Origin of the sequence: Flagellimonas ulvae (assembly GCF_049333175.1) — a bacterium.
Classification (GTDB): domain Bacteria; phylum Bacteroidota; class Bacteroidia; order Flavobacteriales; family Flavobacteriaceae; genus Flagellimonas.
Genome location: NZ_CP186325.1, coordinates 1,945,001 through 2,060,343 on the forward strand (window position 1 = coordinate 1,945,001; position 115,343 = coordinate 2,060,343).

The 115,343-nt window shown below is 39.9% G+C and carries 98 protein-coding genes, 3 tRNA genes, 1 rRNA gene and 1 pseudogene (1 of these 103 cut by a window edge); 52 read left to right on the forward strand and 51 right to left on the reverse strand.

Going from position 1 to position 115,343, the window contains the following annotated elements; all coding sequences use genetic code 11:
• Window positions 1-107: 107 nt before the first annotated feature.
• The 6 genes from ACOKFD_RS08960 to ACOKFD_RS08985 all read right to left on the reverse strand — a co-directional run bounded on the left by ACOKFD_RS08960 (window position 108) and on the right by ACOKFD_RS08985 (window position 9,181).
• Window positions 108-181 (reverse strand) — tRNA-Ala (locus ACOKFD_RS08960).
• A gap of 99 nt (window positions 182-280) precedes the next feature.
• Window positions 281-354: transfer RNA gene (locus tag ACOKFD_RS08965), tRNA-Ile, on the reverse strand.
• Window positions 355-457: 103 nt separating this feature from the next.
• Window positions 458-1,981, reverse strand: a 16S ribosomal RNA gene (locus tag ACOKFD_RS08970).
• Between the two features lie 317 nt (window positions 1,982-2,298).
• Entirely contained in the window at window positions 2,299-4,314 is a 2,016-nt protein-coding gene (locus ACOKFD_RS08975) for a putative porin (protein ID WP_422860904.1), read from the reverse strand.
• Window positions 4,315-4,723: 409 nt separating this feature from the next.
• A complete protein-coding gene (locus ACOKFD_RS08980; RefSeq protein ID WP_422860905.1) occupies window positions 4,724-6,115 on the reverse strand; it encodes a RagB/SusD family nutrient uptake outer membrane protein in 1,392 nt (463 codons plus the stop codon).
• A 27-nt stretch (window positions 6,116-6,142) separates the two neighbouring features.
• Window positions 6,143-9,181, reverse strand: coding sequence for a SusC/RagA family TonB-linked outer membrane protein (locus ACOKFD_RS08985; RefSeq protein ID WP_422860906.1), 3,039 nt, complete (start codon window positions 9,179-9,181; stop codon window positions 6,143-6,145).
• Window positions 9,182-9,390: 209 nt separating this feature from the next.
• Between ACOKFD_RS08985 and ACOKFD_RS08990 the strand changes: the two genes are divergently transcribed.
• The 4 genes from ACOKFD_RS08990 to ACOKFD_RS09005 all read left to right on the forward strand — a co-directional run bounded on the left by ACOKFD_RS08990 (window position 9,391) and on the right by ACOKFD_RS09005 (window position 14,623).
• On the forward strand, window positions 9,391-9,990 hold the full coding sequence (locus tag ACOKFD_RS08990; protein WP_422860907.1) for a ribonuclease HII: 600 nt from the start codon (window positions 9,391-9,393) through the stop codon (window positions 9,988-9,990).
• Window positions 9,991-10,180: 190 nt separating this feature from the next.
• Window positions 10,181-12,460 carry a ribonuclease HII gene (locus ACOKFD_RS08995; protein WP_422860908.1) on the forward strand — a complete coding sequence of 760 codons (2,280 nt, stop codon included), beginning with the start codon at window positions 10,181-10,183 and terminating at the stop codon, window positions 12,458-12,460.
• 130 nt (window positions 12,461-12,590) lie between these two features.
• On the forward strand, window positions 12,591-13,916 hold the full coding sequence (locus ACOKFD_RS09000) for an OmpA family protein (protein ID WP_422860909.1): 1,326 nt from the start codon (window positions 12,591-12,593) through the stop codon (window positions 13,914-13,916).
• A gap of 8 nt (window positions 13,917-13,924) precedes the next feature.
• Window positions 13,925-14,623 (forward strand): hypothetical protein, encoded by a 699-nt coding sequence (locus tag ACOKFD_RS09005; protein WP_422860910.1) that lies wholly within the window; start codon window positions 13,925-13,927, stop codon window positions 14,621-14,623.
• A 14-nt stretch (window positions 14,624-14,637) separates the two neighbouring features.
• Here ACOKFD_RS09005 and lipB read toward each other — a convergent pair whose 3' ends face one another.
• Genes lipB through ACOKFD_RS09020 form a run of 3 tightly spaced genes read right to left on the reverse strand, consistent with a single transcriptional unit; the run spans window position 14,638 to window position 16,296 of the window.
• A complete protein-coding gene (gene lipB, locus ACOKFD_RS09010) occupies window positions 14,638-15,357 on the reverse strand; it encodes a lipoyl(octanoyl) transferase LipB (protein WP_422860911.1) in 720 nt (239 codons plus the stop codon).
• 32 nt (window positions 15,358-15,389) lie between these two features.
• Window positions 15,390-16,130 carry a hypothetical protein gene (locus ACOKFD_RS09015; protein ID WP_422860912.1) on the reverse strand — a complete coding sequence of 247 codons (741 nt, stop codon included), beginning with the start codon at window positions 16,128-16,130 and terminating at the stop codon, window positions 15,390-15,392.
• Window positions 16,131-16,140: 10 nt separating this feature from the next.
• Window positions 16,141-16,296, reverse strand: a complete 156-nt coding sequence (locus tag ACOKFD_RS09020) for a YqaE/Pmp3 family membrane protein (RefSeq protein WP_106143045.1) — start codon at window positions 16,294-16,296, stop codon at window positions 16,141-16,143.
• Window positions 16,297-16,384: 88 nt separating this feature from the next.
• Between ACOKFD_RS09020 and ACOKFD_RS09025 the strand changes: the two genes are divergently transcribed.
• From ACOKFD_RS09025 to ACOKFD_RS09060, 8 genes are all read left to right on the forward strand, one after another.
• Window positions 16,385-17,428 (forward strand): response regulator transcription factor, encoded by a 1,044-nt coding sequence (locus ACOKFD_RS09025; protein ID WP_422860913.1) that lies wholly within the window; start codon window positions 16,385-16,387, stop codon window positions 17,426-17,428.
• Window positions 17,429-17,524: 96 nt separating this feature from the next.
• Complete coding sequence (locus tag ACOKFD_RS09030) at window positions 17,525-18,082, forward strand: thioredoxin family protein (protein ID WP_422860914.1); 558 nt, start codon at window positions 17,525-17,527, stop codon at window positions 18,080-18,082.
• A gap of 48 nt (window positions 18,083-18,130) precedes the next feature.
• Window positions 18,131-19,822, forward strand: coding sequence for a lysine--tRNA ligase (gene lysS, locus ACOKFD_RS09035; RefSeq protein ID WP_422861014.1), 1,692 nt, complete (start codon window positions 18,131-18,133; stop codon window positions 19,820-19,822).
• 199 nt (window positions 19,823-20,021) lie between these two features.
• The gene (locus ACOKFD_RS09040; protein WP_422860915.1) at window positions 20,022-22,892 is read left to right on the forward strand and encodes a TonB-dependent receptor; all 2,871 of its coding nucleotides are present in this window, start codon (window positions 20,022-20,024) and stop codon (window positions 22,890-22,892) included.
• Window positions 22,893-23,050: 158 nt separating this feature from the next.
• A complete protein-coding gene (locus ACOKFD_RS09045; RefSeq protein ID WP_298997554.1) occupies window positions 23,051-23,800 on the forward strand; it encodes an SDR family oxidoreductase in 750 nt (249 codons plus the stop codon).
• A gap of 55 nt (window positions 23,801-23,855) precedes the next feature.
• On the forward strand, window positions 23,856-24,905 hold the full coding sequence (locus ACOKFD_RS09050; protein ID WP_422860916.1) for a flavin monoamine oxidase family protein: 1,050 nt from the start codon (window positions 23,856-23,858) through the stop codon (window positions 24,903-24,905).
• 44 nt (window positions 24,906-24,949) lie between these two features.
• Window positions 24,950-25,825, forward strand: coding sequence for an AraC family transcriptional regulator (locus ACOKFD_RS09055; RefSeq protein WP_422860917.1), 876 nt, complete (start codon window positions 24,950-24,952; stop codon window positions 25,823-25,825).
• Window positions 25,826-25,885: 60 nt separating this feature from the next.
• Window positions 25,886-27,316, forward strand: a complete 1,431-nt coding sequence (locus tag ACOKFD_RS09060) for an SLC13 family permease (protein WP_422860918.1) — start codon at window positions 25,886-25,888, stop codon at window positions 27,314-27,316.
• Window positions 27,317-27,392: 76 nt separating this feature from the next.
• Here ACOKFD_RS09060 and ACOKFD_RS09065 read toward each other — a convergent pair whose 3' ends face one another.
• Together ACOKFD_RS09065 and ACOKFD_RS09070 are read right to left on the reverse strand one after the other, a co-directional pair.
• Complete coding sequence (locus ACOKFD_RS09065; RefSeq protein ID WP_422860919.1) at window positions 27,393-27,692, reverse strand: hypothetical protein; 300 nt, start codon at window positions 27,690-27,692, stop codon at window positions 27,393-27,395.
• A gap of 333 nt (window positions 27,693-28,025) precedes the next feature.
• Window positions 28,026-28,763 carry a hypothetical protein gene (locus tag ACOKFD_RS09070; RefSeq protein ID WP_422860920.1) on the reverse strand — a complete coding sequence of 246 codons (738 nt, stop codon included), beginning with the start codon at window positions 28,761-28,763 and terminating at the stop codon, window positions 28,026-28,028.
• A 265-nt stretch (window positions 28,764-29,028) separates the two neighbouring features.
• Between ACOKFD_RS09070 and ACOKFD_RS09075 the strand changes: the two genes are divergently transcribed.
• From ACOKFD_RS09075 to ACOKFD_RS09100, 6 genes are all read left to right on the forward strand, one after another.
• Window positions 29,029-31,527, forward strand: a complete 2,499-nt coding sequence (locus tag ACOKFD_RS09075; protein WP_422860921.1) for a zinc-dependent metalloprotease — start codon at window positions 29,029-29,031, stop codon at window positions 31,525-31,527.
• A gap of 175 nt (window positions 31,528-31,702) precedes the next feature.
• A complete protein-coding gene (locus tag ACOKFD_RS09080; RefSeq protein ID WP_422860922.1) occupies window positions 31,703-31,891 on the forward strand; it encodes a hypothetical protein in 189 nt (62 codons plus the stop codon).
• A gap of 101 nt (window positions 31,892-31,992) precedes the next feature.
• Window positions 31,993-32,439 carry a hypothetical protein gene (locus tag ACOKFD_RS09085; RefSeq protein WP_298997534.1) on the forward strand — a complete coding sequence of 149 codons (447 nt, stop codon included), beginning with the start codon at window positions 31,993-31,995 and terminating at the stop codon, window positions 32,437-32,439.
• Between the two features lie 171 nt (window positions 32,440-32,610).
• Entirely contained in the window at window positions 32,611-33,426 is an 816-nt protein-coding gene (locus ACOKFD_RS09090) for an SH3 domain-containing protein (protein ID WP_422860923.1), read from the forward strand.
• Window positions 33,427-33,538: 112 nt separating this feature from the next.
• A complete protein-coding gene (locus ACOKFD_RS09095) occupies window positions 33,539-34,147 on the forward strand; it encodes a transcriptional regulator (RefSeq protein WP_298997528.1) in 609 nt (202 codons plus the stop codon).
• Window positions 34,144-34,866 carry a DUF3307 domain-containing protein gene (locus ACOKFD_RS09100; RefSeq protein WP_422860924.1) on the forward strand — a complete coding sequence of 241 codons (723 nt, stop codon included), beginning with the start codon at window positions 34,144-34,146 and terminating at the stop codon, window positions 34,864-34,866. Before ACOKFD_RS09095 ends, ACOKFD_RS09100 begins: the two co-directional genes overlap by 4 nt.
• Window positions 34,867-34,911: 45 nt before the next feature.
• Here the strand turns inward: ACOKFD_RS09100 and ACOKFD_RS09105 are convergent, their stop codons facing one another.
• From ACOKFD_RS09105 to ACOKFD_RS09115, 3 genes are read right to left on the reverse strand one after another with little or no spacing between them, the layout of a single operon-like run.
• Window positions 34,912-35,745, reverse strand: a complete 834-nt coding sequence (locus ACOKFD_RS09105; RefSeq protein WP_422860925.1) for an NAD(P)H-binding protein — start codon at window positions 35,743-35,745, stop codon at window positions 34,912-34,914.
• A gap of 33 nt (window positions 35,746-35,778) precedes the next feature.
• A complete protein-coding gene (locus tag ACOKFD_RS09110) occupies window positions 35,779-36,270 on the reverse strand; it encodes a DUF1772 domain-containing protein (RefSeq protein ID WP_422860926.1) in 492 nt (163 codons plus the stop codon).
• Window positions 36,271-36,288: 18 nt separating this feature from the next.
• Window positions 36,289-36,684: a DUF5367 family protein gene (locus ACOKFD_RS09115; RefSeq protein WP_422860927.1), complete on the reverse strand. Its 396-nt coding sequence runs from the start codon at window positions 36,682-36,684 to the stop codon at window positions 36,289-36,291.
• Between the two features lie 50 nt (window positions 36,685-36,734).
• Here ACOKFD_RS09115 and ACOKFD_RS09120 point away from each other — a divergent pair, with 50 nt between their 5' ends.
• Window positions 36,735-37,859 (forward strand): adenylate/guanylate cyclase domain-containing protein, encoded by a 1,125-nt coding sequence (locus ACOKFD_RS09120; RefSeq protein WP_422860928.1) that lies wholly within the window; start codon window positions 36,735-36,737, stop codon window positions 37,857-37,859.
• Here the strand turns inward: ACOKFD_RS09120 and ACOKFD_RS09125 are convergent.
• The 5 genes from ACOKFD_RS09125 to ACOKFD_RS09145 are packed head-to-tail and all read right to left on the reverse strand — an operon-like array spanning window position 37,849 to window position 41,121.
• A complete protein-coding gene (locus tag ACOKFD_RS09125; RefSeq protein WP_422860929.1) occupies window positions 37,849-38,706 on the reverse strand; it encodes a helix-turn-helix domain-containing protein in 858 nt (285 codons plus the stop codon). The genes ACOKFD_RS09120 and ACOKFD_RS09125 overlap by 11 nt on opposite strands.
• Window positions 38,707-38,743: 37 nt before the next feature.
• On the reverse strand, window positions 38,744-39,247 hold the full coding sequence (locus tag ACOKFD_RS09130; protein ID WP_422861015.1) for a hypothetical protein: 504 nt from the start codon (window positions 39,245-39,247) through the stop codon (window positions 38,744-38,746).
• A 43-nt stretch (window positions 39,248-39,290) separates the two neighbouring features.
• Window positions 39,291-39,641 (reverse strand): hypothetical protein, encoded by a 351-nt coding sequence (locus ACOKFD_RS09135; RefSeq protein ID WP_422860930.1) that lies wholly within the window; start codon window positions 39,639-39,641, stop codon window positions 39,291-39,293.
• 9 nt (window positions 39,642-39,650) lie between these two features.
• Window positions 39,651-40,211, reverse strand: coding sequence for an FMN-binding protein (locus tag ACOKFD_RS09140; RefSeq protein ID WP_422860931.1), 561 nt, complete (start codon window positions 40,209-40,211; stop codon window positions 39,651-39,653).
• Window positions 40,195-41,121 carry a DUF6607 family protein gene (locus ACOKFD_RS09145; RefSeq protein ID WP_422860932.1) on the reverse strand — a complete coding sequence of 309 codons (927 nt, stop codon included), beginning with the start codon at window positions 41,119-41,121 and terminating at the stop codon, window positions 40,195-40,197. Before ACOKFD_RS09145 ends, ACOKFD_RS09140 begins: the two co-directional genes overlap by 17 nt.
• A gap of 95 nt (window positions 41,122-41,216) precedes the next feature.
• Between ACOKFD_RS09145 and ACOKFD_RS09150 the strand changes: the two genes are divergently transcribed.
• Genes ACOKFD_RS09150 through ACOKFD_RS09160 form a run of 3 tightly spaced genes read left to right on the forward strand, consistent with a single transcriptional unit; the run spans window position 41,217 to window position 44,437 of the window.
• Window positions 41,217-43,337 (forward strand): TonB-dependent receptor plug domain-containing protein, encoded by a 2,121-nt coding sequence (locus tag ACOKFD_RS09150; RefSeq protein ID WP_422860933.1) that lies wholly within the window; start codon window positions 41,217-41,219, stop codon window positions 43,335-43,337.
• A 13-nt stretch (window positions 43,338-43,350) separates the two neighbouring features.
• Window positions 43,351-43,998: an HmuY family protein gene (locus tag ACOKFD_RS09155; protein WP_298997499.1), complete on the forward strand. Its 648-nt coding sequence runs from the start codon at window positions 43,351-43,353 to the stop codon at window positions 43,996-43,998.
• A 1-nt stretch (window position 43,999) separates the two neighbouring features.
• Window positions 44,000-44,437 carry a DoxX family membrane protein gene (locus ACOKFD_RS09160; protein WP_422860934.1) on the forward strand — a complete coding sequence of 146 codons (438 nt, stop codon included), beginning with the start codon at window positions 44,000-44,002 and terminating at the stop codon, window positions 44,435-44,437.
• Between the two features lie 59 nt (window positions 44,438-44,496).
• On the opposite strand, the gene ACOKFD_RS09165 is transcribed toward ACOKFD_RS09160, so the two are convergent.
• On the reverse strand, window positions 44,497-44,916 hold the full coding sequence (locus ACOKFD_RS09165; protein ID WP_422860935.1) for a DUF1348 family protein: 420 nt from the start codon (window positions 44,914-44,916) through the stop codon (window positions 44,497-44,499).
• A gap of 166 nt (window positions 44,917-45,082) precedes the next feature.
• On the opposite strand from ACOKFD_RS09165, the gene ACOKFD_RS09170 reads away from it, so the two are divergent.
• The 7 genes from ACOKFD_RS09170 to ACOKFD_RS09200 all read left to right on the forward strand — a co-directional run bounded on the left by ACOKFD_RS09170 (window position 45,083) and on the right by ACOKFD_RS09200 (window position 50,935).
• Complete coding sequence (locus tag ACOKFD_RS09170; RefSeq protein WP_422860936.1) at window positions 45,083-45,931, forward strand: hypothetical protein; 849 nt, start codon at window positions 45,083-45,085, stop codon at window positions 45,929-45,931.
• Complete coding sequence (locus tag ACOKFD_RS09175) at window positions 45,931-46,323, forward strand: hypothetical protein (RefSeq protein ID WP_422860937.1); 393 nt, start codon at window positions 45,931-45,933, stop codon at window positions 46,321-46,323. Before ACOKFD_RS09170 ends, ACOKFD_RS09175 begins: the two co-directional genes overlap by 1 nt.
• A 133-nt stretch (window positions 46,324-46,456) precedes the next feature.
• On the forward strand, window positions 46,457-47,188 hold the full coding sequence (locus ACOKFD_RS09180; protein WP_422860938.1) for a hypothetical protein: 732 nt from the start codon (window positions 46,457-46,459) through the stop codon (window positions 47,186-47,188).
• A gap of 100 nt (window positions 47,189-47,288) precedes the next feature.
• Window positions 47,289-47,786, forward strand: coding sequence for a hypothetical protein (locus ACOKFD_RS09185; RefSeq protein WP_422860939.1), 498 nt, complete (start codon window positions 47,289-47,291; stop codon window positions 47,784-47,786).
• A 90-nt stretch (window positions 47,787-47,876) separates the two neighbouring features.
• Entirely contained in the window at window positions 47,877-49,034 is a 1,158-nt protein-coding gene (locus tag ACOKFD_RS09190; RefSeq protein WP_422860940.1) for an MFS transporter, read from the forward strand.
• Between the two features lie 305 nt (window positions 49,035-49,339).
• Complete coding sequence (locus ACOKFD_RS09195; protein WP_422860941.1) at window positions 49,340-50,701, forward strand: S8 family peptidase; 1,362 nt, start codon at window positions 49,340-49,342, stop codon at window positions 50,699-50,701.
• 12 nt (window positions 50,702-50,713) lie between these two features.
• Window positions 50,714-50,935, forward strand: coding sequence for a hypothetical protein (locus ACOKFD_RS09200; protein ID WP_422860942.1), 222 nt, complete (start codon window positions 50,714-50,716; stop codon window positions 50,933-50,935).
• An 11-nt stretch (window positions 50,936-50,946) separates the two neighbouring features.
• Here the strand turns inward: ACOKFD_RS09200 and hemL are convergent, their stop codons facing one another.
• Genes hemL through ACOKFD_RS09220 form a run of 4 tightly spaced genes read right to left on the reverse strand, consistent with a single transcriptional unit; the run spans window position 50,947 to window position 54,316 of the window.
• Window positions 50,947-52,227: a glutamate-1-semialdehyde 2,1-aminomutase gene (gene hemL, locus ACOKFD_RS09205; protein WP_422860943.1), complete on the reverse strand. Its 1,281-nt coding sequence runs from the start codon at window positions 52,225-52,227 to the stop codon at window positions 50,947-50,949.
• Window positions 52,224-53,075, reverse strand: a complete 852-nt coding sequence (locus ACOKFD_RS09210; protein WP_422860944.1) for a glucosaminidase domain-containing protein — start codon at window positions 53,073-53,075, stop codon at window positions 52,224-52,226. The genes hemL and ACOKFD_RS09210 overlap by 4 nt, the downstream gene beginning before the upstream one ends.
• A complete protein-coding gene (locus ACOKFD_RS09215; protein WP_422860945.1) occupies window positions 53,072-53,986 on the reverse strand; it encodes a 1-aminocyclopropane-1-carboxylate deaminase/D-cysteine desulfhydrase in 915 nt (304 codons plus the stop codon). The genes ACOKFD_RS09210 and ACOKFD_RS09215 overlap by 4 nt, the downstream gene beginning before the upstream one ends.
• The gene (locus ACOKFD_RS09220; protein WP_422860946.1) at window positions 53,987-54,316 is read right to left on the reverse strand and encodes a hypothetical protein; all 330 of its coding nucleotides are present in this window, start codon (window positions 54,314-54,316) and stop codon (window positions 53,987-53,989) included.
• A 168-nt stretch (window positions 54,317-54,484) separates the two neighbouring features.
• Between ACOKFD_RS09220 and ACOKFD_RS09225 the strand changes: the two genes are divergently transcribed.
• From ACOKFD_RS09225 to ACOKFD_RS09235, 3 genes are all read left to right on the forward strand, one after another.
• Entirely contained in the window at window positions 54,485-54,649 is a 165-nt protein-coding gene (locus tag ACOKFD_RS09225; protein ID WP_422860947.1) for a DUF5522 domain-containing protein, read from the forward strand.
• A 67-nt stretch (window positions 54,650-54,716) separates the two neighbouring features.
• Window positions 54,717-55,310 (forward strand): DUF4136 domain-containing protein, encoded by a 594-nt coding sequence (locus ACOKFD_RS09230; protein WP_422860948.1) that lies wholly within the window; start codon window positions 54,717-54,719, stop codon window positions 55,308-55,310.
• A 95-nt stretch (window positions 55,311-55,405) separates the two neighbouring features.
• Complete coding sequence (locus ACOKFD_RS09235) at window positions 55,406-57,163, forward strand: aromatic amino acid hydroxylase (RefSeq protein ID WP_422861016.1); 1,758 nt, start codon at window positions 55,406-55,408, stop codon at window positions 57,161-57,163.
• Here the strand turns inward: ACOKFD_RS09235 and ACOKFD_RS09240 are convergent.
• Genes ACOKFD_RS09240 through alaS form a run of 4 tightly spaced genes read right to left on the reverse strand, consistent with a single transcriptional unit; the run spans window position 57,131 to window position 61,996 of the window.
• A complete protein-coding gene (locus ACOKFD_RS09240) occupies window positions 57,131-57,757 on the reverse strand; it encodes a DUF4230 domain-containing protein (protein WP_422860949.1) in 627 nt (208 codons plus the stop codon). The two genes, ACOKFD_RS09235 and ACOKFD_RS09240, sit on opposite strands and share 33 nt — an antisense overlap.
• Window positions 57,754-58,701 carry a GSCFA domain-containing protein gene (locus ACOKFD_RS09245; RefSeq protein WP_422860950.1) on the reverse strand — a complete coding sequence of 316 codons (948 nt, stop codon included), beginning with the start codon at window positions 58,699-58,701 and terminating at the stop codon, window positions 57,754-57,756. Before ACOKFD_RS09245 ends, ACOKFD_RS09240 begins: the two co-directional genes overlap by 4 nt.
• 10 nt (window positions 58,702-58,711) lie before the next feature.
• Window positions 58,712-59,344, reverse strand: a complete 633-nt coding sequence (locus ACOKFD_RS09250; protein WP_422860951.1) for a hypothetical protein — start codon at window positions 59,342-59,344, stop codon at window positions 58,712-58,714.
• Between the two features lie 33 nt (window positions 59,345-59,377).
• Window positions 59,378-61,996: an alanine--tRNA ligase gene (gene alaS / locus ACOKFD_RS09255; protein ID WP_422860952.1), complete on the reverse strand. Its 2,619-nt coding sequence runs from the start codon at window positions 61,994-61,996 to the stop codon at window positions 59,378-59,380.
• 105 nt (window positions 61,997-62,101) lie between these two features.
• Between alaS and ACOKFD_RS09260 the strand changes: the two genes are divergently transcribed.
• The 6 genes from ACOKFD_RS09260 (at window position 62,102) to ACOKFD_RS09285 (ending at window position 65,827) form a co-directional block, all read left to right on the forward strand.
• The gene (locus ACOKFD_RS09260) at window positions 62,102-63,079 is read left to right on the forward strand and encodes a M23 family metallopeptidase (RefSeq protein WP_422860953.1); all 978 of its coding nucleotides are present in this window, start codon (window positions 62,102-62,104) and stop codon (window positions 63,077-63,079) included.
• Window positions 63,079-63,408, forward strand: coding sequence for a MerR family transcriptional regulator (locus ACOKFD_RS09265; RefSeq protein ID WP_298997442.1), 330 nt, complete (start codon window positions 63,079-63,081; stop codon window positions 63,406-63,408). Before ACOKFD_RS09260 ends, ACOKFD_RS09265 begins: the two co-directional genes overlap by 1 nt.
• 65 nt (window positions 63,409-63,473) lie before the next feature.
• A complete protein-coding gene (locus ACOKFD_RS09270) occupies window positions 63,474-64,073 on the forward strand; it encodes a LemA family protein (RefSeq protein ID WP_422860954.1) in 600 nt (199 codons plus the stop codon).
• Window positions 64,074-64,075: 2 nt separating this feature from the next.
• A complete protein-coding gene (locus tag ACOKFD_RS09275) occupies window positions 64,076-64,513 on the forward strand; it encodes a TPM domain-containing protein (protein WP_422860955.1) in 438 nt (145 codons plus the stop codon).
• A complete protein-coding gene (locus ACOKFD_RS09280) occupies window positions 64,494-65,288 on the forward strand; it encodes a TPM domain-containing protein (protein ID WP_422860956.1) in 795 nt (264 codons plus the stop codon). The genes ACOKFD_RS09275 and ACOKFD_RS09280 overlap by 20 nt, the downstream gene beginning before the upstream one ends.
• An 80-nt stretch (window positions 65,289-65,368) precedes the next feature.
• A complete protein-coding gene (locus ACOKFD_RS09285; protein WP_422860957.1) occupies window positions 65,369-65,827 on the forward strand; it encodes a hypothetical protein in 459 nt (152 codons plus the stop codon).
• A gap of 12 nt (window positions 65,828-65,839) precedes the next feature.
• On the opposite strand, the gene ACOKFD_RS09290 is transcribed toward ACOKFD_RS09285, so the two are convergent.
• Window positions 65,840-66,256 (reverse strand): nuclear transport factor 2 family protein, encoded by a 417-nt coding sequence (locus ACOKFD_RS09290; protein WP_422860958.1) that lies wholly within the window; start codon window positions 66,254-66,256, stop codon window positions 65,840-65,842.
• 202 nt (window positions 66,257-66,458) lie between these two features.
• On the opposite strand from ACOKFD_RS09290, the gene ACOKFD_RS09295 reads away from it, so the two are divergent.
• The 3 genes from ACOKFD_RS09295 to pbpC all read left to right on the forward strand — a co-directional run bounded on the left by ACOKFD_RS09295 (window position 66,459) and on the right by pbpC (window position 74,743).
• On the forward strand, window positions 66,459-72,020 hold the full coding sequence (locus ACOKFD_RS09295; RefSeq protein WP_422860959.1) for an alpha-2-macroglobulin family protein: 5,562 nt from the start codon (window positions 66,459-66,461) through the stop codon (window positions 72,018-72,020).
• Between the two features lie 89 nt (window positions 72,021-72,109).
• Complete coding sequence (locus tag ACOKFD_RS09300) at window positions 72,110-72,331, forward strand: hypothetical protein (protein WP_298997426.1); 222 nt, start codon at window positions 72,110-72,112, stop codon at window positions 72,329-72,331.
• A 42-nt stretch (window positions 72,332-72,373) separates the two neighbouring features.
• On the forward strand, window positions 72,374-74,743 hold the full coding sequence (gene pbpC, locus ACOKFD_RS09305; protein ID WP_422860960.1) for a penicillin-binding protein 1C: 2,370 nt from the start codon (window positions 72,374-72,376) through the stop codon (window positions 74,741-74,743).
• Window positions 74,744-74,745: 2 nt separating this feature from the next.
• Here the strand turns inward: pbpC and der are convergent, their stop codons facing one another.
• Entirely contained in the window at window positions 74,746-76,047 is a 1,302-nt protein-coding gene (gene der / locus ACOKFD_RS09310; RefSeq protein WP_422860961.1) for a ribosome biogenesis GTPase Der, read from the reverse strand.
• 74 nt (window positions 76,048-76,121) lie between these two features.
• On the opposite strand from der, the gene ACOKFD_RS09315 reads away from it, so the two are divergent.
• Window positions 76,122-76,625, forward strand: a complete 504-nt coding sequence (locus ACOKFD_RS09315; RefSeq protein ID WP_422860962.1) for a GTP-binding protein — start codon at window positions 76,122-76,124, stop codon at window positions 76,623-76,625.
• A 74-nt stretch (window positions 76,626-76,699) separates the two neighbouring features.
• Here ACOKFD_RS09315 and ACOKFD_RS09320 read toward each other — a convergent pair whose 3' ends face one another.
• The 3 genes from ACOKFD_RS09320 to ACOKFD_RS09330 form a co-directional block, all read right to left on the reverse strand.
• The gene (locus ACOKFD_RS09320) at window positions 76,700-78,247 is read right to left on the reverse strand and encodes a choice-of-anchor I family protein (protein WP_422860963.1); all 1,548 of its coding nucleotides are present in this window, start codon (window positions 78,245-78,247) and stop codon (window positions 76,700-76,702) included.
• 75 nt (window positions 78,248-78,322) lie between these two features.
• Window positions 78,323-79,201: a GTPase Era gene (gene era / locus ACOKFD_RS09325; RefSeq protein WP_298997395.1), complete on the reverse strand. Its 879-nt coding sequence runs from the start codon at window positions 79,199-79,201 to the stop codon at window positions 78,323-78,325.
• Window positions 79,194-80,576 carry an alanine/glycine:cation symporter family protein gene (locus ACOKFD_RS09330; RefSeq protein ID WP_422860964.1) on the reverse strand — a complete coding sequence of 461 codons (1,383 nt, stop codon included), beginning with the start codon at window positions 80,574-80,576 and terminating at the stop codon, window positions 79,194-79,196. Before ACOKFD_RS09330 ends, era begins: the two co-directional genes overlap by 8 nt.
• 177 nt (window positions 80,577-80,753) lie before the next feature.
• Here ACOKFD_RS09330 and ACOKFD_RS09335 point away from each other — a divergent pair.
• Window positions 80,754-80,826: transfer RNA gene (locus tag ACOKFD_RS09335), tRNA-Met, on the forward strand.
• Between the two features lie 49 nt (window positions 80,827-80,875).
• Here ACOKFD_RS09335 and ACOKFD_RS09340 read toward each other — a convergent pair.
• From ACOKFD_RS09340 to ACOKFD_RS09375, 8 genes and pseudogenes are all read right to left on the reverse strand, one after another.
• Window positions 80,876-81,586: a gluconate 2-dehydrogenase subunit 3 family protein gene (locus ACOKFD_RS09340; protein ID WP_422860965.1), complete on the reverse strand. Its 711-nt coding sequence runs from the start codon at window positions 81,584-81,586 to the stop codon at window positions 80,876-80,878.
• Window positions 81,587-81,588: 2 nt separating this feature from the next.
• A pseudogene (locus tag ACOKFD_RS09345) lies at window positions 81,589-83,313 on the reverse strand (GMC family oxidoreductase).
• Window positions 83,314-83,405: 92 nt separating this feature from the next.
• Window positions 83,406-83,588, reverse strand: coding sequence for a CPXCG motif-containing cysteine-rich protein (locus ACOKFD_RS09350; RefSeq protein ID WP_422860966.1), 183 nt, complete (start codon window positions 83,586-83,588; stop codon window positions 83,406-83,408).
• A 12-nt stretch (window positions 83,589-83,600) separates the two neighbouring features.
• Window positions 83,601-84,992 (reverse strand): TolC family protein, encoded by a 1,392-nt coding sequence (locus ACOKFD_RS09355; RefSeq protein WP_422860967.1) that lies wholly within the window; start codon window positions 84,990-84,992, stop codon window positions 83,601-83,603.
• A complete protein-coding gene (locus tag ACOKFD_RS09360; protein WP_422860968.1) occupies window positions 84,989-88,276 on the reverse strand; it encodes an efflux RND transporter permease subunit in 3,288 nt (1,095 codons plus the stop codon). Before ACOKFD_RS09360 ends, ACOKFD_RS09355 begins: the two co-directional genes overlap by 4 nt.
• Window positions 88,273-89,409: an HlyD family efflux transporter periplasmic adaptor subunit gene (locus ACOKFD_RS09365; RefSeq protein ID WP_298997385.1), complete on the reverse strand. Its 1,137-nt coding sequence runs from the start codon at window positions 89,407-89,409 to the stop codon at window positions 88,273-88,275. Before ACOKFD_RS09365 ends, ACOKFD_RS09360 begins: the two co-directional genes overlap by 4 nt.
• Before the next feature lie 153 nt (window positions 89,410-89,562).
• Window positions 89,563-90,447 (reverse strand): leucine-rich repeat domain-containing protein, encoded by an 885-nt coding sequence (locus ACOKFD_RS09370; RefSeq protein ID WP_422860969.1) that lies wholly within the window; start codon window positions 90,445-90,447, stop codon window positions 89,563-89,565.
• 137 nt (window positions 90,448-90,584) lie between these two features.
• Window positions 90,585-92,498, reverse strand: coding sequence for an ABC-F family ATP-binding cassette domain-containing protein (locus tag ACOKFD_RS09375; protein WP_298997382.1), 1,914 nt, complete (start codon window positions 92,496-92,498; stop codon window positions 90,585-90,587).
• Between the two features lie 97 nt (window positions 92,499-92,595).
• Between ACOKFD_RS09375 and ACOKFD_RS09380 the strand changes: the two genes are divergently transcribed.
• The gene (locus ACOKFD_RS09380) at window positions 92,596-92,985 is read left to right on the forward strand and encodes a DUF983 domain-containing protein (protein WP_422860970.1); all 390 of its coding nucleotides are present in this window, start codon (window positions 92,596-92,598) and stop codon (window positions 92,983-92,985) included.
• On the opposite strand, the gene ACOKFD_RS09385 is transcribed toward ACOKFD_RS09380, so the two are convergent.
• The 10 genes from ACOKFD_RS09385 to ACOKFD_RS09430 all read right to left on the reverse strand — a co-directional run bounded on the left by ACOKFD_RS09385 (window position 92,961) and on the right by ACOKFD_RS09430 (window position 105,990).
• A complete protein-coding gene (locus ACOKFD_RS09385; protein WP_422860971.1) occupies window positions 92,961-94,031 on the reverse strand; it encodes an NAD(P)/FAD-dependent oxidoreductase in 1,071 nt (356 codons plus the stop codon). The two genes, ACOKFD_RS09380 and ACOKFD_RS09385, sit on opposite strands and share 25 nt — an antisense overlap.
• Before the next feature lie 226 nt (window positions 94,032-94,257).
• Entirely contained in the window at window positions 94,258-94,881 is a 624-nt protein-coding gene (locus tag ACOKFD_RS09390) for a hypothetical protein (protein WP_422860972.1), read from the reverse strand.
• 486 nt (window positions 94,882-95,367) lie between these two features.
• Window positions 95,368-96,270, reverse strand: coding sequence for a gliding motility protein GldN (gene gldN / locus ACOKFD_RS09395; protein ID WP_422860973.1), 903 nt, complete (start codon window positions 96,268-96,270; stop codon window positions 95,368-95,370).
• Between the two features lie 20 nt (window positions 96,271-96,290).
• The gene (gene gldM, locus ACOKFD_RS09400) at window positions 96,291-97,871 is read right to left on the reverse strand and encodes a gliding motility protein GldM (protein ID WP_422860974.1); all 1,581 of its coding nucleotides are present in this window, start codon (window positions 97,869-97,871) and stop codon (window positions 96,291-96,293) included.
• A gap of 67 nt (window positions 97,872-97,938) precedes the next feature.
• Complete coding sequence (gene gldL / locus ACOKFD_RS09405; RefSeq protein WP_422860975.1) at window positions 97,939-98,592, reverse strand: gliding motility protein GldL; 654 nt, start codon at window positions 98,590-98,592, stop codon at window positions 97,939-97,941.
• 73 nt (window positions 98,593-98,665) lie between these two features.
• On the reverse strand, window positions 98,666-100,048 hold the full coding sequence (gene gldK / locus ACOKFD_RS09410) for a gliding motility lipoprotein GldK (RefSeq protein WP_422860976.1): 1,383 nt from the start codon (window positions 100,046-100,048) through the stop codon (window positions 98,666-98,668).
• A 122-nt stretch (window positions 100,049-100,170) separates the two neighbouring features.
• Window positions 100,171-101,328 (reverse strand): formimidoylglutamase, encoded by a 1,158-nt coding sequence (locus ACOKFD_RS09415; protein ID WP_298997365.1) that lies wholly within the window; start codon window positions 101,326-101,328, stop codon window positions 100,171-100,173.
• A gap of 1 nt (window position 101,329) precedes the next feature.
• Entirely contained in the window at window positions 101,330-103,813 is a 2,484-nt protein-coding gene (gene topA, locus ACOKFD_RS09420) for a type I DNA topoisomerase (RefSeq protein WP_422860977.1), read from the reverse strand.
• Between the two features lie 119 nt (window positions 103,814-103,932).
• Window positions 103,933-105,183, reverse strand: a complete 1,251-nt coding sequence (locus ACOKFD_RS09425) for an LVIVD repeat-containing protein (protein WP_422860978.1) — start codon at window positions 105,181-105,183, stop codon at window positions 103,933-103,935.
• A 72-nt stretch (window positions 105,184-105,255) separates the two neighbouring features.
• Window positions 105,256-105,990, reverse strand: coding sequence for a hypothetical protein (locus ACOKFD_RS09430; protein WP_422860979.1), 735 nt, complete (start codon window positions 105,988-105,990; stop codon window positions 105,256-105,258).
• Window positions 105,991-106,114: 124 nt separating this feature from the next.
• Between ACOKFD_RS09430 and miaB the strand changes: the two genes are divergently transcribed.
• From miaB to ACOKFD_RS09470, 8 genes are all read left to right on the forward strand, one after another.
• Window positions 106,115-107,581 carry a tRNA (N6-isopentenyl adenosine(37)-C2)-methylthiotransferase MiaB gene (gene miaB / locus ACOKFD_RS09435; protein ID WP_422860980.1) on the forward strand — a complete coding sequence of 489 codons (1,467 nt, stop codon included), beginning with the start codon at window positions 106,115-106,117 and terminating at the stop codon, window positions 107,579-107,581.
• Window positions 107,582-107,584: 3 nt separating this feature from the next.
• Window positions 107,585-108,862: a sigma-54 interaction domain-containing protein gene (locus ACOKFD_RS09440; protein ID WP_422860981.1), complete on the forward strand. Its 1,278-nt coding sequence runs from the start codon at window positions 107,585-107,587 to the stop codon at window positions 108,860-108,862.
• A gap of 24 nt (window positions 108,863-108,886) precedes the next feature.
• The gene (locus ACOKFD_RS09445; RefSeq protein WP_422860982.1) at window positions 108,887-109,405 is read left to right on the forward strand and encodes an LptE family protein; all 519 of its coding nucleotides are present in this window, start codon (window positions 108,887-108,889) and stop codon (window positions 109,403-109,405) included.
• A 6-nt stretch (window positions 109,406-109,411) separates the two neighbouring features.
• Window positions 109,412-110,299 (forward strand): hypothetical protein, encoded by an 888-nt coding sequence (locus tag ACOKFD_RS09450; protein ID WP_422860983.1) that lies wholly within the window; start codon window positions 109,412-109,414, stop codon window positions 110,297-110,299.
• A gap of 2 nt (window positions 110,300-110,301) precedes the next feature.
• A complete protein-coding gene (gene secG, locus ACOKFD_RS09455; protein ID WP_298997353.1) occupies window positions 110,302-110,670 on the forward strand; it encodes a preprotein translocase subunit SecG in 369 nt (122 codons plus the stop codon).
• Window positions 110,671-110,816: 146 nt separating this feature from the next.
• Window positions 110,817-111,095, forward strand: a complete 279-nt coding sequence (locus tag ACOKFD_RS09460) for a co-chaperone GroES (protein ID WP_298997352.1) — start codon at window positions 110,817-110,819, stop codon at window positions 111,093-111,095.
• A 23-nt stretch (window positions 111,096-111,118) separates the two neighbouring features.
• Entirely contained in the window at window positions 111,119-112,753 is a 1,635-nt protein-coding gene (groL, locus tag ACOKFD_RS09465) for a chaperonin GroEL (RefSeq protein ID WP_422860984.1), read from the forward strand.
• A gap of 128 nt (window positions 112,754-112,881) precedes the next feature.
• Window positions 112,882-115,343 carry the 5' portion of a hypothetical protein gene (locus tag ACOKFD_RS09470; RefSeq protein WP_422860985.1) on the forward strand. The gene runs 2,323 nt beyond the window's last position, so only the first 2,462 of its 4,785 coding nucleotides appear in the window; it begins with the start codon at window positions 112,882-112,884; the stop codon falls past the right edge of the window.

A 115,343-nucleotide genomic window follows, 5' to 3' on the forward strand; every position in this document is an offset into this window, starting at 1 on the left:
CCAATATGTCAATGAACGTGGCGAATCGCCACCGATAATCATATATCAGCGCGGTCCGTGCAATGCTACAGAGATAAAAAAATCAATTACCCCCGGACATTGCCCAGTGGAGAATACCGGAGTCGAACCGGTGACCTCCTGCGTGCAAGGCAGGCGCTCTAGCCAGCTGAGCTAATTCCCCTTTATCAGTTGTCAGTTAACGGTTATCAGTTAACAGTACTATATAACGGCAACTCAACACCTAGAATTTCCTATTCAATATCAAATGAACTTCTCTCAGTAGTCTCGGGCAGGCTCGAACTGCCGACCTCTACATTATCAGTGTAGCGCTCTAACCAGCTGAGCTACGAGACTTCAACAATATATCATTATTGGCATTGAACAGACAACATCAGAAAAGATCCGGAACGGTCATCCCAGTGCGGGCCCGACATCATATCGGGCGACCTTTCTCTAGAAAGGAGGTGTTCCAGCCGCACCTTCCGGTACGGCTACCTTGTTACGACTTAGCCCTAGTTACCGATTTTGCCCTAGGCCGCTCCTTGCGGTCACGGACTTCAGGCACTCCCGGCTTCCATGGCTTGACGGGCGGTGTGTACAAGGCCCGGGAACGTATTCACCGGATCATGGCTGATATCCGATTACTAGCGATTCCAGCTTCACGGGGTCGAGTTGCAGACCCCAATCCGAACTGTGACCGGCTTTGTAGATTCGCGCCCCCTTGCGGGGTGGCTTCCCTCTGTACCGGCCATTGTAGCACGTGTGTGGCCCAGGACGTAAGGGCCGTGATGATTTGACGTCGTCCCCACCTTCCTCACGGTTTGCACCGGCAGTCCCGTTAGAGTCCCCAACTTTACTTGCTGGCAACTAACGGTAGGGGTTGCGCTCGTTATAGGACTTAACCTGACACCTCACGGCACGAGCTGACGACAACCATGCAGCACCTTGCGGGCGGTCCGAAGAAAGGGACGTCTCTGTCCCATGCAGCCCGCATTTAAGCCCTGGTAAGGTTCCTCGCGTATCATCGAATTAAACCACATGCTCCACCGCTTGTGCGGGCCCCCGTCAATTCCTTTGAGTTTCATTCTTGCGAACGTACTCCCCAGGTGGGATACTTATCACTTTCGCTTGGCCGCCGAGACCGAGGTCCCGACAGCTAGTATCCATCGTTTACGGCGTGGACTACCGGGGTATCTAATCCCGTTCGCTACCCACGCTTTCGTCCATCAGCGTCAGTATATGGTTGGTCACCTGCCTTCGCGATCGGTGTTCTATGTGATATCTATGCATTTCACCGCTACACCACATGTTCCGGCAACCCCACCATAACTCAAGACCTGCAGTATCAAGGGCAGTCCCACGGTTGAGCCGTGGCCTTTCACCCCTGACTTACAGGCCCGCCTACGGACCCTTTAAACCCAATGATTCCGGATAACGCTCGGACCCTCCGTATTACCGCGGCTGCTGGCACGGAGTTAGCCGGTCCTTATTCTTACGGTACCGTCAGCTCCCCTCACGAGGGGAGGTTTCTTCCCGTATAAAAGCAGTTTACAACCCATAGGGCAGTCATCCTGCACGCGGCATGGCTGGATCAACCTTTCGGCCATTGTCCAATATTCCTCACTGCTGCCTCCCGTAGGAGTCTGGTCCGTGTCTCAGTACCAGTGTGGGGGATCCCCCTCTCAGGGCCCCTAACCATCGTTGCCTTGGTAAGCCGTTACCTCACCAACAAGCTAATGGTACGCATGGCCATCTTTGTCCGATAAATCTTTAAACATCCCATCATGCAATGTGATGTTACCATGGGGCATTAATCCAAATTTCTCTGGGCTATTCCCCTGACAAAGGTAGGTTCCATACGCGTTCCGCACCCGTGCGCCGGTCGTCAGCAAATAGCAAGCTATCCCTGTTACCCCTCGACTTGCATGTGTTAGGCCTGCCGCTAGCGTTCATCCTGAGCCAGGATCAAACTCTTCATTGTAATGCGTCATATACTATATGTCGCCCCAAATACAACTGAGCCCGGCACCAAAATGGTTCATTCTAAATCTTCTCTGATTTACGCTGTCTGTTTCAATAATGCCAATGAACTTCTCTTTATATAAAGACAAAAAAAACGCCCTTCCGAGCTCCCTTTCCGTCCCCGCAAAAACAATACCTTTACCGTTTTAGCGGGTGCAAATATAAGCACCTTATTTTTTCTCCGCAAATGGTTTTGAACTATTTTTTTGTCAAAAAATTATAAAAATCTGTAACCTACTGCTTTTCAGATGTCAAAAGATTAAAAGTTTTTGCACCTTAAGAAAAGAAATTCCATACCAAGCCAAATCGTATCACAAAATCTCTATATGGATAGTTTGGAGCTGAATAGAATATGGGTTCTGAAAAAGAAGAATTAAAATGTTCTAGTTTAAAATATATCCTCGTTTGTTTCACTCTTGCATTTATGAAAAAATCCAATAGCGGAAAACCTCCAAATTCTTCTTGGTTTTGAATATAGAATTCACCCAATAATGGATGATACGCATTCATATTGTAGGATGTAAAATATTTGAACGTAACCCCTGTTTGTAAAAACATTGCCTTTTTAAAGACATCGGAAGAAAAATACAGTGAATTTCGGGTAATTAGCTGAGGTACATTCAGAACCTGTTGATTCTGAGTCACATCTTGAAACAAAACGGTATTGGCCAAAGCCCATTTTTTCCATTTGAATTCTTTAATATATTTTACCCTTAGATGATTAACCGTTTCATTTTCTTGAAAAGGTCTAACAAATGCCGTCTCTGCCAAATCCGAAGTTCTTTGCTCATCTGTTATAGTAGAAGCGAAAAAGCTGTAGTTATCAATTGCACTATACTTCGCTTCAAGAAGACCCCACTTTCTAGAATTAAAACTTAAGGTTACAGTTTGATTCTGTTGTTTTTCAAAAAGTGTATCATTTTGCCAATTGAAATTTTGATAATCGCTTTGATACAGCAAATAATTAAAATTTGGTAATCTAGATGATAGATGCACTCCCCCTGAAACTGTGGTATTTTCGTTGACACGGTAAATCGTAGAAAAATCAAAAGTGTTACCCGTAAGTTCTCCCGAAATAGTATAATTGATATCACCTTTTAAAACAAGGTTTCCAAATTGATTGAAGTAAGTACCTCCAACAGAAATCTCTTCTCCTTCAATTTGGTTTTGGATGGTCTGCGTGTCGGTTATGAGAATGCTGTTAAAGAAATAATTATAGTTATATAGGCTTGCATTTCCTGTCAATGAGCCCAAGGTGCCGTTTGAAAATTCTGCAGACAATTTATTGAACAATGTCTTTAAACGTGCTCTGTCTGCAATGGGGGTAGAGAATGTACCTTCCCCAAAAGCATCAACTCCTGTAGGCTGCATAAATTCATAAAACTTTGTCTCATAGTTAAATTCATGACCCAGCCTTATTTGGGTCTTTTTCTCGTATATAGAATCTTGTTTACTTTTAAACAATACATACTGATGGTCAAAATAATATCGTTTGCCCAAAATTCTGTTATTGGCAAGAGTACTGGCGTTTCCAAACAAAACATCTATCCTACGCCTATCAGTAAAGTCGCCTTCCGGGTCGTTTTCGAATTGTTCCCGGTCCGAAATTCCACCATTTTCTTCAGAGTCTAAATCTTGAGCTGCGATATGCCCTCTAAGCCTGTAGCGATTATTCTCTGTTCTGTAATTAAAAGTGGTTTTAAAATTACCTGATTGCGCTTGGTTAAACTGGTATTTGCCCAATGACCGAAAACCCTTAAATCCGACAGAAAAGTTAAGTCGCTTACTGACATTGAAAGCAAGCAATGCATCTAATAGTTGCCCTTGTTCCAAAGTGGTTTTGAACATCAAATCGGAAACTGGTGTTGCTACATCATAGTAATTGATTTCTTCTGTTTCTTGGTAATTAAAATTTCTGCCAAGAGCTCCCAATCTAGGATAATAATGACGATTAGAAAATTGCACCCCCAAAGTGTTGTAGGGTTGACCAATATTTGCAAAGGGCATTAATTCAAAATCATCCCTTCTGAGGAAGTTATACTTGTATTCCTTTTGGATAGTCAAACTGGTATCCAGAAAAGTTGTGTCTCTTGAATACGAGATAACTTTATAGTCCTTTATACTGATTACCCCCTCTTCCTTTAAGGACAATGAATCGGTTTTGTTAGAATTAAGAGGAGGCTCCGGTTTTACTGAGTCCTGCGCAACGGGAGCAATTGGAATTGAATCTTGTTGCGCATTTATAATAGTAGCATTCAACAACAATAAGGAAATCACACTAAAAAATCTCATGCCCTGATATTGACAAGCAAAGGTATGCGTTTTGTTGTTATAGGAATGTGAAAGTTTTACGCTTAAATAAAAGTGAGATACAACCCAATTCAAGAATGTTTTAAATTCCGCTAATCAATATTTAGATAAATCATAAATCTCAAAAAAGTATGCATTATCGATTTAAGCTTAAATAAGAAATAGTTAGAGTAGTCTATAATGAAATTTTATTGACCGTCGGACAAAACGAATAAAGAAATTCTTCAATAAACAGAACTAAAAAAAGTCAAACAATTATATGAACCTGTTTTTTCCTGTGCATCTTTTTGGAATTATCCTGCCCATTTAGAATATCAAAAAACACTTTAAACAAAAAAAGCTGCCTCTAAACTTTAGAGGCAGCTTTTATCTAATTGATATACTAATTTAATTAAAATCCAGGATTTTGCTCAACAAAAGGAGATAAATCCCTTACCGCTTGAGGTATAGGAAAAATGGTAAAATTTGCCCCAGGCGCAGACGCAGCTTCTTGAGGTTGTCCCGGTCTCCTTAAATTCAGACCGTTACGCAATAAATCCATTCTTCTTTGGCCCTCAAAAGCAAGCTCTTTTCTACGCTCGTTCAGGATAATATCCAAATCAACACTTCCAAGATCACTCAAACCTGCCCTTGATCTTAGTACATTGATATCATTAACCGGTGTGTCCCCTATAGTAGTGCCGCCTCTTAAATTAGCTTCGGCCCTTGTCAAGTACATTTCAGTGATACGCATAACCGGAGCATCATCCGAATTATTAACACCTTCAGGGAACTTACTTGTAAAAACAGCATTTTCACTAATTGCTCCTGGACCTTCTTGGTTCAGTTCAGAAAAGCGTAAGTCTCCTGCTTCTTCTGCATAGGCATCCAAAAGGTTCTGTGTGAATGGAACATCACCACGTCCCACTGGTTGTGGGTTACTTAAGCCAGAAAATCCTTGACCTGTATCTTGACCATCCACTTCATTGTTAACCAACGTAAATATATGCTCTGCATTATCAGGTGAATCGTAAAAGGTATAATCCGTTGCCAGCGTGTAAAATGAATCACTTATGACCATATTTGCCATATTGGCCGCTTCGTCCCATCTCTCTTGGTACAAATATAATTTTGCCAAAAATGCCCTTGCAGCACCAGGGTTTGCTATGACTCTGGTACCATCAGCTAAAAGAGGTATTACGGCCAGCATTTCAGATTCAACAAAATCATGGATTTCGCCTAAAGTTGCTCTTGGGAGTTCCTGTCCTGGTTCTGAACTTGTCACCAAAGGAACGCTCAAATTGGAACGTCCTCCACCCACCTGTAATGGCTGTCCAAACACCGTGGACATATTGAAGTATACCAAAGCCCTCATAAACCTTGCCTCGGCAATGGCCTGGGTTCTTTCAGCATCCGTAAAATCCTCATCTTCCACAAGAGGAACATTATCAATTACCAAATTGGCCGCACCAATCGTTTCATAGTTATCATCCCATATTCCAAAGATGGAAGTGTTATTTGCCAAAGTGGCGTATACACTGACCTGTTCAAATGATGAGAAAGTACCTTCAAAGGCACAGTTATCCGATTGCCACTCTTGTATGAACTGGAAGGTCCCGTTCAATACGTCATCCTGTTGGGCCCTATTGTATATTCCCACAACTGCTCCCAAAGCAGTAACTCTGGAACTAAAAACTATCTCATTGGCTATATCGTCCTCAGGCAATAGTTCTAATTGGTTCTCACATGAAGACATTACCAACAACAACAGGGCCAGTATCGTACTTAATTTATATTTATTCATCTTATCCATTTTAATAATTAAATAGTCTTAGAATGAGACATTCATTCCAAATGTAAATGTCGAAGCCTGCGGTACCGTAAAGAAATCCTGGCCTAGAGTACCACCTCCGTCAGCTCTGTTAGATCCTTCTGGATCATATCCTTCCAAATCGTCACTTTTAATTGTCAATAGGTTGGTTCCCGTTGCATAGAGCCTAACATTGGTCATAAACGTTCTGTCAATAAAGCTTCTTGGCAAAGTATAGGCCAAGGTCACGTTTTTCAATCGAACAAACGACCCATCTGCAATCTGGGCAGATGAAGTTTGCGCAAAGGTAAAGATAGTAGAACTAGCTGGATTAGGGACGAACGCCTGGTCGCCTGGTTGTTGCCATACGTTTAGCACCCTTGTAGTCTTGTTGAATCCACTGATTGGATTTTCTGTAAATTCCCTGGATGTTAGCAACAAATCATTACCAACCGAATAATTAAACAATGTGCTCAAGGACCAGTTCTTGTAAGTAAAAGTATTTGAAAAACCTCCTACAAAATCTGGGTTACCCTGTCCAACTATTCTTCTGTCTGCACCTACTGGTGATGTTGTCGGATTACCGTCAGCGCCCAACCATTCTGCGTCTCCCGTTTGCGGGTTAACACCAATATAAGGAATTACATACCATGAGTTTGCGGACTCACCCAACACCGCTCTCTGTGGCGAGTTGGCCAAAGAACCCCCTGCTTGTTCAACAAATGGTCTTCCCTGTTCGTCCAAAGCGGCCGTTTCAGGCAAAGAAGTCACCTCATTCTCGTTGAAAGCAATGTTGAAGTTAGACGTCCAACTAAAGCCCTCTGGGTTATCAAAAATAGTCGCATCGATGGTAAGTTCAACCCCTCTGTTCTCCAATTCACCAACATTCTGGAGTACATTATTAAGACCATTGTTGAAAGTTGGATCCACTGGAACAAGAAGAATCAAATCATCAGTTGTTCTATTATAATATTCAGCATTAAATGTCAACCGTCTATTGAAGAAACTTGCCGAGAGTCCAACATCCCATGTCGTTGTGCTTTCCCATTGTAGATCAGGGTTCGGTATAACAAGTGGGGTCAGTCCAGATTGACCATTGTAGTTGTTTGTTCCAAAAGTCCCCAAAGAAGGGAAGAAGTTCAAAACTCCCGTGGCAAAAGTTATTCTATCGTTTCCGGTTGAACCGATACTAGTATTAAGCTTAAGTCCCTGAATCCATTCCACATCCTGCATGAAAGGTTCTTCAGAAATGTTCCATCCTGCAGCCGCAGACCAAAACGTTCCAAAACGGTTATTCGCTCCAAATACTGAAGACCCGTCCCGCCTTAAGGATCCCTCCAAAAGATATCTACCATTGGCATAATCATAAGATACACGGGTTAGATACGAGACTAGAGAGGTCGCATCACCGCTAGTAAAAGTAAGAGGGAATGTAGACGCGGATTCAACATTTCGTTGAGCGTCGGACAGGAAACCTGTACCGTCAGCCCTGATAATTCTAAATTCATTCTTTTCAAATGAATATCCAACAAGCCAACTTAGGTTATGTTTTTCGCCAAAGGTTTTATTGTAGGAAAGTAAGCTGTTCACTACTGTCCTGTTCTGTTGGGAAATTCTGTTTCGTGCAAATCCACCTGGTGACAACAACTCCACGTTACGCTCGATAACGTCGTCCAAATTTCTATCGATTCCTAGTTCTTGCTTGAAACTAAGACCATCTATGAAGGAAGATAGATCAAAGTCCAAATAGGCATTACCTATAATTCTGGTAGTGTTCTGGTCATTTTGGTTTAATTGCTCTTGAGCCACAACATTTCCACCACCTACGTTACCTGCAACCCTAAAGTTTCCTTCCTCATCAAATGGTCCTCTATCAGGCCTTTGGAGCAGTGCAACTGTATATGGAGCAGCGAAGGCGTTTTCAGCCGGTGTACGGTCAAAATTGTTCTGTGATACGTTCATGTTCATCCCTGCCGTTAACCAATCAGTGGCCTTTGCCTCTACATTGGCCCTGAAACTTGTTCGGTCCAAAGAGTTACCAATTAAAATACCTTCTTGTCTTTCACGGGTGGCACCAATGAAATAACTCGCTTTGTCATTACCACCTCTTACGCTGAAATTACTATTGGTAGAAACCGCTGTTCTTGTAACAAGATCAATCATATCAACATTCTCACCGCTATCAGTCAACAAAGTCTGACCTGTTACCGATCTGATGGATGTGGTAAAATCAATGAACTCCTGGCCAGTCAATAGGTCAGGCGAATCGGTGAGGGTGGAAAATGAAACATTGGTGTTTATATCCACAGTTACCCTTCCGTCCGTTCTTCCTCTTTTGGTAGTAATCAACACCACACCGTTACCACCTCGAGAACCGTAAAGTGCAGCAGCAGCAGCAGATTTAAGAACAGAAATGTTTTCTATATCATTGGGATTGATGGTCGCTAATGGATTGACCCCCTGTCCCGTTCCCTGGGCAAGAGTGTTGAAGGTATCTCCCAACACAACACCGTCTATAACAAATAACGGCCTAGAGCTACCTCCTAGGGAATTCGTTCCTCTTATCCTAACCTCAGGTGCCGCTCCAACAAGGCCCGAGCTACTGACCACCTGCACCCCTGCAGCTTGCCCTTGAAGAATATTTTGTGGTGAGTCCACCACTAAATCCTCAATGGACTCACTGCCTATCTCCGAGATACTTGTGATTACATTTTTCTTGGATTTTTCACCATATGCAACTACGACCACTTCCTCTAATGCCTGGGCATCTTCTTCCATCTGAACATTTACAGTACTGGACGCTCCCACGGTAATGTTTACCGTTTTTTGACCCAAGTAACTGAAACGCAGTCTTTGACCCGTATCAGCAGAAATTGTGTAATTACCGTCAAAATCGGTTTGAGTTCCTGAAGTAGTGCCCACCACCACTACGGAAACTCCGGGCAATGGAAGACCGTTTTGATCGGTCACATTACCAGAAATTGTCTTCTCTTGTCCAAAAGAGAAATTGATACATAGCACAAAGAATGAAGCTAGCACCAAAGTTAACTTTGATCTCATTTATTTGAATTTTTGAATTAGTCAACGGCTAAAATCTTAATAAAAACTAAAAATTCCAAAAATTACTTGCACTCAACCCCAATAAATGTTAAAAAGAGATTAATAATTATGATTTTTTAGGTTAATTCACGTCAGCTTTATGAAATAGCAAATTCTTTAACTATTCTATTTCATCTTTTTGCTTTCAAACTATTTTCTATTCAAAATACATGAGTTTAAGACGATTTAATGCACCTGGCAGCATTGCAGGAACAGATGAAGCAGGAAGAGGTTGTTTGGCCGGTCCAGTTACCGCAGCAGCCGTTATACTGCCTTTTCATTTTAATAATAATGTTTTAAACGACTCTAAAAAGCTAACGGAGGCAAAAAGGGTTAGACTTAAGTCCTTAGTGGAAGAAGCATCATTAACATATTCTGTTCAACATGTCTTTGAAGAAGATATTGATAAAATCAATATTCTTAATGCTTCTTTCCTTGCCATGCACAAGTCACTGGATAAGCTTTCTCCAAAACCAAACCTAATTTTAGTAGATGGAAATCGATTTAAACCCTATCAATCCATAAAACATCATTGCATTATAAAAGGAGATGGCAAATACTTGAGCATTGCAGCAGCTTCTGTCCTAGCCAAAACGTACCGAGATGCCTACATGGAAAAGATTCATGAGGAATTTCCAATGTACAACTGGAAGAAAAACAAAGGATATCCAACAAAAGAGCATCGAGATGCAATCAGAAAATATGGAATTTGCAAATACCACAGGAAAAGTTTCAGACAATTACCCGAACAATTGATGCTCGATATCTAAAACCCTAAATTTGTTTCAAAATCTCAATATGAAACCTCGGATAATCCATTTATTCTTTCTCATATCTTTTTTTTCCTGCCAAAAGGAGGCCAAAACCTCCGACATCTTTCTCGAACAATTACCTACAAACGCCACTTTTTTTGTTAGTGTTAATGACATGACTGGTCTTTTAAGCGAATTAAAGAATAGCATGATTTCAAAAAAAGGGGAGATTATAAACTTTATAGACCTAATATTAGGGGAAAGTGAGACTTTGGCCTTGATTCGTACCGAACATAAGTCAGTACTTGGGTTTTATAGAACTGGTAGAGAGAATCATGATTTCATTTTGGCAACGAAATCCGACTCCAATATTTTTGATGTTTCTGGGGTTCCTAACCATTCTTCGGAAACTCTTTCTTATGAAAACCATACAATAAACAAGTACGTAGTTAACCAAAAGGAAGTTTTCTCGTCCAAAAAGAATGGGTTCCAACTATTAAGTTCTTCACAAATGCTCCTTGAAAACCTGCTTAGAGCGAATTCCTATCCTGTAGACGACAATTTAGAACGGTTGTACAATGCTTCTGAGGAAAAAAAATCGGGTACCATTTTTATGAATCTCAGTGAATCTTCTTTTTCACCAGATGAGACCTCACAGAAAACGCGTTTCTCAGAATGGGCCAGTTTTGACATTTCGTTGAACCAGAACAAAGCATCCTTAAGCGGAGTGGCCACAGCTTCGGATTCAACCAGAATGTTCATAAATCTTTTTAAGAATACAACTGCACTTGGCATTAAAACACCCTTGTATGCCCCTTCTAAAACCGAAGCACTTATCGCTTATACCTTCAATGATTTTTCTGCTTTTCAAGAAAACCAGGTTCAATTTCTAGACCGTGTTAAGGCAAAAGATACTTTGTTGAATACCATAGAGGAAGTTGGACTAATTAGCATAAACAAGAAGAAAGTTGTTTTTTTAAGTTCGTTTGGTGGTGAAGGGTTGGCCGACTTTTTATCAGAAAACAAAAAATCTTCATCAAGTTATCAGGGAAGTGATATAAATAGTTTCAGCGATAAAAACTTGGTGGCTTCTGTGTTTAAACCTCTTGTAAACGATTTTGAATCCAATTACTATGTGGTTCTTGAAAACACTTTTGTCTTTGCAGAGACCATTGAACCACTGCAAACAGTAATCAATAATTATAGAAACAGGTCAACTTTTTCTAAATCGAGAATGTATGATTCCGCAACTGAAAATTTTGCAAATGAATCCAGTATGCTCTTTATATCGGACAATATGGGCATGGATTTGTTATCTGAGCAACCATTTTTAGCTGAAATCTTTAACAAACAAGAAACAAAGAAATTGGACAATCATACATTTGGAGCCCAACTGGTAGCGGATAACGGCTTTATGCACACCTCCTTTTTGGTTTCCGAAACTAAAAAAGCCACTGCCACCAACACCACAATCCCACTTTTTACAGTGGAGTTGGATTCTGACCTGGCTACTGACCCCTCGTTTGTAAAAAATCATCGGAATAACAAACAAGAAATTGCAGTTCAAGATCGAGATAACTTTCTCTATCTTATTTCAACGGAAGGAAAGGTACTTTGGAAAAAACAGCTGGAAGGTAGAATCCAAGGAAAGATACATCAGGTAGATATTTATAAAAATGGAAGACTCCAGTTGGCCTTTTGCACGAATAATGAATTTATGGTTGTTGATCGCAATGGTGAAGATGTGCCTCCTTTTAAAATAAAGTTTGAAGGCGGAAATTTAAATCCATTGGCGGTTTTTGACTACGAGGGCAACCGGGATTATCGATTTGTGGTCACACAAGGCAAAAAAGTTTTTATGTACAACAACAAAGCACAAATTGTTAACGGCTTCACCTATAAAGAGTCAACGAGAGATATCATTCAAGCTCCAAAACATTTTCGTATATCAAGCAAGGATTTTTTATTGTTTCAATTGGCGGATAACACACTTAAAATCCTTCATCGTGATGGACGGAATAGAATTTCCGTAAACCAGAAAATTGACTTTTCAAAAAATGAGTTTTTTGTTTACAAGAACAAATTCTCAACCACAGACACAAAGGGAATATTGACACAAGTGGACCTTCAAGGAAAGGTAACAAAAACCAATTTTAACCTAAGCAAAGATCATGGCATGTATGCCACAAGTAAAACCTTGGCCTTAATGAATGACAATGTTCTAAGTATAAAGGGCAAGAAGGTTGAGTTAGAACTTGGGGTCTATTCAAAGCCCAAAATATTTTACATCTACGATAAGATTTACGTAAGCGTAACCGATATCCAAAACCAAAAAATATACTTGTTTGATAGCCAAGCCAAGCCAATTCCCAATTTTCCAGTCTTTGGCAATTCCCTTGTTGATATGACGGACATGGAGAACGACAGAAAGCTTGAAATAGTGGCTAAAGATCAAGATAATTCGCTTATTGTTTACAAGCTAAATTAACACCTTCTTTACCGCTAATTATACATTGGTTTAGACAAAACACACATCTTGCGTAGTGGCTAACACATTTTTTTGTAGTTTCCAATGATTTGAATTACAATTACTTACAAATAACCAAAACACTACACAAATGAAAACCTCCATTAAACTACTTGTTGGTTCAATAGTAATGCTGTCCTTCTGCCATAGCGGAAACGCCCAATTTTTTAAAAAATTGGCCAAAAAGGCGGAGAAGGCTGCTGAACGAACTGTAGAACGTAGAGTGGAAACTGAAACCTCCAAAAAGACAGACCAAGCCTTAGACAGCGTCTTGGGTACAGGACAAGAGAAACAACGGGGCCCAAATACTCCGCCAACTCCTTCTGGTCAACAAGGTGATTCTGGCACCACAAATCCAGGTACATCTGGTTCAGGAGACGTCCCCGCTTCTGGTCCTAAGACACTGAATGTCTATAGTAAATTTGATTTTGTCCCCGGAGATAAACTTTTATTCGTTGATGATTTTTCCAATGACTTTATTGGTGATTTTCCTTCAAAGTGGAACACAAACGGCGGTGGTGAAATGGTAACCATTGATAACTCTTCCAACAAGTGGTTCGCCATTAATCCTGGTAGTTTTGCGGTACCCATCACAGATTTCACTTTACCTGAAGAATATACAATCGAATTGGACCTAAGGTTTTTGAATTTAACCAACAAAACTACGTCTGTTGTTGAAGTGCAATTTATATGTGCAGAAAATGCAAACCTAAGCTACAATGGCGCTTATGCCATGACTGACCTTAACCCTGTTCAATATATCGCAGTAGGCCCAGAAATCAGAAACAGGTTTTCTGGTGATTCAGACCCTATCCGCAATCGGATGAAAAGTGATTTCCGTAAAGTTTATAAAGAAGAAATGCATATTTCGATAGCTGTTAACAAAAACCGCTATCGCTTCTGGATCAATGAGACCAAAATCTTTGACGTGCCGCAGCTTATTAAAGATCCTTCTAAAATCAACAACTTCAAAATCTTTATGAGAGGCTTGAACCTGGATAAGGGGGAACGTATGCTTATTTCCAATCTTAAGATTGCTGAAGGTGGTGTGGACCTCAGAAGAAAATTGATTGCTGAAGGAAAAATATCCACAAATGGGATTCTTTTTGATTCCGGTTCAGCCAACATAAAACCCGAATCCATGGGTATTATCAGACAGATTTATCAGGTATTGCAACAAGATAGTTCTATAAGTCTCAAGATTGTTGGCCACACAGATTCCGATGGAAATGAAGCTGGTAATCTATCACTCTCGGAAAAAAGGGCTGCAGCGGTTAAGGAGGCGTTGGTATCAGTTTATGGTGTGGATTCCAGTAGACTTTCCAGCGAAGGAAAAGGAGAATCGGAACCTATAGGTGACAATTCCACCTTAGATGGAAAGGCACAGAATAGAAGAGTGGAATTTATCAAGCAATAATTTAAGTCATGACAAAAAAACTTTTTAGGGGCCTTATCGTATGCCTATTTATTTTTTCAACCAAAGCACAGGAAAACTGTAGTTCCTATTACCCTATGGTACAAGGCGCATCATATGCCTATGATCTTTACAATAAAAAGAACAAGCTAGAAGGAACAACATCCTATGTCGTTTCTAATGTTCAAAACAATAGTGGAAATACCTATGCCACAATGAATCTAAAGTATGAGGATGCCAAAGGAAAAAACGCCTTTGAATCGGATTACAACATTACCTGCACAGGTGATGGTATCAAGATTGATTATAAAAGTCTATTCCCAAGTCAAATGCGACAGCAATATGAAGAAATGGGATTGGAGATGGATATTACAGGTACCGACGTGGAAGTACCCAACAATTTATCTGTAGGAAAGGAATTATCGGATGCAAATGTTAATGTAAACATGAACATGAGCGGTATGAGTATGAAGATAGAGGTGAACACTACAGATAGAAAAGTGGTTGGAAAAGAATCTGTTACCACACCGGCTGGGACTTTCGATTGTTACGTCATAGCCGCAAATATATCATCCGAGGTGATGATGACCAAGCAGCAAATTAAAGACAAACTATGGCTTTCTGAAGGCGTAGGAATGGTGAAACAAGAAACCTATAACAACAACGGGAAGTTAATGAGCAGTATGGTACTGACTTCCCACAGCAAGTAATAAAGAGGCCCCGATTATTGAATTGGGGCTTTTTCTTTTGCAATTTCCGCTTCAAAAAGAGATTGGAAATGCCTCAATAGCTTTTGTCTTACCTCTTCCATATCAACTTCCTGCTTTCCGAGCTCCACATTCAATGAGGTTACCGCTTTGTCTTTTATCCCACAAGGAATCATCATATCAAAATATCCCAAATCTGTGTTTACATTGAGTGCAAAACCGTGCATAGTAACCCATCTGCTTGCCCTTACACCCATGGCACAGATTTTCCTTGCGAATGGAGTCCCAACATCCAACCAAACTCCAGTCTCCCCATTCGAGCGTTCTGCCTTTAGGCCGTACTCTGCCAAGGTCAAAATGACCATTTCTTCGAGAAACCTAAGATACTTGTGGATGTCCGTAAAGAAATTGTCCAAGTCCAAAATAGGATAACCCACAACCTGTCCTGGCCCGTGGTACGTGATATCGCCTCCTCGATTTATCTTATAGAAAGTTGCATTTTTTTCTTGAAGTGCCTTCTCATCTACCAATAAGTTATTGATGTCTCCGCTTTTCCCTAAGGTATACACATGAGGATGCTCAACAAACAAGAAGTAGTTGGGAGTTTCCAATTCACTCCCATTTCTTCTATTGGCAATTTTTGTATCCAGTATTCCTTTAAAAAGTTCTTCCTGGTAATCCCAAGTCTCCTTGTAATCTTTGTACCCCAGATTTTCTAGAATGACCTTTTTGTTCATTCAGCAAAGATACGAAGGGAGAAGGTGGGAAACTAGTTTTCCAGTTCCACTTCCAAATCCAACAAAGTGGGGTCCTTCATAAGCTCCAGAAACTTTACTTCATAAATGAGTGTTTTTCCATCTGCACTGAAGGTAGCACTTTCAGCTGAAGCCGATTTAACCCGTTTAGGAAAGTGATATTTGAGCGTGTAGGTAGATCCCGAAAGAAACATTTCGGCACCTTGAAGACTATCAATACTTTGTTGAAACAAGTCTTGGTCCAAGATTTTGGCTTTTCTTGAAAAGGTACTTCCTGCAAAACTATAGTTGACTTCTGTTGCAGATTCCTCTGCCCCTATTTTGGGTTGCTTGCCTTGTCCACTATTGGGGCCCAAAGAACTTGCACTTTGAAATGCGTTGAACGCATCATTGACCTCGTTTACATTTTTAAACTCACTGAACAAATCAAACTTCATTTGCTTTGTTTCAGGATTCATGAGCATATGCATATTGAAACGCTCCAATTTCTTGAGCTTTGCTTGTTCTTCAGGAGATAATTGAGCTATACTATCCTTCTTTTCTTCCAATATATCCTTAAAGGAAATAAGAGAATCCACTGCTTTTTCATTGTCTTTCATCATCTCCTCTCCAGCCATTTCCATAAGTTCAGAGCCATCAAAATTGATGGAAAGCTTTCCTGAGCCGTCTTCGTTTATGGTGATTTCTTCCGTGAAATTGCAAGAAAAAGCAAATGCAACGGCAATGGCCATTGTCAAAAAATGAATTCGTTTCATGGTATTGATTTTAGTTCGTGTTATTTAGAATGACAAGTGCCCCAATTACACCGGGGACCCACCCGCACAATGTCAAAAGTAAGACAATAACAAACGAACCACAACCTTTTCCGATGACCGACAAGGGTGGAAACAAAATAGCTAATAAAACTCTCCAGAAACTCATATTTGATTGATGATGATGTACTTAATTAGTAGCATAAATCCTTTTTTTGTTACAACGATTTTCTATTTTTATCACTTTAGTTCTTCATATGAAAACTAGGTTGATTCTTTTTGCTTTTCTTTCCTTTTACCTTGCAAAAGGTCAATATCACTTTTCAGGACATGTCTCCAACGAAAATGCGGGGAAATCCATTTACCTATCCATGGTGGAGGATTATAGAAAATCTTCACGGATCTACTTGGACCAAATCATAAAGAGAACCAAGGTCGATTCCACCGGTAGCTTTCAATTTAAAGGCAATAATCTCCCCGTAGAAAACAGAATATACCGGATTCATCTGGACAATTGTGAAGAAGGTGCAGAATCTGCCCACTTTTTAGGAAAGTGCCAAAACAGTCCAAATGTGCTATTCATTGGAAATAACTCGGATTCAATTCAATTCCCTACCTCATTTGAAAACCAAGCACTTTGCACTGTAGAATCCACAAATACCAAATCTCAATTGCTTTTGGATGTAGAATCGTTCAAAGAAGAAATGATATTTGATTTTACAGAGTTTCGTAGTGATACCAATCTAAAATTGAATCTAAAAAATTGGTTTTCAAAACTTCAAGAGTTTGGAGAAAAAGCCAACGAACCTCTGGTTGAACTCTATATTTTCGACTTTCTTTCGGACAAAAAGAATGAAACCTACAGCTTTTATCTTCAGGATATTGTAAAAAACCCATATTATGAAAACCTTGTGACTAGGTTACAGAAGAGCTATCCTAATACTAGTTTTGTAAAACAATATGAAGCAGAAGTAACTACTGACAAACAATTGGCAAGCTTTGAAAATCCTTCTGCATTTAACTGGCAAACACTTTTGCTTGTTTTACTTATCCTTTCAATCGGTTTTAATGCCTTCTTTCTTCTGAAAAGCGGAAAAAAAGGAGATGTTTCAGGGATACTTCAAAAACTTACTCCTCAGGAGCAAAAAATTGTAGAGCAAATACAGGAAGGAAAAAGCAATAAAGAAATCGCCGCAACGCTTTTTGTAAGCCATAGTACAGTAAAAACCCACATCAACAATCTGTACAAAAAACTCAATGTGTCTAGTCGAGAAGGCATATTAACCTTATTGAAAAAATAGATTTCCACCCCCGGTCTAGACCCAAAATCCATCTACACTTCCGCTTGCATCTCCTTTCTTTTGGGGAATTTTCGCTCCAAATCAAATCTTTTATATATGAAAACTATTGTATGTGCAGCTTTATGTTTTTGCACTTTAATTATCTCTGGACAAGAGTTCAATCAGGAAGTGGTTTTGGAAAACGGTAAAAAATTTATGGTTGGTAAAATCAATCAAAAAGGGTTGGAAAGTGAACCCTATGCCGATTGGTTCAAACCCGGTTACGAATCGTATATGGTAGATGAGCAAATGACCCGTATGTTCAAAAAAAACCTCGGAAAACATGACATCAAGTTGTTTTTAGGTACCTGGTGCGGCGACAGCAAGCGCGAAGTTCCTAGAATTCTAAAAATTCTAGAAAAAAGTGGTTTTTCTAAAAAGCAATTGGAAATCGTTGCTTTGGATAGAAGAAAAGAATACTACAAAAAGAGTCCGACCGGAGAAGAAAAAGGTTGGAACATTATCAAGGTACCCACGATTATCTTTTTAAAGGATGGAAAAGAAGTCAACCGAATTGTAGAAAGTCCCATTGAATCCCTTGAGGAAGACATGGCCCAGATTCTTCTGGGCAAGCCTTATTTGCCCAATTATGCACACTTGGACAAATCCAAGTAAAAATTAAAGCGCAAAAGTGTAATTTTGCGCTTTAATTTTTTTTCAGACATGCAACTATCGGAACAAGAAATCGTTCGAAGAGAGAAATTGGCCAAGCTCAGAGAAATGGGAATAGACCCCTATCCTGCGGCACTTTATCCCGTTGATGCTACCTCTAAAAGCATTAAAAACGATTTTGAGGAAGGAAAACGAGTCGTTATTTCCGGTAGATTAATGTCACGTAGAATCCAAGGCAAGGCCTCTTTTGCCGAGCTTCAGGACAGTGAAGGTCGTATCCAAGTTTATTTTAATCGCGATGAGATATGCCCAGGAGAAGATAAGACCCATTACAATGAAGTTTACAAAAAGCTATTAGATATTGGAGATATCATTGGTATAGAAGGAGAACTGTTCACTACCCAGGTAGGTGAAAAAACAGTGATGGTCAAGAACTTTAGCCTTTTGAGCAAAGCGCTGCGTCCTCTTCCATTACCCAAAGCCGATGCAGAAGGTAAGGTTTATGATGAATTCAACGATCCAGAACTTCGATATCGCCAACGTTACGTGGACCTTGTTGTCAATCCATCCGTAAAGGATACGTTCATAAAAAGGACCAAAATCACCAATAGCATTCGTGAGTTTTATAATGAAAAAGGGTATTTGGAAGTAGAAACCCCTATTCTTCAACCTATTCCAGGGGGTGCTGCGGCACGCCCGTTTTTAACGCACCATAATGCCTTAAATATTCCATTATATCTAAGAATAGCCAACGAATTATATCTAAAACGTTTAATCGTGGGTGGTTTTGATGGGGTGTATGAATTCTCCAAAGATTTCAGGAACGAAGGCATGGACCGCACCCACAATCCTGAATTTACCGTAATGGAGCTCTATGTAGCCTACAAAGACTACAACTGGATGATGGATACGACGGAGCAGCTATTGGAAAAAATCGCTCTGGATGCTACAGGAGGCACAAAAGTGACCGTTGGGGAAAACGAAATTGAGTTTAAAGCTCCATATGCACGTGTACCGATTTTAGAGGCCATTAAAACCCACACCGGATATGATGTTGCAGGTATGGATGAAAATCGATTAAGGGAGGTAGCTCAAAAGTTAGAGATTGAAGTAGATGAAACCATGGGTGTCGGCAAGTTAATCGATGAGATATTTGGTGAAAAATGTGAGCACTACTACATACAACCTACCTTCATTACAGATTATCCTAAGGAAATGAGTCCGTTGACCAAAGAACATCGGGACAATCCGGCACTAACCGAGCGTTTTGAACTTATGGTAAATGGCAAGGAGCTTGCCAATTGCTATTCTGAGTTAAACGACCCTATTGACCAACGGGAACGTTTTGAAGAACAACTCCGCCTATCCGAAAAAGGTGATGATGAAGCTATGTTCATTGACCAGGATTTTCTCCGTGCTTTGGAATATGGTATGCCCCCTACCGCTGGGATTGGCATTGGTATAGACCGTTTGGTTATGCTGATGACCAATAATTCTTCCATTCAAGAGGTACTTTTCTTCCCACAAATGCGTCCTGAGAAAAAGCAGGTAGAGCTAACGGAAGAAGAAAAAACTATCATCGATATTCTTAGAACTAATGGTGAAATGCCTTTGACCGAACTCAAGGAAAAGGCTGGGCTTAGTGGCAAAAAATGGGATAAGAGTACCAAAAACTTATCCAAATTAGGCTTGTTTGCCGTAGAGAAAAACGAGGATGGGCTTTTTGCAAAATATATTGGATAAATTGTTTTTTGTAGCTGTAGTTTTTCCATAAAACGAAGCAGCCCGCTAGCAAAACTTTAAGTTAATAGTATTCAAAATACTTTGAGTAGAGCAAATAGACAATTAAAACTTCGGTTTTAAAAAAAGCTCTATATTGCCAACATTATCCATTAATAGGATATTCCGCGCAGCTACCCCTTAATCTTATTAAACTACCTACATGAAAAGAATGAAATTTGCATTCCTTTTGTTGCTTTGCGCTGTTTTTTCTGGCCTGGCACAAGAGGTAACAGGAACCGTCTATGACGACCAAAACCAGCCATTACCCGGGGTTTCAATTTTACTCAAAGGCACCAGCACAGGTGTAATCACAGACTTTGATGGCCACTACACTATTGAAGCAAATACTGGTGACACACTGGTGTTCTCATACGTGGGGTTCAACACACAAGAGGTCACAGTTACCGGCACTACACTCGACGTTACATTACAAGCCGGCTTGGCCCTGGAAAATGTTGTTGTTGTGGGATCTAGAAATCCAAATAGAACTGCAACGGAAAGTACAGTCCCTGTAGATGTCATAGATATCAAAGAACTTAATAATGTTGCTCCCCAAGTAAATCTAAACCAGATACTTAATTATGTGGCACCTTCCTTTACTTCCAACACGCAAACAATTTCTGATGGTACGGATCATATTGACCCGGCCTCTTTAAGAGGTCTTGGGCCAGATCAAGTTTTGGTTTTAATCAATGGTAAACGTAGACATACCTCTTCTTTAATTAATGTGAATGGTACTTTCGGGCGTGGAAGTGTAGGGACAGATTTAAATGCAATCCCTGCGGCGGCAATAAAACGTGTTGAAGTGCTTAGAGACGGTGCGGCGGCTCAATATGGTTCTGACGCCATTGCTGGTGTAATAAACATTGTTTTGAACACAACCGTAAATGAATTGACAGCCACCGTTACCAGCGGAGCCAATTTTTCAAAAAATGCAAATGGTCAAACTGGTGGCATAGATGGTGAAACAACAAACTTTGCGGCTAGCTATGGTTTACCCCTAGGCGAGAATGGTGGCTATATAACGTTCTCAGGTGATTTTGATGTTCGACAAGATTATAATCGTATGAAAGAATGGGAAGGTAATGTCTTTAATCTTTACAATACTGTAGAACGCTTTGCCAATCAAGATGGTTATAATCTAGCTGACCTATTGGATGATGATGTTTCAGATGTAATTCAGTATGCAAATCGGGCTAATATCAATTTAAACGGAGCAACGACCAAAGAAGAACTTCAACCCATTCTATCTGCTGATAATACCGAAGCAGAATTGGCAGCGCGAGGTCAGCAAAGAAGAGATTTTAACATGAGAGTTGGTCAATCTGCCTTACGAGGTGGTAGGTTTTTCACCAACTTCTCATTACCCTTGGATGATAAGGGCACAGAATTATACTCCTTTGCAGGTATTAGCTCAAGAACAGGTAATTCAGCAGGATTCTACAGACTTCCAAATCAAAGTAGAACATTTACTCCGGCTTACATTAATGGATTTTTGCCTGAAATCAATTCAGCAATAACTGACCGTTCATTATCCGCAGGCATAAAAGGTATGATAGGTGATTGGAATGTGGATTTTAGTAACACCTATGGAAAAAATTCATTCCTGTATACTATTGGAAACACTTTTAACGCTTCTTTACAAAGCTCATCTCCCACTGTTTTCGATGCAGGTGGATTTTCTTTTAGTCAAAACACCACAAACTTAGATGTCAATCAATTTTTTGATGATATAATGTCTGGTTTAAACTTGGCATTTGGAGCAGAGTACAGAGTAGAAAACTATAGCATCGAAGCTGGCGAAGAAGCATCATATTCGCAATATACCGGTGATGGCCAGGTGATAACCTTGGCTTCACAACAACCTTCCCAAGATTTCTTTGGAAATCCTAGACCAGGTGGTTCACAGGTTTTTCCTGGCTTTAGTCCAGATAACGAACTCTCTAGGGGAAGAAGCAGCGTTGCAGGATATTTTGATGTAGAAGCGGATTTCTCGGAAAGGTTTTTGGCAAGTTTTGCCACAAGATTTGAAAATTACAGCGATTTCGGTTCAACCATTAATTTTAAATTGGCTACTCGCTTTAAGCTATTTGATGATTTGAATTTGCGCGCTGCCGCAAATACTGGATTCCGAGCACCTTCATTACATCAGATTAACTTTAACTCCACCTCAACGATTTTTGATCAAAACGGAAATCCACAGGAGGTTGGAACCTTTGCAAACGATAGTAGAGCGGCTGAACTTCTAGGCATACCCCAACTTAAGGAAGAAACATCCAGTAGTGTTAGTTTAGGGTTTACCGCAAAAGTTCCAGATGCCAACCTAACCTTTACCGTAGATGGTTATTTTGTTAAAATTAATGACAGAGTGGTGTACACCGGACAATTTTCTGGCCCTGGAAATGGCACGGAATTGGACAACTTACTAGCCCAAGCCAATGCAACCGCAGCATCTTTCTTTGCCAATGCCATTGATACTGAATCAAAAGGCTTGGATGTTGTCATTACGCATAAAGCTCAGCTTGGTGATAAATGGAGGTTAAAATCAGATTTAGCTGGCACTTTTTCTGAGACAAGACAAGTGGGTGATATAAATGCATCACAAGTGCTTGAAAATGCAGGATTGGTGGATACCTATTTTCCAGAGGATAGTAGGGTTTATCTCGAAGAGGCTGTGCCTAGAACTAAAGTAAACTTATCCAACAGTTTAACTTCCAACAAGTTGGTTTTCTTTTTAAGAAACGTATATTTTGGAGAAGTTACCGAGGCTACCACAAATGTTGATAGACAACAAGTATTCGGAACTAAATTGGTTACCGACCTATCTGTTGGATATAAGGTCACTTCGGCTCTTACATTCACCGTTGGAGCTAACAATTTATTTGATATTTATCCCGACAGAGCGGCAGAAGTTTTAGCTGACGATGGAAATAACCGAAGTTCTGGGCGCTTTGATTGGTCCAGAAGAGCACAACAATTTGGAATTGGAGGTAGATTTTTATTTGCAAGAGCCAATCTTTCTTTGAAATAAATAGTGAACCCAAATATTTTATAAAAGCCCCATTCTTGGGGCTTCTTTATTTTTTTGGATGTACCACTTTCCTAAAAGTACCATTCTTTTTCCTTTTAGTACAAGAATGCTATAAGGGCCCACTCTAATTTTGCTCCATCATTTTAAAACGTAAAGTAATGAGCAAAAGAGCATTAATTATAGGAGGCAGCAGTGGTATCGGAAAAGCTACGGCAGAAAATCTTCTCAACCAAGGTGTTGAAGTACATGTAGTAGGTACAAATTCATCGAAATTGGAAGCTTTTAAAAAGCAGGGCGGAGAAAATTTGGTTACCCATAAAGTAGACATTACCAACAGAGAACAGGTAAAGGATTTAGTTTCAAACATAAATAATCTAGACAACTTGGATTATTTGGTAAATGCCTCGGGGATTTTTGGACCTAAGGCGTTCTTGGAACACACTGTTGAGGATTATGATTCCTACTTGGATTTGAATAGAGGATTCTTTTTCATTACACAGGCTGCTGCTAAAAAAATGAAGGAAACTGGAGGAGGTTCCATTGTGAATGTAGGTTCTATGTGGGCAAAGCAATCTGTAAAAGCAACCCCCTCTTCCGCATATTCTATGCAAAAAGCAGGTCTACACAGTTTGACTCAACACTTGGCCATGGAATTGGCTGACCATAAAATTAGGGTAAATGCGGTTTCACCCGCTGTGGTTGAAACACCTGTGTATGAAAGTGTATTTGGTGGCAAGCAAGAGGCAAGTGATGCTCTTCAAAACTTCCATGGTTTTCACCCAATTGGCAGAAATGGTCGAGCACAAGATGTTGCAAACACCATTTCGTTTTTGCTATCTGACCAATCGTCTTGGGTAACCGGAGCCATCTGGGATACCGATGGTGGTGTTATGGCTGGAAGAAATTAAATGAAAGGATATTTTTAGGGTGGTCTTTACGACTACCCTTATCTATGAAAATACCATGAGTACGATACATTCAAAATACATAATTGTAGGTGCTGGATTATCAGGTTTGACAACAGCATATCACTTGATGAAGAATGGCGAAAAAGATTTCGTCATTTTAGAAGCAAGGGATAGAATTGGAGGGAGAATACTTACGAAGGATGGTATTGATTTAGGGGCCACATGGTTCCAAAATCATCATACCTATCTATCAAAGTTTTTGGAAGACCTATCGATTGATAAATTTGAACAGTATTCCAAAGGCAAAAGTGTTCTAGTGTACAATACAATGGCACCTGCTCATTATTTTGAAAGTCAACATAATGGACCATCGGCCTATCGTATTACCGATGGTTCAATTTCCATAATCAACAAATTGGCAAGTCTTCTATCTAAAAAAATCAAACTGAACAGTAAGATTTTTTCCATCACCGAAGAAGGAGACCATATAAGTTTGAAAACTAATCAGACCGAATACTCTACAGAAAAGGTAATTATGACTATTCCCCCTAAACTGGCATCAACCTTGGATTTTAGCCCAGAATTACCTGAAAAGCTAATCCAAATCATGACATCTACCCATACTTGGATGAGCAATGCCATAAAAGTGGGTATTCTTTTCAATACGCCTTTTTGGAGAGCAAATGATTTCTCCGGAACCATTATTGGCCAGGTAGGACCCGTTATTGAACTTTATGATCATTGTGATTATCATGAAAAAGTTTTTGGTCTTATGGGTTTTGTTAATGAGGGGCTGCGCGACACTTCCACAGAAATCAGAAAAGAGAAAATCTTGGCTTATCTGGAAAAGTATCTCGGCAAAGAAGTGAGAGACCATACTACCTATTTTGAAAAAGATTGGTCTTTAGATCGACAAACATCTTGTGAGAACCTAAAATCCGTTTACATGAGTCCGCAATATGGGCATGCGTTATACGATGAGTGGCATTTAGATGGAAAACTTATTTTTTCGGGTACTGAAACCTCTCCTATTCATGGTGGGTATCTTGATGGAGCCGTATACAGCGGAATCAATGCTGCTCAAAAAGTATTAGATGCCCAATAACCGTATCTTTAAATGGTAACTAATCTAAACTCAGCTCAGTTAAATTGTCCAAAATAGCACAATACCACCTTCACAAACTTCAACCGGAAAAGCTTCAATTTGAGGTATACGACCTTCGCAGCTATCGCAAAAAAAGCGGAAATCATGCCGCAGTTCCTCATTCGCATAGCTACTACCAGATCATTTGGTTTTTTTCCGAAGGCGGCACCCATACGGTTGACTTTAAAACATATTCGGTAAACACCAATACCATACTTTTTATCTCTAAGAATCAAATCCATGCTTTTGATAAAAATTTGGACATAGAGGGTTGGCTCATTCACTTTAATGAAAGCTTTTTTATGCATACAGATGTTGATATTTTTCTGAAATACAACATTTTCAAAACCCAAACCAACCCATGCTACGCCGTGGAAGTTGATGCCATTTCAACAGCTAAGACATATATGTCGCTTATTTTGGATGAATTAAAGCAACGTAATCGCTTTGGTTTTGAAGAAAATATTCGATTCTTGCTTAAATCCCTATTGATTACTTTGGAAAGAGCCCATCAAGAATACTCAACCAAAGCTTTGGAATTCAATAGTCAGCATGAACTTATATTCTTTCAGTTCAAAGAACTTATTGAGCAACATTACAAGGAAAATATAACCGTTAAAGAGTATGCGGCAAAGCTGCATATCTCTTCAAAAACACTAACCACTATTTCTAAGGAAATCATTGGAAAATCACCATCGCAATTGATTCAAGAAAGAATAATCCTTGAGGCCAAACGATTACTAAAGTTCACCCCCTTGCAAGTGGGGGAAATAGCTTTCAAAATAGGTTTTGAAGACCCGTCGTACTTTATCAAATTCTTCAAAAGACACGAATCCCAATCTCCTAAATCCTATAGGGAAAATATCCAAGATGAAAACTAGGGCCCTTGTTTGGCTTTCACCTTTTATTTTCATTAAAAAAAGTCTAGTTTAGAGAGCTATATGGACAAAAGCAAAATATGGGGATTGATCTTAGGGCCAATCGCTTTCTTGATTCTTGCCAATCTACCCATAGTATTGGTTTCTGAAAAAGGGGATACAGTAATCGCAGTCGCTGTTTGGATGCTAATATGGTGGATTACGGAAGCGGTTTCCATTTCTGTCACCGCACTTTTACCACTATTGCTTTTCCCACTACTAAAAATCTTAACTATTGGAGAAGTTGGCGCGAACTATGGGAGTCCTATTGTATTCTTGTTTTTTGGAGGATTTGTGATGGCCTTAGCCCTAGAAAAAGTTAACTTACATAGACGCATTGCGCTCAACATCATAAGACTAACAGGCACTACACCAAATAGGGTTATTTTAGGTTTTATGATTGCCACAGCTTCGCTGAGTATGTGGATAAGCAATACCGCGAGTACTGTGGTTATGTTGCCCATAGCCCTATCCGTAATCAAATTATTGATTGACGATGAAGACGGCTTCACTAAAAACGACCAGAATTTTGCTTTGAGTGTAATGCTTGGCATAGCATTTTCAGCTAATGCAGGCGGAATTGCCACTGTAATCGGAACACCCCCTAATTCAGTATTGATCGGACTTTTGGAGAATGAATACAATACTGAGATTTCCTTCTTAAAATGGATGACCTTGGGACTTCCCTTCTCCATAATCATGATTGGAATTAGTTATTTGGTATTGGTAAAATGGATGTTTCCCAATCGGGATCTTAAATTCAGTGCTTCCAAAGAAGTTATTTTTCAAGAATTGGAAAAATTAGGGCCAACAACGGGTAAGGAAAAAATGGTATTGGTCATATTCGCTGTTACCGTGTTTCTATGGATTTTCAGAACACTCATCAATTCTATATTTCCAACATTGGGACTTTCAGATACCATGATAAGTATTTTTGCCGCTATTGCTCTTTTTGCAATTCCCTACAATGTAAAAAAGGGAGAATTTATTATTAAATGGGGCGATACCTCAAAATTGGCCTGGGGCATATTGATACTTTTTGGAGGTGGTTTGGCTTTAGCCAAAGGAATGTCAGTGAGCGGTATTGTTGATTTGGTAGCCACAATCATTGCCCAAAGTGAAATCAGTATTGTTTTTACCGCATTTTTATTGATACTCCTTATGCTCTTCATGACCGAATTGATGAGCAATGTAGCATTGGTCGCCGTTCTGGCTCCAGTTGTTGCCGGAATAGCTATCGGGCTCAATATTCCTATACTCTATCTTTTGATTCCCGTCACCATGGCCAGTAGTTGCGCTTTTATGTTGCCCATGGCCACTCCGCCCAATGCCATAGTGTTTGCCAGCGGTTATGTAAAAGTGCCTGAAATGGCACGTGTAGGGGTCATTCTAAACCTAATTGCAGTGGGGCTGTTGGTATTAGTATTTCAATTTGTAGTACCCTTATTGTTCTAAAAGAAAATGGCCCCTTTGAAAAGGGGCCATTTACTAACTAACTAACTCAAAAAAAAGTAAGAAACTAACTCTAACTCTATTGTATATACGGATCAAATCCCAATGGTAGATATCCTCCTGTTTCAAAACCTAGTTCAACTTCATCACAAACTTCTATGAAATTGATTGCTTTTACTGAAATGACACCACTGTAAGGGTCAAAATTTTCGGGTAAATATTGAGCTGTATCGAACCCAAGTCCCCATTCTTGTTCTTCTTCAATGAACTCAACAGAACTAATGTCAAAATCTTCAGCACTGTTAAATCCATAACTGGTAAATATTGATAGACCGAAGGTCAACATCAATATTGTTTTTAAGGTATTTTTGGTAATCATAGTTGTCGCTTTTTAATTATAGCACAAAGATAAAACCCCAAAATCCTAACTTTAGTATAATTAGTTTTTCCTTAACGATTGCAGAAATACCGTGGGATAATCACTTCTTTAACACTTTGATTCTGACATTGAAAAAGTCGTATTCCAAGAGGCTTAAAACTGATACTTTGTTAAAGAATTGAAGCTCTTTTTGCAGTTTGCACGTCATCGAATTTTATGTTATTGTTTTGTTAAGGAACCTAGTTTGACATAGCTCCAATCAAAAAGCCCTCTTGCGAGGGCTTTTCTTGACTAACAACTCAAAAATTTGTAAAATGAAATCAAACATCCTACTTATTTGCCCCTTGAGTAGGGATCAAAACCTTCTGGGAGATAGGGCATGGTCTCAAAACCCAAATCCTCATCTTCCAATTCTATATAGTTTACGGAAGCTATTCCGATTGTATCCGTGTAAGGATCAAATCCTTTTGGAAGCTCATAAGTGCTATCCAAACCTAATTCAAGCTCTACCTCAGTGTTTCCGTCAATAAAAGGTACAGTGCTCAAATCAAAGTACGTTTCGTAAGGTGAAAACCCTTCAGGTAAATAATCTTGGGTGTCAAAACCTAAATCTAGGTTATCTTCTTCTACATAGTTGATGGAATGAACGTCCAACACTTCGGTATAAGCATCAAAACTTCCTGGTAAATAGTCTTCGGTATCAAAACCAAGGTCAAATTCTACTTCGCTCTCAACATATATAATAGAATTCAAATCAAAATAGGTTTCATAAGGATCAAAACCCTCCGGAAGATAGTCAGCGGTATCAAAACCAAGTTCCAACTCATTCTCCTCCTCTAGATACTCTATTTCATTTAGATTCAGTTCAAAGGCATTTCCACTGGTCCAATAATATGTGGAATCCATACCTTCTACCTCAGCATCGATGTTCAATGCTGTAAAATTGTTCTCAAACGTACTTGTGGTAATTTCTTGCTGGTCAGCAGTTGTACTTACAGTACTTTGTTGTTCATCAGCTACGGCCGAACCTCCTAAAAGTGCACATCCGTAAATTAATAATAACTTGCTCATTTTGATTGAATTTTTTGATTGATGATGTATGCTTATAAGACTACCCTAATTTCGAAATGTTACAGTGTTTTTCATTTTTTTAGAAAAAACCCATCGTCTTTAATCGCTACTATAGTGGGCGTTTCAACGGGAACCACCAGTAAAATGAATCACTCCCAAAGGTTACATGATTTCTGAAAAAAAATAGAGTTAATAATTATTTAACAGTCCTTTTTCTCGATTTTTAAGTTCTTTAGCCCGCTTTAAAACATCAAACTATCCTAAAATGATTCAAAAAATACTTCCAAGACTCGTTTTTGTCTTTTTTATGTTGGCCTTGATTCCATCAACCAATGCCCAACTTTTTAAAAAGAAGAAGAAAAAAACGGAGCAAAGTACCAGCACAAAACCAAAAAAGGGAGCTATAAAACCTTATGACAAGGTTATTACTAAAGAGGCAAAGACCGATGAAGGTCTTTTTCTAGTGCATCAGGTAGACGACAAACATTTCTATGAAATACCCGACTCCTTATTTAATAGAGAGATGCTTATGGTAAGTCGTATTTCCAAAACAGCGACTGGAATAGGTTTTGGAGGTGGTAAAATCAATACTCAGGTATTACGTTGGGAGAAAAAACCGAAAAAAGTCCTGTTACGCGTAGTTTCCTATGGAAATGTAGCCGCGGACTCACTTCCCGTGCATGAAGCTGTGGTCAATTCAAACTTTGAGCCGGTCCTATTTGCTTTTGATATTAAGGCTTTTAACAAAAAGGATTCTTTAAACCCCGCAACCGTTGTTGAGGTCGATCCTATGTTTACCAAAGATGTGAATGCCATTGGGATGCCAGATTTTTACAGAAAACGATATAAGGTAAGCCGATTAGACTCCGATAGAAGCTTTATAGAATTCGTAAAGAGCTATCCACTGAATATAGAGGCAAGACATGTAAAAACGTATTTCGCTAAAGAACCCCCAAGTAATCAAAGTTTGGGTTCCATCTCGGTTGAAATCAACAATTCCATGATCCTTTTGCCAAAGGAACCCATGAAGCGCAGATATTTTGACGAGCGCGTGGGTTGGTTTGCCCGTGGTCAAGTAGATTATGGCCTAGACGCTCAAGAAAGTAAAACTGTACGTTATTTGGATAGATGGCGTTTGGAAGTTAAAGATGAGGATATTGAAAAATATAAGGCTGGAGAATTGGTTGAGCCCAAGAAACCTATTATATATTATGTAGACCGTGCCACTCCAAAGAGATGGATACCTTATATAAAGCAAGGAATCGAAGATTGGCAAGTTGCTTTTGAGGAAGCTGGGTTTAAAAACGCAATTATTGCCAAAGACCCTCCCACAAAAGAAGAAGACCCTGAATGGTCCCCTGAAGATGTGAGGTATTCTGTGGTACGCTATTTGGCATCCCCCATTCCCAATGCAAACGGACCCCATGTGAGCGACCCTAGAAGTGGAGAGATTTTGGAATCAGATATTAACTGGTACCATAATGTGATGAGCTTGTTGCGCAACTGGTTCTTTGTACAGACCGCAGCCGTCAATCCTGATGCAAGGGGGGTTGAGTTCAAAGATGAAATTATGGGGAGATTAATACGCTTTGTTTCAGCTCACGAAGTTGGCCATACCTTGGGACTTCCACACAATATGGGTAGTAGCGCAGCTTATCCTGTAGACTCTTTAAGGTCTGCAAGTTTTACCCAAAAATATGGTACCGCTCCCTCTATTATGGATTACGCCCGTTTTAACTATGTGGCCCAACCAGGCGACGAAGGTGTTGCTATGATGCCAAATATTGGAGTATACGACAAACATTCAATCCGTTGGGGATATAAACCAATTTTGGATAAAAGTGCGGAAGAAGAAAAACCCATTCTTAACGGTTGGATAAGAGCTCATGAAAATGATCCAATGTACCGTTTTGGCCATCAACAGGTTGGCGATGTACACGACCCAAGTTCTCAGACCGAAGATATAGGTGACGATGCGGTAAAAGCTAGTCTCTACGGAATAGAAAACTTAAAACGCATAGTTCCCAGGCTAAAAGAATGGACAACGGAAGACGGAGAAAACTACGATAATTTAGGAACGCTGTATGGACAAGTAGTAGGTCAATACAGAAGGTACATGGGACATGTTTCCAATAATATTGGTGGTGTGTATGAGTTTTATAAAACTGCAGATCAAGACGGGGCTGTCTATGAGCACGTGGATAAAGAGCGTCAAAAGAACAGTATGAAATTCATGCAAGAGCAGCTTTTTAAAACTCCTGAATGGCTTATTGACCAAAACATTTTCAACAAAATCCAATATTCCGGTTCAGTAGAGAGGATTCGAGCCACGCAAGTAAGGTATTTGAACAATATTTTGCATCTGGGCAAAATGGCCAGAATTATTGAAAATGAAACCATGAATGGCAAAAACGCATATGGTCTTTTGGAAATGATGTCTGACTTAAGAAGAGGTATCTGGTCAGAAACTCGAAGTGGTAAAGCGATTGACACGTATAGAAGAAATCTACAAAAAGCCCATGTGGACAGACTAGAATATTTAATGACCGCCGAAAATCAGAGAAAGTTGCCTAGCTTCAATGGATATAGAAAATCCACTGTTGTCAATACCAGTCAATCCGATATTCGTTCTGCCGCTCGTGCCGAATTGAACAACCTTAAGCGAGATATTAGAAACGGTATTGGTCGTACTTCGGACCAAATGAGTAGATATCATTTACAAGATGTTCTGGAACGTATAGATATGATTCTAGACCCAAGTTAATCTCCTTAAAAATGCAAGAAAGGCCCTTTTAATGGGCCTTTTTTATGCAAACCATGCATTTCATCGATTTAATAATGCTTTTTGTCGGTTTCACATCTAAAATGCTTAAGTTGGCAACAAATGATGGTACGAGGCCATTGGATTAACTACTTTAGTAACCCCAAATCCTAAAATCATGACCTACAAGACTAAAAGCCTTCTCTACTTTTTTTCCTTTGTAATTGCAGCAACTGCTTACTACCTAGTAGAACAACACAAAGCATTTTCTAATCAAATGCAATCTACAGAAATGGCGGAAACCCATTTTGATGATGATTACGAATTAAAGGAAAGCGCCTCGAACTCAATCGAAAAAGCACAGTAGTACTTACGTTCACTTGTTAAAAACTTCACAAACTGAATCAAGCGGTTAAACCTTGATTGTATGTTCATGTCCAAGGACTGAATCATTAAAAGTTTAAACATATGAAACAGTTAGTCGTATTGTTGATGGCACTTACCAGCATCAACATGTTTTCACAAAGACCAGATAGCCCTAAAAGGAACAAGGGAGCAATGCAAGAACTATCCATAGAGCAATTGGCTACCTTGCATACCAAAAAACTGACTTTGGCATTGGACCTGAACGAATCACAGCAGGCCAAAATTATGGAAATCAGTTTGGAAGAAGCAGCATTTAAAAAAACGAAGCACGAGGAACGAAAGGCAAAAAAGGAAAGTGGAGAATGGAAAAAACCAACGGCAGATGAGCGATTTGAAATCGCCAATGCACGTTTAGACCATAAAATTGCCCATCAGCAAAAGATGAAAGAGGTATTGAACAAGGAGCAATTCCAAACCTGGAAAGAAATACAGCTAAAAAGAGCTATGAAAGGCAGAAAAGCAATGCAGAGAGAAGGTAGAAGAGGATAGTGTTTTTTGTTGATTTTAAAAGCCACGCCGGCCATGGGCGTGGCTTTTTTTTGTTCTATACCTAAAGCACATAATGAAAATTATTTTTTAGAGAACTAATTCCATAGTGTGGACCGTATATAAATTATACCTCCCTAAAGACTTTCGTCTAATCTTTAAAACCCGACAACGATGAAAGCAATTTTTTATATCACGGCCCTTATTTTTTTATTCACTTTTAATTTTGGATTTTCACAGAATAGCCCCCATTGCTCTGAAGACATGTATAGTTTTCAGCCTGGAGAGCAGGTTTACATCTTTGGAAACAACGTAAAACTACGTAGTGCTCCAAGAATTGAATCGGATGTACTGGGATTACTTAAAATTGGAGAATGGGTAAAAGTTATTGAGAAAACTGAGTTTTCTTGGCCTTACAAAGGATACGACGCCCCATTTTACAAAGTAAAGTACGATACTCAGGAAGGATACATTTTAGGAAGCCTCCTTTCACTGGAAAGAAAAACGATAGCTGGAAACCACTACTTTTTTGCATTCTCCAAAGAAAAGAATAGTCCCTTTTTGAATATTAGACATGTAGTTAGAGGAAAGTATACGGAACAAAAGGTTCCATTGTCCCATACAAGCCTAAGCATCCATGTATTGGGAAATAGAGGAATTCTCGATGTAGATAATATCCTATATGTTGATTATCATGCACACTCCTGCAGCAATGAAGATGGTGGAATCTATTTCTTTGTGCAAAAGAATAGGCTTCATAAAATTGGAGAGCTTTCTCAGATTTCTGATTCTGGACTGCTCTACCAATCTGAAAAGTTTATTTTTCCTGACGATGAATACGGTATTCCGGGTATGATTCTCTTTAAAAAGGAAAAAGGAGAGATTTTGGATGAGGAAACAGATTGGGTTCAAACAACCATTGAAACACGAAAATTTTTGTGGGTTGAGGATAAGTTGGTTCCTGATTTTCGCCAAAAGCGACCATACTAAGGAGCAACTTATCTGTCTTAAGCTACCTTATCGGTGATTTTACCGATATTTAATATTATCGGCTATTTTACCGATATTTTGAATTATCGGCTATTTTACCGATATTTGTAACATGAATACTGCAATTGCCATAATTACAGGGGATATAATCAATTCGCGAAAAGAGACCCCAAAAGTGTGGTTACCCCATTTGAAGGAAGCATTGAATACCTTTGGTAAGGAACCTGAACAATGGGAAATATATAGAGGGGATAGCTTTCAACTTCAAGTCTCTCCAGAGCAAGCATTGGAAGCAGCCATTTATATTAAAGCCACTTTGAAGCAAAACAAAGGAATTGATGTTCGAATGGCCATTGGAATCGGTGAAAAAGATTATGAATCCGAAAAAATTACCGAATCCAATGGTTCTGCATTCGTGCATTCCGGGGACTGTTTCGAAAAACTAAAAAAGCAGACTTTAGCCTTAAAATCAGATTCAAAAGCGTTTGATACCACAATGAACATAATGCTTCAATTGGCTTTGCTCAATATGAACACATGGCTTCCAGCAACCGCCCGTGTTGTAAAAATCACTATGGAGCATCCCGAATCCAATCAAAACGAACTGGCCGCTATGCTGGAAAACTCCCAAAGCAATGTAAGCGAAGCTCTAATTCGCGCTGGATTTGACGAAGTCCAAAAAATGATTCAGTTTTATAAAACCCAAATTGAACAATTATGACACTACTGACCTTAAAACTTCTTTTAGCGCATTTCATTGGAGATTTTGTACTGCAGCCCAGTCATTGGGTACATGATAAATTAAAAAAGAAGGGGAAATCCAAATACCTATATTGGCACATGGGCATTCATCTGGTTGCCCTACTACTTATTTTACAGTTTCGCTATTTGGGAATGATTGCAATTATTATAGTGACCCATTATCTTATAGACCTTGGCAAATTGGCTTTGACCAATACCAAAAACCATCGCTGGCTTTTTGTGGTAGATCAAATTCTACACCTGGGGATTATTCTACTTATGGTATACGGGCAGGAACCTTTTCAAGTGGATTGGAGTACAATTTTGGGTACAAAACCTATACTACTCGTCACCTTCATAGTGTTTGTTACCTACGTTTCCGGAATCCTAATGCGAATGCTCCTAGCCCCCTATATTGAAGAGGTAATGAAAGATGATGCCGAAGAAGGTGGATCCCTAAAGAATGCTGGCAGATATATTGGAATGCTAGAGAGGCTCTTTGTCTTTGGCTTTATACTTATTGGACAATGGGCCTCCATTGGCTTATTGATCACGGCAAAATCCGTATTCCGTTTTGGAGATCTTAATAAAGGAAAGAATAGAAAGCTAACCGAGTACGTTCTTATTGGCACTTTGCTCAGTTTTGGCCTCGCCATATTAGCTGGAACCTTGTATAATTATCTTGCTCAAATACTATAAAAAACCATCCCGAAGGATGGTTTTACAATGATTCGTTTTTATTGTTTACGCTTCTACTTTTTGGCTCCAAATTCCAGTGGTGGCCGCCTCTTGTACAAAATCCAAGAATAGTTTGGGCTTTCTTCCCAATACCTTTTCAACATCATTGGTCATGACTTGATTGGCCTCATTGTCCAATACTTCCATGAACAAATATCCAATTAGCCAAACGTACCCCGCAGGAACTCCTTGTTCTTTTAGCATCTGAATATAGGCCTCTATGCTAACTTCAGTAAAAGCTATTTCTTTTCCAGTAGCTTTCGCTATTTCGTCTATTACCTGACGGAATGTAAAGAATTGGGAGCCGGTCAACTCATAAATGTTTCCATTGTGTTCTTCTTTTAACAAAGCTTCGACAGCTACATCTGCAATATCGTCAGCATCCACATAAGGTACATTGGTATCTGCCAATGGAAGTGCAACGAATCCACTTTGTATAGGGTCCAAAAAGAAGCTTTCACTAAAGTTCTGACTGAACCAACTTGCCCTAACAATGGTATAATCCAATCCGCTCTGCATAACTATCTCCTCACAAAGCTCAGCTTCCCTTTCACCTTTTCCTGAAAGTAAAACCAATTTTTTAACTCCTTGTTGTTTGGCAGCTTTAGTTAATCCTTCTATAGCTTCTTTGGCTCCCGGGACCGCCAAGTCTGGTTGATAGGTGATATAAACACTGTCTATTCCTTCCAGTGAAGCAGACCAAGTGGATTCTTCCTCCCAATCGAACTTAGGAGTTGCTCCTCTAGAGCCAATACGGACATTGTGCCCTTGTCCCTGTAGTCTCGCTACAATTCGTCTTCCTGTTTTTCCAGTTCCTCCTAATACTAAAACGTTTCTCATAATACTTGATTTAAATGTGTTTTTATTAAAATTCTATTTGTTTAAAGCTGCCAAGACTAGCATGGCAAATGATATTGTTGATGCGAAAATTCGTAGGGTATGAAATCGATTCCAAGGCTGTTCAAATCTTTGACGAAGTGCGCGTAGCTCTTCTACACTGCTAGCCAATAAATCGGTTTTATCCAATACTTGGTTTAAGGGAACATTACCAAGAATGGTCACCAATACCACCCCAAAAAAGTAGATGGCCACGGCAATTAAAATCATCCAAAAGTGGGAGGGAGATATTCCTTTGTTCATAAAAACTGTAATCAGTCCTATCGGGAAGGAGCCCATAAAGACCACAAAAAATAATGGGTTTTCAATACTCCTGTTCATTTTTTGAAAGGCTTGTAAGTATCCGAGGTCGTCCAACCGTCCAATACCGGGAGTTACTGCGTTTCCCCAGGTAAAACAAAGTCCGGCTACCAATCCAACAAGTAGGATGGTGACTAAAAGTGTAAGATTGCTCAGTGAGATTTCCATACTAAATGATTTTTATAGTTATATGTTTTTTGCTTTCAGATTAATATTGGCGTTCCAATACATTAAGGCAACCAGAATGAATTCCAGACCAATCATCCAAAATTTGATGTCGATAAAAAAGCTTTGATAACTCCCTCCATTTGGCGCTATAAGCATGGGTACTGTAATTAATGCATCCAAAGCGGCGCTTATACCAAAAAAGACCATACCCAAAAGTAAGCCATGGGCTTCCCTATTGTTTCGATAATACAATCGGCATCCCATCCATACTATAGGTATTACCATGACAAAGAGGACCAAATTGGCCTGCAGTTCTGCATTTTTCATAATTGGAACATAAAAGGATAGAGTATATAGGCCAACTCCCAGTATCCAAATCAAGGTTCCAATTGATATTGTTCTAAGTGTTTTCATGACTGTTCGTTTATTATGGGACAAATCTAGAATCACCATAATCCAATCATTTGTTCAAAAAGGAGGAAGATTTGTTCGAAAAGGATAACTTTGATTCTATGGGTCTTTCGGATAACAAGAGACGTAGATGGCGAATCATCCAGTTTTATTGCATAGGCTGGACGCTTGCATTCGTTTTTTTAAGCATAGTTCGAGGAATAGGAACTGAAGAACTTGGAAAGTTAAAGTTTGATTTTGTTTCCAGCCTTTACATTGCTTTTACCATTGGCCCTTTAATGGGTTTGGTTTCAGGAGCTGCCCAAATACTTACAGAAGAACGTATCTACAAACGAATCTCCATTAGAAAACTGTTGTTAATTCGTTTCTTGTTCACCATCCTATTCACCTTGGCTTTAGTTGTATTCGCCTACAGTGCCTATCAATTATATTTTGGTACATCTCTAGATATCTTTTCTTTTGCTATGGACAAGGGCAGTGGAGCCATCTATTTTTATGTTTTTTCTGTAGATTTAATGCTGTCCGTTTTGCGGCAAGTGAATCTGATGTTAGGCGAGGGAAATCTTTACAAATTGTTTTTGGGCAGGTTCTATACCCCTAATGAAGAAAAACGAGTATTCATGTTTTTGGATTTACAGTCCTCTACCGAATTGGCAGAACGATTGGGTCACATAAAATATAGCATGCTGGTTCAAGATTGCTTTAATGATCTAGGTACAGCTATTCCGGATAAAGCCCAAATCTATCAATATGTTGGAGACGAAGCAGTTCTTACCTGGGAATTCAATGAAGGTATCAAAGATCAAAACTGCCTAAAAGCTTTTTACAGCTTTAAAAAACTAATTGCGGAAAAGGAACAATTCTACCTGAATAATTACGGTTGTGTTCCTTTTTTTAAGGCGGGAATGCATAATGGCATTGTGACCGTTACAGAGGTTGGGAAGTATAAAAAGGAAATCGCTTACCACGGAGATACCATAAACACAGCTGCAAGAATTCAAGGAAAATGTAATGAGCTGGGGAGTGAGCTGCTACTTTCCGAGTCCTTAAAAGAAGAACTTAATTCCACGGAATACCTTTTCGAGACCAAGGGGGATATTTCCCTAAAGGGGAAAAAAGGCAAAGTTGCCATCTATGCAGTTAAAAACATGAAAAAACAGCCTCATGCTATTGCCTAATCTCACTAGGGCGGAAACCAAATTTTTTGGTAAAGGCATTTGAAAAAGAACTCAAACTATCATAGCCCACATGCCATGCAGCTTCCTGAACGGTTGCTTCCTTGGCCCGAATCAACTCATGTGCCCTGTTCATGCGCTCATTTTGCAGGTACTTAAATACAGGAACCCCGAATAGCTCCTTAAAATCTTTCTTTAGTTTGAAAGTATTCAATCCAATAATTCTAGAGAGTTCGCTCAGGGATGGTGGGGTATCCAAATTATTGGAAAGTATTTCTTTGGCTTCGTACAACTTTTCACGTTCGCCTTTTTTTATACCATCATTTTTTAAAGTAGATAGTTGCCAAAAAAAGTGAGAAAGCAACGCGGTAATCTGACTTCTAAAGAACATCATCTTGGCTTTGCCTTCATATCGATTATTAAAAATCCCATCCACAATATGCTGCATCTCGGGGGTCATGAAAAACCGAGGGCCTTCTACGTAATGATCAGAGGGTTTCACAAGTTGCTCCAATAAATCGGTAAACAATTCTCCTTCATCATTGGGCAGTTTCTGTAAATTTCTGGGAGAAGTGGCAATTACAATACATTGCAAGGGCTTGTTGGCAGATACAGTATGAACGCACTCTACATGCTCATCGGCATAAAAGGAAAGCGCCAATCCTTTCGTGTTTTCATAATCGTCCTGCTTACCATTGTACTGCATGGATAAATGAACATTACCCGAACCGTAAAAGGCGACAGCTATAACCGGCTCATCAAAACTGCATGAATCAGTGGTTACCTCACTTGAGTTTGCCTCCTCCACCAAAATGGTAAAATCGTTGATTTCTATAAAATCGCGAGTCATTTTTTGGGTCTTAAGCCTAAATTTACCTAATTCTCTCTCAATCGGACAAGTTTTTTGATTTTATGGCACAATATCCAACAACCAGCACAGAAACAACATAAGAAAGTGTCATGGCTATACCTGAAATCATAATTACGTATTTCATCCAAAGCATACCCTTCCAAAGGAAGTATATCCCACCAAAAGTCAGCAACACAGAAATAAGAGGTTCAAACAGAAGCAATTTTCGGATTACTCCTTTCAAAGGGGTTGTTGCTACAAGTAATGCTAAAATTAAAAACAACATGCCCATGGATAACATATGGGCATGGACAATATTAAGGATTTGCTTCTCACTTTTTGCAAATTTCATTTCAATGGCCTCAAGGTCGTCTTCGTTGCCCAGATAATTTTCTTCAATACCTTTTGGCTGTCCACCTTCGGTAGTGGTATTTACAAATTGTAGTGCAGAAACAAATCCAATACTAGTTACAACAAGATAAACTAGAATGAGAATTCTTATTTCTTTTGGAAAATTCTGAATACTGCCCTGTAAAACCATCTTCAATCTTAAAGATGAAAAATAGAAAAACTAATTGGAAATCTTAGTCGTTTCTATACAATAACTGGTCTAATTCCAACTGAAAAAGGGTACCTTGTATCAACTCTTCTAAAGAGAGAAGTTCAACCATACTCATAGCAAAACTCAATTGATCTATAGGTGTCTGCAACAGCAAACTCTTACAATCCTTGTCCTTGGAACATTTCCCACAGAGTTTTGATGTATCAATGGTTTCCGCAACACTAGAACAGAATTGTTTTAGTTCAGAATAGGTTAAAAGTAGCCCTGTATTTCGAAAAACAAGTTGAATTTTATGTCTATCAGCCGCTGAGCTTCTTTTTAATTGAAAAGCAACACCAAATTCATTGTGGTAAATGGGGTTAATATTGTTCATATGAATTGTTTATTTCAGGGTGTTGCTCTCACGCACTATCTCAATACTTTGTAGAACGTCATTAATTGCCTTGGTCATAGATTTTGCAGAAATGGTAGCCCCTGCAATGGCGTCTATGTTTTGGGCATAAATAAGTTCATCTCCTGTTTTCTTTCCAATGAACTGTTTTAACCAGCGTTGACTTCCAATTTGACGCCCATAATCTTCACGATAAATCAAAACCTTGGATTTTTTGATGCTCATGTCCATATTGAAAAGTACTACATAGTCAAAAATGTTTTTCATGCTAGGGGCTTGGCCCAAGTACGCGTATCCAATAATTTGTTGGTTGGTTTTGACGGCAAATAGGTTTTCTCCTCCAAGTTCCACCATTGTTTTTGAGTTCAATTCCTTAGAAACCTCAATCAACTGTAAACTAAATTCCTGAACCTCAAAGGTGCTTTTGACAGCATTGTTAAGTTTCTCTTGAAGTCTCGGAGAAATCTTAATCCCATTTGAAAAACCAAAAAAGAAAAGGGCCGTGAAAAACATGGCCCCTGCCCAAAAAAAACTTTTATTTTCCTTGCTCATCGCCATCAATCTGACTTACCACAAACTTATTAATGGTTTCAGCTATTTCTGCCGGTCCAGCGTTCATTTTTTCCATAGGATAAAAATGCATAAACAATGGTTTTTTATCTACACTTTTTTGCAAAGTCAAATCACCTTCACGATTATAAACCGTATCCCATGAAGTGCGCACGTTGGCCCAAAAATCTTTATGGTCTCTCCACCAATCTTTGGCAATTTTACATTTTTCATCCGCAACTTTGGTGTAAATGTTCATTCCCTTTTCTTGCGCAAGTAGAACATCTTCTTCCCCATCTATACGGACTATCTTATCATTATCCTGCTCATGTACCCATCCGAAAGAAGTTATCTCTTGTCTATTTCCGCGAGCCATTACGTTATAATCACTTCGCTTTGTGTATTCCCTTCGTGGAAGTGGCGAATCGCTTTTGTTCTCCCAATAGTGTTTACCATCTGCATGAATCCATGTTGCGGAACCTGAATACCGAGGACTATCATCTACTTGAAATACCTTTTGCGTCCATTGCCCCTCAACTTGCTCTTCAGGTAATGTTTGAAAGACCCAATTGTTGTCCTTATCATAATGAAAAACCTTCCGGTTCTCATATTCCCAGTCCTGCCTCCAATGCTTTATTACCATAGTATCATTAACAACCAACAGATGCTGGATGGATATCTTGTTGTCCTCATTTACAATGGGCAATGCTAATTCTAAGGCTGCAGCCGTATAGTCCAGCTTTTTTTCATAGTCAATTTCCGGGGCAAAGGTTTCAGTATACTTAAAGGTAATATCATAACAACCGCACATATCCAATATGGCCTCACGGTCTTGTTCTTGCTTTGTCTGAGCCTGTAATACCATCCCTAAAAAAAGTAGGGTCATAAACAAATAGGATTCAAGTTTTTTCATGATGTGGTCAATTTTTAACGTATTCAAAAAAATCGTTTATTCTTATTTAGATTGATTTAAAATAAAATATATATTTGCCACAAATCTAATGAAGAATGAGTCTAAATAAAAATAATTATCTGATTATTTTTCTTCTCCTAACCTGCTCTGGTCTGTTGGCCCAAGAAGAGCTAAAAAAAGACTCCATTCTTACTGAAAATCTAGATGAAGTGGTAGTAACCGCTACCCGAACCATACGCCAATTGTCTTCTCTACCTCTTCCAGTAACACTTATTCCCAAAAAACAAATTGAACGGTCTGGAGTAACACGGTTGGATGAAATCTTAGAGGAACAAACGGGAATTGTACTGACTCCCGATGCAACCATTGGAGGTGGTGAAGGGGTTCAAATTCAAGGCATTGCCTCAGACTATATCTTGGTTTTAATTGATGGGGTACCTGTGGTGGGGCGCAGTTCAGGAAACTTGGACCTAAGCCGTTTTGCAATAGGCAATATCAAACAAATTGAGGTAGTTAAAGGACCTTCTTCTGCCCTATTTGGGTCCGAAGCCCTCGGTGGAGTCATCAATATTATTACCGAAAAACCTAACACTTCAAAAATAAGCGGACAAGTAACACATCGTGCCGCTGCTTTCAACAACCAAAACACGACAATAAGCATTAACCAGCGGAACAAAGAATTAGGATATTCTATTTTCGTAGACCGGTTGAGCACGGATGGATTTGACCTTGCCAACGGTGATGAAGGTCAAACGATTAACCCTTTTTTCAATTACACATTTAACGGTAGGGTATTCTACGATTTCTCCGATAAACTTCGAGCTTTCGCTTCAGGACGCTATTTTCTTCAGGATTTTGAAGTCCCTTCTGGAACCAGTGAGGAACGTGATGGAAATGTACAACTACGGCTGGACCATAAATTATCGGAAAAATCACAATTTGAATATGAGTTTTATTACACTAACTATGCTACCAACGAACAGAGCGTAGATCCAATTAACAACGAGGTTCTTTTGGACAATGATTTTAACCAAAAATTGTTCCGTCCAGAAATTCGGTTCAACAACTCGTTCGGAACGAGCAACACCCTAACCTTAGGGGGCGGTTACAATTTTGAAACATTGGACCGTTCCCTTTTTGCCGAACAGGTATCTTTTGACTCACAATACGTATTTGCCCAATATGATTTTAAGCCCTTTGAAAAACTGAACGTAATCATTGGGGCCAGATTTGACAATCATAGTGTATACAATTCCCAATTAAGCCCAAAAATATCGGCCCGATACGCCATCACGCCCAATTTTTCCATAAAAGGCTCCGTAGGAAGTGGGTTTAAAGCACCAGACTTCAGACAATTATATCTGGACTTTACCAATGCCCAAGGAGGTAATTACTCCGTATTTGGAAAAGAAGTAGAGCTGCAGGGCCTGGAAAGACTCATAGCTAATGATGAAATCATTACAGACAATACAGGCAGCCCTATATTGCCAGTACCTCTTGAAGACTTGGGCGACCCTTTAAACGCAGAAAGTTCTATTGGTTACAACTTGGGGTTTGCGTACAACAAAGGAAAATTTAGGGGGGACGTAAACTTCTATCGCAACGATTTTACGGATTTAATCGATACACGAATATTGGCCACCAAACGAAATGGTGCGAATGTGTTTGGGTATATAAATCGAGAAAGTGTCTACACCCAAGGTCTGGAGGTTGACCTAAAGTATGAAGCATTGGAAAACCTCAGTTTTTCAGCGGGGTATCAACTCCTTTATGCCTTTGATAAAAATGTGGAAGATGAGTTGGAGGAAAACGGGGGTTTTGTTAGAGATCCTGAAACGTTACAGACTGTGGAAATTAGCAGGGATGACTATTTTGGCCTAGAGAATCGCTCAAGGCATACCCTAAACTTTAAAACTTTCTTGGAGATTCCTCAATGGGATGCCAACGCCAACCTTCGTGTGGTATACCGAAGTAGGTTTGGACTTGCAGACCGCAATGGCAATGGATATCTCAATGATTTTGACGATTCTTTTGTAGATGGCTTTGCCTTGGTCAATCTTTCCTTCGGAAAAACCTTTTTTAAGTACTACCAGGTTCAATTAGGGGCAAATAATCTGCTGGACTTCAAAGGAGAAAACCCTTTTTCAACAGCTCTTAACCAAATTCAGGTGAATCCTGGAATACAATTTTTTGGAAGATTAAATATTCAATTTTAAAACAGAGATTACTATGAAAACCACCTTAAAACTATTCAGTTTATTTTTTATGCTTACGGCCTTTGTAGCCTGTAGCGATGACGATAATGATGAACCACAGTTTATTGCCGTGCAAAGCAGCACAGCCAGCAATATTCCAGCACCCCAAGTAGGTGGTTTTGGACAAGGGGAAATTAGCGGGCCGTTTACCAAATTTAGCTTCGCTACTGGTGCCGTGACGGAAAGTGACACCGAATGGGACATTGCCTTTAGAGGTCTTAGAATTATTGTAAATGGTGGTACTGAAACCGGAACCAATGATGAACCCATTCGAAACGGTAATGCAGGAGCAGCCATTGTAGATGGTACATTTGCCAGTGTCACTTCAGCAGATGGATTGACCTTTGCTCAAGACGAAACAGGTGCCTTTGCAATTCCTGCGGGTAGCGACAATGGTTGGTACAACTACAATCAACCACTAAACATTGTTTCCCCATTACCTGGAAAAATTCTCGTTTTTAGAACCCATGACGGTAAGTTCGCCAAAGTGGAGATATTAAGCTACTATAGGGATGCTCCAACTGAAATTACCGAGGAAATAGCAAATAACGACTTCAGGTTTTATACGTTCAATTACGTATACAACCCTAATGAAGGTGAAACTGATTTAACAGCCCAATAAAATGAAAGTAGTATTTATTGCACTTCGTCTACTCTTAGGAGGTTTCATGATCTATGGAGGTATCCAAAAGTTCCAAAAACCCATTCCTTCGCCTATCGAAGTAGTGGAAAAGGCCGAAAAATTCAAAGCACCCGAAAAAGAAAGTACCCTTCAAAAAATATTGTATATCAGCGGGGCCAAGCAAACCGGTTATTTCTGGGAAGTACTTGGCATTTGCGAACTACTTTTTGGACTCCTACTTGTATTTCAGGGCACTGGATTTATAGGCGCATTATTCCTCCTGCCCATAACCCTTCATATTTTCTTGTTCCACCTATTTCTAGAATCTGACGAAATGGGTGAACTCCTACAAACCGGGGGGCTTTTTGCCATAAACATCATTTTGGTGTTAAAGGAGCAAAAAAAATGGAAACACCTGCTATGGATAAAACCTATTTAATAGGTTAATTTAGTTTGTTCAGTAAAGCGGAATCTAAAGACTCCGCTTTTTTTTATGCTTTATAGGCGTCTTTCTTCTTCGGTAATTGCAATATCATTGATGCTCGCAAAACGCTTCTTCATCAGGCCTTTTTCATCAAACTCCCAGTTCTCGTTACCGTATGCTCTAAACCACTGGCCTTCTCCGTTCTGAAACTCATATTCAAATCGGACCGCAATACGGTCATCTCCATGGGCCCAATATTCCTTTTTTAACTTATAGTTATGCTCTTCTTCCCATTTTTCGGTAAGAAATTGTTGAATCTCTTCCCTCCCATTGATAAACTGGGAACGATTACGCCATTCGCTATCTAAGGTATATGCTTTGGATACTTTAACAGGGTCTTTGCTGTTCCAGGCATCTTCGGCCATTTGGATTTTTTGTTTGGCTGTTTCCAAAGTAAAAGGTGGCACGGGTTGTTTTATTTTTTCGTTTTCCATTGTTTATTTTGATGTGTATAAGTTTAGTCGTTGACAGAGCTTAATACTGACTTTTTCATGACAACTGAGAAGTCCAACCCAGATTTTTTCTCATAAAAAATAACAGATAAATCGTAACTTATCCATGCTTGCTACATTGCAGCTCTAATGACCCCAATTCAACCTCATGAAAACAAGCTCTATCCGAATAAGCCTAGTTACCGTTTGTTGTATCACTGCTGCGAGCTGTTTTAATCTTCAGCATGTAACCGATTATTCACTATCCGCTTTGGAAGGTGTTCAAAACTTTGAGAACATTCATTACGGCTTTGCACAAAGTTGTTCAGACCGATGCATCTTTAGGAAAACCAATGATTTTGTTGTTGATAAGAATACGTGTGGCTGTCTCTCCGAAAAAAAAGCGGATAGCATAAACTTGAAGATTTATCATGCGGTTTATGGCTACTTTGAAAGCCTTGCCCTTCTTTCTGACAACGATTTGGCCACGTATAAAATCGAAGCTCTTGAAAATGCCTTAACAGAAGGTGATTTTGGTTCTATTAAAATTGAAAAGGAACAAGTTGCTTCCTATTCCCAAGTGGCACAAATCCTCTTCCGCGCATTTGGAGATACCAAGCAAAAAAACAAAATCAAGACCTATGTCACCAAGGCGAATGAACCCATAAAGGAGTTACTGGCCTATCTCGATTTTAACCTTTCCTCCAATCTGTACGGTAAACTTGAGGTCGAAAAGGAACGAAATCAGTCCTATTTCTTTGATTTAACCAAAAATGATGCACTAACCTTGTTTGAAAAGCGACGGGCAACCCAAGAATATTATCAAAGATTGAATGAGATTAAAAAGAAGCAAAACCAACTTCTGATCTATTCCCGAACGCTGCAAAAGGTTTCGGACGGGCATCAAGAACTGTTCGAGAACATTGAGACGTTAAAAGCGAAAGAAATCAAGCAATTGCTTTTCAGCTATGCCAATGAAATCGATATTGTCATCACCCAATTCAAAAAAACCGAGTAATGCCTAGACTTAACTCAAAACAAATAAATGAACTGGCCAATCGATTCTTGGCATTGGCCCAGTCCATAGGGGATTATCGTATGAAACATTTTGATGCCTTGACCAAAGCCCAAAATCGAAAAATAAGAGAGTCCCACAGGAGGATTCTTACCTATTCCGATGACCTCTTCACCATGTCAGCCACTTTAGTGATGACCAATGTGGAGGATTCCTTGGCTCGAATCGCCAACATTACGGAGAAGATTACCCACACCTACAAAAACCTGCAAAACGTTCAAAAAGCCATTAGCATAGCCGCCGGTGTAGTTACGGTGGGCGCCTCCATTTTTAGCAGAAGTCCTTTAGCGATTTTGGATGCCTTAGGGAAGTTGGAGAAGACTTGGGATGCTTGAAAAGAGGTTTTGACCTCTTCAACTTAGTACTTTGTCCATTTCATTTTCCTTTCCAGAATCTTTTATCTATCTTGTTCTCAGCATATTCCCTCTCGCTTTTAGAAAAAGCTCCCCCTAACACATACTTACAATTATGAACAAATACAAAACGCTGCATCTGTGGATGTTTATCCCCATGGTGTTGATGCAATTCGGGATTTTTAGGGATTACTGGGGTGATTTTACCGAAAACGCGTGGTCGGTTCACATTCACTACTGGACCGGAACCATCTGGTACCTCTATCTGATTCTTCAACCCTATTATGCCACCCACGGAAAGCTAGAAAGACACCGCACCAATGGAATTATTGGGATGTTCTTGGCCGGAGGAGTGTGCATCACTGCTTTTAGCATGCTGTACAGGGATATTGTGAATGCCGACCGTTCTGCAGAACTTCGAGATGCCTTTGGCCCTTTTGAACCATGGTTTTTTATGGGAGTAGCGGCTGTTGAAATTGTAATGATCATTGCTTTTGGTTATGCTATTATCATGAGTATCATCAAACGGAAAAACTTGGAAGATCATGCTTGGTGGCTGATTACCACAGTATTCATCATTATGATGCCGGCCCTGGGCCGAGGTATACAGAATGTATTTGTTTTTTCACAGTTTGAAAATTGGCCCAATATTCCCATTATGCCTCCTGTGTATTTTACTCAAGGTTTGATTATTCTTCTAATTCTCTTAGCCGCCTGGAAATATCAAAAACTAAAACACCCTGCTACTTACTTGGCGGTTTTTGTTAATGTTTACACGTGTTTTTTGGAACCCTTGGGCCGTTCCGAAGCGGTGGATACTTTTTTACGGTATGTTATTAAAGGGTGACACTCAAAATTGAGTGAAAACTATCATTTTTTTAGACTTTTGAACAGGTGTATTTGACCAATAAGATTTATCTTTTCGTGGAATTCGATTATCAACCTTTATGAAGAAATTACTTTTTATTGCATTGTGCATGTTTTTTTCCCAATACTTCGTTCAAGCTCAAGATAGCATACCATCAAGCAAAGAGATTGAAATGAAAATTAAGTTATTAGGCTATCGTTTTTATCAGGACGGGGAACGAATAACTTGGAAACAACTAGTTTCAGCAACAGAATCCGTAAATGAGGCCAATAAGCTTCTCAAGCGGGCTAAATGGCAAAATTTACTTTCGAACATTCTAGCTTTTTCTGGAGGTGCTTTGATAGGCATTCCATTGGGACAACAGTCGGCTGACCGAGAACCTACTTGGGAACTTGCCTATATTGGCGGTGCTATTGCAGCCGTGAGCATACATTTATCCTTCAGGGCTTTCAACAATGCAAATAAAGGGGTGGATTCCTATAACCTTGCTGTTAAATCAACTGCAGACAATAGGTTTCAACCTGAATTTCAAATCGTTGCAAATGGAAATGGACTAGGCTTCGCTATGAAATTTTGAAGATCATACTAATAGTAAGAGCATATATTTTTAGACTTACTTTCGTAAAGCTGTCCCAAACCCTTCGACAGTTATAATCAAAATAGGACCATGAAGCCACCAAAGCATATTCTGCCTACTATTGTAATTGCACAATTTTTTTGCACTTCGCTTTGGTTTGCTGGGAATGGTGTGCTCACCAGCCTTATTACTGAGCTTCAGGTAAATGAAAGCTTGGGCAATATTACTGCATCGGTCCAATTTGGATTTATTGTAGGAACTCTCCTTTTTGCCCTACTAACACTTACTGACCGTTTTTCACCTTCCAAGGTATTTCTATGGAGTGCCCTTTTAGGAGCGTTGTGTAATCTGACTTTAGTTTGGCAGACCACTGGATGGACCATTCTCTTATCCCGCTTTTCAACTGGCTTTTTCTTAGCGGGGATCTATCCCGTAGGGATGAAAATCGCTTCGGACTATTTTGATAAGGGTTTGGGTAAATCCTTGGGATATTTGGTAGGAGCCTTGGTTGTGGGTACAGCCCTGCCCCACTTTCTAAAATGGCTCACCGCACTTTTCCCTTGGCAATATGTGATTTATTCTACATCGGCACTGGCAGTCCTTGGAGGATTGCTTATGGTTCTTTTGGTGCCTGATGGCCCTTTCCGAAAACCCAGTCAACATTTAGATTTAACCGCCTGTTTTTCCATTTTTAAGAAGAAGGATTTTAGGGCAGCAGCTTTTGGATACTTTGGCCATATGTGGGAACTCTACACCTTTTGGGCTTTTGTCCCAGTTTTGCTTGGAATTTATACTGAATGGCATGGTATCTACTTATTTCGAATTTCTTTTTGGTCATTTTGGATTATTGCCATTGGTGGATTGGCTTGCGTAGTGGGGGGCTACATCTCCCAACGTAAAGGGGCAAAACCAACCGCCGCAACCGCCCTGACACTTTCAAGCATCTGTTGTTTGGTCTCCCCTCTTATCCTCATTCACGCAACCTTGCCTATTTTTATCGCTTTCTTATTGTTTTGGGGCATGGTTGTTATAGCCGATTCTCCCTTGTTTTCCACTTTAGTGGCTCAGAGTGCTCCTCCAAACGTGAAAGGTACCGCGCTAACCATTGTCAATTGTATAGGTTTTTCCATCACTATAGTGAGTCTTCAAGTAATTGGTGTTCTTCAAGAAATTATACCGCCCCATTATCTTTTCATGATTCTGGGAATTGGACCTGTGTTGGGACTTTGGGGACTCTATAAAAAATAGATACGCTTCAAAAACCAACCCCGTGGTCTTTAAAATTCCGTAAATGAAGTTCTTGCTACCAGAAAACCCCCAATTTTTTTAAGGATTTATTACAATGGAAAAAGTGCTAGATTCTGTAAATTGTAAGTTCTCACCAACTAGCCCTAACCCTTACGATTTTGCAGATGATGTAAATAACATTTACATCCGCACTGCACTAAGATTATTGTTAACCATGGTTTTATATTGATACAATCTGGTTAACCCTTTTTAAATACTTATAATAAAAATTTGAGAATTGTATCAACCCCAAAAATTAAACTACTATGGCCAAAGTAAAAGTTCTACTAGAGTTAGCTCAGCAGACCTCCAATTCATTTGAAACATTTGAACTTAATTGTCAATCCGAAGCGGAAAGCGTAAAGGAGTCTGAAAAAATGCTGACTGACATGTCCGGACTAGGGATAGAGGTTACAGGTGAGTTTGCACCTATTCCCATGTATGAGGGAAAAACATATACAAAGGCTTTATCCGAGTTTTCGGTTGCTACTACAAATAGCGATATGGAATCTTCTTCGATAGTAATCCCCTGTCAATTTGATTATAAGCACTATGACGAAATTCAAAATCGGAAAGATGTAAAAATCTGGCCAAACTCCCCATTGACGCTATTTGATAATGGACAACCATCGGAACACATTTTAGACCTTGCCAATTCTGCTCTTGGATTGGATTGTCGTCCCTTTAGGGAAGGTGTCTCGATTGATGATATTCGCACCCTTCTTTCCGTTGAATCCATTTGGAATGAAGGATTTAGAGGTCAAAATATCGTCATAGGAATTGTTGATGAAGGGGTCAATAGCGAAGTCTATCCCGTGGTTGGGGGATTTTCTAGGGCCGGAGCCAGCAGACAACCAGGAGATGCCCCGATAACCAGCCATGGTTCCATGTGTGCTGCAGATGTCCTTGTGGCGGCCCCCGCTTGTAAAATTTATGACTACCCATTTTTAGGAGTTCAAAATTCGGGAGGGGCAATGGCCAAGTTTCAAGCCATTTTAAATCAAAGGAGAATTGATGGGACCCCCCATATCACCAACAACAGTTATGGATTTGTTGGAAAACCTGACAAACAACTTTCCCCAAGACATGAAGTTTGGGATATAAACCATCCCATACACAGAAAGGTTCGGGAATTGGTCAGTGCGGGCATTCATATGTTTTTTGCAGCAGGCAATTGTGGGCAGGAATGCCCCTCAGGAAGTTGCCTTCCTTCTGGTATTGGCCCGGGCAATTCAATACATGCTTCCAACAGTTTAGAAGAAGTAATCACTGTTGCAGCGGTAAATAGCAGACACGAAAGAATTGGGTATTCATCTCAAGGACCTGGAGGTTTTTTCAATGAAAAACCAGATATCGCCGCTTATTCTCATTTCTTTGGTAATTTTGGTCCGGAAAGACCTGGAGGAACATCTCAACCCTATGACAACGGAACTTCGGCGTCTACTCCAGTTGCGGCTGGCGTTGCTGCGTTATTATTGAGTTCTTTTCCTAATTTAAGTCCAAAGGATTTAAAGGATGTTTTAATACAAGGAGCGATAAATTTGGGCAGCCCGGGTTGGGATGCTAATACTGGATATGGAGTTATCAATGCAGGCAGTGCCTATAGGAGTCTGTGTAGGGAACTATAGATTGTTTTATTCATGAATTGGCTTATCGTTATACCGAAGAAAACAGACCTAAAGAAGTTAAAGGAAACTTTAGCAAAGATGGAGGTTGAATTCGATGATGAATTATCCCATACTGAATTGGATGATACTGACTATGTCATGGAAGTAAAGGCAGATTCGGATTTTCCCAAAAAGCTTGAGGTTATGGATGCGTCTCTAAAAGTTTATCCCAATTCTGAGATTGATTTGTACTAGGAATTTTGAATCTAAAACTCACAATGCTGAACGGCCTCGATGGTCTTATCCAAATCGGAATAGCTAAGGGCATCATTTAAAAAATAGCTTTCAAAGGCCGATGGAGGTAAATACACACCCTGTTTCAGTATTCCATGAAAGTATTTTTTGAAGCTATCATTGTTTCCTTTGGCAGATGATGCGAAATCGACGACCGGTTCTTCACAAAAATGTACCGAAACCATACTACCAAAACGGTTGATTTGATGTGCGACCCCTCTTTTTGTGAGTACATCGGCGATTCCTTTATGCAAATATTCGGTTTTATCGGCCAAACTGGTAAACACTTCAGGTTTATTGTTCAGTTCAGTGAGCATGGCCAATCCAGCACTCATCGCCAAGGGATTTCCGCTTAGGGTTCCAGCTTGATAAACAGGTCCTTCCGGAGCCAAATGAGTCATAATTTCAGCTTTGGCGGCAAAAGCCCCTACAGGTAATCCACCCCCAATTACTTTTCCAAACATAACGATATCGGCATCTATACCCAGTGCCTCTTGAGCTCCGCCTTTTGCTAATCGAAATCCGGTCATCACCTCATCAAAAAGCAATAAAATACCTTCTTTGGTGCACAGTTCGCGTAATCCCTTTATGAATTCGTCCGAGGGAATAATGCAACCCATATTTCCGGCTACAGGTTCTAAAATGATAGCTGCAATCTCACCTTGGTTCGCATTGACCAAAGCCTCTACACTTTCCAAATTGTTGTAATCCGCCAAAAGGGTGTCCTTTGCTGTACCTTGGGTAACGCCTGGACTATTTGGGCTTCCAAAAGTAACCGCTCCGCTCCCGGCCTGAATCAAAAAGGCATCGGAGTGTCCATGGTAGCATCCGGCAAACTTGATGATTTTATCCTTTCCAGTATACCCCCTTGCCAAACGAACGGCACTCATACAAGCTTCGGTACCACTGTTCACAAAACGAATTTTATCAATGTTAGGAACCATGGAAACTGCCAATTGAGCAAGTTCTGTTTCAATTTCGGTTGGCATCCCAAAAGAAGTTCCTTTTTTGGCTTTTTCAATCACCGCATTAATTACCGGTTCGTAGGCGTGACCCAGAATCAGTGGCCCCCAGGATGCGATAAAATCTATCAATTGATTACCGTCCTCATCATATAAATACGCCCCTTTGGCCTCTTTTACAAAAATGGGGTCGCCCCCAACTGCTTTGAATGCTCTAACCGGTGAATTTACCCCTCCAGGGATGTATTTTTTGGCTTCAGCGAACAAGGCGCTGCTTCTTTGGTAAATCATTTGGATTTCTCTTTCCTAATATTGAGTACTTGTCCTATGGATATGGTATTGTTGCTTAGGTTGTTCAGACGCTTCAAATCATCAACAGAAATAGAATACTTTTTTGAAATGGCGTACAACGTATCTCCTTTTTGGACTTTGTGGGTAAACACATCGTATTCTTTGGGTTGCCTAGCCGCATCCAGTCCTCCTCGTACCACTTCATCATCATAACTGTCCAAATCGTACCGTTCAATAAGTGCAATCAGCTTTTGTGGATATTTTCTATCCGTAGCATATCCAGCTTGTCGTAATCCATGGGCCCATTTCTTATAATCATCCCTTCTGTAATTGAACAAAAACTTATAACGCGAGCGGGTTGACAAAAAGATGCTGTGGTCCCTAAACGAGTACATAGGATGGTTGTATTTGCGAAAGCACTCCCCTTTAGCATCGTCATCGTGAAAATCAAACTCACCGTCCCAACCGGTATGACATTTAATCCCAAAATGATTGTTGGTTTTTCGAGTAAGTTCACCACGACCAGAACCACTTTCCAAGATACCCTGTGCAAGCGTTATACTGGCAGGAATACCAAAGGCACGCATTTCGTATTGTGCTATTTCCTTGAAGGTTTCAATATATTCTTGGGTATCAGCTATGGGAAACTTCACAAATTGGCCAGGGTTGGCCGGCATAGGATACAATTCTGCTTCGGTGGGACCATCTTTCCCAAGGTATTTATTGGGGTTTCGGTCTTTTTTTACTTCAACAACAGGTTTAGCTTGACGTGCCACTGCTCTTCTTTTCGATTTACAAGCCGTAAACACCAAGACCAGTGCCAGCACATATCCAATTCTCCTAATCATACGTCCAATAGCGGTAAATTTCTTCTTTTCAATGTTAGGTTCATACCTTTTATTCCTTGCAATCCTCCTGTATGGATGGCCAAAATTTGGATTCCTTTTTTAAAAGTGTCTTTTTTTATCAAATCAAAAATACCAAAAACCATTTTTCCAGTATAAACCGCATCCAATGGGATTCCAGTTTCTTTTTTAAAGGCATTGATGAAAGCAATCAGGCTTTTATCCACTTTGGCATATCCTCCAAAATGATACTCTGAAAGTAATCTCCATCTATCATTCTGAACAAATTTACGGATATCTTCTTTTAGAAAATCTCCTTTAAGTGCCGGAAAGCCTAAAACAGTTTGATGGGAATGGGACGCATTGATAAGTCCTGCAATAGTGCCTCCGGTACCAACACAACAACAGATGAAATCAAAATATTGGTCAGATTCGGTTAAAATCTCTTCGCAACCCTTTACCGCGAGTGTATTGGTACCACCTTCAGGAATCAAATAAAAGGGACCGAAGGTTTCTTTGAGCCCAGATACAAAATCATGAGTTCCTTTATCTCGATATGATTCCCGCGACACAAAATGCAATCTCATGCCATGCTCTTGGGCCAACTTTAATGTTGGGTTTTCTCTCCATTTATCTTTCAACTCTTCTCCCCTAATCACCCCAATGGTTTTTAATCCTGCTTCCTTTCCGGCAAAAGCTGTGGCAGCAATATGATTGGAATAGGCTCCTCCAAAAGTCAGCAGTGTGTCAAATTCCTTTTTTATCGCTTCTTTGAGATTGTATTTTAACTTTCGATACTTGTTTCCCGACACAAAAGGATGGATGGTATCTTCCCTTTTTATAAAAAGCCGGATTTGCTTTTCCTTAAGTTCTGGGAGCACTACTTCTTGATTAGAAATGGCAGATGGATTCATTTATCGAACCAAGTAATCCAAAAAACTAAAAGCACTTCTATTGGAAAGGTATTCTGGGTTTTTTTCATTCGCATATGCTTCTCTCTCAAAACTTATGTTTTGATAAGCTCGGTAGCTATCCAGATACAATATCGTACGTAATATCCACTCAGCAACATACAAAAGATAAAAGGGCACAATAAAAAGTTCTCTTTGTTGACGCAAATGGATACGTTCATGATTAATCAGCACTTCATCATTTTTCAGCCCATCTTCCTTAAGGATTATAAAGGGCCAAAGGGACAAGCCTACGTAATTGCGGTAAAAGAAGTGCTTGAAGATAACAATCATAGCAAAAATCTTACATCCAAAGATAACTGTTAAAACAGTGAGAAAGTATGTACACCCGATGAATAACATTAACATTTTCGGTGAATAACACAATTAAGTTGTCTATTCCATTTTTTAGGTGGTCTCATGGGTTTGGGTTATTTTTAAGGTATCAATGATGGATTGTTTATGAAAAAGCGGATTCCCTTGGAGGAAGGGGATTATTATCTCTCCGAAAAGGGGTATAAGGTGTTTACAGAAAAGTACCATTTAAAGCGCGGTTATTGTTGTGAGAGTGGTTGCAGGCATTGCCCATATGGCTATAACAAAAAAACGAATAACCGCTCTATTTAGCTTGGTTTTCGGCATAATATTTGTGATGTCCTATTCAAGGATTCAATGAACTCAAAAAAAAAGTACTATGAAAAGATTAAAACAATTTACACTCCCCATTTTGGCTCTGGTTTTTTTAGCTTCCTGCTCATCGGTAAGAGTAGTAACGGACTACGATAAGGAAGCGAACTTTAATACTTATAAGACCTATGCTTTCTACAAAACAGGCATAGACAAAGCCGAGATTTCGGATTTGGACAAAAAAAGAATTCTTAAAGCAATCGATACAGAGATGGCTGCTAGAGGTTTTGCAAAATCCAAACAACCGGATGTTTTGGTAAGCATTTTTACCAAAGAACGGGAGCGTGTTGATGTATACAACAACAACTTTGGATTTGGATGGGGCGGCTTCGGATGGGGAGGAGGATTCTACAATCCTTGGCTTTTCGGTCCTGGTTTTGGCTGGGGTGGTGGTTTTGGACCTAACGTTTCCACGCGCACTGAAGGATCACTTTACATTGACGTGATAGACACCAAGAATAAGGAACTGGTATGGCAGGGCCGCGGTGTAGGTACACTTAACAACATCAAAAACATTGAGAAAAAGGAAAAGAGAATCAAGCAGTTTGTTGCTGAAATCCTAGAAAAATATCCTACGGCCTCACAATTGGCCTCTAACTAAAGTATTATAACCGCCCTTTAAGGGCGGTTTTTTTATCACAACTCTCCTTTAAGCGCAAAGGATTTCGTATTTTTAAGGCTACCAAATTTTCAATGATGGCATACGAGTCAAACCCCATATTGGACAAGCTTCCCACACATCTCAAGCAATTTATAAAACCTCAGGATTATGAGCAGTATTCAGCCGTAGACCAGGCAGTATGGCGATATGTAATGCGGAAGAATGTGGACTATCTCAGTAAAGTGGCCCACAGTTCTTATGTAAATGGTTTGGATTTGACGGGAATCTCTATTGATGACATACCAAACATGTATGGTATGAATCGTATTCTCAAGGAAATTGGTTGGGCCGCTGTTGCCGTGGACGGATTTATTCCTCCTTCTGCATTTATGGAGTTTCAAGCTTACAATGTGCTAGTGATTGCTTCGGATATTCGACAATTGGAAAACATTGAATATACCCCGGCACCAGATATCATTCATGAAGGTGCAGGACATGCACCAATCATTGCAAATCCTGAATACGCAGAATATTTGAGACGTTTTGGTGAAATTGGCTGCAAAGCCATCTCGAGTGCAAAGGATTATGAACTATATGAAGCGGTAAGGCATCTTTCCATTATCAAAGAGGCTCATGGAACCCCGGAGGAAGAAATCGAGACTGCTGAGAAGCACATTGAATATCTTCAAGAAAATATGGGAACGCCTAGTGAAATGGCGCTCATTCGAAATTTGCACTGGTGGACTGTGGAGTATGGCCTTATTGGGACTTTGGAAAACCCCAAAATCTATGGAGCGGGCTTGCTTTCCTCTATTGGAGAAAGTGAATGGTGCTTAAAAGACGATGTCGTAAAATTACCGTACACCTTAGAAGCCGCGAAAACGCCTTTTGATATTACCAAACCTCAACCGCAGCTATTTGTTACCCCAAACTTTGCTCACTTAAGTCAAGTTTTGGAAGATTTTGCAAATACTATGGCTTTAAGGACCGGAGGGCTTTCAGGAGCTCAAAAACTCATTGAATCCAAAGCCTTGGGCACTGTTGAATTAAGTACGGGAATACAGATTTCCGGGCAGTTCCACAGCATAATCGAACATAAAGGAGAACCCATTTATATTAGAACTGTAGGTTCTACAGCTTTAGCATACAGGGAAAAAGAATTGGTTGGTCACGGTATTTTAGAGCATCCTGAGGGATTTGGCTCTCCCATTGGCAAATTAAAAGGTATCAATTTGGCAATTGAGGACATGAGTCCAAGGGACTTACGCGCCTACAACATCTTTGAAGGGGAAAAAGTATCCTTGGAATTTGAAGGCGGAGTAATCGTTGAAGGAATCATTGTTACTGGCACACGAAATCTACAGGGAAAAATTATTCTTATCACCTTTAAGGACTGTACGGTAACCCACGATGGCACCTTACTTTTCTTACCTAATTGGGGATACTATCACATGGCCGTTGGCCAAGAAATAGTTTCAGCCTACAATGGCCCCGCAGATTTAAAAAGCTTCAATTTGATTACCCACGAACTCACGGAAACCACCATTAAGGTTAAAAAAGATACCAAAAGACTTCAGTTAGAAGATTATTATCAGCGAATTCGTGATTTGAGGACGAGAAAAAACACTACAGTTTCCATGAGCAAAGTTTTTGATGAAGTACAAGAAGAGCATCCCTTAGATTGGCTCTTACCTGTTGAAATCTATGAGCTGGCCAAGAAAAAAGAAAATGAAAAGCTTCAAAAGGAAATACTGAAGCATTTAGAAAACGTGAAACTGGAAAACCCTTCCGTGGGCCGTCTTATTGATGATGGTATTGAATTAGTCAATCATAGTTTTACCAAGGTCCCGTAAGACATCCTCGCTCTTAATTTCTTCATCATTATAAACCAAGGTCCAACCCATAGACTGAGTGAGTATATAAATTTTGGAAAGTTCACTCAATAATCTGTTTTCAGCATTGGTCACCAGTGATGATGTCTTGACCTTTTTTAAGAGCGATGCTTTTATAGTATCCTTTATTTGATTGTAATCGTTGGCACTAAACTGATTGAAGTAGTCAGCCTGCATATCATAATATTCAAAATCAGGATGGATGTTAATTTCGGGCTGAGGCAAATTTTGGAGTTTTAGAATCCTATTCTCTTCATCCAATTCATACTCCAGTTTACTTAAATCATAACCTATGGTTACTTCGGCATTGACCACTACCAACGCCTTTTTTTCTGCAGTAAACCAAGTACCGAAAAGCTCTTTGGACTCTTTGTAATTATATACTTCCGAAAAATGACCTTCGGACACAATCAGCTTGGAGACATTCTTTATTTGCTGCTGAATAAGCATGGAACTCTCCTTTAGCATCCTTGTCTGCTCTTTATCTTCGGAGCAAGACTTATATATAAATACTGATGCCAGTGCAATTAAAGCTCCAGCAAGTACTTTTTTCATGTATCGAATTTTATAGAAGGGTATTTTTTTTGAAGATACTCAATTTTTACACGAAGGTTTTTTTCAAAAGTTTTGTGTGCTTCGGAATTTGGATTGAATGCTCTGTGTGATACTCCTTTTTGAATGGACTGCACCTCATTCATAATGCTATAAACTTCTTCAGAAATCCAAGTTGACATGAACTTTTCCCAGATATAGTCAATGGCAAGCCCATTGGGATGCACCATATCTGAATCATAAAATCGGTAGTCACGAAGTTCGTCCATCATAATTTCGTAAGAAGGAAAGTAGTTCACGTTTTCATTCTGCAACTGGTGTATTGCTGCAATCAAATGAGCCTTGCTCAACTGATTTTCCACAAACCCATCCTTCAAATGGCGTACTGGGGAAATAGTGAATATGCATTCAGCATTTTTGGTTACAGAATGAACCAACTGAATCATACGATGTAAGGAAGCAACAATTTCATCGATACCCAACAGCTTCTTTTCAAATTCTTTTTGGGGGACTTTATGACAGTTGGCGACTATAACATCCCTTGTCAAATGCCGATACACCCAAGCTGTTCCCAAAGTAATAATCACATGCGAAGCCTTTTCAAGCTGGGTTTTGGTTTTTAAGAGCGCGTTGTTCAGCGTATCTATTAGGTTTTCCCCTGAGTTCTGCCCCACACTGGAATGTGCATCAAAAGTTAGCCAGCGCTCCTGAAACTCAAAAATATCCGAAGCATCATACTTTTTATCAGTTAAGGCACGTGTTATCAGTTTTTCAATGGCCAAAGGATGAAATAAGATTCCAAAAGGATTTTGAGTTGATTGAAACTTAAAATAGGAAAATTTATCTCCAATATTTTCAGAAAAACATGAACCCATCAGAAAAATTGTGCTAGTATAATCGATGGAGTTTTGGGCTTTACTAAGGGGAACCGATGTCTGTAATTTCATCTTTTATCAACTATTTGCAATTATCGATATTCACAATCATTTCTCGGTATTGTTCCTCGAGCTGCTCCTCCAATTGGTCCATGAAGGTTAAAACGCGAACAAGATCATCAATCGATTTATTGCTGAGAGCTTCTGTGGCTTTGCGAAGTTCGTTTTGCACAAGTTCTTGGGTGTTGTACATGCCCTGCATCCTATAAAGACAATCGAAACCAAATTCATGAAATATTCCGGTGGATTTAGATATATCCCATGCTATGCTGCTCAAATCAGTAATATCAAGGTTAATAAATGTATCCCCTTCATACTTATATTTCCCATCCACAGTAGGCACCGAATCTATCGCAGTAAAAAAGTGCGCATATTTTCCAACAAAACCTCTCATAATCTCGGGGTCAAGAACCAAATCCTCTTCTTCATTCTTTAGGCTGTCCAATTCTGTGTAAAAAAGAGGTATTTTCTGGTTTTGTTCCCTGCTGTCCAAAAGTTGTTGAAGGTTGTTTTCAACTTCTTCCTTGATTTTGGTAAGTGCGATTTCTTTATCCTTTTGAATGGTCTTGGAAGAATTCCAATCATTGAACCATATGGCAAGATTAATGCCCACGAAGATCAAGAGAATTTCACCAACAATATACTTCCAATTCATGGTTCTCAATTTAAAGAATCGCATGTTTTTGCTTTATTCGGTCACAAGACCCCTGGCATGTTCAAAGGCCTCTTCAATACCTGATGGTTTTTTTCCCCCTGCTGTTGCAAAAAAGGGCTGTCCACCTCCTCCGCCTTGAATGAATTTTCCAAGCTCCCGAACAATCTGGCCAGCATTCAGTCCCTTATTGGACACCAAATCCTTCGAAATGTAACAGGACAACAATGCTTTTCCATCCTTATCCGCCCCCAGTAAGAGGAACAGATTGGATATTTGGTTCCCCATCTCAAAGCTCATATCCTTAATGGCAGCAGCATCTAAATCGACCTTTTTGGCCAAAAATTGAATCCCGTTGATGTCCTTTAATTCAGCAACAAGTTCGTTTTTCAGTCCCTTTGCCTTGTCTTTGGAAAGCTGTTCCACTTGTTTGCGCAACGATGCAATTTCATCTTGAAGACTCTCAACGGCCTTAACCGGGTCTTGAGCTTTGTTTAAGAGGTCTTTTATTTCGTAGAGCATGCGGTTATTGTCAAAATAGAACTTTTTGACCGCATCCGAAGTAATCGCTTCAATTCTTCGGATACCAGCAGCTACCGCGCCTTCCGAAACTATTTTAAAGTGCCAAATATCCCCAGTGTTCTTCACATGGGTACCTCCACAGAGTTCAATGGATTGACCAAAACGTATGGTTCGGACCGTATCTCCATATTTTTCTCCAAAAAGCGCCATAGCGCCATCTGCCATGGCTTCTTTAATGGGCACATTTCGACTTTCTTCCAACGGAAGCTGTCCCTCAATACGTGCATTCACAAAATTTTCCACATCCCGCAACTCCTTCACAGATAGCTTGGAGAAATGGGAAAAATCAAAACGCAAATACTTGGAATGTACTGCGGAGCCTTTTTGCTCCACATGACCGCCCAATACCTCTCGAAGTCCCTGATGCAACAAATGTGTAGCTGTGTGGTTGCTAGCGGTTCGCCAACGTTGTTTTTTATCTACCGAAGCCTTGAAAGTTTCTGAAATATTCTTTGGCAAGGTTTCCGAAAAATGAACAATTTCATTATTCTCTCTTTTGGTGTCTATAATATAGGTTACGTCTCCATTGGGGGCTTCCAAATACCCTTTATCCCCAACTTGACCGCCACCTTCCGCATAAAAAGGCGTTAAATTAAAAACCAATTGATATTGATCACCATCCTTTTTCGTATTTACTTTTCGGTACTTTACAATTTTTACCTCGGTTTCAAGGCTGTCATATCCAATAAACTCCTGTTCCAAGTCCGAAGCAAGAACGGTCCAATCTTCTTTGGAAATCTCTGAAGCTGCCCTTGAACGGTCTTTTTGCTCTTGGAGAGCTTTGTCAAAACCTGCTTTATCCAGTTGAAGACCTTTTTCCTCAAGAATCAATGCGGTTAAATCGATAGGGAACCCAAAGGTGTCATAAAGTTCAAAGGCCTTTTCACCCGAAATCGTCTTGTCCTTTGAAGAAGCTATTATCGAATCCAAAAGCACAAGCCCCTGTTCCAATGTCGAAAGAAATGAGTTTTCCTCCTCCTTAATTACATTTTCAATCAGCTGATACTGTTCTTTTAATTCAGGAAAGGATTTGCCCATCGTTTCACCCAAAACCTTGACCAACTGGCACATAAAAGGTTTGGAAGTATCCAAAAAAGTAAATCCATATCGAATGGCTCGACGTAAAATTCTACGGATTACATAGCCTGCACCATTATTGCTTGGTAATTGTCCATCCGCGATAGCAAAACTTACCGCTCTGGCGTGATCGGCCACAACGCGAATGGCAATATCCACATCTTCGTTGTTGCCGTATTTATGCCCGGTTATGGTTTCAATCTCTCGGATAAGCGGAGTGAACACATCAGTATCATAATTTGACCTAACCCCTTGCAGGACCATGCAGAGACGTTCAAAACCCATACCTGTATCCACATGCTTTTGGGGAAGACTTTCCAGAGTTCCGTCTGCCTTTCGATTGTATTGCATAAAGACCAAATTCCAGATTTCTACTACTTCCGGATGGTCTTGATTCACTAATGTTGCACCAGGCACTTTAGCTTTCTCCTCTTTGGAACGTATGTCTACGTGAATCTCAGAACAGGGGCCACATGGGCCTTGGTCGCCCATTTCCCAAAAATTGTCCTTTTTGTTGCCCATGATAATTCGGTCTTCAGGCACAATCCTTTTCCATAAATCAAAAGCTTCTTTATCCATTTCCAGATTATCCGCATCATCACTTCCTTCAAAAACCGAGACATAAAGACTGTCTTTATCAATTTTATAGGTCTCTGTAAGCAATTCCCAAGCCCATTCAATAGCCTCTTTCTTAAAATAATCACCAAAGCTCCAGTTCCCCAACATCTCAAACATGGTATGATGGTAGGTATCTTTGCCAACTTCTTCCAAATCATTGTGCTTTCCACTTACCCGAAGACATTTCTGAGTATCTGCAACTCTTTTGGACTTAGCCTCTGAATTTCCCAAGAAAAATTCCTTGAACTGGTTCATACCTGCGTTGGTGAACATCAGTGTGGGGTCATCTTTAATGACCATGGGGGCTGATGGGACAATCTTGTGTTCCTTCCCCTTGAAAAAGTTTAAAAACTGGGCTCTAACTTCTTGGGACGTCATTGGATTTGCTAGGGTTTTATTAAATTTAACACTTTGTGCAAAACAATCTTTATATTTGTTTGTTTTGATAAAAAAGAATGGGCAAAAATAGGATAATTTCCCTTCATGCATAAAGTTAAATACTATTACGATCCGGATACGCTCTCGTATCGAAAAATAGAACCCAAGAAGTCGAGAAAATATAGAAATCTCACCTTCTTAATTCTAGGGTCTGCCCTTTTTGGTTTTTTATCACTCATTGTTTTATTGAATACCAGTTGGCTAAATACTCCCAAGGAGCTTTCTTTGGAAAGGGAAGTAAAAAATTATGAGCTTCAATTTGATATTCTTAACCGGAAAATGGAGCAGATTGAGCAGGTTTTGGCCAGTATCGAAGATAGGGACAACAATATCTATCGTTTGTATTTTGAGGCTAATCCTATTCCTGAGGAACAGCGCAGGGCCGGTTTCGGAGGTATTAATAGATATAAGTCCTTGGAGGGTTTCAATAATTCGGAAATCATAGTCAATGCCACTAAGCGACTGGACATAATCCAAAAACAAATGGTTATCCAATCAAAATCGTTGGATGAAATTGCCAAGCTTGCGGAAGAAAAAGAAAAACTGTTAGCATCTATTCCTGCAATACAACCTGTTCGTAACGAAGACCTTAAACGAATGGCATCAGGATTTGGATGGCGTTCCGACCCCTTTACCAAAGCACGAAAAATGCATTGGGGCATGGACTTTACAGCTCCTAGAGGTGTGCCAATTTACGCGCCTGGAGATGGAGAAGTGATTCGCGCAGACAATAGGTCATCAGGGTATGGCAAGCATATTCGACTCAACCATGGTTACGGATATATGACCTTGTATGCCCACCTAAGCAAATACAACGTAAGTGTTGGTCAAAAGGTCAAGCGAGGAGACTTGATTGGTTTTGTGGGCAATACTGGACGTTCTGAAGCCCCTCACTTACACTACGAAGTTTGGAAAGATGGCGAGCGTATCAATCCTATTAACTTCTATTATGGAAGTTTGACGGCCGAAGAGTTTGAAAACATGCTCAAGTTTGCCAACCAAGAGAATCAATCCCTTGATTAATGCACATAGACCTTCCTGAAAAGCGGTACTACGGCATTGGCGAAGTGGCCAAAGCATTTGGTGTAAATACTTCATTAATTCGTTTTTGGGAAAAGGAGTTTGATGTGCTTCAACCAAAAAAGAACGCTAAGGGAAACAGGAAATTCACCCCAGAGGACATCAAAAATCTACAACTCATCTACTATCTGGTGAAAGAACGCGGGTTTACCTTGGAAGGCGCCAAAATCCATTTAAAAGAAGAAAAACAAAAGACACTTTCCAAGTTTGAAGTCATTCAAAAACTACAAATGGTAAAGGCTGAACTTCTTAAGATCAAAGACCAATTGTAGCTGTAACAAAATTGCCTTTTTGAACACCTATCAAATAACTATAATAAACACTTAAAAAAAGAAACATGAAAAAATGGCTTATTCCCTTAATTGTAATTGGAGTTATCATTTTTGGCTTGGTAAGCTGGTATGTAAACACCAACAATAATCTAGTTAATATGAAAGGCCAAGCTACTAAACAATGGGCCAATGTGGAGAGTTCGTATCAGCGCCGTAGTGATTTAATTGGAAACTTGGTCAAAACTGTACAGGGCGCTGCAGATTTTGAAAGAGGAACCCTTACTGATGTTATTGAAGCGAGAGCCAAAGCAACTAGCACTTCCATCGACATAAACAATCTTACTCCTGAAAAGCTAGCAGAATTTCAGCAAGCACAAACCGGACTTTCATCTGCACTTTCAAGACTATTGGTCACTGTGGAACGCTATCCAGACATAAAAGCCAACCAAAACTTCCTGGAACTACAGTCCCAGTTGGAAGGTACCGAGAACAGAATCAATGTGGAACGAAATCGTTTCAATGATTTGGCAGGGGAATACAACATTAAAATCCAACAAATCCCAACAAATTTCATTGCCAGTATCGCAAATTTCGAGGCTCTTGCCCTCTTCAGTTCCAAACCAGGAGCGGAAGATGCCCCTGATGTTGATTTTCAATTTGATTAAATATGTCAGAAGTTGAACAGTTTCTTTCTGCCGAGGAAGAGCAGGAAATAGTCAATGCCATTCTTGAAGCCGAAAAAAATACTTCGGGAGAAATACGAGTTCATATTGAGAGTAGTACCAAAATAGACCACTTCAGTAGGGCACAGCAGGTCTTCCATTTTTTGAAAATGGATAATACCAAAGATGAAAACGGAGTGCTCCTATATGTGGCGGTGGAGGATAAAAAATTTGTTATTTACGGAGATAGCGGCATAGATAGAGTGGTTCCCAGAGGTTTTTGGGAAAGCACCAAAGAAATCATCTCCACCCACTTTAAGAATGGACATTTTAAAAAAGGAATTGTGGAAGGCATTCTTGTCGCCGGAAAAGAATTAGAGGCACATTTTCCATGGCAACATGGAGATACCAATGAATTGAGCGATGCGGTTTCCAAGGGTTAGTTTTCTTATACTTTTTCTATGTGTCAGCACCATAAGTTGGGGGCAATTCGCCATTCCAGAAAAGCCTAAAAAACAGACTAGTGTCTATGATTATGTGAATCTCCTCAAGACTTTGGAGAAAACTACTTTGGAGCAAAAACTTATTCGTTATTCAGATAGCACCTCAACACAAATTGTAGTGGCTATTATTAGTTCTACAGAAGGCGAAGACATCAATTTTTTAGGAGCACAATGGGGGCAAAAATGGGGGATTGGTCAAGCTCAGAAAGATAATGGGATTCTTATCCTGTTAGCTAAGGATGACCGCCGTATTGCCATTAGCACAGGTTATGGTGTAGAGGGTTCCCTTACGGATGCTCTATCAAAGCGCATTATAGAATCCGTTATAATCCCAGAGTTTAAGAGAGGAGATTATTATAGTGGCCTAGACAAAGGCAGTGAAGCCATTTTTCAATTACTTAGCGGTGAATTTGATGAAGAACGCACTTTTTCCGATGGACCGGATATTCCTTTAAAAGCACTTCTGCCATTTATCATATTCTTCATCATTCTTATTATTTTGTCCCGTAAGAACAGAAATAACAAAGGAGGCAACAATCGAGGAGGAAGAGGTTCTGGATTGGACATTTGGGACATGATTATATTAAGTAATATGGGACGTAGCTCTCGCTCTTCTGGGGGTGGATTCGGTGGAGGTGGTTTTGGATCTGGAGGATTTGGTGGAGGCTTCGGTGGAGGCGGCTTTGGAGGTGGAGGCGCCTCGGGTGGCTGGTAGAAGTTTATACCCACTTGAAATAAAGGCTAGTAGAGAAGCAACTATTCAAAAAAGAGCCATCTTGTTCAAAATCTTCATACATGGTACAAAGAAAGGTTTCATTCCTATTTTTAATACTTTTATTGTTTTCTCAATCTTGTTTAGAAGACGAAGTTGATTGTGCAGCTGTTTTATGTGCAGGACCACCTTCAATTGGGCTTGAAATTCTTTTGGATGGCGAAAATATTTTTCTAAACCACACTTATACTCTTGATGATGTTTCTTTAACAGGAGTTACAACCAGTGAAGTAAGGACTACACTATTTTTCGAACCGGCCACTCAAAAAACAGTACTAGTGTTATCCTTGGTTTCAGTCAATCTAGATTCTTTTGAATTTGCAGTTAACCTTAGTGATGATTTCTCAATCAACATAGATATGGATACTTCGCTCACTCCAGCTGGAGGATGTTGTGGTGGAATTCCAATATTGGAGACGCTGCAAATAGATGGTGTTGAACAAGATTTAGCAACATTCACCTATACAATCAATCTAAATTGATCAGGTTATTTTTTAATCCGCTTTGCGGTAAAATATTTTGTTGACCACTTTCCACTGCCCATCAATCTTCAATAGATTCATAAAATCGATAAATGTAAAGGTGGGGTACTCTATTTCCAATCGCGCATTGGCTGCATGACCAGAAATTGTGATATTGGCTATACGGGTTTTTCTATCTTGTTTGGGTTTTGAAGCATCCATTCCGGAAAAGAATTCCAAAGCATTTACTTCTTTGTAGCCATCTTTTGTGATGTATTTCATGGTTGCCGTTTCATGAAAGGCCTTTTTTAAGGTTTCATAATCATTATTGGTTCCTCCCTCCAAGTAATAATTTACCGTCTGGACCACTAATTGATAATCGGATTCTTGAGCCTGACATACTGAAAAGGCACTTGTCAAAAGAAATACAAACAGAAGTGTACGTAACATATTTACTCGTTTTTTGGTTGAAAATATCTGAAAGTATTAATAATATGAATGACAAAATCCTAAATATTTCATAAGGTTTCATCCAATCAAAAGAGCAGTCCGTAAATGCTTATATACCATCCCTGAAATCAGGGAGCCCCAACATCCTTTTTTGAGCTATCTTGTCCGTGGTTAAATCATCATTTTAATTAAAACCGTAGGTATGTCTCGCTTTCTTAGAATTTTCCTTTTCTCCATTTTAGTCATTTCGTTTTCTTGCAAGAAAAAAGCTCCTGCATCAGAAACCGACAACCTATTTAAGTTCAAAGACTATGTTAGTTCCCACACCCATGGTCTCCAGAGCATCTCTACACCAATTTCAATACTATTGGCAAAACAGTTGGACCAATTTGAACTTACACAAGAACTGCCTAAGGAATACTTGAAAATCACTCCTAAAATTGAAGGACAACTCTCCATTGAAAACGGAAGAGAACTAACATTTCAGCCTTCAGAATATCTAAAACCCAATACGGAATATGTGGTAAGCCTTGCATTGAACAAGCTTTTTGATGGTATTGATAGTGAATTCAAGAATTACACCTTTAGTTTTAAGACCATAACCCCCAATTTCAGCATTAATCTGAGCAATTTACAATCTTATAGCAAAGAGTGGCAGTATCTCTCAGGTACTTTAAGTGCTTCTGATTTACTCGAAGCCTCAAAAATAAATTCTGTACTCAGCGTAAAACAGGGAGAAAAACAGCTTACTGTTAAATGGGAGAAAGCCGATACAAATGCGAGGTATTTCAGTTTTAAAATTGATAGCATTTCCAGAAGAACGGAAGATTCGGAATTGCAGATACGTTGGAACGGAAAAGACTTAGGAATAGATAACTCTGGTGGGGAAACTTTTACAGTCCCCGGCCTTAATAAGTTTGTAGTGGTAGATGCCAAAACAACATCTGCCCCGAATGCTGCGCTAACATTAAATTTTTCAGAACCCTTAAAACAAAATCAGAACCTGAACGGTTTGGTAACCATTGAAAATGCTGAAAGCCTCAGATACGAAATAGATGGTAATCTACTTAAAGTATACCCTACCAACCGGATACTGGGAGAAGTTAGGGTCAATGTTTTTGAAGGTATAAAAAGTGAATATGGTTTTACTTTAAAGAATACATTTTCTGAATTGGTTTCCTTTGAGCAGTTGAAGCCTAATGTGCGACTTATATCCAAAGGCACTATTCTGCCCAATGCCTCTTCAACGCCTATCTATTTCGAAACTGTAAACTTATCCGCAGTGGAAGTACGGGTTATTCAAGTTTATGAGGATAACATGCTCCAGTTTCTTCAAGGCAATAATTTGACATCCAGTTACAACCCAGATTTAAGGTCCGTGGGAAGACGAGTGGCATACAAGGTAATACCACTTTCAGAAAACAACAGCGAAAACACAAGCTATTGGAAAGCCCATGCGCTCGACATTTCTGAGCTCATAAAAATCAATCCTGGGTCTTTATATAGGGTTGAATTCAGTTTCAAAAAAGAACATACCACATACGACTGCGATAACCTATCCTCAGAGGAAAACCCAGATGTGCTGGCAGACAATCAATCAACGCAAAGCACTGAAAGTCTGGAGGAACGCTATTGGGACAACGAAATCTATTACTGGAGAAACTACGATTACAATTGGGAGGAACGCGACAATCCCTGCCATTCGGCATATTACAATGAAAATAGAATTGCCACCACCAATCTTTTGGGAAGCGATTTAGGTCTAATCGTAAAAAAGGGAAGCAATAGATCGTATCATTTTGCTGCCACCGATTTACTTACCACCAACCCAGAAGCGAACGTGACGATAAAACTGTATAACTACCAACAACAATTATTGGGGGAAATTTCTACCGATGCTTCCGGATTTGGAATCTATGACGGAGACAAAAATGTAGCCTTCGCCGTGGCACAAAAAGACAACAACTATGCCTATGCCAAATTAGCTGATGGTAATTCCCTTTCCATGAGCAAATTTGATGTTTCAGGGGAAAGCATTCAAAACGGACTCCAAGGTTTTGTTTATACCGAACGAGGAGTGCACAGACCAGGCGATACTATCCACTTGACTTTTGTAATGGATGATAAAGGCAATCCCATACCAGATGACCATCCTGTTACTTTGGAAGTGAGTGATGCCCGTGGCAAATTAGTACAGCGAAATACCCTTCAAAATGGTTCACTGCCCATTGCAGACGGTCTTTATGCTAAAAACGAAGGTGATTTCTACTATTTCCCCATCCCAACAAAACCGGAAGCCCCAACAGGAACTTGGAATGCCAAGATTATAGTGGGCGGAGCAGAATACAACAAAAGCTTAAAGATAGCCACCATAAAACCCAATCGTCTAAAGGTTAACTTTTCTTTTGAAGAAGAGGTATTGAAAGCCAATGAACGAAGTAATGGAAAGGTCGCCGTTCAATGGTTGCACGGTGCCCCTGCCCGGAATCTTAAGGTGGATATCAACGCTAAAATCAGCAGCACATCAAATGCTTTTCCAAAATTCAATACCTATAATTTCCAAGACCCTGTTCGCACCTTTTCCGATACCGAAGAGCAGTTCATCTCTTCCCAATTGGATGGTAATGGACAGCTGAACATCAATAAGAAAATTACAGCCAACCGCAAAGCACCTGGAATGCTTCAAGCTACTTTTACTACCAAGGTATTTGAAGGAGGTGGGGATTTTTCCATAGATGTTTTTTCCAAAAAATTGGCCCCGTTCTCACATTTTGTGGGATTGCGTTCGCCCAAAGCCAAACGCTATGGTTCTTACTTAACTGACGAGAATACAACCTTCGATGTGGTTAGTGTAAATCCAGAAGGCAAAACGGTAGGAAACAGAAGACTTAAAGTACAGATTTTCAAGATTGAATGGCGCTGGTGGTGGAATCGGGGATATGATAATCTATCCCGATACGAAAATGCTACAGTACATCGTCCGTTCCAAGAACAATCCATCAGAACTGGCTCTGACGGAAAGGGCAATTTTAAAATCAATATTCCAGATGACGAAGGAGGTCGATTCCTCATCCGCGTGATTGATGAGGACTCAGGTCACGCCACAGGACGAACAGCTTATTTCTATAGGAATTGGTGGAAAAGGCCAGCATCGGGAGATACCGAAAGCTCCAAAATTCTAGTCTTCTCTGCCGATAAAGAGAATTATACTCTTGGCGAAGAAGCTGTGGTTACTTTTCCATCTGACCGAGGTGGACGCGCCCTATTGAGTATTGAAAATGGGACCGAGGTATTGTCCCAGCAATGGATAGAGACCTCAGCCCAGGAAACTCAGGCTCGAATTCCCATCTCTTCTGAAATGGCCCCGAATGTATATATCCACATTTCCTTGTTGCAACCACATGGGCAAGTCAAAAATGACCTCCCTATTCGATTATATGGGGTTGTTCCCGTAACTGTGGAGGACCCTGCAACCCATTTAAAGCCTAAGTTGGAAATGCCATCGGTATTAAAACCAGAAAAATCGTTTGAAGTTAAAGTTTCCGAAAGCAATCGCAAAGCAATGACCTATTCATTGGCCATTGTGGATGAAGGTCTTTTGGATTTGACGCGATTCCGAACACCGGATATTCATAGTGCCTTTTATGCTAGACAGGCCTTAGGCGTAAAAACCTTTGATATTTTCGATGATGTTATGGGCGCATATTCCATAAGTGTGGACAATATTTATGCTATTGGAGGTGGTGGTTTTGCTGAAGGTGCAAAGAACAGAAAGGCGCAGCGTTTTAAACCAGTCGTGAATTATCTGGGACCCTTTACCCTCAAACCTGGAGAAAAAGCCTCTCACACCATTAATATGCCAAACTACGTAGGCTCGGTTCGTACCATGCTTATTGCAGGTGACGCCAACAGTGCCTATGGAAAGACCGAACAGACAACTCCGGTACGCAAACCACTGATGGTACTTACATCATTACCTAGAAAACTATCGCCTGGAGAGAAAGTGACTATTCCAGTCACCGTATTTGCCATGGAAAAAAAGGTAAAAAACGTGAAGGTATCCATTGAAACGGATAAGGCTCTTGAGCCATTGGGACCAACTTCTAAAACTATCTCTTTTGATGCAGTGGGAGAACAGATTGTAACCTTTGATTTTAAGGTAAACCCCTCTAAATCTTTTCAAACCATAAAGGTAAATGCTACGGGGGCTAGTGAAAAAGCTACAGACGAAATTGAAATTGATGTGGAAAATCCAAATCCTATCACAACCCGAAGCCAATTGTACACCGTTAATGGAACACAAACACAATCCATTCCTTTGGAAGTTTTTGGGACTTCAGGAACCAATTCAGCCACCTTAGAGTTTTCAACTTTACCTCCAATGGATTTTTCCAAGCGCATGGAGTATTTGGTTCGCTACCCTCATGGTTGTGTTGAGCAAACTACTTCCTCTGCTTTTCCCCAGTTGTTCCTGTCTGATGTTTTGGATATCACCTTTGACACCAAAAAAGACATCGAAAAGAACATAAAAGCTACTATCAAAAGACTAAGTAATTTTCAAACATCAAATGGTGGTTTGAGTTATTGGCCAGGATATCGAGACGCAGATGACTGGGGCACCTCGTATGCCGGTCATTTTATGTTGGAAGCCAAACAGAAAGGTTATCGCCTGCCACTAACTTTCTTAAGTAATTGGTTGCGTTATCAAAAGCAAAGGGCTAGACAATGGAGCAATCAACAAACATCGTATAATGATGATTTGACCCAGGCCTATCGCTTGTATACTTTGGCCTTGGCACAACAACCTGAACTTGCTGCCATGAACCGTCTTCGCGAAACCAGAAACCTAAGCAACGAAGCCAAGTGGAGATTGGCCGCCACCTATGCCTTGGCCGGCAAAAACCAAGTTGCCAAAGACTTGGCTCAAACGGCCAATATCAATTTTGTATCTAACAATTACGATTACAGAACCTATGGTTCGGTGTTCAGAAATCGAGCCATGGCATTGGAAACCATGACGATAATAGGTGATTCCCAGCAAAGAGAACTGGCAATTTCACTGGCCAAAAACTTATCTTCCCAACGTTGGTACAGCACCCAAGAGACTGCTTACGCCCTATTGGCCATGGCTAAAATGGTTTCGAAAAATGGTGGTAAAGCTGTTCATCTAGCCTATACGTATAATGGAAAAGAAGTTGAAGTAAAAACGGATAGGGCCATTGCCCAACGTGCGCTTACAATTTCATCGGCAAGCGCAAATATTGAAGTAAAGAACATGCAAAGTAACACACTTTATGTAACTCTTGTACAAAGCGGAAAATTACCTGTTGGGCAAGAACTGGCAGAACAACAGAATTTAAGACTATCTATAGCCTATTTAGATGCTATTGGAAATTCCATTGATGTAACCCAGTTAAGACAAGGCACCGAATTGGAAGCAAAAATCACAGTATTTAATTCGAGTAATGATTACATTGATAATATTGCTTTGACACAAATTGTTCCAAGTGGTTGGGAAATTGTAGATACTTCCTATGCGGGTACAACCAATACAAATTCCAGTAAGGCAGATTACATAGATGTTAGAGATGACCGTACCCATTTCTATTTTGATTTGGGCTCAAAAAAGTCAAAGACTTTCTCGGTAAAACTAAATGCATCCTATTTGGGAGATTATTATTTGCCCGGGTCACAAGTTGAGGCCATGTACGACAACACGTATTATGCGCGAAATAAAGGAAAGTGGATTTCAGTGGTACAATAAAATCAACAAGCAAGGTTAAACAATGGCGTTAATCTTTCATAATTTCTTTAGAAGGTTCATGAAGTTTTGTAATTTTTCAAAAAAACGGTATGAAAATTTCAGTAATGGGTTTAGTGGCCTTCACCACTTTGGTTTTAGTAACCTTAGTCATCATGGCAAGTATGAATTTCCCTTTCAATTGGGTGTTTTATGTAACCATTTTTGGACAAGGTTTGGTCGTGTTTTTAGTGTATCGGGTGCTTACAGAAGATTACCACACGGACAAAACTTTTGAGCACTTTTATGAAGACTATCCCATGGACCAAGACTAGTAAGAATAACCCTTTTTCAAGGCGAATCAAGTCATCTTGGTAATGAAAAGGGCATGGTACATACAACAATTTGTACTTCAAAACCGAATAAAACTGTTTGGTTTTTTGATACTTTTCTTTGTTTGGCTGTTCTGTTTGCCCAAAAATCTGTTTAAAGAACCTACCTCTACTGTTGTGACCAGTTCCGAGGGGTTTTTATTGGGAGCTCGAATTGCAGATGACGGTCAATGGCGTTTTCCCCAAGTGGATTCTATCCCAAATCGATTCAAACAAAGCGTTTTGCTTTTTGAAGATGAATACTTCTACAGCCATCCTGGATTTAATCCTGTTTCCATCTTCAATGCCCTGGTCCATAACCTCACTAAAGATACCAGAAGAGGTGGGAGCACCATCACCCAACAAGTCATTCGGCTAAGCCGAAAAAATACAAGACGAACCTATTTTGAAAAAGCAGTTGAGCTTTTAATGGCCACGCGTTTGGAGTTCCGACATTCCAAAGATGAAATTTTGAAGCTGTATGCCTCAAATACACCCTACGGCGGAAATGTGGTGGGGCTAGAAACTGCCTCATGGCGTTATTTTGGTATTCCTTCCCATGAACTGAGCTGGGGGCAAGCAGCAACTCTAGCGGTTTTACCCAATGCACCTTCGTTAATTTTTCCAGGTAGAAATGAATCCCGTTTGTTACAGAAAAGAAACCGCTTGCTGAAAAAGTTATGGGAGAAAAATCATATGGACCAAACCACTTATCAACTTGCCATTGCGGAACCTCTACCTAAAAAACCCCTACAACTTCCCAATAGCACCCCTCATCTTACGGAACGAATAAAGCAAGAGCATCCAGGGCAACACATACAAACCTCTGTAAACATGCATTTACAACAGCAGGTGAATGTTTTGGCAGAAAATCATCATAACCGACTTAAAGGCAATGAAATCTATAACCTATCCATTTTGATATTGGATGTTGAAACCCGTCAGGTGCTTTGTTATGTTGGCAATGCTCCCACCAACAAAGATCATGGTAATTATGTGGATATCATCTCAAAAAACCGAAGCACTGGAAGCACTTTAAAACCCTTTTTATTCGCCTCACTCATGCACGAGGGTCAATTATTGCCCAATACTTTAGTGGAAGATGTTCCAACGGTAATTAACGGCTACCATCCAAAAAACTTCAATAAAAAGCATATAGGAGCCGTATCCGCCAGTAGAGCGCTTTCTCGTTCGCTCAATGTTCCTGCGGTTCGTCTGTTACGTTCATATGGACTTCAAAAATTTTATAACAAGTTGAAAAAGATGAATCTGCACTCTTTGGACAAACCTTCATCACATTATGGACTTTCCCTCATTTTAGGCGGTGCCGAAAGCTCTTTGTGGGATATTACCAAGACCTATGCATCAGCAGCTTCAACCCTCAACCATTTTGTATCGAACTCAAGCACGTATCGAACCGAGGAATTTTCTGAACCTACTTATTTGTTGGACCGTTCGGCTTCTTTTGGAAATCTGCAACGGGAAGCCCCCATTTTGGATGCAGGCGCCATTTATCACACGTTCAAATCCTTACGAGAAGTAAATAGACCAGAGGGAGCTGAAAATTGGCAGTTTTTTGATTCATCACAACCTATAGCTTGGAAAACGGGGACTAGTTTTGGATTTAAAGATGCCTGGGCCGTAGGGGTTACTCCAAAATACGCCATAGGCGTATGGGCAGGTAATGCGGATGGGGAAGGAAGACCTGGGCTAACAGGTATTGAAGCTGCGGCACCTATCCTATTTGATGTTTTGGACCTGTTACCTGATAGTGGCTGGTTTCAAGAACCTTTTGATGAACTAAAGGCCATTACCATTTGCAAAAAAAGCGGTTCCATTGCTTCGGTCTTTTGTGAAAATACTGAAGAGCAATTACTCCCAAAAAATGGTTTGAAAAGTAAATCATGCCCCTATCATCAACAGCATTTTTTCAATGTTGCTGGAACATTCCGTGTAAACTCCGAGTGTTATCCTTTGGAAGAAATGGTAAGTAAAACTTGGTTTGTCTTGCCTCCGTTGATGGAATATTATTATGCTTCGGCAAACCCAAATTACAAAGCTTTACCACCATATGCCATTGAATGCAATTCTGAAGAAAGCCAACGTATGGCCTTTATTTACCCCAAACCTAATGAAGCCATTTTAGTCCCCAAAGATTTAGGGAATAATGCTACTGAGGTCATATTCAAATTGGCACATCAACAGGAAGAAACTAGAGTACATTGGTATTTGGACAGAACCTATGTGGGTTCTACAGAAGACTTCCACGAGCTGATATTGAATGTTCAAGCTGGAGAATATCTTCTCTCCGCTATGGATGACTCTGGAAATCGAATTCAACAAAAAGTGAGCATTAAACCTGCTTCCGGAAGCTAGACTTACTTTTTCCGCATAAAAATAGTCATTGGCACCCCTGAAAAATCAAAGTTCTCCCTAAGCTTGTTTTCCAAGAAACGTTTATATGGATCACAAACATATTGAGGCAAATTGCAGAAAAAAGCAAATTGTGGATAAGGGGTAGGCAGTTGGGTACAGAATTTAATCTTTACATATTTGCCCTTATAACCCGGAGGTGGTGTATGCTCAATAATGGGCAACATAACATCGTTCAGCTTACGAGTAGGGATTTTCTTAGAACGATTTTTATAGACATCAACCGCAGTTTCTATGGCTTTATAAATACGCTGCTTGGTCAGTACCGATATGAAAAGAATGGGCACATCCGTAAAAGGCTCCATTTGCTTTTTGATTTTTTCTTGATAGTCACGGACGGAGTTGGTTTCCTTTTCCATCAAATCCCACTTATTGACCAGAACCACAATGCCCTTATTGTTACGTTGCGCCAGCCAGAAAATATTTTGAACTTGACCATCAAAACCTCGGGTAGCATCCAAAACCAATAAACATACATCGCAGTGTTCAATGGCCCTTACAGAACGCATTACGGAATAGAATTCCAGGTCTTCCTTAACTTTTGCTTTTCTTCGAATCCCAGCGGTATCCACCAAATTAAATTCAAATCCAAAGCGATTGTATTTGGTATCAATGCTATCCCTTGTAGTTCCAGCAATATCGGTAACAATGTAACGGTCCTCGCCTATCAATGCATTAATAAAAGATGATTTTCCCGCGTTAGGTCTTCCCACCACGGCAAACCTTGGAAGCTCATCTTCCTCTTCCTCACTTTCCGGTAAAACCTCAACCAAGGCATCCAATAGTTCTCCAGTACCGCTTCCGTTGATGCTTGAAAGCGGATAATACTCACCAAGTCCCAAAGAATAGAATTCAACAGCATCGGCAGAGCGTTGGGCATTGTCCACTTTGTTTACCGCTAAGAAAACTGGCTTATTTACTTTTCTTAGAAGTCGGGCAACCTCCTCATCCATTCCGGTGACCCCAGATTCTACATCTACCATAAAAATGATGGCATCCGCTTCATCAATGGCCAATTCCACCTGCTTGTCAATTTCCTTTTCAAAAACGTCATCACTTCCAACTACATAACCGCCTGTGTCAATTATGGAAAATTCCTTGCCGTTCCAGTCACTCTTCCCGTAATGACGATCACGAGTTACGCCACTTACCGCATCAACAATAGCCTCTCTTCTTTGAATCAATCGATTAAAAAAAGTGGATTTTCCAACATTTGGTCTACCTACAACAGCTACAATGGCTCCCATGCGTTTCTATTTTCGGCAAAAATACCATTATTTATAAAGAAAAAATGGTACCTTTTTCTACATGCCTTTGGAATATGAGCAACCTAACCAATGACATAGTACTTCGCCCGCGATTTAAAATTGACTTGGCCACTGATTTGGAACTGTTAAAAAAGAATTTTGACAGGTCTTCTGAGCCTCCTTTTGTACTGAAACGTTTGGATGAACACATCTATCTTCGATTTAGAAAGGAGCATACCAATTTTTGGACACCTCAACTTCATTTAGAACTCACATCTTTTGAAGACAATAAAAGTACCATTCATGGGGTGTTTGGACCCAACCCTACCCTATGGACCTTTTTTATGTTCCTTCATTTTGGCATAGGCACCTTATTTGTAATTCTAGGTATTTTTGCCTACTCAAAACATTCGTTGGGCGACGATATTACCTTATGGATTGTTGGGATGTTTTTCTTGGTCGTGTTATGGTTTGCTCTCTACGTTCTTGGAAGGTTTGGAAAATCACAAGGCAAGGGTCAAATGAAGCAACTTAGGACTTTTCTTGAAGACCTGATACAGAATTTTCCACGATCTTAAGAAATAAAAAAGGCGCAAAAAACAAGTCTCGCGCCTTCTTACAAGTAGGTATAATTTATGTTGAAGAAACTAGTCTAGTTGTTTTCATAAATGGTCACTGTACCGCTTACCTCATTGCTCACAACCAACAAATCCTTTCCAGTAGGGCTATCTTCCGCGGCAATAGGAAGAACTCCTTCGGGTCCTACATCACCATCGGTAGCCAATATTTGAATGAATTCGGGAAAACTTGGATTTGAAATATCATAAACCAAAACCTGATTATTACGTTCCAAGCCTACAAACAGAATTTGACGCTCTCCAATTTGAAGGATGCTTACCGCTTCGGGTTCGGCACCTTTGTCATCACTTCGATTATCACCTCCGTTAAATGCGTCGGGCGTTAATTGCAAGGTAATTTCTGCAATATCATTTCCGCTGTCATACACCAGCTGACCTTGTCCAGACCATATGCTAAAGGACCTTGCACCATAGTTATAGAGTTGGTCAAAATCCCCATCTCCGTCGGTATCACCCAATGTGGTAGTTGATTGCAATCTTCCCAAATTCTCATCTAGTTGCAATGTTTCGGCATCAGGAAAAACGGTTTCATCGAAAATCAAGTCTGCCATCCGCTCTTCTTCGGAAAAACCATCATAATCTCGCGCATCACCCTCATTGGCGGTAACTACATAATCCATTCCATTAACACTGTAATAGGCAATAGCATCAGGTTGGTAGATTCCAAAAACAGGAACACTTCTCAATTCTGTTCTCCCATCCTCGTTACTAGGGTCAATTTCATTTCCTGCCAAAGAGTAATCTTTGAATCCTAAAGGAATAATACTTTCAATTTGCATAGTTGACAAGTTCACAACGGCAACCCCGTTGTTTTCTTGAAGGGTAACCCATGCCTTTGTACCATCATTAGAAATAGTCAAAAACTCTGGTTCAACATCCGCAGCTAGGTCCGCACCTGGCCCAAAAACCCTAAAACCTCTGACTTCCAATTCCTCTTCTTGACTATTGAACCCCTCAAAACCCAAGGTAGTCACTTCCATGGAAGATAACTTTACAATGCTGACGCTACCGACAGGATCAATGGTATAATCATCATTGGGTTCACCTTCATTTGCCGTTAATGCATATTCCCCATTGGGAGTAAAGGTCACCATATCAGGTAATACACCTACTTGCACAATACCTATTTCATTTAATGTGGTCGTATCAAAAAACTCCACAAAGCCATTTTCTTGTCCGTTTGGAGAACTTACGGCGACGGCAAGCATTCCATCGCTTACAGCAACACTATTTGGTGAGCCAGGGATAGGACAGTTTATAGAGCCGATACGTGATGGTGCGTTAATATCCGAAATATCAAAAACAGTAACCTCATCCAAAGCGCCGTTGGTCACAAACAATCTTTCCGTATGGGGATCATAAGCTGAGATTTCAGCAGAATCCTCACCATCTACAGGAAAGGTATTTATAGAACTGAAATCTACTGTCGCAATTACAGGAGTATCGTCTATAGGTTGATCATCATCAGAACCTCCATCGCCTAGAAAGTCGTCGATTTTTTCGCAAGAAAAGCAGGTTAAAATTAAAAATGTGGGGAGTAGCAGTCTAAAGTAATTCTTCATTTTGTTTGGTTTAAATTTCCTTGGAAGGTCTAAACCGAACATAAAGTAATAGTTATTCAAACACTAAAAAAAGCTTTAGTTATTGTAACCAAAACGTTTCAATTGCCTTGAATTACTGCGCCAATTTTTATTTACCTTAACATAGAGCTCAATATGGACCTGTTTTCCAAAAAACTTCTCTAGGTCTTTTCTGGATTCCACTCCAACTTTTTTAAGGGCACTCCCCTTATGGCCAATGATAATTCCCTTCTGAGTATCACGTTCCACCATAATTACGGAACGAATCCTGATGATTTTATCATCCTCCAAAAACTCTTCTGTTTCCACCTCAACCGAGTATGGGATTTCCTTTTTATAATGCAGCAAGATTTTTTCGCGAATGGTTTCGTTCACAAAAAAACGCTCTGGTTTATCGGTAAGTTGGTCTTTGGGATAATACGCAGGTCCTTCTGGCAATAACTCCAAAATACGATTGAATACTTCTTTTACATTAAAATTTTCCAATGCAGAAATAGGGAATATTTCTACTCTGGGGAGCAAACCTTGCCAGTATTGTATCTGCTCTTCCAAATGGGTCTGGTCTGAAGTATCAATCTTATTTAATAATAAAAGAACCGGGATTTGGCTATTTGAAATTTTTTGAAAGAAGTTCTCATCTTTAAGCCCTTTTTCCCCAATCTCAACCATATAAATCAGCACATCGGCATCCTCAAACGCAGATTTTACAAAATCCATCATGGAAGATTGTAATTCGTATGCTGGTTTAATGATTCCCGGAGTATCTGAAAAAATTACTTGAAAATCATCGCCATTGACAATTCCAAAAATCCGATGTCGCGTGGTTTGGGCCTTTGAAGTAATGATGGAGAGCTTCTCCCCCACCATAGCGTTCATAAAGGTTGATTTCCCAACATTGGGATTGCCAATAATATTTACAAATCCTGATTTATGCACGTTGTTCTTTCATTTTAGTAAAATATGTTTTTGCCGCTTGATTCACCCTGGGGGCTAATAACAAAACGGCAATCATGTTTGGAATCACCATTAGCGCATAAGAAAGGTCAATTAGGTTTTTAACCACTTCCAATGAAGCAATAGCAGCAAATACAATCATAATCACAAAATAGATATTATATAGCTTACCTATTTTGGCGTTGGTCAAAAAGGAAAGGCTCTTTACCCCATAATAAGAATAGGTGAACAGTGTAGAAAGGGCAAAAGCAGAAACGATAATCATAAGTAAATCATCTCCAAAACTTCCCAAAGTAGCCCTAAATGCCTGCAATGTCATTACAATCCCACTAGTATCCTCCAAGTAAGCACCACTTAAAATGATGACTACCGCGGTAAAGGTACAAACCAAAATCGTATCAATAAAGGGCCCGAGCATAGCTACCAGGCCTTCTCGAATGGGCTCGTCATTTTTGGATTGCCCATGATACATTGGAGCACTACCTAATCCCGCTTCATTGGAAAACATGGCACGCCGCACTCCAATAATCACCAAACCCCAAAAACCTCCTGTAACAATGGTTTTAAAATTCCACGCTTCTGAAAGGATCAATTTTAATGCAGGAAGTACTTGGGTAGCATTCATAGCCATTACCACAACAACTGCAATTAGATAGACAGCAACCATGAATGGCACAATGGCCGTAGCTACTTTGGCAATGTTCTTTAACCCTCCAAAAATCACAAATGATGAAATAATAGCTAGTACAACTCCTATGGTCAATTTCCAATTGAACAAGGGGTCAGTTTCTGTTCCTCCCAAAGCCATCAGGGTTTCTTCCGGAACTACCACACTCATAAAGGTCTCTGTAAACTGATTTGCAGTAAATACGCCCAGAAAACCAAACAGACCTGCAATACTAAAAAAGATGGCCAGAGGTTTTGCCTTTTTTCCCAAGCCCTTGGTTATATAAAACATGGGGCCTCCCTGCATTTTTCCATCCGAATCTTCTCCCCGAAACATTATAGATAGGCTACATGAATAGAACTTGATGCACATGCCTATCAGCGCAGTCATCCAAATCCAAAAAACCACTCCTGGACCTCCATCATGAATGGCTATGGCAACTCCCGAGATGTTCCCAAGTCCAACCGTAGCAGCAACTGCGGCAGATAGCGCTTGAAGCGAACTAACATCTCCTTTTGCTTTTTTATCATCATATTTTCCGGTTGTGATTGCAATGGCATGGCCAAAAAATCGATACGGTAATCCTTTAGAATATAGTACCAAAAAAAGGCCCCCGCCAATCAGTAAGATAAACATGGGCCATTCGGTTGCAGATATGGCGTTTACCAAAAAATCATTGAGTTGCTCCATAATTCGAAGATATACAATTCAAATCAAGACTTACAACCTCATAAGGAATATCAAAGATGCTTCGACTTCGCTCAGCATTAGTTCGACCTTTTGATTTGAATTCGCTTAGCTTTTCAAATCAAGGTCTCACTAATTTGGAAATATGTTTAAAAGAGTTGTATATTTGCCGTCCTATATCGCGGGGTAGAGCAGTAGGTAGCTCGTCGGGCTCATAACCCGAAGGTCGCTGGTTCGAGTCCAGTCCCCGCTACTAAAAAAAGGTTCACATATAAACTGTGAACCTTTTTTAATTAAGTCATTCAAGTAATGAGATTCCCATCATCATCCCATTCAGCAATGATACCTCGTTTGCTTTGATCTATACATTTGGCCAACCATTCCTCCTCATAGGCAACGCCATGTTGTTCTAGCACATCTTCTGGGACACCATTCCAAACATTGGGCATGTTTCCTTTATACCCCAATTCTTCAATACCCATTTTAGAGGTATAAAAGCCCGTTATTGTCAAATCACGTACCATAGAGAAGAAATTGACTTCAAAAGGACGCTCTTCTATTGGAATATCTGGATCATAATAGGCTACTGAATCCAAAATGGATTTCTGCTGATCTTCTGTGCATGATTTAAACTCCAGTCCAAATTCTGTATTACACTTATGGTCCAGCCACATTAATCCTCCTCGAAAATCTGTTTGAAAGGGTATGTGATCCTTCACCATAAATTCTATAAAATCTACAACCTTTGCATCAGATGCACCTTTGAACTGGTCACTGGGTGGTAGAATTAAGTCGCAGAGCACTGTTAGAGTTTCTCGTTCATGTGCATTGAAAAACTCCTCACCCTGAATTTCGTTGATGATTTCATTCTCTAGAGGAGTCCGCCAGGCTACATTCTCAGGTTCCTTGGTAGCAATTTCTGGATTTTTCGTACCTGGTTTACACCCATTGGCCACCAAACCTGTAGCCACAGAACCTAGCACAATCGATTTAATACTTTTCCTTCTATCCATGATTATAGATTTTGTTTTTTCAATTGGTCTACTATGTATTCAGAAGCCCTCCAAGACAGCGCCATAATGGTCCATGTACAATTTTTATCTGCCTGGGATACAAAAGGTCCAGCATCAACTACAAAAACATTATCTATGTCGTGTAGTTGTTGGAACTTATTGGTCACTGAGGTTTTGGCATTATCTCCCATACGGGTAGTGCCCACTTCATGGATAATACGGCCTGGGGTTTGTAATCCATAATCCTGATCCTTTCCTGGCTTATCACCTAAAAGTTCACCTCCCATATTGGTCAAAATTTCTTCAAAAGTATTATGGGCGTGCCTGGCCTGATTTCGTTCTAAATCTGACCATTTATAATGAAAGCGTAAAACAGGAATACCCCACTCATCCACTGTCGAAGGGTCTATCTCGCAATAGTTGTCTTTACGAGAGATCGACTCGCCCCGAGATGATACTCCAACCACTGCTCCCCAATATTTTTTTACATCACTTCGTAACATATCTCCATATCCCCCTACCTTGGTTCCAAAGAATTTATTGAAGGCATTCACATCGAAGCCAAAACCATAATTTGGCATACCCATACCTCCCCAGATCTCTAAATGATACCCTCTAGGGAAATCAAGTTTGGAATTATCCCCCCACCAGGGTGAATAGACATGCATTCCGCCAACCCCATCTTCGTTGTATGAAGCTTTGCGGTTCATTAGCCCAGGTATAAACGCGGCTCTGTCCGCACCTGTAGAATCATGCAAATATTTCCCTACATGGTCGCTACTATTTCCCAAACCATTAGGATGTTGGGTACTTTTGGAATTTAGAAGTATTCTTGCCGTACTGCATGCCGAGGCACCCAGAATAACCACTTTGCTTCTTAACTTGTATTCTTTTCTATCTTCCTTGTTGATATAAGAAACCCCTGTGGCCCTTCCTTCTCCATCCACAGTTACTTCACGGACCATACAATTGACAAACAAGTCCACTTGTCCTCTACTCTTTTGGGCTGGAAAAATCAAACAGCTACCAGCAGAGAAATCAGCATAGACACTACACGCTCGACTACATTGACCACAGTAAAAACATACGCCACGTTCTTTATTGATTTTTTTGGTCAACATTGACATTCTGGATGGGTAAACCGGAATGTTGGATTTTCTAGCTCCCTGAATGTAAAAAAGTTCATGCAACCTAGGCTTTGGGGGTGGAAGAAAAAAACCATCAGGGTCATTGGGAAGTCCTTCATTGGTGCCAAAAACACCAATCAGTTTATCCAAGCGGTCATAATAGGGTTTGATATCCTCGTAACTAATTGGCCAGTTTTCTCCATACCCATCTACATCTTTATGCTTGAAGTCTTTTGGGCCAAAACGAAGGGAAATTCAACCCCAGTGATTGGTACGTCCACCCAACATATGAGACCGAAACCAATCGAATTTGGTACCATCCTTATGCGTGTAGGGTTCACCTTCAATGTCCCAACCGCCATAGGCAGCATCAAAGTCACCAAATGGCCTGAATTGTGTACTTGCCCCTCTACGTTCAGATTCCCAAGGCCATTTTAATTGGGTTTTTTGTTTTGGGTCGGCAGGGTCGAAAAAAGGTCCGGCCTCAACAACGGCAACTTTTAAACCTGCATCGGCAAGTACCTTGGTTGCCATGCCACCTCCAGCTCCCGATCCTACAATAATGGCATCGTAAACGGTAGCATTTTCAATTATCTGCATTCCTAGAAGTATCTTTTTAGTAATTATTGACTTAATCTACTAAAAAGTTATAGGATACTGAATTTTTGTTTGTTTAAATTTTTGAACAAATACTATTGACCAAGGACGGAAGGTTCGAAAAATGTCAATTCATCATATTGAAACTTGCAATTAACCTCAATAGGGTTGCAGCACACTTCGCAATCCTCAACATAGGTTTGGTTTGAAACGGATGTATCTAATAAAAATGATATTTCTTCCCAACAGTATGGGCACTGGAAAAAGTGTTCCAACATCTTCTTGACAAATTAAATGGAGACGTTCAGCAATTGACCTGTAAGCTGCAATAATTGAAGCTCGGCCAGTTTGGCGTTGTATTTTGCCAAATTCTTACTGGTTTGGGCATTCAATAAGTTGATTTGTGCCTGACGAAGCTCTACTGAAGTGATTTGACCCAACTTATAGCGCTCATTGGAGCGCTTATAGTTATCGGTTGCCGTGGTTACATTTTGTTGTTGCAGTTCAAAAACCTTCAAACGGTTTTGAAAATCTCCTTTTGCATTTGCTATATCGCGCTTTACTTCCAATTCAATTTGCGTTTGAAGCGCATCTTGGGATTCCAACAGGATTTTGGCGTTCCTAACTTGGGTAATTCCACCTCCGCCATCAAAAAGATTCCAGGTCAAGGTTGCGCCAAGACCAAAGTTCCTTCGGTTGTTCACAGTTACCCCAGGGAAGAAAGCACCAGGAGCATTATTATTAAGGTTCCATCCATAAAAGCCTGTAAGACCGATGGTAGGAAGAAAAACCGACTTTGCAGATTGCAGCGTATAGTCATTAATGGCAATATTTGATTTGGCCTGAAGCATCCTGACATTATTTTGCTCTCCTTGTGAGGCAAAATCTTCTAACTGTAATTCGTTGATAAATGTAATGGTCGTATCTACCGCAAACTTTTTTTCCAAATCAGAATTTAGAACAATGTTCAAATCACGCAGCGTATTTTCCAGCAGTTGTCGTTCGTTCATGACATTGATACTATCGTTTACGAGATCAACTTCGGCATTCAAAACATCTAGTTTGTTGACCTGACCAAATTCAAAACTGTAGTTTGCTCGCTGCAGCCGATTTTTGGTATTTTGATACGTCTGCTCAAGCACTGTAATGTTTTCAGAAATCCTGGCAGCTTCAAAATACACACTAAATAACTGAATAATGGTTGTTTCCAAAGTCTCTCTGGCCTGTAAGGAGGATAGGTTGTACTCTTCTTTCAATCTTTTCATGTCGTACCATCTACCCAAACCATCGAACAATACATAATCTGCCGTAATTCTGGCATTATAGCGCTGTGCTTCCGCCTTGTATAAGTCGGCATCTGGGCGTGGAACAGGTTGTCCATCATCATCAATAAGAACATTGCCTTCTCCATCATTTAAGAACTGACCCGGAAATTCAAAAGTAGAATCGTCGCGTTGGTAGTTCGCCCCGGCCGTACCAGTAATACTAGGCAGAAATCCAGAATTAAGAACACTTTTATTGTTCTCGGCGATTTCAACATTGTTTTCCGCGATGAGAATTCCCAAATTATTCTCTAACGTCAGTTTGATAGCCTCTTGCTTGGTAAGCACTTCTTGGGAAAACAAAGAACATGTAAACAAAAATAATACTAAGAGGGTGGGCAGGTAGTTTTTCTGCATCATAATATCTCTTCTAATTCTTCTTGAGATTTGTTTTTAACGGGATTATTATTTGATTGCCCATTTTCTGAGGCAACAACACTTTCAGACAGATACGCCTCTTCATGTTGTTCTTTAATGGCACGCTCTACTTCTTCCCTACTGATTTTGTTTCCAGTTCTCAACCACTTCGTACCTACTTTAACACTATTGCTAAAGGATAAGAAAATAGGAAGCATTACCAGAGTAAGCACGGTTGCAAAGCCAATGCCATAAGCAATGGAAATCGCCATAGGTTTTAAAAACTGGGCTTGACGACTCTTTTCCAACAATAATGGAGCAAGACCAGCAATGGTAGTAACCGAGGTCAAAAATATAGCTCTAAACCTCGACCGGCCCGCTTCGTATAAAGCTTCATCGAAATTCATCCCAAGTCTTAAATTTCCATTGAACTTTCCGATAAGTACCAGGCCATCATTAACCATAATACCTATGAGGGCAATAATACCCAACATGGACAATATGTTTACTGGGAAACCATGAATCCAATGGCCCCATGAAACTGCTGTCAAACTAAATGGAATCAATAACAGCAATAACAAGGGTTGACTAAAGCTTCTAAACGTAAAAGCAATCGTAATGTAGATTAGGAACAAAACAACCAGACCTACAAAGTTCAAAGAATTTGTCAATTTGTTTCGTTCACGGTTTTGCCCTTCGTAGGATGCTGCAACCGTTGGATATTTCGATTGGATTTCGGGCATCACATCATTTCGTATCCAAGCCAACATATCTGGTGCACTGGTATTGTCGGGGTCTTTTAAATCTGCACTAATCCTGATTTCACGTTGACCATCCAAGTGATTGATGGCTACATCACCCCGCTGTATTTTATAATCGGCAATTTCTTTTAAGGGTACCCTAGAGCCTGAAGGGGTAAGAATGCGCATATCATCGAGGTCCGATATCGAAGACCGATTCTCACGATCATATCGTACCCAAACACGTATTTCATCTTGACCTCTTTGAAAGCGTTGCGCTTGTGTGCCAAAGAAACCTGAACGCACTTGGGTCATGACATTTCGCAAATCCAAGCCCAATAAATAGGCGTTATCCTTAAGTTCCAATTGAATTTCCTTGATACCTGCAGGGTCGTTATCCGCAACATCCTTTAATAAAGAATTACTGACCATGGCCCCTTTTAATTCAGTTTTGGCTGCTTTAAGTTCTTCAATATTATTCCCCAATAGAGAAACCGAAACGGGGTCCCCACCAAAGTTTCCTCCCGAACCATAAATCAGACTTTCCACTCCGAATACTGGGCCAACCAATTCGCGCAACCTACTGGTAACCAAATCGGCTCGTATAGCATCGGGGCGTTCTTCCCCAGGAAGCAGATTAATTACCAGAGTAGCGGCTGATGAACCCGGCCCAACATTTTTAATCATGTTCTCAAAAAGTTCTTTTTCGGAACCTTTCAAGTATTCATCGGTGAGCTCTTGGTTCACAATTGCTGCTTTTTCTTGAATCAAACTTATGATAGAATCGGTCACCTTTTCATTGGTTCCGTTGGGCATCAAAAGCTCTACGGCAACCCGGTCACTTGCAATTCTTGGAAAGAATGCTGTACGGATTATTCCGCCACCAATGGAGCCAAAGGTGAGAAACAGTGCCAGTACAAAGAAGGAAAAGGTTAACATCTTATACTCCAAAGCAAAATGCAAGACAGGGCTATACAATTTATCGCGCATCCATGCCATGGCTTTATCACCCATTTTGTTGATGACACGTAACTGTGAGAATACTTTGGCAATTCCCGTTTTTGGAGCACTACTTTGCTTTCGTAATGCTTTGGAATGGGCTAAGTGAGCGGGAAGTATAATCAATGCCTCGACCAATGAGACCACTAATGTTAAGATGACTATCACGGAAACTTCTCCGAAGAAATCCCCAATCCTACCATCCAAGAAAAGGAAAATAGAAAATGCCAGGATTGTGGTTATAATAGCTGAAACTATGGGAGGAATCACTTCCAGAGTACCATCAATTGCAGCCTGAATGGGCTTTTTACCCTTTTCATAGTGTTGATAAATATTTTCAGCAATTACAATCCCATCATCTACCAATATACCAATGACGATGATCATTCCGAAAAGTGAGAGCACATTGATCGTTACGTTCAGCATAGGGGCAAATACAAACATGCCCAAGAAAGCCACAGGCAAACCGAAGGCGACCCAAAAGGCCAAACGCGTATTGAGAAAGAGACTGAGAAAAATCAGTACTAGAATCATTCCCATAATGGCGTTCTCAGTCAACAATTGGGTTCGTTGCGTTAAAGTGGTCGATAGGTCACTTACCACATTTAATTGTACATTATTATATTTCTCATTGAATTCTGCAATATATTCTTTTACCCTTTTGGCAGAACCAATTAAGTCTTCAGTATTTGTGCTGGTTATGGTAACATTTACGGCAAGGTCTCCATTGTAGTAAGAAGCATTGGGTGTTTCGGAGAAACGATCGCGAACTTCAGCGACATCCTTGAGTCGAATGGTACGACCTGAAACATCACCTCTGACAACAACATTAGAGAGTTCCTTTCCATAATATGACCGGTTGTTGGCCCGAATCAAGTATTCCTCAGCATCGGTCTTAATATTGCCCCCCGTGACCAATAGATTGGCATTTGCTACTGCTTGCGCAACTTCATTAAAGGAAACATTATAGGCCAATAAACTGTTCTCATTGACCGCAATTTCAATTTCTTCTTCAGGATATCCGGAAATGGCAATTTGGGAGATTCCATCTATTGCCCTAAGGTCGTTTTCAACTTGTCTCCCTATTTGCTTAAGGGTCGCTAACGAAATATTTTCCCCACTTACTGCAAAGCTGATGGTCTGACGTACAGCATCTAACTTGGAAACAACCAAAGGTTCCATTCCGGTTGGGAACGTGGGTACCCTATCAACCGCATTTTTTACCTCCAAGAGCATGAAATCTATGTCATACCCTTTTTCAATTTCAACATTAATAGAACCTGAATTCTCTGAAGAGGTTGAAGTCACCCGGTCTACCCCTTCCAAACCTTTAAGGTTATCCTCTATTTTGAGAACAATCCCTTCCTCAATTTCTTGGGGAGATGCGCCAGGATAAGTAATGTTAATCAATACATTTTTTGATTCGGTAAGTGGAAAAAATGAAGATTTTAGCGAAAGTGCGCCTACGATACCGAAAATGAAAAACGAAATGATAATGACATTTACGGCAACATGATATTTAATAAAGTATGAAATTACCTTTTTCATTTTGCCACAGTTTCATTGTTAGGTGCCCCAAAAACTTTGACCAACATACCAGCATAGCCCCCAGAAACAGGTCTGGAAACTATGGTCTCACCATCCGGAACATTTTTTAAAACCACCTTTTTATCTGTAAAGTACACTGGGTTTACGTCAATGATGTCCAAAATGGTATCACGGACAACGAATATTTTATCATTCTCCAATAGAAGCGACCTGTCTATCTCAATAGCCACTTCTTCGGTTCTGGCATTAAGGTTGGCCTCTAAATATTGACCCTCCTTTAAGTTATCACCTTTCACCTCAATAAATACGGTTATAGTCTGTGTGGTCTGGTCCACGCGCCCATTGACTCGGATTACCTTTCCTTCGTACTGTTGGGTCTTATCCAAATTGGTTAAGCTCACCGCTTTACCAACCCTTAGAAAATCAGCATATGTTTTAGGTACGGCAACCTCAAGCTCATACGTTCCGGTTTCTATGAATTCTCCTAATTTCTGTCCTGCGCGAACAAGAGAACCTTCTGTGACCAATGCCTCAGTCAGTACACCTGAAAATGGAGCTGCAATACCATATTTTGCCAATCGCTGTTCTAAGTTTTTGACGTTGTAGTAATTGGTATAAATACCCCTTCCAGTGATAAAATATTTTTCTTTCTCAGAGGTAACCTCAGGAAGTGGAGGAGTTGATTTTTCCAAATCAAAACTCATCAAGTATTCTTGCCACTTTGCAAAATGTTCAGGGTAGTCCAATTGCAAATCTGGCATTATTGAAGTTACCAAGTTGAACAGGTTACTTTTGGCCGATTGTACACTAGCATAATATTCAGAAGCATCAATGCGAATTAGAGTCTGGCCTGAGCGATAAGGCTGCCCAGCTTTGAACGCTTTTGCCCCAGGCCTGAAAACCCCTTGAACCTCAGCGAACAGCTCCACCCGGCGTTTTGCCACAAGGTTGCCATTGGCTGATATGACTATTGGGACTTCCCCGTTAGCAACGGTATCCACGAATACGGTCTTGACCACTTTTTGAGGTCTAGGACGTCTATCTTCTCGGCTATTGACAATAAGTCTTGAGAGAACAAAGGCAATAAAAATAACCGCAATCCCGAGAAGTACAGAAAGAATAGTTTTGCGCATGTAGAGCTGATTAGTTCAGTGCAAATCTATTGTCTTGATAGTGGGGTATTGGTTAAATATTTCATAAATGTTTATGTGTTATGTAAAATCGTGAAACAAAAAATGGGGATACACGCCTGTATCCCCAAACCAAACAAACTAAAGTATAACTAACTACTCATTATCGTTATCATCTTCGAATTTTGTGTCTGCCATGCGCGTGCGTTGCAGTTGTATCTGATTGAATCTTGGTTTTAGACTTTTATCGTCCGTATCAAAAACCAAGAATTGTTTTGTATCCATGGCTCGAATCCCTGTATACGATTCGAATCGGTTGTTTTGGAGCTGAAGTATTTTTAGGTTGCTCAATTGTGCAAATTCCATAGGAATCTCACCACCCAATTGATTATTGGCCAAAACCAATTCTTTCAGTTTTCCCAGATTTCCGAGTTCAGCGGGAATAGCCCCATCCAAACTGTTTTCAAATAGTCCTAGGGCCACTAATTTGGAAAGATTTCCTAAAGACTTCGGTATCGCTCCTTTTAAATTATTGCTGGAAAGGTTTAATTCTTTTAAATCCGTCAGCTCTCCAAACCCTTCTGGTATTTGTCCATTTAAAAAATTATTGAACATAGAAAACACCTGCAATTTTTTGAGTTGTCCTATTTCCTGAGGGATGTTTCCTTTAATCCGGTTCATCTCCAATCTAAGTACTTGTAGATTTTCCAGCTCAACGATCTCCTTTGGCAAAACCCCTGTAATACTATTAAAAGCCAAATTCAAATGTTGCAGATGTCTTAATCTGCCTAAACTGGATGGCAAAGTACCTTCCAAGTTGTTTCTGAAAAGGTTTATTGCTACAACATGATTGTCTTCTATAATAACCCCTTTCCAAGTATCTACAGGAGAGTTTAGGTCCCATGGAGTGCTCCATTTAGTACCATTGGTACTCTCAAAAAGGTCTACTAGCACCTTTTTCTCTTTGGAATTGATTTTATCTTTTGCAAAAACAACGCCTAGGGAAAATAATGTAATAAGGCTGAGTGAGGTTAGTTTCATTCTTGGTTCCTTATTTAGATTTATAAGAATTCACCTACAAATCAAACAAGAAAGAAAAAACCTACAAAAATTAATGTGTGACCTAAGGCAAATCTGTTGTGAAGTACAATAAATCTGTTGTTTGGTAATAAAATTTATTATTGCTTGAGGGTTTCCATATCTTCCGAGAGCGTTTCCCAGTCCCCCATTAACTCTTCTAATAGCTTCTTTTTTCCTTCATAAGAGTCAAAAAAGCCTTCTTTGGCAATCGTTGCATCATAATTCATCAGCAAATCATGATCTATTTCTGCAATTTCCTTTTCCAGAGATGCAATTTTCTTTTCTACCCCACTAAGTTTGTTTTTTAGGGATTTTAATCGTTTTTGAAGCTGATAGTCGTTTTCCTTTGGGCCAGACTTATTTTCGGTCTGTGGTTCATCCTTCCTTTCTATTTTTCGAAAATCTTCAGCTTGTCTCTGCTCCAAGTAAAAATCAATATCACCCAAGTATTCTTTTATACCTCCATCTTTGAACTCATACACCTTGTTACTAAGCCCTTGAAGAAAATCCCTATCGTGTGACACCAAAATCAAGGTTCCTTCAAAACTTTGCAAAGCCTGCTTCAATACATTCTTGGATTTTATATCCAAGTGGTTAGTTGGCTCATCCATGATAAGCACATTGAATGGTTGTAACAGCATTTTAGCCAAAGCCAATCTGTTCCGTTCGCCTCCCGAGAGCACTTTTACGTATTTTTCGACATCATCTCCCCTAAATAGGAAAGAACCCAAGATATCGCGGACCTTACTCCTATTACCTTCATTGGCGGCATCAATCATGGTATCCAAAATGGTCTTATCACCCTCCAAATAATCAGCTTGGTTCTGGGCGAAGTATCCAATTTGAACATTATGCCCCAATTTTACCGAACCCTCATGCTCCAATTCGCCTACAATGATCTTTGCCAATGTTGTCTTTCCTTGTCCATTTTGACCTACAAATGCAGTTTTACTCCCTCGTTCAACCAACAAATCGATATGCTGAAGCACCTGCTTTGGCCCGTAATTTTTGGACAAATCCTCAAGGGTTACTACCACTTTGCCTGGATTAACAGAAACTGGAAACCGAACGGTCATCACACTATGGTCGTCTTCATCCACTTCAATCCGGTCAATTCTGTCCAATTTTTTGATGAGTGACTGTGCCATGGAAGCCTTAGAAGCCTTAGCACGGAACTTTTCAATGAGTCTTTCTGTTTGTTGAATCTGTTTTTCCTGATTTTTCTGCGCGCTCAGCTGTTGTTCACGAATCTCAGACCGCAGGACCAAATATTTTGTGTAGGGTTTATTGTAGTCATAAATCCGTCCCAAAGAAATCTCAATGGTTCTATTGGTAACATTGTCCAAAAACATTTTATCGTGCGATACGATTACAACTGCTCCTGAATAACCCTTTAGAAATTGCTCCAACCAAATTATGGATTCAATATCCAAATGATTCGTGGGCTCATCCAAAAGCAATACATCATTATCTTCCAAGAGTAGTTTAGCCAATTCAATACGCATACGCCAACCGCCGGAAAACGTATCGGTTACTTTAGTAAAGTCTTCGCGCTTGAATCCCAAACCTTGAAGCACCTTTTCGGTTTCTCCTTGGTAATTGTATCCTCCTATGATTTCATAACGATGGGTCACTTCGGTGAGGTCTACCATCAATTGGTTGTACGACTCACTTTCATAATCGGTTCGTTCGGCTAGTTGATGATTAATATGCTCTAACTCAACCTCCAGAGATTTAATTTCTTTGAACGCTTGATAAGCTTCATCCAATACCGTTCTTCCCTGCTCAAAATCAATATCCTGCTTAAGAAAACCTATTTGAGTTCCCTTTTCAATGGCGATGGAACCGGTATCTGGTTCTTGTTCTTTGGATAGCAATCGAAGTAGTGTTGACTTACCAGCTCCGTTCTTGCCTATAAGACCTACACGGTCGCCCGCATTTAAACGGAATGCGATTTCTTCAAAAAGGTATTCTCCCCCAAAAGCGACTGAAAGGTTGTGGACATTAAGCATACTCCTAATAAGAATTCATTATCTTAAAATCAGCTTTTGGTATAATTTTCGGCGGTAACCATTGCTACAATTTTTACCTTTGACAAAAGCACTGCAAATGTTAAAAAAAGGAACTAAACTCTACAGTATTTTAACAGGAAGTTGTCCTAGATGCCATGAAGAGCATATGTATACCAACAAAAACCCGTATACTTTTGGAAAATTGTTCAAAATGCATGAGCGTTGTTCCCATTGTGGTCTCAAGTACAAGATTGAGCCCTCCTTTTTCTATGGAGCCATGTATGTGAGTTATGGGGTTGGGGTCGCCTTTGCCGTGGCTGCCTTTGTGATTTCTTTTCTCTTTATTGGTCTGAATTTGCTCAACACCTTTATTGCCATTGTTTTGACCTTAATTGCTTTTATGCCCGTCATTATTCGGTTATCCCGAAATATCTGGATAAACTTTTTTGTCAAATATGAACCTCAAGAGCTCAAAGAAGCTTCTTGATAGTGTTTTAATGTAAACCTGCTCAGGTCCATTTCCGAGTTTATAGGTTCTGCTGTTTCTACAAAGTTGAAAAGCTGGCCTGCCGCATAAGGCGCAATAAGAACACCTCGAGAACCAAACCCATTCAAACAATATAAGTTCTTGTGAACGGGATGTTGACCTACCAAAGGTCTTCTATCGGTTACGGTGGGACGAATTCCAGCTACATGGGATACCACCTCAAAATTACATTTTAGAAAGCTTCTCAGTTTTGTAAGCAGCTCTTCCTTTGATACTTGGGTAGGTTCATTGGTCTTATCTTTCCACTTGTATGTAGCACCCACACGATACAGGTCTTCTCCCAAAGGAATTATGAATACCGAAGATTTTATCACGGATTCTTCCTTTAAATCTGGCGCTTTTATGGTCAACAATTCGCCTTTTGTACCATTTAGGGGCAAGTAGCTGAAAAATGGATTGGTTTTAAGCCCGTAACCATCTGCAAATACGATTTGTTTCGCTGGTATTTGTTTATAGTTGATATGGTCTTCTTTTATGTTTAATTGGGGAAAATCAAATGCTCCATGCGTAAACCAACTTTTCTTGGTGAGATATTCCGAATAAGTCCTAAGAAGTGTGCGGGTATCCACCCTACCCGTGTGGAGTACTTCTCCAAACCCTAATGGCGCATCAATATGTGGATTTAGATTTTGGTGTATAGCTGTGGAAAGGAAGTAATCCAAGCCAGATTTATCAGCCGCAACGAACCATCCATTTTGCTCTTCTACGGAAGCAAACAGTCGTAAAACCCTAAGTTTGTAATCTAACTTTACTAGGAGTTTTTCTTCTAACTTTTGATAGAAAGGCATGGCTAAATCCATCTGATGCCTAGCGTTCCAAGCCAATGTAAACCGTTTTAGAATTACCGGATTATAAAGACCTCCTGCAACTAAGGATGCTTGTTGGGAGTTATCAGAAACCACATGAAAGGACTTTCCATTCTTTTCCAGAACCTCACAAAAGGAAATTCCAGCCAAACCACAACCCACTACCAAATAATCTAACATAGGGCAAAAGTAGGAATCTCGAGTAGATGTTGAATATTGTAAGCCGATTCATTTACAGCTTAGCAAACCATCAGGACGGAAAATAATTGCACTTATCGGTCTTGTGTATGATTAGTTACGGACTTTTCCAACGGACAATGTCCGCCTGGATCTAAAAATAATTGATTGCAGGAATTTTCATTTGGAAATTCCGACCGCAATTAATTATACACCTTGTTAGCTGCAGTTATTTTTTATTTTTCATCAAGTCCATTAATCCATCTCTTCGTGATTTTTTTTCGGCAGCAAGGATTTTAATGATTCCAGAGAGATTCTCATAGATGTGGGAACTTTCAATATCGGCATGACTGTCAAACACAGTTAAATAAATTTCTTGAATTACATTATCGATAATTTGTAAAAGCTTTTCCGTTTTTTCAAAGGTTGGAGTGTCTAGATTTTCCTTAGATTTTTTATTGTCCGTATGTCCATATACTTTGTCTCTAAGGGATAACACGATATTAATAGTCTCCCTATTTTCCTCTAGTCGATTCTCCCAATCTTTGATTTTCTCTTCAGCAATTCCAAACCCACCAAAATATTGGTCCTTTTTTAATTTCTTGATGAAATGAAATATGTTGTATTTGTCCCTTTTTGAAGAACCACTCACGAGCTTAGATAATTCGATTACGGCATTTCTCCACATAATATGCCTAACAAATTCAAAATCCCTCGAATTATTCAAATAATCCAATTCTTCCGGCGAATCGGGTTTGTGCAAATAATAAGAGTACTTCAGGCATTTTTTGGAAAGAATTGAAATTTTCCAAATTGCCAAAATGTTTTCTTTGATTTCCGTTTTACTTGGCATTACGGTAATTGCTGCTAACGATAAAGATATGGCTCCGTTTCAATGGGCTATATCGTCCGATACTGAAACAAGTTCAGCATAAGTAAGTGAAGTTCGGGAATTTTAATCGAAAATACCATTCAAGATTCATTGATATAGAATGTAGATTGACAATGGGCTTGGGGAGATTATATTTAGATTTCTCGCTTTGTCTTCAACTCCCTGGCCTCACCATAAGACTTCTCGACTGCGCTCGAAGTGACAATAGTTTTCCTTTTGTCATTTCGAAAGAGTGAAACGACTGAGAAATCTAGACCTAGCATAGATTTTTTCTTTTCAATAAGCGCCAAGTCAAAACAACAAAATTGAGCAAAAAAAACGCCGCACTAAAGTGCGGCGTTGTATGAATTGAATTGGAAAATTATTTTTCGTGGGATTCCGAAACAAGTTCGGAATAATTCAACCATCATCCCTTTTTTGTTAAAGACTTCAAAGGGTTGGGTTTCATTAGTACGCCCACATATCCTGCTCCCGGTCGCGAATCACTTCTTTGATTCTATTGGCTTCCAAGAGTTGGAACAGTGCATTGTCAAAAATATAATCGTCTATCTCACGGTCACCGTGAACATTCTCTTCTTTATAGATTACTCCATTAAAACGTCTTGCGTTCAAGAGCATATCAAAAGAGATGGGACGTGCAGAATTACGTTGGTTATACACCTTGGCATCGTGCAAGATCTGTCTTGCTGCAGGATACCAAACCCAGAACAACTCTACTTTATTTTCTCCCGGGTCTACGGACTCGTCGTCAATAAAGTTTACGTCTGGTGCTACGGGAGCAATTCCCAATAGTCTATATTTCAATTCTCCTTGACGCTTGTCAAAGTACCAGATTCCCTTAATACGATACTCTTCAATATCAGCAGCGGTCAAATCTCTTCGGTTGATAAACTCGGCAGAAATCTGTTCACCAGCATTCAATTGTTCGTATCCCAGGTCAGTTGTATCCACTTTTTGTAAGGTGGCTGACAAGTCATCCAATACACGCTTTTCCGTAAAATAGGAATCTGCATATACTTCTGTCAGTTTTCCATTTCTGATGTTTTTCATCAAAACATGGTACAACGACCTTCTATCTAGTCCAATACCAATGGTATCGGTAGGATAGTATAGGGGAAAGTTTACACGTTCGTCCAGGTCAATGATTTCCCAAGTGGTCTTGGACCAAAGGATATCTCGGTCGTCCACATAGCCATAAGCTAAGGGCTCGTCCGCATCCTGTGCGATTTGTGCTTCAGTCTTTTTACCAATCTCATCTGGCATTTTGGCATTTAGAATGTTTGCCTGAGCCATCATTGATACGGGCAAAAGACTTAAAGCTCCAATTACGAATACATTTTTCCAATTCATGATCTTCAGTATACTTTATTTTAGTTTGTAAGCTCCACTACCACTGGAGAAACTTTCTTCAACTTGTAGCTTCTGTTATTGGTAATGAATGCGTTGATGTCAAAAATCTGAACGGCATCACCTCTTCTGGCTCTCTTAAGGGCAGATTTGGCTTGAGCGTTCAATTTGTTACCTTTTACTACGATGGTAGGTTGACCTGGCACCTTGAACTTAAATCCTCCAACAGAAAGATTTAAATCAAAGTCAAAGTCTTCCAACATAGCGCTGATGGTAGAAATCTCAAGGTTTCTTCTTGGCATTTTCACGCTACCTGCCTCACCACGTACGGTTCCGCTAGGTCTTGGAATATCCTTGATTCTAAACTCAGACTTGGTTGAAATTCCTTTACCATCTGGCAATGTACCAGAAGCTGTAATGGTAACTGTTCTTCCTTTTCCAGGATTCATGATGTAGTTACTACCACTTCTCTTGGATAGACCAGCAGCAGAAGCTCTAACTTTATTGTCAGGAATACCAGGAATAGAAATCGTCATTGGGTTAGCAACCCCACGATACACCACATTCATCTTATCTGCAGAAATTACAGCCGCATTAGGCTTAGTAATTGTAGCAAAGACATTGTTCACTTCAACAGGAACTTCTTTACCATCCTGCATAAAGTACATGGTACCTTTGATTTCGTGATCACCGGCAGCACCAGCACCAATCAACATTTTAATTCCACCTGCTTCAAGAACATAGTCTTTACCGTCAGTCAATTTTCTTCCGTCCAAAGTCAATTCAGCTTTTACAGGAGTGGAAGTCTTGTCAGTCTTGCTAACAATGATTTTACCATCATACTTCTCACCTGTGTAATATGCAGTTTTTGGCGCAGCCAAAGAACTCTGGAAGTTTGTTAAACTAACTGCAGCAGTCAAGTTACCTTCTAATAAGCTTTTCAATACTTCCTGTTCAGTAGTTTTGATGTCTGCTTGAAGTTGTGTGATCTTGGTCAATGAAGCCACTAAAGGAAATCCTTCAAAATGATAGTTAATCCAATCTTGACGAGTTCCGTCTCTTTTCTCAACTTTACCATCATCTTTTTTACCATCACCTGTAGCGAATCTAGTTTTTACAGACTCCTTGATTCCGTTAAACTTGTCCTTAGGCAAAGCATTGACTACACCATCTCGGTATCCTTCAATTTGCTTCAAGAAATTTTCTCCTTCAGGCTTCAAGTTATCTCCTTGGAAAAATAAATTATCTAGATAATCTGACTTATCCATTACAACATAATCCTTAGGATCTTCCAATCCTTCAACCATGCCTTTTTTGATAGTCTCCAAGTAGCTGTTATACTTATCCGAAAGTTCTTTTACCTGTTGGGCGTTTTTGTAAAGCACACCATACTCTTCCTCATTCTCGGAAGCCTTGGTAGCCAACCCTTCAAGGAAACCTTCGTTACTTGCGGTCATTTTAGTATTAGAAGTCTCCAACTTTTCGTTCATAAGACCGAAAGCGGCGAGTACTTCTTTACTCATATTCAGGGCCAACATCGCGATGAAGATCAAATACATAAGGTTGATCATCTTCTGACGTGGTGTTTGTTTTCCTCCTGCCATGTTTTTTATCTAATTAGAATTAATAATTAATTTGATTTGGGTTTTGGTATATCAATCAATACCCCAATTAGTTTCTGCTACCCATGGCAGATAGCATATTTCCGTATACGCCGTTCAAAGAAGAAAGGTTGGTAGCCAAAGACTCCATTTGTTCTTTCAATGCACCAGCGTTCTGTACAACTTCCTCGTTGATAGAAGCTTGACGGCTAGCACTTTCCAATTGAACTTTGTACAAGCTGTTCAAAGATTCCATTTGAGCAGCAGCGTGAGACAATTCTTCAGAGTATTTCTTAGTGTGCTGGATAGCATCCGTAGTAGGCGCTATGTTTTTAGCTGCACCTTCGAAACTTTTGATGCTTTCACCCAAACTTGAGAAAAGCTCAGAATCAATATTAGCCTCTTTCAATAGGTCATCCAATTTTCTGGAAAGAAGACCTTCAGCTTCTTGAGCTTGCTTCACGTCGTTCTTGTTTCCTTTAGATTGACCATTGGCCAATTCTGGATAAACCAAAGACCAATCGTACTCGTCGTCTACTGGTTCAAATGCACTGATGGCGAAAATTAATGCCTCAGTAATAAGACCTACAGCAAGAAGCAAACCACCTGTAAGGGGTCCAAACTCCCAGTGAAGGATTTTAAATAGTGCACCAATAATTACCACTGATGCTCCAAGCCCGTAGGCCATGTTAAACAGTTTTTTTGTTGATTTTGACTGTGCCATAATTCTAGTTTTAATTAAGTTATATAATAAGTATTTGGTTACTGGTTAAAATACTATCTTCTATTCTTTATGTTTAGTTGGGAAGACCTTTACGTCCGTTGGTAGAGTCTTCTTCTCCCATAAAATCTTGTACTGTTCTAAAGCCAATATAGCTTCTCGCAGAATCTTGATACTCATAATCCCTGGTACTCACCTGAAGGAAATAAGCAACATCCTTCCAAGAACCTCCACGTATTACTTTTCTCTGATTTTGTCCTGAACCAACATTTGGATTCATGGTTGAAAGATATTCGTAGGCTCCTGGATCAAAGCTTGAGCTTGTCCACTCCGATACGTTACCTGCCATATTGTACAAGTTGTACTCATTAGGCTCATAAGACTTTGCCTCTACGGTATATAAAGCCGCATCTGCCGCATAGTCTCCACGTTGTGGTTTAAAGTTGGCCATAAAGCAACCAGTATCACTGATTACATAAGGACCACCCCAAGGATAAGTACCTCCTTCAATACCACCTCTAGCAGCATACTCCCATTCAGCTTCTGTAGGTAATCTGAATTGATTTACAAATTGTCTACCTCTACTTTTTTGGTCGTCATTCTTGAATTTGGTTCTCCAATTACAAAACGCTTTGGCTTGCATCCAGTTCACACCCACAACAGGGTAGTCACTATAAGCGTCATGCCAGAAGTAATCGTTGTGCATAGGCTCGTTGTAAGAGTATTCGAAGTCCCTAATCCAAACCGTGGTGTCTGGATAGATTTCCAATTCCTCTTGTCTAATAAAATCTTTTCTTCTACTGTTCTTCGCGCGAGCTGCAGCCTCGATGTCCATCCAATTGTACTTATACTTTAATTTGGTAACATCTACGGTACGTTGACCATTATAGCTTTCTTCCTCTGGGATGTAAAGCGAGTCCATTACCTCAGCATAATACTCGTCAGGATATTCTGAAGTGTCCCAAACAAGATCAACGTCTTTATCCAGAGCACGTCCTTCATAACCCGTCTCACCAAGACCAGCATAGTTATCCAACATATACCTTTCATATACCGAAATCTTAGTAGTGTCGGTATCTTTAAAAGCATACTCTCCAATTCCATCGTCTTCGGCTCCCAATCCCAACTCATCTGCTAGGATAGCCAATTTTGTTCTTGTAATGGAATCCTTTACCCATTCTACAAACTGACGATACTCACTGTTAGTAATTTCTGTATCGTCCATGTAAAATGAACGGACGGTAACGGTACGCGTTGGTGCGTTCTGTACCTTGGCTTGATCTTCTTCCGCTTTACCCATGACAAAGGAACCACGGGGAATCAATTCCATTCCATAGGGTTTTTCTGGGTACCATTTTTTACCCTTTACCCCAACTAGTTCACCTTTTGATCTTGATTTAGAACCGCAACTAGTCAGTAAAAAAACAAGTGCCAGAGATGAAAAGAATAGCTTTCTCATACTTTAGGTTAAATTATTCGATTTAGATTTCTGTAGGCTGCGCAATGCAAATTCATATTTTCAAAACTGTTTTTCACACAAATTATTGTACAAAAACAATTTATCCATTAAAATTAATTCGTTTAGTTAAGGCCTTTTCTGTAAGCCTTGAACCACCGTTCAGGAATATTTTGATTACATGCTTCCAAATAGTCCTCTTCGGTGCATGGTAATAACGCTGGTGAATTTGTTTTAGTATGTTCTGGTAAAATTGAAGGCACTTCTACCCACCATCTTTCCGTTACGTGGCTTTTGTAGAAGATAAGCTCCTCGGTATCGGTGGGTACGGTAAACTTGGTAAAGTCTTCACTTTGGGATGTGGGACGTTCTTTTACTCTAAAAGTAATGCCTTCCAAGAAATACCAGATAATCTGGGCAATCATCTGAAAACCTTGGTGGGAGTTATCGCCTTCATAAATGCCGAAAACGGATACCGAATCACTTAGACCTGCGTAACGTGCTATACTGCATATCTCACGACCCGTGAATCCATTGGGTGAAAAGCTTTTCCCCATACCCATCTCACTGGCCCGTATAGAAGTAAGGTCCAGACTCACAATATGGGCATTGCGCAAAACGGGTTCGGCCAGAGAAATATTCGCTGCAATATCGCCCAATCGGTAAGCATCAAAGAAAAGTCTTTCCATCAAATCCAATTCTTCTTGGGCGTTGAAGTAACTCTGAAAACCTATATTGGAAAAGTTGAAAAGATTGTTTGGTTTGTCCGTTATGATTTTGCTCATGTAAGAATGCGAAGAAATCAATTCATCTGCCTGACCAAAATCAAACCTGCTGTCAATGCACACCAGATTGACCATATCACGAATCTTATCGAAGGCCCTGTAGGTTGGAAAAGTGATGTCTTGGGTGGCACCTATTATAATAGGTATAATTTTTTCATCCAAAAGACCGGCCACAATCTCTTTAACCACAAAGTAAGTGTCTTCAATGGTCTCACCTTCTTCTACATCTCCAATATCCAATATGGTGGCATCCCAATTCCCCTTCATCAATCGATACAATTGAATTCGTATTTCATCAACATCCAATGGTATTGGTTTTTTCTCCACCGCATTTCTGGATTCCAATACGCCAAAAATGGCTACTGTAGCGTTTGCAAAAACGGGAAACCCCTTTTGCGCGGTATGTTTATGAATACTTTTTCCAAGGGATTGTGGTGGCAACAATTCCGAGTATGCCAAAACTTTATCCTTAACGGGAACCAAAAAATCGAATGCCATTTTATTTTTTTGTCTTAGCCTTGGTCTTTTTCTTTGGAGTTTTCTTTTCTATAAGAGCCTTGGCTTCTTCCAAAGTAACCTTTGATGCATCCACATCCTTTGAAAGTTCCACCTTCACCCTTCCTTTAATAATATTATGCCTGCCCCATCTTGCTTTTTCAATTCGGATTTTTTCTTCAGGCCATTCCTGTATTAACTTTTCGGCCTCTTTTATTTTTTTGGTTTCAATCAATTCAGCAATGTCGGAACTTGAAAGATTGTCAAAATCATATTTCTTGTTCACATTGATAAACATGCCATCCCATTTTATAAATGGTCCGAATCTTCCTTTACCTTTGGTAACGTCCTTACCTTCGTATGAAGCTATAGGTGCATCTGCTTTTTCCTTCTCTTGAATCAATTCTATGGCTCTGTCCAAATCTACCTCAAAAGCATTTTCTCCTGTACCTAGGGAAACAAATTTTTTACCAAACCGGACGTAAGGTCCATACCTCCCCACATTGGCTTCTATCTCTTCCCCTTTATACACTCCCAACTTTCTGGGAAGCTCAAAAAGGGACATAGCCTCCTCAAAAGTGATAGTGGTGATGGATTGGTCTGGAAGCAAACTGGCAAAAAGAGGTTTTTCTTCTTCCTCAACGGTCCCAATCTGAACCATGGGACCAAATCTTCCCAACCGGGCGGCTACCTGTCTCCCAGATTTTGGGTCCTTACCCAGAACACGCTCTCCACTGGCACGTTCTGCATTTTCCTCTACATCTTGAACATTGGGATGGAAGTCTTTGTAGAACTGTTCCATCATTTCTTGCCAATCCTCGTCCCCAGCAGCAATCTCATCAAAATTCTCTTCAACCTTGGCGGTAAAGTTGTAATCCAAAATAGTGGTAAAGTGACTGACCAAAAAGTCATTCACAATCATTCCTATATCTGTTGGAACCAGTTTACCTTTGTCGGAACCAACAAGTTCCGTCAATTTCTTTTCGGCAACCTGATTGGATTCTAAAGTAAGTTGCATGTAATTGCGTTCCGTTCCTTCTACGGTTCCTTTCTCCACATAGCCCCTATTTTGAATAGTTGAAATTGTAGGCGCATAGGTAGACGGCCTCCCAATTCCAAGTTCCTCCAATTTTTTCACCAAAGAAGCTTCTGTATAGCGATACGGTGGCCTTGAAAATCGTTCCGTAGCAGTAATATATTTGTTGGTAAGTGCTTCTCCTATGGACATGGCAGGGAGCATACCTTCTTGTTCCTCTGCCTTATCTTCTTCATCGGTACCTTCCAAGTACACTTTAAGGAAGCCATCAAACTTAACTACCTCACCATTGGCCACAAATTCTTCCTGATGGGAACTTGCTTTTATCTTTACATTGGTACGCTCCAAAATGGCATCGCTCATTTGGGAGGCCAGTGTACGTTTCCAAATAAGCTCATATAATTTTGCCTGGTCACGCTCCAATGAGGGCGACTGCAATTTCATATCTGTTGGACGGATTGCCTCATGCGCTTCCTGAGCCCCTTTTGATTTGCCAGTGTAGTTCCTTGTCTTACTATAGGACTCCCCATAATTTTGAACGATAGCATCCTTAGCTGCACTTAGGGCTTCGTTGGAAAGGTTCACACTATCGGTTCTCATGTAGGTGATAAGTCCCGCTTCGTACAACCGCTGCGCTACCTGCATGGTTCTACTTACCGAGAAATACAACTTTCTTGAAGCTTCCTGCTGCAAAGTTGATGTTGTAAACGGTGCAGCGGGCGATTTCTTGGCGGGTTTCTTATCCAGACTCCCTACCGAAAAACTAGCTCCAACGTTTTGTTGTAAAAATGCTTTGGCCGTTTCCAAACTGGAGAATGTTTTGTTCAGCTTCGCCGAAAAAACACTTCCCTCCTTGGTTTTGAATTCAGCTCGAATTCTAAAAGATGCCTCTGGATTGAAAACCTCTATCTCCCGTTCGCGCTCAACAATTAATCTAACGGCAACGGACTGTACTCTTCCCGCAGAGAGTCCCGGTTTTATTTTTTTCCACAGAACTGGTGAAAGTTGATATCCTACCAAACGGTCCAATACCCGTCTCGCTTGTTGGGCATTCACCAAGTTGTAATTTATTTCACGCGGGTTTTGAATCGCTTTTTGAATCGCAGATTTCGTTATTGAGTTAAAAACGATTCGCTTTGTTTTTTTCTGATCTAATTTCAGCTCTTCCGCTAAATGCCAAGAAATAGCTTCTCCTTCACGGTCTTCATCACTTGCCAGCCATATGACATCTGCTTTTTGAGCTAAATCCTTGAGTTTTTTAACAAGGGCTTTCTTTTCCTTGTCAACGGTATATTTAGGTTTGAAACCATTCTCCACATCAACTCCCAATTCTTTGGAAGGAAGGTCAGCGATATGTCCAAAACTGGATTCAACTCGGTAGTCTTTACCTAAAAACCGTTCGATGGTTTTTGCCTTTGCTGGGGACTCAACAATAACTAAATTCTTTGGCATGCAATGCTTTTTAAGCTAACAAAAATATATCAAAATTTCGATTCTGGATTTTAAACAAAATATGGTACAAAAAAATATCCCGCAAAAAACGGGATATTCAACTGGGAAATTACACGACCTTAATTAAGGCCGATTTGACTTATAAGCCTGATTTTATCATCCAAATATTCATATTGATACAGTATTTCGTCGCCTACCATAATTAAATGATTTTCCAAAGGAATAACATCAAACGTAACAATATCTTTAAAATGATTTAACAGAGAAAGACCTTCAACATCTGTTTTGTCATACACCTTTAAGCCCGCAGACCCATCACAAATAAAAAGCTTTTCATCTCGAATCCCCAAGCCATAAGGCTCTTCCATGGGATACGAAATGGTCAATTCCGGTTTTTCAATATCTGAAATATCAACAATGAATAGACCACTTTCAATCGCTCCACAACCATTTCCTCCACGCAAGGTAACATATGCGTAATCTCCATCTACAACAACTGGATCGCATGCTGTACCATGCTGAAACTCTGAAACAAAAGTGGGTGTTGCCGGGGACGAAATATCATAAATGTACATCCCTCGCATACTTCCTAAAAACAAATGTTCTCCCCTATTGAATATGGTCTCTATGTCAAATCCAGCATATACATCTTCCAAATCTTGTGGGTTTTCTAAATCTGAAATATCAAATACATTAATAGTATGGCTGTCCACAGCGTACAAATATTCCCCTACAATCTTAAAGCGAGCCAAAGAACCCCCTTGTCCCGTTTGCCCGCCATTTGAACTTTCCGCAACCGCTGCATCGTTAAAAAAAATTTCATTTTGGTTTTCCACTTCAGATATTAACCTTCTTTCCGTAGTGGTCTCCCAACCAATGAGTATTTCGGTTTCATAATCGTAGGTTGCATATTCCACAATATCTACCCCAATGGGAAAGAACACCCCTTCACGAAGCACGTTTTCTAAACGATTTACTTGCTGGATATTATAGATATCAGAGATATCAAGAACAACCAAGTCCATGAGACTATCAGCGTACAAAAAATTATCCTTAACCGAAATATCAACATTGGCTGGAATTTCAATAAAAGCGATTTTTACAGGTTGCTGAGGATTACTATTGTCAATCACATGGACCCCACGGCTTTTATCGTTGATAAAGACATAATCCTGATAGGCGTATACCTTTCCAGACTCATCAATGGGTTCCGGGGGAAGAATATCCACACCGTTGGCAAAATCGGCTTTGCTCATGACCAAGGGTCGAGCTACCAAATATTCCGCATATTCGTCATCATCATTTGAATCATCACAGGAAATAAAAAAAAGGATGACCAGGGGTAAGAGAAAAAAGAGTTGCTTTTTCATTGGTGTTTAAGTTTTTTGGATGAATAACACCCTTTAGATAAAAAAGCTTAAACAAAGTTGCGCTTAGAAATGCTAAAATTCCGTTTCAGAAGAAAATCCTAGGCTTTCTTTATAAATGAAATAAATAGGTATGCGGGTAAACATAGCCGTGAACAAAAACCCAATAAAACAAAGCAGTACGCCCAACTGAGCTACTAGGCCCGCAACCAAAATCAACCCAAAAATAACAAGCCAGTTTTTATTTCCCAATGCAAACGATGCCTTGGTAATCTCTCCTGGGCTAAGTTCTTCATTAAACGCAAAAAAAGCAGAAATTAGAGACATGGGCACAACTAGGTAAACAATACCAATACCACAGGTGAGCATGCCAAGAATGGAAAGACCAGAAATAATCAAAGCCAATGTAAAAGCTTTCCCCAAGTAGGGTTTTTTAAAGTAAAAAAAGTAATCATCTCTACCACTCTGCCCAGAATCTACCATTTTACAAATGCGCAAAAAAGCAGCGGTCAAGCAAGTGGTGAACATGGTCACTCCAATCAGCATGACCGGATAGTAAAAGATGAAGAACAAAATCATTGACGCTGGTAATTCTTCACTTTCAAAATAATAAGGATCTGTCATTCCTATAGCCACCATAGGAATATAGGCTACAAGATAAAATGGAATGATGACCACAAAAGTCAACAATAGCGTAATGAAACCCTGAACCCATACTTTTTTGAAGAGTTCAAACGAAGCATTAAAAATTCTTCCAAAATCCAGTGAATTGCTTGAATCGATTTTTTCAGTGACTTGAGAAAAGTTCATTTTTGGTTGGTTTTTACTACCAAGCAAGTTAAGAATATCCCAATAACCTAAAAGACCTGCTAAATAATACTGCCAAATTGTCACTAAAACAGAATATGCATTATCTTTGCCCTCCATTTGAAGCATGATGAACAAGAAAGAGCATTCAGAGAAAATAATCAACGAAGAACTGCAGGGAAACACACTGACACTTGAAGAAGTTCAGAATAACACCCGTAAGCTTTATATTGAGAGTTACGGCTGTCAGATGAATTTTTCGGACAGCGAGATAGTAGCATCAATATTAGCGAAAGAGGGTTTTAACACTACAACCCAACTTGAAGAGGCCGATTTGGTTCTGGTCAACACCTGCTCTATTCGTGAAAAAGCTGAAACGACTGTGCGTAAGCGGTTAGAAAAGTTCAATGCTGTAAAAAAGATAAATCCAGGAATGAAAGTAGGGGTATTGGGGTGTATGGCCGAACGCCTTAAGAGCAAATTCTTGGAAGAGGAAAAAATAGTGGATATGGTTGTAGGACCGGATGCCTACAAAGACCTGCCTAATCTTATCCAGGAAATTGATGAGGGAAGAAATGCTGTGAATGTCATCTTATCCAAAGATGAAACCTATGGGGATGTAGCCCCGGTGCGACTAAACTCTAATGGAGTCACTGCATTTGTCTCCATCACCCGGGGCTGTGACAATATGTGTACTTTCTGTGTGGTACCGTTTACCCGAGGAAGAGAACGTAGTAGAGATCCACAATCTATTTTAGAGGAAGTCAATGATCTTTGGGACAGAGGTTTTAAGGAAATTACGCTTTTAGGGCAGAATGTAGACAGTTATTTGTGGTACGGCGGCGGTTTAAAAAAGGATTTTGATAAGGCTACTGACATGCAAAAAGCCATCTCCGTAAACTTTGCAAAGCTTTTAGATATGGTTGCCCTTGCCCAACCTAAAATGAGAATCCGTTTTTCCACCTCCAACCCCCAAGATATGACCTTGGATGTGATTGAGACCATGGCAAAACATGATAATATTTGCAACTACATTCACTTGCCGGTTCAAAGTGGGAGCAACCGTATTTTGAAAGCCATGAATCGCCTGCACACCCGTGAGGAATACTTTGAGTTGATAGATAACATACGAAGAATCAATCCAGAATGCGCTATAAGTCAAGATATGATTTCTGGATTCCCTACTGAAACCGAAGAAGACCATCAGGACACTTTAAGCTTGATGGAGTATGTAAAGTATGATTTTGGCTTCATGTTTGCGTATTCCGAGCGACCAGGAACGTTGGCCGCTCGAAAATTGGAAGATGATGTCCCTGCGGAAACGAAGAAAAGAAGATTACAGGAAATCATCAATCTTCAACAAAAACATGGGCTTTTCCGCACCCAACAACATGTGGGAAAAGTAGAAGAAGTACTTATTGAAGGACCATCTAAAAAGTCAGACGCCCATTGGATGGGAAGAAACTCTCAGAACACCGTTGTGGTATTTCCAAAAGAAAACTATCAAGTAGGAGATTTTGTCAACGTAAAAATCAATGATTGTACTTCCGCCACACTCATCGGCGAAGCTGTTGAATATTCAAAGAACAACTAAGGCATGGAAAGTATTCAATCCATAAAACAACGATTTGAGCTTATCGGAAACGATACGCAACTGAATCGGGCCATTGAAAAAGCTATGCAGGTAGCGCCAACGGATATCTCCGTGTTGGTCACTGGAGAAAGTGGTGTTGGGAAAGAGGCTATCCCAAAAATAATACATTCCTTATCCCACAGAAAACACGCAAAGTATATAGCTGTTAACTGCGGGGCCATTCCTGAAGGTACCATTGATAGCGAATTGTTCGGTCACGAAAAAGGAGCTTTTACCGGAGCTACCCAAACCCGAAGTGGATACTTTGAAGTGGCAGATGGCGGAACCATTTTTTTGGACGAAGTGGGCGAACTTCCACTAACAACACAAGTTAGACTTCTTCGTGTGCTGGAAAATGGAGAATTCCTGAAAGTAGGTTCTTCTCAAGTTCAGAAAACCAATGTACGAATAGTGGCTGCTACAAATGTGAACATGTTTGAGGCCATTAAAAAAGAAAAGTTCCGTGAGGACCTATATTATAGGCTAAGTACTGTCGAAATTAATATTCCTCCGCTGCGTGAAAGGCAAGAGGACATTCATTTATTGTTCCGAAAATTCGCTTCTGATTTTGGTCAGAAATACAAAATGCCCACCATTCGTTTGGAAGAAGGTGCAATTGGCCTTCTTTTGAAGTATAGATGGCCAGGTAACATTAGGCAATTGCGAAATATTGCTGAACAGGTTTCTGTTCTGGAAGAGAACCGAAGTGTTTCTGCGGCTACTTTAAGTAGTTACTTGCCAAATGCCAATAGCACTAACCTACCTGCAGTGATTGGTCAAGAAAAAAAGGAAAGTGACTTCAGTAATGAGCGAGAGATTTTGTACAAGGTACTTTTTGATATGAAAGGTGATTTGAACGATTTAAAAAAGCTCACCTTGGAGCTCCTTCAGAATAGTGATACCAAAAAAGTACAGGAAGAAAACGAGACCTTGATTCAAAAAATTTATGGGAATCAGGATGAAACTCAAATAGAAAGAGAGGAAACGCTTCCTACTGAGGTTCTCCACCTTCCAGAACCCATTGCGGAAAATCACAGCACTCAAATCTCAAGACCTTCGGAAGACCGTTATCATTTTGCTGAAGAGATTCAGGAAGAAGAAACCCTTTCTTTACAAGAAAAGGAAATCGAGTTAATCAAAAAATCGTTGGAGCGAAACCGGGGCAAGCGAAAAGCTGCTGCTGCAGAGCTGGGAATCTCGGAACGAACGCTTTATCGAAAAATAAAACAATACGATTTATAACAGGTAAATCCTTAAATTGAGCTGATGGGAAAAAAGATAATGATAGTAGGACTGCTCTTTAGCATATTGCATTTGACAGGCTGTGGTGCCTATAATTTTTCAGGTGCCGATATTGGTACGGCAGAAAGCTTCCAAGTCAATTTCTTTCAGAATTATGCGGATCAAAGCCCAAGTTCCATTATTGTTCCCAGTTTGGACAGGGATTTTACTTTGGCACTTCAGGACCAAATCAATAACCTGACCAGTCTCTCGTTGACGGGAAGTAATGGAGACCTTCTTTATGAAGGGGAAATAGTTGAATACAGAGTTACTCCCATGACAGCAACTTCGGATCAGTTGACCGCGCAAAACCGTTTGACGATGAGTGTAAATGTTCGCTTTTTCAACAAAACCAAGGAAGATTCAGACTTCGAAAAGCGATTTTCCTTCTTCTTTGATTTTGATGCGACTGCTTCATTGACTTCCGTTCAGGCCCAGGCCCATGAGGAGATTTTTGAACGCTTAACCCAAGATATTTTTAATGCCTCACTAGGTAATTGGTAGCCCCATATGAACGTTTCGGATTTTTTACATATTCTTCGAAAATCGAATACTATTCTTTCCCCCCAACAAACACGGGAACTGGAAGATATTATTGCTGAGTACCCCTATTTTCAGGCAGCTAGGGCACTACATCTAAAGGGTTTGAAAAATCTGGACAGTTATAAGTACAATAATGCCCTTAAAGTGACCGCTGCCCATACTGCAGATAGAGATGTACTTTTTGATTACATAACTTCCAATGAGTTTGTTCAAAACACCATTGCTGATTCCATATCCGGCAGGGCCCCAAAATTGGAAGAAAAAAAGATTGTATCTGAAGAAATTCAACCTAATCCAGATACTGAAATTTTTATTGTAGAATCTGAAGAGAAGCCCTTACCCCAGAATATCGAAGATGCAGAACAAATCTTGGACCCAAAGCTTTTTGCATCGAGAGGACCAAATTCAGCCGTTAAAACGGACAATGACAAAATACAGAAAGCTGAAAATCAACTTGGTTTGGGCAAACCCTTGGCCTTTACAAAAAGTGAAAAACACTCTTTCGTAGAATGGCTACAACTGACCTCTGAAGAAATTACCAAGGAAATTGATGTCATTGAACCCATCGAAATAGACAAGAAAAGAAAGTTTGAACTTTTGGACAAGTTCATAGAAAATAATCCAAAAATTGTCCCAAAAGAAGAATCCCAGGCAAAGGTCGATATTAAAGACTCCGTCCGAATGGACAAAAATGAATTAATGACCGAAACATTGGCCAAGGTCTATCTGGAACAAAAGAAATACAAAAAAGCTATACAAGCCTTTAAGATATTGAGTTTGAAATATCCAGAAAAAAGTAGTTTCTTTGCCGACCAAATTCGAGCGGTCAAAAAACTGCAAAAAGAAAAGAAATAGCAATGAGTACGTTTACCATCTTTTTAATTTTAATAATTATAGTTTGCCTCCTTTTGATGTTGGTGGTTATGGTGCAGAACCCAAAGGGCGGAGGGTTATCTTCGTCATTTGGCGGTGGAGGAAACCAAGTTGTGGGCGGCGTCAAAAAAACTGGTGATTTTTTGGATAAAAGTACATGGACTTTGGCAACTTTGTTAATTGTATTGATTTTGTTGTCGAATGTTTCCTTAAAAGGGAGTTTTGGTCAAGCGCAGTCCAAAGTTTTAGATGGAAATGATGTTGAAACTACTGTTCCCGAAACGGTACCCGAGCAAGTTCCGGAACAGGTGCCTGCTACAGAACAGACCAATCCGGCAGATACTATCAACTAAAGATAAATGACATAATTTTAGATGAATGCCAGCTTAAATGACAAGCTGGCATTTTTATTTTATCAGAATGTCAGTTTTTTGGTAATGGCATAATTTCTGCCCTTCCAATCGAGAATTTTAAAACAAATACCTTAAAAAATAAGAATATGGCTAAAGTTAACATCAAACCATTAGCAGACAGAGTTCTTATCGAGCCCGTTGCGGCCGAGACCAAAACTGCTTCTGGAATCATAATCCCTGATACCGCAAAAGAAAAACCTCAGAAAGGAAAAGTGGTAGCCGTAGGCCCTGGAACCAAAGACGAGGCCATTACTGTTAAAGTAGGCGATACCGTTCTTTATGGTAAATACGCTGGTACCGAGCTTAAATTGGACGGTGTTGATTACTTGATGATGCGCGAAAGTGACATTTTAGCAATTGTATAACTAAAAAAATCAACTAGAAGAAAATGGCAAAAGATATTAAGTTCGATATTGAAGCACGTGATGGTCTTAAAAGAGGTGTGGATGCCTTGGCCAACGCCGTTAAAGTGACTTTAGGACCAAAAGGTAGAAACGTAATCATTAGCAAATCCTTCGGAGCGCCTCAAGTAACCAAAGACGGGGTAACCGTAGCCAAAGAAATTGAATTGGAGGATGCTTTGGAAAACATGGGCGCCCAAATGGTTAAGGAAGTAGCTTCTAAAACCAATGATTTGGCAGGTGACGGTACTACAACTGCAACTGTTTTGGCTCAGGCAATCGTAAAAGAAGGCCTCAAAAATGTAGCCGCCGGAGCTAACCCAATGGATTTGAAAAGAGGTATCGATAAGGCAGTAGATGCCATCGTAACAAACCTTGCCAAGCAATCCAAAAAAGTAGGTGACTCTTCTGAAAAAATAAAGCAGATTGCTGCTATCTCAGCAAATAACGACGAAACTATTGGGGATTTAATTGCCCAAGCTTTCGAAAAAGTAGGAAAAGAAGGGGTAATCACTGTCGAAGAAGCCAAAGGAACAGACACCTATGTTGACGTTGTGGAAGGGATGCAGTTTGATAGAGGGTATCTTTCTCCTTACTTCGTTACCGACTCTGAAAAAATGATTGCCGATTTGGACAATCCTTACATTCTTCTTTTCGACAAGAAAATCTCTTCCATGAAAGATTTGCTTCCAGTTTTAGAGCCAGTAGCTCAGTCTGGAAAACCTTTGTTGATTATAGCAGAAGATGTTGATGGTGAAGCTCTAGCTACTTTGGTAGTGAATAAGTTGAGAGGTTCTCTTAAGATAGCTGCTGTAAAAGCTCCTGGCTTTGGTGACCGTAGAAAAGCTATGTTGGAAGATATCGCCATCTTAACCAACGGTACCGTAATTTCTGAAGAAAGAGGTTTTTCTTTGGAAACTGCTACTGTTGACATGTTGGGTACAACAGAAAGAGTAACTATCGACAAGGACAATACCACTATAGTGAATGGTGCTGGTTCTGCCAAAAACATCAAGACCCGTGTAAATCAAATCAAGTCTCAGATTGAAACGACCACGTCCGATTATGACAAGGAGAAATTGCAAGAGCGTTTGGCCAAATTGGCCGGCGGTGTTGCCGTTCTTTATGTAGGTGCTGCTTCAGAAGTAGAGATGAAAGAGAAAAAAGACCGTGTGGATGATGCATTACACGCCACTAGAGCTGCTGTTGAAGAAGGTATCGTTGCTGGAGGTGGAGTTGCTTTGGTAAGAGCAAAGTCTGTTCTGGCTAAAACAGAAACTTCAAATGCAGATGAAGATACCGGACTTCAAATTGTTGCTAGAGCTATTGAGTCTCCACTAAGAACCATTGTTGAAAATGCTGGTGGTGAAGGTTCTGTAGTTGTTGCCAAGGTTCAAGAAGGTAAAGCTGATTTTGGATACGATGCCAAAGCAGACAACTATGTTGAAATGATGAAGGCAGGTATCATTGATCCGAAAAAAGTAACCCGTGTTGCTTTAGAGAATGCAGCCTCCGTGTCTGGAATGATTTTGACTACCGAGTGCGCATTGACTGATATTAAGGAAGATGCACCTGCCGCAATGCCTCCTATGGGTGGTGGTGGAATGCCAGGAATGATGTAAGACACACTCTTATATAGTAAAGAAAACCGCACTTAAAAAGTGCGGTTTTTTGTTGTATATACTTGTTAAATACTTGATAAAGTGGCTACTGGTCCGAGCACTTTTTCGTATTTTCAAAAGAAAACAACATGAAATCGGTTCGCTATTATTCTCTTCTATCCCTCCTATTTTTTTTCAACATCAACCTGGATGCACAAGAACCAGAAACTACCGAGTTAAAAGAAACATACGAATCCCATTTCCGTCATTATAGAGAGTCCGTTCATTTACATGTGAATAAAACCACCTTCATTCAAGGAGATGAGATTTGGTGGACAGCCTATGCCTACAACAAAAAAAGTAATCAACGTTCAAATCCAACAAAAAACCTCTATTGCGGTTTATATGATTCAAATGGTGACCAGATTACCGAAGACCTTTTTTTATTTGAAAAGGGAGTTGCCCACGGTAGCTTTAAAATAGATTCCACATGGAATTCAGGCACCTATTATCTTAAAGCAGGAACCAAATGGATGAATAATTTTAAAGAAGATGTTCCTTTCGTTAAACAAATCAACATAATTAAGCCTTCGGCCCAGACAGACTCACCTGAACCGCAAGAAGGTTACGATCTACAACTACTACCCGAAGGAGGTCATCTGATAGCCGATACGGATAACATGGTAGGGTTACGCATTATTGATTGGAATGGAAGAGGAGTACGGATTCAAAAAGGAGGCGTGTTCGATAGTGAAAACAATCAATTGACTGAGGTTTTTACGAATGAGGCGGGTTTGGGTCGATTCGAGTTACTTCCCAAACAACAACAGACCTATACCTTAAAGGCAACCCTTAAAAATGGTAGCACTATTGAAAAAATGCTCCCGGAAGCAAAGAACAATGGAATTGCCATGGCGGTCAATAACATTTTGGAGGAGAAACTGGTTGTCTCATTGAATACAAACAATAGAACCTTTGAAACGATAAAAAAAGACTCGTTCCATCTAGCTATTCATCGTGATGGAATAATGACCTTGAATTCTTTTGTCTTTGACAGTATATCCAGAAACATCAAAGTCAACAAGGAAAATCTATTACCCGGCACCAACATTATCACCTTGTTCAACAAAAATTTAGAGCCAATAAGTGAACGATTGATTTTCAACTTTAAAGGACTGAACTTGGCCAAAGCATCTGTGATAAAAGGTAAAGAGAAAAAGGACTCGGTTTCTCTTAAAATAAAGGCTTACATAAACAAAAACAAACCTGTTTCTTTAAGTGTTTCTGCTTTACCTTCTTCAAACACGCATGATCTTAAGGAATTCAATATTTTTTCTTCTTTTCTTTTACATCCCTATCTAAAATCTCCGATAGAGAACTCATCCCGGTATTTTTCAGATTCCGATAGAATTAAGGAATATGAACTGGACTTGGCCATGCTAACACAAGGTTGGAGCAGTTACGACTGGGGGCTCATTTTTAATGGGGAACCTGAAATCACATATCCTTTCGAACATGGAGTAAGCGCAAAACTGAAGTTAAATTCTGAGTTGAAAAAAGAGGAGCGGTTGGCATTGATTGGAGATGGTATCGGTTCTATGGTTTTGCTTGATTTAGACGACTCCCAGACTCTTGAGTTGACGGATTTGTTCTCCAAAAACGGGGATACTCTTAACTTTTCCATCCGAAAGAAAAGAGGAGGGTTAAAAAAGCCCGATTTGGAAGTTAAATTTCCTAGCATCATAGAACGTAATGATTCAATGGATTTAACCAAACATCTCCTCCCCGAAGGATTGTTTTTGAACCCTTTCTCGAATGAGCCTTTGGCAGACATTCCGTTCAAATTGTCAAGCGACATTATCGAATTGGATGAAGTGGTACTGACCGAAGAGAAAAAAGAAACCAAGCTCGTAAGAAAATCGGCCTTAATAAATGATTCCTTTACAGGAGTCAAAATCGGAGAGAAAGAAATTAAACACAACCTGTTTTTATTGGATTTTATAGCAAAAAACGGGTTTCTAGTGGACTTCGTCGTACAAACGGGACAAGTAGCAATACGCAATAGTAAGCCGGGGTTTCAAGGTGGAAGAGCAATTCCCACCCCTACCACAGATAACCCCGCAGAAGCTAATGGGACGGGGTTACTAGCTACTTCGAGTTCCGCAGGAGCCGGGGTTAGGGTTTACGAAGATGATTTTTTGGTCAATGACTTGAGACAACTGCTTAACGTACCCATGAGTGAAATAGACGAAATCTATTTTGAACGAAATGGGGCTGCCGGTGATACATTCAATTCGCAAAACGGGGTAATTCGAATTTACAGAAAAGTGGGACCGCGTTCACGGTCAAATTCAATCTATTTTGCTGAAAAATTGGTGGAGAACAGTTTTTCCAGGCCCAAAACCTTCTATAGACCAAAATACATCTCAACAAGAGGTGACGCCTTTGAAAATTATGGCATTGTACATTGGGAGCCTCAATTGATAACAAATAAAAAAGGTGAAGTCGAATTCAAAATTCCAAAGGATAACATTTCTTCGGTCAAAGTTTTAATAGAAGGTATGGGAGAAGATGGCTCACTCCTCTCCCACACCCAAGAAATCTTATTGAA

Coding starts and splice junctions, on each gene's coding strand:
- ACOKFD_RS08975 (WP_422860904.1), bottom strand. CDS start 4,314: ATGAGATTTTTTAGTGTGATTTCCTTATTGTTGTTGAATGCTACTATT.
- ACOKFD_RS08980 (WP_422860905.1), bottom strand. CDS start 6,115: ATGAATAAATATAAATTAAGTACGATACTGGCCCTGTTGTTGTTGGTA.
- ACOKFD_RS08985 (WP_422860906.1), bottom strand. CDS start 9,181: ATGAGATCAAAGTTAACTTTGGTGCTAGCTTCATTCTTTGTGCTATGT.
- ACOKFD_RS08990 (WP_422860907.1), top strand. CDS start 9,391: ATGAGTTTAAGACGATTTAATGCACCTGGCAGCATTGCAGGAACAGAT.
- ACOKFD_RS08995 (WP_422860908.1), top strand. CDS start 10,181: ATGATTTCAAAAAAAGGGGAGATTATAAACTTTATAGACCTAATATTA.
- ACOKFD_RS09000 (WP_422860909.1), top strand. CDS start 12,591: ATGAAAACCTCCATTAAACTACTTGTTGGTTCAATAGTAATGCTGTCC.
- ACOKFD_RS09005 (WP_422860910.1), top strand. CDS start 13,925: ATGACAAAAAAACTTTTTAGGGGCCTTATCGTATGCCTATTTATTTTT.
- lipB (WP_422860911.1), bottom strand. CDS start 15,357: ATGAACAAAAAGGTCATTCTAGAAAATCTGGGGTACAAAGATTACAAG.
- ACOKFD_RS09015 (WP_422860912.1), bottom strand. CDS start 16,130: ATGAAACGAATTCATTTTTTGACAATGGCCATTGCCGTTGCATTTGCT.
- ACOKFD_RS09020 (WP_106143045.1), bottom strand. CDS start 16,296: ATGAGTTTCTGGAGAGTTTTATTAGCTATTTTGTTTCCACCCTTGTCG.
- ACOKFD_RS09025 (WP_422860913.1), top strand. CDS start 16,385: ATGAAAACTAGGTTGATTCTTTTTGCTTTTCTTTCCTTTTACCTTGCA.
- ACOKFD_RS09030 (WP_422860914.1), top strand. CDS start 17,525: ATGAAAACTATTGTATGTGCAGCTTTATGTTTTTGCACTTTAATTATC.
- lysS (WP_422861014.1), top strand. CDS start 18,131: ATGCAACTATCGGAACAAGAAATCGTTCGAAGAGAGAAATTGGCCAAG.
- ACOKFD_RS09040 (WP_422860915.1), top strand. CDS start 20,022: ATGAAAAGAATGAAATTTGCATTCCTTTTGTTGCTTTGCGCTGTTTTT.
- ACOKFD_RS09045 (WP_298997554.1), top strand. CDS start 23,051: ATGAGCAAAAGAGCATTAATTATAGGAGGCAGCAGTGGTATCGGAAAA.
- ACOKFD_RS09050 (WP_422860916.1), top strand. CDS start 23,856: ATGAGTACGATACATTCAAAATACATAATTGTAGGTGCTGGATTATCA.
- ACOKFD_RS09060 (WP_422860918.1), top strand. CDS start 25,886: ATGGACAAAAGCAAAATATGGGGATTGATCTTAGGGCCAATCGCTTTC.
- ACOKFD_RS09065 (WP_422860919.1), bottom strand. CDS start 27,692: ATGATTACCAAAAATACCTTAAAAACAATATTGATGTTGACCTTCGGT.
- ACOKFD_RS09070 (WP_422860920.1), bottom strand. CDS start 28,763: ATGAGCAAGTTATTATTAATTTACGGATGTGCACTTTTAGGAGGTTCG.
- ACOKFD_RS09075 (WP_422860921.1), top strand. CDS start 29,029: ATGATTCAAAAAATACTTCCAAGACTCGTTTTTGTCTTTTTTATGTTG.
- ACOKFD_RS09080 (WP_422860922.1), top strand. CDS start 31,703: ATGACCTACAAGACTAAAAGCCTTCTCTACTTTTTTTCCTTTGTAATT.
- ACOKFD_RS09085 (WP_298997534.1), top strand. CDS start 31,993: ATGAAACAGTTAGTCGTATTGTTGATGGCACTTACCAGCATCAACATG.
- ACOKFD_RS09090 (WP_422860923.1), top strand. CDS start 32,611: ATGAAAGCAATTTTTTATATCACGGCCCTTATTTTTTTATTCACTTTT.
- ACOKFD_RS09095 (WP_298997528.1), top strand. CDS start 33,539: ATGAATACTGCAATTGCCATAATTACAGGGGATATAATCAATTCGCGA.
- ACOKFD_RS09100 (WP_422860924.1), top strand. CDS start 34,144: ATGACACTACTGACCTTAAAACTTCTTTTAGCGCATTTCATTGGAGAT.
- ACOKFD_RS09105 (WP_422860925.1), bottom strand. CDS start 35,745: ATGAGAAACGTTTTAGTATTAGGAGGAACTGGAAAAACAGGAAGACGA.
- ACOKFD_RS09110 (WP_422860926.1), bottom strand. CDS start 36,270: ATGGAAATCTCACTGAGCAATCTTACACTTTTAGTCACCATCCTACTT.
- ACOKFD_RS09115 (WP_422860927.1), bottom strand. CDS start 36,684: ATGAAAACACTTAGAACAATATCAATTGGAACCTTGATTTGGATACTG.
- ACOKFD_RS09125 (WP_422860929.1), bottom strand. CDS start 38,706: ATGACTCGCGATTTTATAGAAATCAACGATTTTACCATTTTGGTGGAG.
- ACOKFD_RS09130 (WP_422861015.1), bottom strand. CDS start 39,247: ATGGTTTTACAGGGCAGTATTCAGAATTTTCCAAAAGAAATAAGAATT.
- ACOKFD_RS09135 (WP_422860930.1), bottom strand. CDS start 39,641: ATGAACAATATTAACCCCATTTACCACAATGAATTTGGTGTTGCTTTT.
- ACOKFD_RS09140 (WP_422860931.1), bottom strand. CDS start 40,211: ATGAGCAAGGAAAATAAAAGTTTTTTTTGGGCAGGGGCCATGTTTTTC.
- ACOKFD_RS09145 (WP_422860932.1), bottom strand. CDS start 41,121: ATGAAAAAACTTGAATCCTATTTGTTTATGACCCTACTTTTTTTAGGG.
- ACOKFD_RS09150 (WP_422860933.1), top strand. CDS start 41,217: ATGAGTCTAAATAAAAATAATTATCTGATTATTTTTCTTCTCCTAACC.
- ACOKFD_RS09155 (WP_298997499.1), top strand. CDS start 43,351: ATGAAAACCACCTTAAAACTATTCAGTTTATTTTTTATGCTTACGGCC.
- ACOKFD_RS09160 (WP_422860934.1), top strand. CDS start 44,000: ATGAAAGTAGTATTTATTGCACTTCGTCTACTCTTAGGAGGTTTCATG.
- ACOKFD_RS09165 (WP_422860935.1), bottom strand. CDS start 44,916: ATGGAAAACGAAAAAATAAAACAACCCGTGCCACCTTTTACTTTGGAA.
- ACOKFD_RS09170 (WP_422860936.1), top strand. CDS start 45,083: ATGAAAACAAGCTCTATCCGAATAAGCCTAGTTACCGTTTGTTGTATC.
- ACOKFD_RS09175 (WP_422860937.1), top strand. CDS start 45,931: ATGCCTAGACTTAACTCAAAACAAATAAATGAACTGGCCAATCGATTC.
- ACOKFD_RS09180 (WP_422860938.1), top strand. CDS start 46,457: ATGAACAAATACAAAACGCTGCATCTGTGGATGTTTATCCCCATGGTG.
- ACOKFD_RS09185 (WP_422860939.1), top strand. CDS start 47,289: ATGAAGAAATTACTTTTTATTGCATTGTGCATGTTTTTTTCCCAATAC.
- ACOKFD_RS09190 (WP_422860940.1), top strand. CDS start 47,877: ATGAAGCCACCAAAGCATATTCTGCCTACTATTGTAATTGCACAATTT.
- ACOKFD_RS09195 (WP_422860941.1), top strand. CDS start 49,340: ATGGCCAAAGTAAAAGTTCTACTAGAGTTAGCTCAGCAGACCTCCAAT.
- ACOKFD_RS09200 (WP_422860942.1), top strand. CDS start 50,714: ATGAATTGGCTTATCGTTATACCGAAGAAAACAGACCTAAAGAAGTTA.
- hemL (WP_422860943.1), bottom strand. CDS start 52,227: ATGATTTACCAAAGAAGCAGCGCCTTGTTCGCTGAAGCCAAAAAATAC.
- ACOKFD_RS09210 (WP_422860944.1), bottom strand. CDS start 53,075: ATGATTAGGAGAATTGGATATGTGCTGGCACTGGTCTTGGTGTTTACG.
- ACOKFD_RS09215 (WP_422860945.1), bottom strand. CDS start 53,986: ATGAATCCATCTGCCATTTCTAATCAAGAAGTAGTGCTCCCAGAACTT.
- ACOKFD_RS09220 (WP_422860946.1), bottom strand. CDS start 54,316: ATGATTGTTATCTTCAAGCACTTCTTTTACCGCAATTACGTAGGCTTG.
- ACOKFD_RS09225 (WP_422860947.1), top strand. CDS start 54,485: ATGAAAAAGCGGATTCCCTTGGAGGAAGGGGATTATTATCTCTCCGAA.
- ACOKFD_RS09230 (WP_422860948.1), top strand. CDS start 54,717: ATGAAAAGATTAAAACAATTTACACTCCCCATTTTGGCTCTGGTTTTT.
- ACOKFD_RS09235 (WP_422861016.1), top strand. CDS start 55,406: ATGGCATACGAGTCAAACCCCATATTGGACAAGCTTCCCACACATCTC.
- ACOKFD_RS09240 (WP_422860949.1), bottom strand. CDS start 57,757: ATGAAAAAAGTACTTGCTGGAGCTTTAATTGCACTGGCATCAGTATTT.
- ACOKFD_RS09245 (WP_422860950.1), bottom strand. CDS start 58,701: ATGAAATTACAGACATCGGTTCCCCTTAGTAAAGCCCAAAACTCCATC.
- ACOKFD_RS09250 (WP_422860951.1), bottom strand. CDS start 59,344: ATGAATTGGAAGTATATTGTTGGTGAAATTCTCTTGATCTTCGTGGGC.
- alaS (WP_422860952.1), bottom strand. CDS start 61,996: ATGACGTCCCAAGAAGTTAGAGCCCAGTTTTTAAACTTTTTCAAGGGG.
- ACOKFD_RS09260 (WP_422860953.1), top strand. CDS start 62,102: ATGCATAAAGTTAAATACTATTACGATCCGGATACGCTCTCGTATCGA.
- ACOKFD_RS09265 (WP_298997442.1), top strand. CDS start 63,079: ATGCACATAGACCTTCCTGAAAAGCGGTACTACGGCATTGGCGAAGTG.
- ACOKFD_RS09270 (WP_422860954.1), top strand. CDS start 63,474: ATGAAAAAATGGCTTATTCCCTTAATTGTAATTGGAGTTATCATTTTT.
- ACOKFD_RS09275 (WP_422860955.1), top strand. CDS start 64,076: ATGTCAGAAGTTGAACAGTTTCTTTCTGCCGAGGAAGAGCAGGAAATA.
- ACOKFD_RS09280 (WP_422860956.1), top strand. CDS start 64,494: ATGCGGTTTCCAAGGGTTAGTTTTCTTATACTTTTTCTATGTGTCAGC.
- ACOKFD_RS09285 (WP_422860957.1), top strand. CDS start 65,369: ATGGTACAAAGAAAGGTTTCATTCCTATTTTTAATACTTTTATTGTTT.
- ACOKFD_RS09290 (WP_422860958.1), bottom strand. CDS start 66,256: ATGTTACGTACACTTCTGTTTGTATTTCTTTTGACAAGTGCCTTTTCA.
- ACOKFD_RS09295 (WP_422860959.1), top strand. CDS start 66,459: ATGTCTCGCTTTCTTAGAATTTTCCTTTTCTCCATTTTAGTCATTTCG.
- ACOKFD_RS09300 (WP_298997426.1), top strand. CDS start 72,110: ATGAAAATTTCAGTAATGGGTTTAGTGGCCTTCACCACTTTGGTTTTA.
- pbpC (WP_422860960.1), top strand. CDS start 72,374: ATGAAAAGGGCATGGTACATACAACAATTTGTACTTCAAAACCGAATA.
- der (WP_422860961.1), bottom strand. CDS start 76,047: ATGGGAGCCATTGTAGCTGTTGTAGGTAGACCAAATGTTGGAAAATCC.
- ACOKFD_RS09315 (WP_422860962.1), top strand. CDS start 76,122: ATGAGCAACCTAACCAATGACATAGTACTTCGCCCGCGATTTAAAATT.
- ACOKFD_RS09320 (WP_422860963.1), bottom strand. CDS start 78,247: ATGAAGAATTACTTTAGACTGCTACTCCCCACATTTTTAATTTTAACC.
- ACOKFD_RS09330 (WP_422860964.1), bottom strand. CDS start 80,576: ATGGAGCAACTCAATGATTTTTTGGTAAACGCCATATCTGCAACCGAA.
- ACOKFD_RS09340 (WP_422860965.1), bottom strand. CDS start 81,586: ATGGATAGAAGGAAAAGTATTAAATCGATTGTGCTAGGTTCTGTGGCT.
- ACOKFD_RS09350 (WP_422860966.1), bottom strand. CDS start 83,588: ATGTTGGAACACTTTTTCCAGTGCCCATACTGTTGGGAAGAAATATCA.
- ACOKFD_RS09355 (WP_422860967.1), bottom strand. CDS start 84,992: ATGATGCAGAAAAACTACCTGCCCACCCTCTTAGTATTATTTTTGTTT.
- ACOKFD_RS09360 (WP_422860968.1), bottom strand. CDS start 88,276: ATGAAAAAGGTAATTTCATACTTTATTAAATATCATGTTGCCGTAAAT.
- ACOKFD_RS09365 (WP_298997385.1), bottom strand. CDS start 89,409: ATGCGCAAAACTATTCTTTCTGTACTTCTCGGGATTGCGGTTATTTTT.
- ACOKFD_RS09370 (WP_422860969.1), bottom strand. CDS start 90,447: ATGAAACTAACCTCACTCAGCCTTATTACATTATTTTCCCTAGGCGTT.
- ACOKFD_RS09375 (WP_298997382.1), bottom strand. CDS start 92,498: ATGCTTAATGTCCACAACCTTTCAGTCGCTTTTGGGGGAGAATACCTT.
- ACOKFD_RS09380 (WP_422860970.1), top strand. CDS start 92,596: ATGTTAAAAAAAGGAACTAAACTCTACAGTATTTTAACAGGAAGTTGT.
- ACOKFD_RS09385 (WP_422860971.1), bottom strand. CDS start 94,031: ATGTTAGATTATTTGGTAGTGGGTTGTGGTTTGGCTGGAATTTCCTTT.
- ACOKFD_RS09390 (WP_422860972.1), bottom strand. CDS start 94,881: ATGCCAAGTAAAACGGAAATCAAAGAAAACATTTTGGCAATTTGGAAA.
- gldN (WP_422860973.1), bottom strand. CDS start 96,270: ATGAATTGGAAAAATGTATTCGTAATTGGAGCTTTAAGTCTTTTGCCC.
- gldM (WP_422860974.1), bottom strand. CDS start 97,871: ATGGCAGGAGGAAAACAAACACCACGTCAGAAGATGATCAACCTTATG.
- gldL (WP_422860975.1), bottom strand. CDS start 98,592: ATGGCACAGTCAAAATCAACAAAAAAACTGTTTAACATGGCCTACGGG.
- gldK (WP_422860976.1), bottom strand. CDS start 100,048: ATGAGAAAGCTATTCTTTTCATCTCTGGCACTTGTTTTTTTACTGACT.
- ACOKFD_RS09415 (WP_298997365.1), bottom strand. CDS start 101,328: ATGGCATTCGATTTTTTGGTTCCCGTTAAGGATAAAGTTTTGGCATAC.
- topA (WP_422860977.1), bottom strand. CDS start 103,813: ATGCCAAAGAATTTAGTTATTGTTGAGTCCCCAGCAAAGGCAAAAACC.
- ACOKFD_RS09425 (WP_422860978.1), bottom strand. CDS start 105,183: ATGAAAAAGCAACTCTTTTTTCTCTTACCCCTGGTCATCCTTTTTTTT.
- ACOKFD_RS09430 (WP_422860979.1), bottom strand. CDS start 105,990: ATGAACTTTTCTCAAGTCACTGAAAAAATCGATTCAAGCAATTCACTG.
- miaB (WP_422860980.1), top strand. CDS start 106,115: ATGATGAACAAGAAAGAGCATTCAGAGAAAATAATCAACGAAGAACTG.
- ACOKFD_RS09440 (WP_422860981.1), top strand. CDS start 107,585: ATGGAAAGTATTCAATCCATAAAACAACGATTTGAGCTTATCGGAAAC.
- ACOKFD_RS09445 (WP_422860982.1), top strand. CDS start 108,887: ATGGGAAAAAAGATAATGATAGTAGGACTGCTCTTTAGCATATTGCAT.
- ACOKFD_RS09450 (WP_422860983.1), top strand. CDS start 109,412: ATGAACGTTTCGGATTTTTTACATATTCTTCGAAAATCGAATACTATT.
- secG (WP_298997353.1), top strand. CDS start 110,302: ATGAGTACGTTTACCATCTTTTTAATTTTAATAATTATAGTTTGCCTC.
- ACOKFD_RS09460 (WP_298997352.1), top strand. CDS start 110,817: ATGGCTAAAGTTAACATCAAACCATTAGCAGACAGAGTTCTTATCGAG.
- groL (WP_422860984.1), top strand. CDS start 111,119: ATGGCAAAAGATATTAAGTTCGATATTGAAGCACGTGATGGTCTTAAA.